Genomic DNA, 115,343 nt, shown 5'->3' with positions numbered 1-115,343 from the left:
ATGATGATCACCGGGAACAAACCGGCGGTCCAGTCCAGCCACCAGGGCTGCATGATCAGCCGGCTTCTGGCCTCCTGGGTGTTGTCATCCACCTGGTTAATGCCCATTTTGGCCAGTTCGGCCTGGCGCAGGACGGCATTTGCATCCAGCGCAGCGACGGCCTTGCGCCGCTGTGGCAGGAAATAAAGCCGCTCGGCCACCCAGTAAATGCCGGTCACTACAGCGGCCAGGAACAGCAGGGCAGAAAAGTTGCCTTCGACCATGCCAAAGTACCAGGCGGCGCCATAGCCGACAAATGCTGCCAACACCAGGGCGGTGATGGAACTCATCGCGCCGCGCATCAGTCTTCCACCTGCAAGATAGCCAGGAATGCCTCTTGAGGCACTTCCACCGAACCGATTTGTTTCATACGCTTCTTGCCTGCCTTTTGCTTCTCGAGAAGCTTTTTCTTGCGGGAAATGTCACCGCCGTAGCACTTGGCGATCACGTTCTTGCGCAAGGCCTTGATGGTCTCGCGGGCAATGATGTTGGCGCCGATGGCTGCCTGGATTGCCACATCGAACTGTTGGCGTGAAATGATCTCGCGCATCTTGGCGACCACGGCCCTGCCCCGGTACGCTGACTGGCTGCGGTGAACGATGATCGACAACGCATCGACCTTCTCGCTGTTGAGCAGGATATCGACCTTCACCACGTCGGAGGCGCGGAACTCCTTGAACTCGTAGTCCATCGACGCATAGCCGCGCGACACCGATTTGAGCTTGTCGAAAAAGTCGAGCACGATTTCACCCAGCGGCATTTCGTAGGTCAGCATGACCTGCTTGCCGTGGTAGGCCATGTTCAGCTGCACGCCGCGTTTCTGGTTGGCGAGCGTCATGACGGCACCGACATAGTCTTGCGGCATGTAGAGGTGAACCGTGACGATGGGTTCACGAATCTCGTTAACGCGTCCGCCATCGGGAATTTTCGACGGATTTTCGACCCGGATGATTTCGCCATCGGACTTGAGCACTTCATAGACGACGCTGGGTGCGGTGGTGATCAGGTCCTGGTCGAACTCGCGCTCCAGCCGCTCCTGGACGATTTCCATGTGCAGCAGGCCCAGAAAGCCGCAGCGAAAGCCAAAACCCAGCGCTTCACTGACTTCGGGCTCGTAATGCAGCGAAGCGTCGTTGAGCTTGAGCTTTTCCAGCGCATCGCGCAGCGACTCGTATTCACTGGCTTCCGACGGGTACAGACCGGCAAACACCTGCGGCTGGATTTCCTTGAAACCCGGAAGCGCCTGGGTCGCGGTGAAGGCGGCGCCGCCGCTGCCGCCTTTGATCAGCGTCACGGTGTCGCCGACACGCGCAGCCTGCAATTCCTTGATGCCAGCAATCACGAAGCCCACTTCGCCAGCTTCCAGCGACTGGCGCGGTTCAGTGTGTGGCGTGAACACGCCAAGCTGCTCGGCGTTGTAGGTGGCTTCGCTGGCCATCAGTTTGATGCGGTCGCCCTTGGCCAGGCGGCCATCGACGACCCGCACCAGCATGACCACGCCGACGTAGGCGTCATACCAGCTGTCGATGATCATTGCGCGCAAGGCGGCGTCAGGGTTTCCCTTCGGAGGCGGAATCAGGGCGACCACGGCTTCGAGGATCTCGTCAATACCCATGCCTGTCTTGGCGCTGCACGGAATCGCGTCGGTGGCATCGATGCCAATGACTTCCTCGATTTCCTGCTTGGCGTTGTCAGGATCTGCTTGCGGCAGGTCCATCTTGTTAAGTACCGGCACCACTGTTACGCCCAGGTCCAGCGCGGTGTAGCAGTTGGCAACGGTCTGCGCTTCGACACCTTGGCTGGCATCAACCACCAACAGCGCCCCTTCGCAGGCTGACAGCGAACGGCTGACTTCATAGGAAAAGTCGACATGGCCCGGCGTGTCGATCAAATTGAGGTTGTAGATCTGGCCGTCAACCGCCTTGTACTTGAGCGAAGCAGTCTGCGCCTTGATCGTGATGCCACGCTCTTTTTCAATGTCCATCGAATCGAGCACCTGAGCACTCATCTCGCGGTCCTGCAGGCCACCGCAGCGCTGGATCAGCCGGTCTGCCAGCGTGGACTTGCCATGATCAATGTGCGCAATGATCGAAAAATTTCGGATGTGATTCATCAACAAAAACGCCTAATTACTTGAAAATATTGCAGAAAAACAAACAGACCACACCCACGAGCATAAAAAAAGGCGCGTCTTGCAATGACGCGCCCTGAACCAACCCTCTATGGCAACTGCGAAAGTTGGAGCTTCATTGTAGGCAAAAAGCCGGGAGCGACCCGTTTCAGCATCTGCCGTTGCTGACCTTGCCAGGCTACACGTTATGTTTGAACCTTTTCAACTGGCCAGAAAACTGTGCAACCGCCGGTATGGAAAACTGCTGAAATGCTGCTGCATTGTAACGAGCCTCATTGCCAAACCGGTCTTGAGGCTGTGCAGCAAGTATTCAGCGCGCCGGCCGGATGATCACAAATTGCGCCAGTTCACCGCGACGAACAAGCATGGTGATGTTTTTGGTCTTGTCAATTTTCGACAGCGCCGCCTCAAAACCCTTGACGCCAGTCACTTCAGCATTGGCAATTGAAACGATCACGTCGCCTTCGCGCAGTCCAGCGCGCGCTGCTGCGCCATCGGCCACATCGATCTTGACGCCGCCCTTCACATTGAGGTCCTTTTTCTGCGCTTCAGTGATCTCGCTGACCGAAAGACCTACAGCCTGTGCAGGGCCAGCCACGGGCGGCTTGGACTCTGACTTCGCAGCAGCGCGCACCGGCTTGTCGGCGTCCACCTCGGCAATCGTGACGGACAGATCCTTGCTGGCGCCACGCCGAAACACAGTGACCGTCACCTGGGTACCGGGTTTAATGCTGCCCACCATGCGCGGCAGGTCGCTGGCCTTGTCAATCGACTTGCCCTCAAACTTCGTGATGATGTCACCTGCTTCAATGCCTGCTTTTTCAGCAGGCGCGCCGCTTTCGACACCGCGCACCAAAGCGCCCTGCACCTTGCCAAGTCCAATGGCTTCGGCCACGTCCTTGGTGACCTGGTCGATCTGCACGCCGATCCGGCCGCGCGTCACCTTGCCATTGATGCGGAGTTGCTCAGATACGCGCGTTGCCTCATCAATGGGGATTGAAAACGAGATACCCTGAAAGCCACCCGAACGTGAATAGATTTGGCTGTTGATGCCAACGACTTCGCCGCGCATGTTGATCAGCGGACCGCCCGAATTACCGGGATTGATGGCCACGTCGGTCTGGATGAAAGGCAGGTAGTCGCCTGTATCGCGCTGCTTGGCGCTGACAATGCCCGCCGTCACGGTGTTTTCAAGCCCGAATGGCGAACCGATGGCCATCACCCATTCGCCCACGCGCAAGCGGCTGATGTCGCCAATCTTGACGGCTGGCAAGCCGGTGGCTTCGATCTTGACCACGGCAACGTCGGTGCGCTTGTCGGCACCAATGATCTTTGCCTTGAATTCGCGCTTGTCGGTCAGGGTGACCAGCACCTCGTCCGCTCCGTCGACCACATGCGCATTGGTCATGACATAGCCATCAGCCGTCAGGATAAATCCGGAACCGACCCCACGCGGCTGGTTTTCATCCGGCTGACCCGGCTGACCCGGCTCAGCGCGTGGTCCGCGCGGCATATTGGGGGGCACGGGAATGCCGAAACGCTTGAAGAACTCCAGCATCTGCTCGTCAATGCCACTCGTGGTAGCCGACGCCTTGGCTCGTTCAAGGGTGCGAATGTTTACCACAGACGGCCCCACCTCGTCGACCAGGTCAGTGAAGTCCGGCAATGTCCGGGTTTGTGCCCATACCGGCGTCAGCGGCAGCACAGAGCTTGTCGCAGCCAGGGCCATCAGGCATGCAGCCAAGTAAGGGCGCAACGGTTTAAGATTCAATTCACGCATTTTCAGCCTTGTTATCAATAGAGATTTATCACGCAAACCAGCTAATCAGCAAATTTTCAAAACAAACAGTTCGATGGCAATTTGCAAGACCAGAACGAGCAACTAGGCCACAAGAAACCGATGATTTTTCGACCACGGCGCCAGGTTCTTACTTTTTACGCTCCAGCGCGCTGACAAACAGTTGCAGCGTCGGGACAGGAACCTCACCCACCAGAGTGATCCAATGGGTATCAAGCTGTCGCGTCAGCGTCTGGGTAGCGCCCAACGAAAGCGTGGACTCGCGCACATGTCGCCGCGGATCGAATGGCTCCACAAAAATCGACACCGACGCCAGACCATCTGAAAAAATCCATTGCAGCGGGCCATCACCGGTAGCGCCCTTTGCTCCATTGTCCGTGCTCGAAGCCGGCCTTTGGTAACAGCTCATGGGATTGAAACCGGCCACAGGCGTCTTCAGTCCCCAGCCTTCGGCGGCGGCCGTTGTCTTGACCAACTCGGGCTTGTCAAGACGGTAGCCCTGCACCTTGCCCATCATCTGGATGAGTTGGCTCATACTTACAGGTGCGTCTAGCTGAAGCTCGGAAAATGCCGCTTGTTCAATCACTTTGCCGTCGGTATCGAGCGTTTGGAGCTTAACGATCAAGCCATTTTTTCGCTCACTCCAGACGCGGTAGCCGAACCGCAGCCGATCCTTGGGAATCAGCGTGATGATGTCGGCGTCAACGCCCGCCACCCGTTCCAGACCTTCCTGCCGAAACCTGTAGAAGTCGGCAATGCGGCTGTCGGCCGACTGGAACAATTGGGGAAACAAGCCTAGCGACTCCCTTTTTTCAGTGCGCACCACTTTGTGGTCTGGCATGAAGGTTGTCATCTGGTCGTTATGCCGAAAGATGGAACGCGGCGCACCGGTCAGTGTTTCGATTCGCTCTACCTGCTGCGTCCCTTCGCAGACATGCCATATTTTGGCACTGGACATGTTGCCACCCGCCGACACCACAAAGGTTCCCACATAGGTGCGATTGATGGAGGCTTGGTGCATTCGCATCAGCCAGTCGTTCAAGCTGCGCACTTCTTCAGCCGATGCCGTGGGCTGCACGGCAACCGGCAGAACTTGCGCAGCTACATAATTCATAGCAAACAGTCCATACAGGACAAGCGGAAGAAGCCTAAAATACTTAAAAATCATGGATTTCAGGAAGTTTTCTGGCACTTAACGGGCGCTGGTGGCCTGTGCGTTGCGTGACGTTTCGAAAGTGGCATTGCGCAAGAATCCTGAAGACTCCTGCAAGGCCGAAGCCGTTCCGAACTGCCGATGCGCTGCGAGCAACTCTTCCAGACGGGCATCTCGCACCACAGGCCCTTGCGGCGACGTGACCACGATTTGCGCAGCGGAAGACTGTGCCAGTTGCTGCCCGGACACTTGCGGCGCCAACAGCCCGGACGCATTCCATGCAATGGCAGAAACAGCGGCCAGTGACGCCACACCTGCCACCAGTTTCCAGCGGAAACTGCCGTCGTTCGAGGCCGGACCACGGTGATGAAGAATGTCGGCAGAAGCTGGCAACCCTGCAAATGGAATCACCACAGGGGCAACAGTCTCCCGCGCAATTCGTGCGGTGAGCCGGCTGGCAAACCCGGTTTCGCCACCCACCATCAGGGAAGGCGCATGCGGATTGGCCGGCGAACGCAGGAAGTCACCAATCAGGTGATAAGTATTCCAGCAGTCAAGCGAAGCATCATCTTGGCCACATGCCTCAAGCGCGGCGGAAAAATCCTGCTCGTCCAACTGGCCATCCGCCATTGCAGAAAGAAGTTCGGGGGTATTCATGCGTGATTTCATGATATTTTATGGGCAGCGGGTCTGCCGGTTCTGTTCACTGACTGCCTGGGCTGGCGAATGACTATGCAACGACAACGAACTCACCAACGTTTGCCGGTCTGGTTTTCCAGCAAGGGTTTGACCTTTGCAGAAATCGCCTCGCGGGCTCTGAAAATTCGTGACCGTACCGTGCCAATCGGACAATTCATGGCTTCGGATATCTCCTCATAACTCAAACCTTCGATTTCCCGCAAGGTAATCGCTTCGCGCAATTCATCCGGCAAATCCTGCATCGCCTGGTTGATGATGTGGGCAATTTCCTTGCTGGCCAGCACCGTTTCAGGGGTCTCAGGACTGGTTAGTTCGTTTTCGACGCGGGAAGTTTCATCGTCATCGTCGGATTTATAGGCATTTTCAGAAACAGTCGGATTTCGCTTCAGGTCCATCAGGGCTTTCTTGGCCGTATTGACGGCGATCCGGTAAAGCCAGGTGTAGAACTGCGCCTCTCCCCTGAATTGTCCCAATGCGCGATAAGCCCGTATGAAGGTTTCTTGTGCAATGTCTTCCACCAGGTCCACATCGCGGACCATGCGCCCGATCAGGCGCTGAATACGCCGCTGGTATTTGATGACCAGCAGTTCAAATGCCTTCTGGTCGCCCGCGACTGTGCGCTCGACCAGCAGCGCATCACTGTCAGCGGGCTTATCGACGGCAAGCGGGAGAAGGTCATCGCTCATCGCTTGACCTGAGAAACATGATGGAATTGCATAGTTTTCGATGGCGCCACAGCCGCTGGCGGCGAGCCGGAAGGTTCGGCAGGCACAAAATCGTGCTTAGGCAGGGAAATATGCGACCTGTGCGGGGAATACACGGCACGGCGTAAATCCAGCCAACGCTCGGGCATGGCGTTTTGCTCAACCCAAAGCCATAAACTGGCGCCAGCCTGATTTTCCAGCCGCAACAAAAGCCGCTGCTGAAAATCAGCCACTATCGACAGCGCGTGCTCGCTCTCGCCAGTTTGATAACCAGGACTTTCCCAGCGCCAGACATGGCCGTCCCACGCCAGTAGGCCGCCCGGAAGGTTTTTCCAGGTAATTCGTGCCGCAATACCTGCAAGCAGCACCGAAAATCCCGCCAACAGCAAGCGCCAGTCAAACTGCCGCATGACGTTCCACCACAGCAACACTGACAAAAGGCCAGAAACCCAGAACACCAGCAACACGCCGCGCAGAAAAGAAGACCGCCCAAGCGGATAGACCACTGGCGGGGCGTTGTGGCGGTTCAAGGCAGTTCGTGCTGAAGCCGGTGCTGCCGAAGAAAGTCCTGTTGCTCTCAGACGCGCTTGAATACCAGGGTGCCGTTGGTTCCACCAAAGCCAAAGTTGTTTTTGACAGCAATGTCGATGGTGGCGTCACGCGCGGTGTTGGCGCAGAAGTCCAAATCGCACTCAGGGTCCTGGTTGAATAAATTGATGGTTGGCGGAATTTTCTGGTGATGCAGCGCAAGCACAGTGAACACCGATTCGATGCCGCCAGCGCCTCCGAGCAAATGGCCCGTCATGGACTTGGTCGAACTGACCACCAGCTTGTCCTTGGCATGGGCACCAAAGGCGGCCTTGATGGCGTTGGTTTCGTTCAGATCGCCCAGCGGCGTGGACGTGCCATGCGCATTGAGGTACTGAACCTGGTCCGCATTGACGCCTGCATTTTTCAGGGCCATGGCCATGGAACGGCGCGGGCCGTCGATGTCGGGAGCCGTCATGTGATAGGCATCGGCACTCATGCCAAAACCCAGCACTTCAGCGTAAATCTTGGCGCCACGCGCCTTGGCGTGTTCGTATTCTTCGAGCACGACCACGCCACTGCCTTCACCCAGCACGAAGCCATCACGGTCCCTGTCCCAGGGGCGAGACGCTGTTTTCGGGTCGTCATTGCGGGTCGACAGCGCCCGGGCCGCTGCAAAGCCGCCCACGCCGAGCGCCGAAACCGTGGCTTCAGCCCCGCCAGCAATCATCACATCGCAGTCGCCATACTCGATCATGCGCGCCGACAACCCAATGGCATGCAATCCCGTCGTGCATGCTGTCACGACAGCGATGTTGGGGCCCTTGAAACCGAACTTGATTGACACGTGTCCGGAGATCATGTTGATGATGGTGGCCGGTACAAAGAAAGGTGAAATACGGCGCGGGCCGCGTTCCACCAGTTCGCCATGCATGCGCTCGATCAGCGGCAATCCGCCAATGCCCGAGCCGATGTTGCAGCCGATACGGGTTGCCAGATCGTCGTCCAAGGCGTCGCCGGTTGGCAAACCACTGTCGGCTACCGCTTGACAGGCTGCAGCCAAGCCCAGATGGATGAAACGGTCCATGTGCCGGGCTTCTTTCTCGGGGATGTAATCCGCGATATTGAATCCCTTGACTTCGCCTGCGAATTTGCAGGCTAGGTTGCTCGCATCAAAATGGGTGATCAGGTCAATACCGGGTGTTCCGGCAAGCACGTTGGCCCAGGAATCAGCAACGGTATTTCCTACCGGGCTGACACAACCCAGACCTGTGACGACGACACGACGACGGCTCATTCAGTAATCCTGGAAAAAAACCTGAAAGACCAAAACTGGCTTTTCAGGTGGATGGCGGCAAAGGCGTAAATGCCTTAGGCCTTGTGATGGGTGTTGGCGTAGTCGATCGCGTTCTGGACGGTGGTGATTTTCTCGGCGTCTTCGTCGGGAATTTCAATGCCAAACTCGTCTTCGAGTGCCATGACCAGCTCTACGGTGTCAAGGGAATCAGCGCCCAGGTCAGCCACAAAGGACTTTTCGCTGGTAACTTGACCTTCTTCAACGCCAAGTTGTTCGGCAATGATTTTCTTAACACGTGCTTCGATATCGCTCATAAATCCCTCTGAGGGTTGTAAATTAATCCGTGATTTTACCGCGTTGGGAGTGTCTTCCCAAGCACCGCGCCGGACGGATAGGAACCGGCTTCGATTTCCTGTGTTTTTAACACTGTCAGGCACAGGCCTGACAGGTCGGCTTGCCCATGTTGCAGTTCAAACTCTGTTGCTTTTACATATACATTCCGCCGTTGACATGAAGTTCTTGCCCCGTAATGTAGGCAGCCTGCGGACTGGCCAGAAAAGCCACAGCATGCGCAATATCCTGAGGCTTGCCGAGGTGGCCAAGCGGAATTTGTCCGAGCAGTGATTTTTGTTGTTCCTCAGGCAAGCGGGCCGTCATGTCAGTTTCGATAAAGCCTGGCGCCACGCAATTGACGGTGATGCTTCGCGAACCCAGTTCACGCGCGAGCGCACGCGTCATGCCCGCCACGCCTGCCTTGGCAGCAGCGTAATTGGCCTGCCCTGCATTTCCCGAAGCGCCCACTACCGAAGTGATGCTGATGATGCGGCCGTAGCGCTGCTTCATCATGCAACGCATCACGGCCCGGCTCATGCGAAAAACCGCCTTCAAGTTGGTGTCAAGCACCGCGTCCCAGTCGTCATCTTTCAGGCGCATGGCAAGCATGTCGCGGGTGATACCGGCATTGTTGACCAGCACGTGCAAGCCGCCCAGTTCTGTGACGATACGGTTAACCAATGCTTCGGCAGCAGCGCCGTCGTTCACATCGAGAACCTGTCCGGAGCAGCCCGGATAGGCCGTCAGCGTACGGCTGATTTTGGCGGCACCTTCGTCGGTGGTGGCAGTGCCGATGACCTTCAAACCCCTTTTTGCGAGTTCCAGCGCAATGGCTGCGCCAATGCCGCGCGAGGCGCCCGTCACCAGCGCCGTCTGTCCTTCAAATATTATTTCGCTCATTCCAGCAGCTCCTTCACCGCAACCAGCGAGGCAGGATCGAACAAAGGCACCCCGATCAATTCGGGATCAACGCGTTTTGAGAGACCCGCCAGAACCTTGCCCGGCCCACACTCAACCAGTGTTGCCAGGCCTTTTGCCTTGATGGCTTGCACGCATTCGACCCAGCGCACCGGACCAAAGGCCTGGCGGTAAAGCGCATCACGGATGCGGTCAGGATCGGTTTCGACAGCGACATCCACATTGTTGATGACGGGAAATCGCGGATTTGCAAACTCGATGCGCGCAAGCTGCTCCTTGAGCCTGTCAGCGGCCGGCTTCATCAGGCTGGAGTGAAACGGCGCTGACACAGGCAAGGGCAACGCCCGTTTGGCACCACTTGCCTTGAGGATTTCACAGGCCTTGTCCACCGCCGCCTTGCTGCCGGCAATCACGGTTTGCATTGGGTCGTTAAAATTGACGGCTTCCACGATTTCAGCCGTATTGGCGCCAAATGTCCGCACAGCTTCAGCGCAACCATCAATGACTCTGGTGGCATCCATGCCCAGGATGGCAGCCATAGCGCCCATGCCGACAGGCACGGCGTCCTGCATCGCTTGCGCCCTGAAGCGGACAAGCGGCACAGCCTGCGTCAGGCTTAGCACGCCGGATGCAACCAGTGCCGAGTATTCGCCAAGCGAGTGGCCGGCAACTGCAGTCGGCGCCACACCGATTTCCGCCATCCACACCCGGTAAGCCGCCACACCAGCGACCAGCATGACCGGCTGGGTATTGGTGGTCAGTGCCAGCGCTTCCTTGGGGCCGCTCTTGATAAGCTGGCCGATATCTTCAGTCAGCGCGTCAGAGGCTTCAGCCAGGGCCTGGACCACAACCGGGTGGTCGCCCCAGGCGTCCAGCATCCCAACCGCCTGGGAGCCCTGGCCAGGAAAAACAAAAGCAAATGATTTCAAATGATGACTCCGGTTATCAATCGCATGGTGAGAATTGCGCTCATTGTAGAAAGGTGTATAGCCTGCAGAACAGGTTGTTTTTACAGTGCATCAAGGCAGCGAAGGCACGGCAGCCAAGACGCGAAGCCTGTACCAGTGCAACACCCCCCTCAGGCCAGTTTTGATGCAATGAATCATGGCCATAATCGCCAGCCAAGGGTCCATCAGGTAGTCCCAAAGATTGTTTGACTCCATCCATCCTGCGACCCAGGCGAGCAGTGCCAGGCCGACCAGCCCCGGCAGCAGCCGCAAGCCGGCCACCCAGCAGGCAAGCGACAGCATCAGCAAAATGCCCAGCATGCCAAATGAGCCCCATCCTGGCCGATAGGCATCCCAGTCACCCCATCCCAAGGCGGCTGGATACAGCACGGCCGCAGCCACGGCAAGGGCCCCATATACAGCCATCTTTTCAGACTCAGCCACGGCAGGCCAGTCAAACAGGCGCCGGCATAGGCTCAAACAGGCAAGTGCTACCAGCGTTGTACTCAGATCGGAACTGACACCCCTGACATAAGCTAGCAGCGGCAACTGTGCGGCGCCAAAAGGAAGCCACAACAACAAAAAACAGGCGATCAGGGCCCATTTGACCCACTGGGTCACACCGGTGCGGCTTGCCAGCAGGCGCAGGCCGGCTGCGCACAGCACCAGGTCAATGCCCAGCAGGGCCACCAGATCAGTGAGCGGCGGAATCAGCATGGTGGCTCATGTCAGGTTGAAGATTTTGCCGGGGATCGAGCCGGACATGCTTGATGCGGCTGCGGTGCCAGGTGTAAACCAGATGCAGATAGCCATCCCGGCTTTGCAGCAGGTAGGGGTAAGAAAACTCCTGCAGACAGGTGGTTGCAGCACACAGCTGGCGTTTGGCGCTGGCAATATCCGCCTGGGTTTGGTCCTGGCTGGCACCTTGCTTGCGGAGTTCATCGCCCAGCAGGCGTTCGTAGTCGCTGACCGACAAAGGCGTTTCAGGCGCAGGGGATGATTCCACGACCCACGGCACCGCCCCCTCGAACGAGCCTGCTGCATTGGCCTGCAGCAGCGCCAGCATTTCACGATTTTTCGGTTTCGGGTTCAGGGCAAGCCACTGCTGGCCTGAAGCAGTCACGACACCGGCGAGCGCTGAATCGGGGTTCGGCCAGGGGGTTGCATGGGTTGCCGACCAGGTTTTTCCTGCATCAACTGTTTCGGATGCCATCACGGCGGTGCTCTTGCCAGAGCGCATGTAAATTTGTGCCTCGCGGGCACTGCTCACCAGCACCACGGGCTGCAGGCTGGTCTGGCTGCCTGGAACACGCGTTTTGTCGAGCATGCGCCCCTGGGGACTGATGCGCAGTATTTCAGCGAACTTGGTCACGAACTCGTGGTACACCGGCAAGCCGATCTGCCCATTCTGGTAAAAAATCGGTGCGCCCTTGGCAAGCGTGCTGATGTTGAGGAAAGGCGAAGTCACCAATCTTGCAGGAAGGCTCCAGGACAGGCCGTCGTCAGTGGAGCGAAGCCAGGTGATGGAACTGCCCGCCCAGCCACCCAGCGAGACATTGACCATCCACAGCATGAGCGAGTCGTCAGGCATTCGGGCAATCACCGGATTGCCAATTTTTTTGACATACCGCCACAAGCCCTGCTGCAGGTGCTGGCGGTCCAGGAGCGTTGTCTCCTCACCCCACTGCTGATATGCCGCGTCCATCACGGCGGTCTTGATGACCACATCCCTCGCCCCTTCCCTCGAACCTGAAAACCAGACAGCGCGCAAACGGCCGTCACGCAGTTCGACCAGCGACGCGGCATGCACAGCCCGCCCCGGTGAAGAAGATACAAAGCGAGCATTAAACCCGAAACGGCCATCTGGCGAAGCTTGACGGACAGGCGCGACCACTGCGGGAGCGGCAGTCTGCACCGACGGCAAAACCTTTGTTGCAGACAGTTCCTGCCGGGGCATTAGCAGAAAATCATCTGCGGGCACGCGGTAGGCAATTTTCCAGCCGGCAAGAAGAAAAATAACTGTCAACGCCAGCGCCGCCAGCAAATTCATGCGGAGAGCAAAATGTGATCGGCTAAAGTTCAAACAGCCCCCTGCCAGAAAGGCAAGCGCCCTTGGACGCAGCGCAGCAAAAAACCATTTCAGTACTTGAGAAGCACGGCACCCCAAGTGAAACCGCCGCCGACGCCTTCCAGCATGACGACGTCCCCCTTTTTGACCTTGCCGCTGCGGACCGCCTCGTCCAATGCCAGTGGGATAGAAGCTGCCGAGGTGTTACCGTGCTGGTCCACCGTGACGATCAGTTTTTCCAACGGGAGTTTCAGTTTTTTGGCCGTGCTGTGCATGATGCGCAGGTTGGCCTGGTGGGGAATCAGCCAGTCAATATCGGCTTCGGTGAGTTCCGCCTTGGCAAGGGTGGCGCGGGCAGCACTTTCAAGCACCCCGACAGCCAGCTTGAAAACCGCCTTGCCGTCCATGGTGAGGAGCGGGCTGCCGATCACCTGGCCACCCGAAACATGGCCGGGAACGCACAGGATGCCAACATACTTTCCATCGGCATGCAGATCGCTGGCCAGAATTCCCGGAGTTTGCGAGGCTTCCAGCACCACCGCTCCGGCACCGTCGCCAAAAAGCACGCAGGTCGTGCGGTCGGAAAAATCGAGGAGGCGCGAAAACACTTCGGCACCGACCACCAGGGCCTTGCTCGCCGCGCCGCTCTTGATCATGGCGTCGGCCACACTCAAGGCGTAAACAAAACCACTACAGACCGCCTGCATGTCAAAAGCCGGGCAACCGGCTATTCCCAGCTTGTGCTGCAGGATGCAGGCAACCGAAGGAAACACCATGTCCGGCGTCGAGGTCGCGACGATGATCAGGTCGATGTCGGCAGCTTGCAGTCCGGCGGCGTCGATGGCGCGCCTGGACGCCTCAAGCGCGAGGTCGCTGCAGGTCACATCAGGCGCGGCAAAGTGACGCGCACTGATACCGGTTCGTTCGACAATCCATTCGTCAGAGGTTTCGACGCCCCTGGCGGCCAGGTCGGCGACCAGTTGGGCATTGGTCAAACGATTCGGCGGCAGAAAGCTGCCGGTGCCGGTGATGCGTGAATAGCGGGTCATTGGATTAATGTGCCGGGGTTGAAACAGGGAATTCGACAGGCAGGCCGGAAGCTGCCTGTGCGTCGTCGGTGGACTCCGCCCCTCGGGCGGCTACCAGCAGGGGCGCTGCATGGGCAATGCGTTCGCGCACCCTTTCCAGCAAGTTGTTCCGGGCTGCATCATAAGCCCTGCCCAAGGCCTGCTCGAATGCAAAAGCGTCCGCCGAGCCATGGCTTTTGAAGACCAGGCCGCGCAGGCCGAGCAGGGCCGCACCGTTGTAGCGCCTGTGGTCAAAGCGCTTTTTAAAGGCAGACAACACCGGATAGGCCACCAGCGCGGCCATCTTGGTCAGCAAGTTGCGGGAAAATTCAGCCTTGATGTAGTCGCCGATCATGTGGGCCAGGCCTTCGCTGCTTTTCAACGCCACATTGCCGACAAAACCGTCACACACGACCAGATCGGTCGTACCCTTGAAAATGTCGTTACCTTCAACATTTCCATAAAAATTGATGTCTCCCGAATCGGAAGCGGCCCGCAGCAGACGGCCGGCCTTTTTGATCATGTCGCCGCCCTTGATGGCTTCCTCACCGATGTTGAGCAGGCCCACCGTTGGCGAGGGAATGTCGGAAATAGCCGCGACCAGCGCCGAACCCATCACCGCAAACTGCAGCAAATGCTCTTCGGTGCAGTCCACATTGGCGCCCAAATCAAGCATCGTGGTGGCCTTGCCGGCTGCATTGGGCAACTGGGACGCAATGGCGGGGCGGTCAATGCCTTCAAGTGTTTTAAGCACATATCGGGCAATTGCCATCAGCGCGCCAGTATTGCCGCCCGAGACGGCGACCTGCGCGCGCCCCTCCTTGACCTGGTTGATGGCCACGCGCATCGAGGAATTCTTCTTGCGGCGCAGGGCAACTTCAATCGAATCGTCCATCGTGACGACTTCGCTGGCGGCAACGATCTCGCATCGGCTCTGGGTCAGCAACTCGGCATGCAGGGGATGGGCGGCAAGCACCGCAGGCTGGCCCACCAACAACAGTTCGGCGTCCGGGTGTGCCCGCAAAAAGGCCAGACTGGCCGCAAGGGTGACATCGGGACCGATATCGCCTCCCATGGCGTCGACAGCAATCCTGATCATGCGCGGCCCGGCCTCCTGAAGAATGAAAATTTAGGCAAAAGAAAGGCCCGCAGGATGAGTGCGGGCCATTGCTTGGAACGTGAAATTACGCTTCAGCTTTTGTTTTCAGCACCTTGCGGCCACGGTAAAAACCGGTGGGGCTGATGTGGTGACGCAGGTGGATTTCACCAGTGGTGGGCTCCACGGCGATGCCTGGCACATTCAGTGCGTTGTGCGAGCGGTGCATACCGCGCTTGGAAGGGGACTTTTTGTTTTGCTGGACAGCCATGATTCGCTCCTGCTAGGGGTGATAGTGTTGGTAAATTTCGCACCAAATTTCGAAGTCTGGTGAACTGCATTGCCCTGTTCAAGCTACAGAATCCAGCATCACTACCTTGGTACGCGAAGCCTTGGATTATAGCCCGATACGGCAGGGCCTCCAGTTTTGGTGACTCTGACCGTCACAGGACTGCCCTGAAAGCCTTGCGCGGCATCCCCCGAAAAAATGCAAATGGCTACTGGTTTTTCTTTTTCAGCTGGGCCAGGACTGCAAAGGGATTGGGCTTTTCGCCTGAGAAAGCTTCTTCGCCGTTCTCGCTTAGCTTGTTTCCCCCGCCAGTTCCACCAGCCAGCGCATCCTCGCCGACCTGCATGACCGGTGTCACAGGACATTCCTCGTGCATCGGCACCAGCGGCAGCGCCATCAGGAGTTCATCCTCCAGCACCGCCAGCAGGTCGAAATGCGGCTCCATGACCAGCAGGTCCTCCTCGGACTCGTCATCCTCGGCCATGGCGATCTCTTCAGTGGCCACAAAGCGGTACCACTGGTTAACCTCCAGCGGCGTGGCCACTGTGCCCATGCAGCGCTGGCAAGTCAGCGGAACCGATGTGTTGGCCCCCAGATGCAGCCAGACATCTTCTTCTGCGGCCGAACCGGGGCGCAACTCGGCGCGGGCTTCCCACTTGAGCATCAAATCAGGCGCCAGCGCTTGTGCCTCCTGCGCAAGGCGCTCCATATTTTGTAGCGGAATGGTTTCGATGAGCGGAACGCCTTCGCGGGCAAAGGCTTGCATGTTCAGCCGGGTGGCGTGATGAGATTTGGACATGCGTGCAGTGTAAGAGAATCAGTGCATGAATCCTGCGACCCTTCCTTCACCTGCCACCCCCGAAAAACCCGGTCTGCCCGCAACCCGCCCTGCGGCAGGTCGGCCACTGGTGCTGGGCTCCACTTCGCCTTACCGGCGCGAGTTGCTCCAGCGCCTGCAAATCCCCTTCGAGGTGGCCGCGCCAGAGGTGGACGAAGCACCGCTGCCGCAAGAAGCGCCCGATGTTCTGGCCGCACGCCTGGCGCTCGCCAAGGCGTATGCCGTGGCCAAAAACTTTCCTCAAGCGGTCGTGATCGGTTCCGATCAGGTGGCGGACCTGAACGGGCTCGCGCTGGGCAAGCCGGGCAACCATGAACGGGCGGTCGTTCAGTTGCGCCAGATGCGCGGCCAGACCGTTATTTTTCAAACAGCGGTCGCGGTGGTGTGTCTGGAAAGCGGTTTCGAGCAAACCGCGCTGGCAGCCGTCCGGGTGAAGTTTCGCGATTTGAACGATGAAGAAATTGAAAATTACCTGCGTGCCGAGCAGCCCTACGATTGTGCCGGCAGTGCCAAAAGCGAGGGACTGGGCATTGCGCTGCTTGAATCGATTGACAGCGACGACCCGACCGCACTGATCGGCCTGCCGCTGATTCGCACCTGCAAGATGATCCAGGCTGGCGGCATCGTGCTGCTGGCAAACCGAAAGGCCGCCCCATGAGCATCGCCAAAGGCAAACTCTACCTGGTGCCGGCACCGCTGGATTTCGGCTGCGACGAGCAGGCACCGCTGCACGACGTGATGCCCCCGGGCACGCTGGAAATTGCCGCCCGGCTGTGCTGCTGGATTTGCGAGAATGCCAAAAGCACGCGGGCCTACCTCAAGCGCATCAACGAATTGCACCCTTTGTCCTCGCCGGTCCAAGCGCTGCACATACAAGAGCTGCCGCGCGAAGTCCACAAGAAAGGCGACCATACCGGCCACTTTGATGCCCGCCCACTGCTGCTTGCCGCCATGGAGGGCCGCGATGTGGGCCTAGTCAGCGAAGCCGGCATGCCGGCGATTGCCGACCCGGGCTCCTCTGTGGTGCGTGCTGCGCACGATCTGGGTATTCTGGTGGTGCCGCTGACGGGCCCGATGTCTCTGGTACTGGCGCTGGCGTCAAGTGGGCTGAACGGACAGAACTTTGCGTTCGTTGGTTACCTTCCGCAAGACCCTTCCGGCCGCGCCCAGCGCATCCGCGAACTCGAATCGCTGGCCCTGAAAACGGGCCAGACGCAGATTTTCATTGAAACGCCTTACCGCAATGCCGCCTTGCTGCAGAGCCTGCTGCAAACCCTGCAGGGCAACACCCGGCTCGCCCTGAGTTGCGGCATCACGCTGGCCAGCGGTGCATCGCGAAGTGCGCTGGCCAGCCACTGGAAACGCGACAAGCCATTGCTGCCGCTCGATTTACCGACTGTTTTCTGCATTGGCCGTTGATCCATCTGCGCATTGAAAAGACGCAAAAAAACCCGCGACTTGCACGGGCTTTTTTGCTCGGCCTGTTTAACGGAGCGCAGGAATGGCTTGGAAGGCCTTCATTGCACCCTCGCCCATGGCAGCACCAAACTTCTTGGCCAGGCGCTCGGCCACGTTGTCGCGGCGTGTGTAATCAATGATTTCCTCCACCTTGACGACCTCGCGGGCGACATAGTCGAGATTGCCAAGTTGATCTGCCAGGCCGAGTTCCACCGCCTGCTGGCCGCTCCAGAAAAGCCCGGAGAACATCTCGGGCGTTTCCTTCAGACGGCTGCCGCGCCCTTTCTTGACCACCGCAATGAACTGCTGGTGAATCTGGTCCAGCATGCTCTGGGCGAAGGCTCGCTGCTTGTCGCTTTGCGCGCTGAAAGGGTCGAGAAACCCCTTGTTCTCACCGGCTGTCAACAAACGGCGCTCCACCCCAAGCTTGTCCATCAGGCCGGTAAAGCCAAAGCCGTCCATCAGCACGCCGATGCTGCCGACGATGCTGGCCTTGTCGACAAAAATCTGGTCGGCGGACACGGCAATGTAATAAGCAGCCGATGCACAGCTTTCCTCCACTACGGCATAGACCGGCTTCTTGTGCTTGGCCTTCAGGCGCAAGATTTCGTCATTCATCATGCCGGCCTGCACCGGGCTGCCGCCGGGAGAATTGATCAAGAGCACGATCGCCTTGGAACCCTCGTCCTCAAATGCCGTGCGCAAGGCAGCGTTGACAAACTCGGCGCTGGCGTCGGCACCCTGGGCAATTTCACCCTTGATCTCGATCACGGCGGTGTGTGGCACGCTGGCGTCGATGGCCGGGGTGCCGCGCTGCAGCGCCATCCAGAGCAATACGACAAAAAACAGCAGCCAGGACAGACGCACAAAAGTTTTCCATCGGCGCGTGGACTTTTGCTCATTGAGCGTGGCAAAGACCAGCTTTTCCAGCGTTCCGCGTTCCCAGCCGGGAACGCTGGACGCATCCGCTGGAGAGGACTTTCCTTTCGATGCGGCGTTCTCTTTCGCCTGCAGGGCAGTGGGTTGCAACGGGTCGGGCGAGAATCCCGGCTCCCGGGACGCATCATAGGAGGGGTCGGAATTACCGGGTCGGTTGGAATCGTTCATGGGGCTAGTTTAGAGAAGTATTTAAAACGGCAAGGGCTTGAGGTTGTAGGCAGCGTGCCAATAAACCACACCGGCCTGCTCGGAAAGCATGACCTTGACCAGTCCTCCACGGCACGGACCGCCAGCACACTGCCCGGTATCAGGCCGATAGGCCGCACCGTGGCTGGCGCACAGCAGCCATTGGCCGCTGTCGTCGAACACCCGGTTGGGCAGCCAGTCCAGTTCCATTGCCACGTGGGTGCAGCGGTTCAGGTAGGCCTGCGGCAGGCCCTGAAAACGGATGGCGAACGCGCGGCAGGTCTGACCGGCGTAGACGACGTCAAAGCCCACGGCCAGCCCGCCCTCTGCCAACTCGCGGCTGTTGCAAAGCGGCAGCGCCTCGTCCATGGCGTCAAGCTGCCATCAGCCGTTAGCCAGCAGCCATTGGTGCAGGCCCTGCACCGAATGCGCCACATGCAGCGGGTTCAGAACGGTAAACGTAGACGGCTCATGCGCGCCATAACTCACGCCGACGCTGGCGCAGCCGGCGTTCAGCGCCATCTGCAGGTCGTGCGTGGTGTCGCCGATCATCAATATCCTGCTGGCTGGCAGGTCAAACTGCGCCATCAGTTCATGCAGCATCAGTGGATCGGGCTTGCCGGCGGTTTCGTCGGCGGTGCGCGAGCCGTCAAAAACGCCTTTGAGCTCAACGCTTTGCAGGGTTTCGTCAAGCCCGCGCCGTGACTTACCGGTCGCCACCGCCAGCAAATGACCACGGGCCTTGAGCGCGTCCAGCAATGGCAAGACGTCTTCAAACAGGCTCAGGTCATTGAAATGGCTGGCGTAATGGTGACGGTAGCGCGCGCCGAGCTCCGGGTATTTGTCGGGCGAAACGTCGGGTGCGGCATGGGCCAACGCCTCCATCAGGCCCAGGCCGATGACATAGGCGGCGGCTTCCGGGGTCGGCTGCCTGCCGCCCACATCGCAAACGGCTGCCTGGATGCAGCGCACGATGATCTGGGTGGAGTCGTAAAGCGTTCCGTCCCAGTCGAAAGCAATCAGGTCAAAATTTCGAGTATGCATGCGCCGGATTGTCGCTGGACGGCATGACCGATGCGTGAGATAACGCGGAATTTTTCACGAATCGCCGGGTTCCGCAGAAGCCTCGGCGGTTCGGTAGGGCAGAAACTGCTGCAATTCTGCCGGCAAGGCCGCCTGCAACTGCACCGCCTTGCGTGTCTTGGGGTGGTTGAACTTCAGGCTCCAGGCATGCAGAAACATGCGTTTCAGCGAAGGCGAGCCAAAACTGTTTTTTTGCAACGTTTTGTTCAAATCAAAATCGCCGTACTTGTCGTCGCCGGCAATCGGATGGCCCTCGCCGGCCAGATGCACGCGGATCTGGTGCGTGCGTCCGGTCTTGATGGTGACTTCAAGCAGGCTGAACGGCGTGTCCGGCACCAGCGGATTGGCAGCAATCTGGCTTTTCACCTTCACCAGCGTGACGGATCGCATGGCATCCGGATGGTCGTTGGCAACGATCTTGACGCGCCGCTCGCCGTTGGGCAACAGGTATTTGTGCAGCGACTTGTCGATCACGCGCAGCTTGGCGGGCCAGTTGCCACTGACCAGCGCCAGGTAAACCTTGTCGGTTTCGCGCTCGCGAAACTGCTCTTGCAGCAGTTTTAAAGCCATGCGGCGCTTGGCGATCAGCAAAATGCCGCTGGTTTCGCGGTCCAGCCGGTGCACCAGTTCCAGAAAATCGGCCTCGGGCCGGGCCATGCGCAGCTGCTCGATGATGCCGAAGCTCACGCCGCTGCCGCCATGCACGGCCACGCCGGCCGGCTTGTCGATGGCCAGCAAGAAGTCGTCCTCGAACAGGATCGGAAACTCGGCAGCGGGCGCGTAGCCGCCGACGGTCGAGCTGGCGCCGTGGCGCGCCACCTCTAGCATCACGCTTTGCATGACCTGGGCTTTTTGCTCGGCCCGCTCCGAAGTGCGCACCGGCGGCAGGCGCACGATGTCGCCGGTCTCAACGCGGGTGTCGGCATGCGCCCTGCCCTTGTTGACGCGCACTTCACCACTGCGGATGATGCGGTAAACATGGGTCTTGGGCACGCCCTTGAGCTGGCGGATCAGGAAATTGTCGAGCCGCTGGCCGGCGTAGTCCTCGTCCACCGTGACCAGCGTGGCTTGCGGCACGGTGGCTTGCGCCACAAGGGTTGGAGTCGATGGCATGGCCTGGAGAATTGGCGGAGCCACTGCAGGAACGGGGCGAAATGGCGCTTTTGTCGGACGTTTTGCCTTGCCAGAAGCTGCCCCTATAATGTGTTTCACTAGCGATACGCTGTAAGTAGTTGATTTGTCTGGAGTTTAGTCCACACCAATCCAAAGCCCCTGAAAAGGTCTGCAAACAGCCTCGCTGGAAGGTCGATGCCACTGGTGGCAATGGCCCACTAGCGACGCGTGCCAGGCACCTCGCGACACGGGAATTGCCATGCAGACGAGTCGATGCTTTGCGAATAAAACCACGGAATATCAAGGGATGCAGCTTCAGGTCAAGAGCTTGGGGCTGCGTCCGGATCCAGCTGAGATCAAGTCTTTTAACGGGTCACCCTCTGATGACAACACGGGTCAGTCTGATGTTTAGTTGCCTGCCGCGCCACCTGGCCCTGCTTCATGGCATAAATCAGCCTGTAGCCCTTGCACAGCGGGCGCAAAAAGCTATTAATTTTATAGCAAATCCTGTCAAATACCTGCTCACTCCATCCACGCGCCTACGCCCAGACTGACACGGGCCGACCGACAACCGGTCGGCCCGTTTGCTGTCAAAAGCTCTCCGGCAATTCCCCACGTTTGCATTGCGTTGCTCCCGGCGTCGTTCAGCCATTTTTGGGCTTTAGAACGAAGAAAAGTTAGGAACACTCATGAAACGCATGCTGGTCAATGCCACCCAGTCCGAAGAACGCCGCCTGGCGATTGTTGACGGACAAAAACTCCTCGACTACGAGATCGAAATCGAAGGGCGCGAACAGCGCAAGGGCAACATCTACAAGGCCGTGGTCACCCGCGTCGAGCCATCGCTCGAGGCCTGCTTCGTCGATTACGGCGAAGACCGCCACGGCTTTTTGCCATTCAAGGAAATCTCCAAGCAGTATTTTGCGCAAGGCGTGTCGGTCAGCCAGGCGCGCATCAGCGACGTGATCCGCGAAGGCCAGGAACTGCTGGTCCAGGTAGAAAAAGAAGAGCGTGGCAACAAGGGCGCGGCGCTCACCACCTTTGTCTCGCTGGCTGGCCGCTATGTGGTCTTGATGCCGAACAACCCGCGCGGCGGCGGCGTGTCGCGCCGCATTGAAGGCGAAGACCGGGCCGAGCTCAAAGAAAACATGGACAAGCTGGAATACCCGGCCGGCGCCAGCATCATTGCGCGCACCGCCGGCATCGGCCGCAGCGCGCCCGAACTGCAATGGGACTTGAACTACCTGCTCAAGCTCTGGACCGCCATCGACGGTGCCGGCAAGGGCGGCAAAGGCGCCTTCCTGATCTACCAGGAATCGAGCCTGGTGATTCGCGCCATCCGCGACTATTTCAACAGCGATATTGGCGACATCTTGTTCGACACCGACGATGTGTACGAACAAGCCCGTCAGTTCATGGCGCATGTGATGCCCGAGCATGAGCACCGCGTCAAGCGCTACCGCGACGACGCACCGCTGTTCTCGCGCTTCCAGATCGAGCACCAGATCGAATCGGCCTATGCCCGCACCGTGCAACTGCCCTCGGGCGGCGCCATCGTCATCGACCACACCGAAGCGCTCGTATCTGTTGACGTCAACTCGGCCCGTGCCATCAAGGGCGGCGACATTGAGGAAACCGCAACGCGCACCAACCTGGAAGCCGCCGACGAGGTGGCGCGCCAGATGCGCCTGCGCGACCTGGGCGGCCTGATCGTCATCGACTTCATCGACATGGAAGAGTCGCGCAACCGCCGCGATGTCGAAAACCGCCTGCGCGATGCGCTGCGCCAGGACCGTGCCCGCGTGCAATTCGGCACGATCAGCAAGTTTGGCCTGATGGAAATGAGCCGTCAGCGCCTGCGCCCGGCGCTGAGCGAAGGCGCATCGATTCCCTGCCCGCGTTGCGGCGGCTCCGGCCATATCCGTGACACGGAAAGCTCGGCGCTGCAGATTTTGCGCATCATCCAGGAAGAGTCGCTGAAAGACAGCACGGCTTCGGTGCTGTGCCAGGTACCGGTCGATGTAGCGTCTTTTCTGCTGAACGAAAAACGCTCGGAGATCAGCAAGATCGAGATGAAGCAGCGCATCAACGTGCTGCTGGTGCCGAACAAGACGCTGGAAACGCCCAACTACAAGCTGGAGCGCCTGAAGCACGACGACCCGCGCCTGGACAACATCGAGGCCAGCTACAAGATGGCCGACGAAGCCGACGACGCCACACCCGTGACGCGCCGCAGCCAGGAAAAGCACAACAAGCAGGAACCGATCATCAAGGGCGTGCTGCCCGATGCACCAGCCCCGATGGCTCCCCCCAGGCCGGTGGCAGTCGCCCCCGTGGCTGCCAAGGCGCCGCCTGCGATGCCGGTTCATGTGCCGGCAGCTGCGATTGCCGAAAAGGGCTTGTTCGGCTGGATCAAGAACCTGTTCGGCATGGCCGAAACACCCGAGCCAGCACCCGCGCCGGTTCTCCGGGAAGTGAAAAGGGATGCGCCGCAAGAAAGTGCATCGCGCGAAGGCGGGTCTGGCGAAGCACGCGGCGAACAGCGCTCCGAGCGCGGTGGTCGCGCGGAACGTGGCGGTCGCCCTGAAGGCAGCCGGAATGACGGTGGCCGTGGTGACGGCGGCCGGAACGATGGCCGGCGCAGTGGTGGCCGCGGACGTCCTGACGGCGCTGCGCCTGAAGGTCGCGGCGAAGCACGTCCGGACAGCCGTGGCAGCGAGCAGCGCCGTGAACGCAACCCGGAAGGCCGCACCGAGGGTGGCCGTCCCGAGCGCCAGGAACGACAAGACCGCCAAGAACGTCCAGCCGGTGAATTCCGTGCAGAAAACCGAAGCGAAGGCCGTGGCGACAGCGAATCCCAGCCGCGCAATGAAGCGCAGGGCCAGGCCCGCGAAAGTCGTGGCGGTGAGCGCGGCCGCACCCGTGAAGGCCGTGCCGAGCGACCAGAACGCAACGAGCGGCCCGAACGCGGCGAGCGCATTCCGCGCGATGCCGTGGAGCAGGACCTGGCACTGGCCAACCAGGCGGCCATGGCTGCAGCCATGGGTGGCGACGTCGCGGCACCTCGCCAGGAACGGTCGGCCGAGGAAAACGGACGTGACGGCGAGCGCCGCCCTGTCAACGGGCGCGATGAAGCGCGCACTGAAGGCAACAGCGAGCAGCCACCGGTCGAAGGTCGCCGTGAACGCAATCCACGGAGCGGTGAACGGGGAGGCGAACGCTCCGGCCGTCGCAATGAGCAGCGGGACGAGCGCAACGACGGCTCTGCCGCACCAGCTGCAATCGCGCAAGCGGACAGTTTCGATGCGGCACATCCGGCGGTCGTGTCCGGCCAGCCCGGTGTGAGCGAAGCAGGCAGTGCACCGGCACCGCTGTCATCATCGACCGACGTTCAGGCGCGTCCCGAAGGCCAGGAAGAAAGCCAGGAGCGACAGCCACGCGAACGCAAGAGCCGTGACCGCTATGGCCGCGAACGTCGTGAGCGGAGTGACCGGGGCGATCCAGCCGTGCAAGGTGGGGAAACAGTAGCCAAGGCCAGCGCTTTTGAGCCAAATCCGCCTTATACGCAGGATGGACTAGCGTCTGCAGCGCCTGAATTGGCAGCACCGCAAGCCCTTCCAGTGGCTGCGCTCGAAGAAGCGCCTGTTGCCAATGTGTCGCCAGCGTCAGCGGCCACCGCGCTACCTGTCTCGGCCCCGGTACATGCACCGGCACCGGCACGGGCAGCGGCAGCGGCAGCGGAGCGCATGCCCGCAGCGTCAGCGCCAGTTGCAGCACCTCAAGCCAAAGCCGGCAGCCTGCCGAAGGTTCAGTCTTATGACCTGCCTTTGCAGGACCTGGCCCAAGTGGCCGAGGGTTCGGGACTGCAGTGGGTCAACTCCGATGCCACCAAGATTGCCGAGGCGCAGGCCGCCATCGCCGCCGAAGTCAAGCCTATCGTGGTGAAGCGTGAGCGCCCTGCCCCGGTGGTGCAGGAGCAAGCGCCTTTGGTGCTGGTCGAGACCAAGCGCGACTTGGGCAGCATGCCCCTGCCGTTCGAGAAATCGGCCGACTGACCTGACCTGGCCGGCCGCCTGGATTCCTAGAAACGGGACACCAGGCAAAGCCGAACCGTCAAGGCCGCATCCCATGGGATGCGGCTTTTTTTTTGGCTGTTGAAGCGGCCGGCTTCAGGTGCATGGGGCGTTCATCAGCTCTTGTGGATTTTCGAAGATCTCACGTTCAAAGCGCACTCTGATTGCCGGCTGTGCAGCAAAATCCAGCCAGCGCCAAACGCGATGTGCAGATAAGCGGAATCGGCTTGCTCAGCGATTGGTTTTAGGTATTAAAAAAGCAGTTTGCGCAAGCTGTACATAAACTATTTGCTATTTATTAAGTAGCAAATTAATGTTTTTCAGGTTGTGATCGCCAGACAAATGGATTCTTCAGCAGCGGCACCATAAAGTATCCCCCTGCATGCGAGGCAACAAAAAAAAAGCAGGGAAACACCCGTCAGGGCTGTGCGGCGCGCTTGTAGGCTTCGGTGGCAGCGCCATCGTCCTGGCGCTGCTCGGCCAGTACCGCCAGGGCGCGCCAGGCGTTGCGGTGCAGCAGCCGGTCTTGCAGGGCCGGCGCAGCCTGGCTCAAAAGCTGCCGCGCTTTTCCCCAGAGTTGCCGGCTCAGGCAGGCCATGCCGGCCAGATACAGCAAATTGGCATCGTGCGGCCGGCTTACCTGAGCCGCCTCAATGCGCGCCAGCCATTCGGCGTCGAGCGTGTCCATGCCGCTTTCCAGCACCGTGATCAGCTTGATGCGCAGGTTGTCACCCAATTCGGAACGGGGTTCCAGCATGCGCTCCCACACCGGCACGAGCCAGGAACGGGCCAATGCTGCATCGCCATGCATGCTCATCAGCCGGGCTGCCGCATGCACGCTCACCTCGGGCAGGGCGCGTTCGCTGTCGTCCAGCCCTGTCCAGGCTTGCTGCAATTGCACCGGATCATGGGCTTCGTCGAGCAATTCCAGCGCCAGACCACGCAGGATGCTTTGCGCTGCAGCCGGCGAGAATGCACGATGCTTGGCCAGCAGGCGCGCGGTTTCCAGCGCTGCCAGTGTTTGCCGTCCGTAACGGGCGGCGCGCAGCTTCATGCGCAGGGCCAGCGTACGGCGCGACGCACCCTGCGGCAGTTGGCCGAGCCAGTCAAGCGTAGCGCCGGCGTCATGGTCTTCAAGCGACCAGCGGGCGGCGCGAAACAGCACGCCTTCGCGCACTTCCTGGGCATGGCGGGCAGATGAGTTTTGCAGGGCAAGCGCCAGATGCTGGTTGCGCAGCGCCTTGTTTTGCAACGCCTGCGCGCTTTCGGCCACCAGCAGGTGTGACAGCGAGCGCAACTGACTGGCCAGACTGTCGCTGTGGCCGATGGAATGCCCGGTCGTTTCAGTTGTCACGCCCAGGCTTTTTTCCTGTGCCAGCGCATTCTGGGCCGACTTGCTCGAGCGGATGAAGCGCCCGGCCATCAGGTGCGCCAGGGCGTCCATCAGCGCGCCATACATGGCGCGCTCTTTTTGCTGCGCGCGCCAGCGCCGCGCCTCGACCGGCAATGAAAACAGCGCCGACAGTGCGCGGGAAGCCAGGTACAGCAGCATGAACAGCCCGACCAGCAGCAGCACTGTCAGGTTGAAAGACACATCGATCCGGTGCGGCGGCCAGAACACCGTAACGACGGCCTGGTTGTTGCCGGCAAACAGGGCGACCGCGACGGCGATGCCGAACAGGGCGATGAACCAGAGAGCGGCGCGCATGGTGTGGTCTGACCTGGCCTGTGTGTGACGCTGGGCGCTTAACGGCCGGCGGCCGCAGTGGCGAGCGCGGCCAGGGTTTCGTCGAGCCGGGGCAGATCCGTGTTCTTGAGCTGGCCCTGCACCTGCACCAGCAACTGGCGGGCAGCCTGGGTCTTGCGCGCTGAAGCGTCAAAATATTTGCCCAGCCAGTTGCCGGCATTGATCAGGTCGGCGCGCGCGGCATCGGTTTGACGCGACAGCAGCGCCAGGCGCGCATTAAGCAGCCGCAGCTTGAGGTTTTCGCGCAGAAAAAAGGCCTGCTCTGGCGCCAGCAGGGCGGCTTCGGGCTGGTCGATGCGGCTCACCCGCAGCAGCTGGCTGGCTTCCAGCCACAGGCTGCCCGCCACCCGGCTCGACCAGGCACGCAGCGCGAGCGTGTCAACACCTGGCAGCCAGGACGTCTTGCCGGGGTCCGGGGGATCGCCTATGGGCTTGGCCGCCACGACTTCGACCGGACGCGGAATGCTGTTGTTGGCCACTTCGTTGACAACCGGCAGTTCGTCCACCAGCCGGGCCAGTTCGTCCAGCTTGAGCATAAGCGCCGGCACGTCGGCAATGTTGGCGCCCTTGACGCGCTCGATGTCACGGGTAACGGCGCGCTGCAGCGGATTGAGGCGCGGCTGCGCAGCGCGTGTCAGTCGGGTTTCGGCCGATTTCAGCGCGGCCAGCAAAGGCTCGGCGCTGCCGGTCAGCAAGGCGCGCTGCTGGGCCAGGCGCAGGTCGGATTCGACATCGACGACCAGATTCTCGTCACGCGAGCGCGACAGGCTCTGCATCAGTTCTTCGATCTGACTGCGCTGCAGACTGACTTCGCTCAGCCGGGTTTCCAGCAGGGCCAGGCGCACCGCCTGCGCTTTGGTACTGTCCTGTGCATCCTGCGCCAGAGTGCGCGCTTCGATGGACTGCGCGCTGGTGTCGGTCGTGCGCCGCGCAAGTTCCTCCTGAATGGAGCCCAGCTTTTGCCACAGTGATGCACTGCCCAGCAGGCCGGCTGCTGCCAGGGCCGCAACGCCCAACGCCCAGCTGCGCGGCACCAGCCACGCATCCAGCGCCGGGGCGGCGGAAGGCACGCCACGCGCTGGCACCGGCTCTGCGGCAGGTGGCGGGTGGTTCAACGGGGGCAAGGCTGGAGGAATGTCACTCATGGATGCTGCAATTCTATCGAGCCAAGCGTCTGCCGGATGTCCTGGAGCGCCGGGCGTGACTCCACAACAACACCCCAACCAGCGGCACGCACGGCCTGGGCGATGCGGGGATGGGTGGCTATGGCGCGGGCACGGCACCAGTCCATACCTTGCAAACCGGCCAGCTGGAGCAGATGACCGACGGCTTCGGAGCTGCTGAACAGCCAGACCGAGCCATCGGCGCTGGCCTGGCGCACACGCACAATCTGTGCATCGGTCAGCACTGGTGCACGGCGCTGGTACACGCCGACAAAATCGACACTCGCGCCGGCATCCTGCCACTGGCGGGAAATCCAGTCGCGCCCGGAACTCGCGCCTTCTGCGCCAGCGCTCTGGCCGCGAACAATCAGCACTTTGCGGCCCTTCCAGTCGCGCGTGCCGATGGTTTGCCACAGCGACTCGGAATCGAACTGGCGCGCATCGGCTGCCGGCGCATCGATTTGCGCTGCCGGCACGCCAGCAGCCCGCAGCGCGGCCACGGTGCCAGGGCCGGGCGCCATGAAACGCATGTAGGGAGGGATTGCCAAAGAATCGCCATCTGCTACGTTATTAATAGCTGCTTGCGCTTGTGCAGCATGCGCAAAGTGCCTTTTTTGCTTGAAAAAATGATTGACGGCATGGCCGCTGACGAACATGCAGGCGGCGTAATCGCTGAGTGCCTGCCAAGCGTGGTCTAGCGCTTGCGCATGCGTGGCGCCTGTAAGAGCTGCAATGTCAATCAGCGCCAAGGCCTCGGCGGGAATGCCTTCCTGCGCCAGTTGCTGCACCCACAAGCCGGCGTCGGGTTCGGGCCGGGTGACGATGATGCGGGCAGTTGTCATGCAGTGATGCCGCTCAGGCTGGCAGTGGCGTGTTGCCGGCCCAGACCGCTCCACCAGCGCGAAGTTGCGATGCAACGGCTTCACCGAGCGCCTCGGCTTCGGCAAAGGTCCGCACGACAGCGCTTTGCCGGGCATGCACCAGCGGCGCGGGCGCGGGTTGATCGGAACCCGACAGGGCATCAGCCGTGGCTGGCTCCCCCCAGGCGGCGTCCAGGCGCAGCGCACCGTCGCTGCCGGCGGTGACAAAAGCGGCCAGCGGCATCGAGCAACTGCCGCCCATGGAACGCGAAACGGTGCGTTCGGCCGTGACCGCCAGCCAGGTCGGCTGGTGCGCCAGTGTGGCAAGAGCATTGATCAGATCGGCCCGGTCGGCCCGCACTTCAATGCCCAGTGCGCCCTGCCCCGCTGCGGGCAGCATGTCGTCGGGAACAAAGGTGTGGCGGATGCGCGATTCCAGCTTCAGCCGCTTGAGGCCGGCGGCGGCCAGCACGATGCCGTCGTACTGGCCTTCGTCGAGCTTGCGCAGCCGGGTGTCCAGGTTGCCGCGCAGTGGCTGGATGACAAGGTCGGGCCGAAGTGACTTGAGCAGCACCAGCCGGCGCAGGCTCGACGTTCCGACGACGGCGCCGTGCGGCAGTTCGGCCAGCGAGGCAAAGTGGTTGGAGACAAACGCATCGTGCGGGTCTTCGCGCGCCAGGACACAGGCCAGCGTGAAGCCGTCAGGCAGGTCCATGGGCACGTCCTTCAGCGAATGCACCGCCAGGTCAGCCCGGCCTTCGGCCAGCGCGACTTCCAGCTCTTTCACAAACAAGCCCTTGCCGCCGATCTTGCTGAGCGAGCGGTCAAGGATCTGGTCGCCCAAAGTGGTCATGCCCAGCAGTTCGACCTGCCAGCCCAGGCGCGATTTCAGCAGCGCCTTGACATGCTCGGCCTGCCACAAGGCGAGGCGGCTTTCGCGCGTGGCAATGACCACTTTGAGCGGTTTTTGGGGAGTTTGAAGCGCTGCTGCCACTGGTAACCTGTTGGTAATCTATAGAGGGAGTGAATGCTAGCATGGGCGGTTTTCTCCTCATTTCATTCGCCACCAGACGCAAAAGGCCAGAATGCCAACTCCCGCACGCACAAAAAAGATCAAGCCCGAAAGCCCTGCCGCCGTGGCTGAAACCGTCAAGCCTGCCACGCCGTCTGCACGCGCCAGGAACAACGAGCGCCCGCTGGTCGAGGACATCCGCCTGCTGGGACGTATTCTGGGCGATGTGATCCGCGACCAGGAAGGCGTGGCGGCGTATGAGCTGATAGAGCAGGTGCGCACGCTGTCCGTGGCTTTCCGGCGCGATGCCGACCAGGACGCCGACAAGGCGCTCAAGACCCTGTTGAAAGACCTGAGCGGTGATCAGACTGTCAGCGTGATTCGCGCATTTACCTACTTCAGCCACCTGGCCAACCTGGCTGAAGACCGCCACCATATCCGCCGCCGCGCCATCCACGAGCGCGCCGGCGACACGCAGGAAGGCAGCATCGACGTGGCGCTGGCGCGGCTGCGCTGGGCCGGCATTGCCCCCAAGACCATTTCGGACACGCTGGCGCGCAGCTTTGTCTCGCCGGTGCTGACCGCCCACCCGACCGAGGTGCAGCGCAAGAGCATCCTGGATGCCGAGCGCGGCATTGCCCAGTTGCTGACGGCGCGCGACAGCATCAAGGCCATGGCGCTGGCCGTCAGCAGCGCCAAGGATGCGCTCACGCCGCGCGAGCTTGACGCCAACGAGGCGCAGCTGCGCGCCCGCGTCATGCAGCTGTGGCAAACCCGCCTGCTGCGCATGTCCAAGCTGACCGTGGCCGACGAAATCGAGAATGCGCTGAGCTACTACGAAGCGACGTTTCTGCGCGAGATTCCGAAGATCTACGCCAGCCTGGAGCGCGAACTGGGCATGCAGCCGGTGCACAGCTTTTTGCGCATGGGCCAGTGGATTGGCGGCGACCGCGACGGCAACCCGAACGTCAACGCCGACACACTGAACTATGCCCTGCGCCGCCAGGCCGACGTGGCGCTGCGCCACTACCTGACCGAGGTGCATCTGCTGGGCGGCGAGCTGTCGATGTCGGCCATTCTGGTGGAGTGCAGCGCTGAAATGCAGCAACTGGCCCAAAGTTCGCCCGACACCAGCGAGCACCGCCAGGACGAACCCTATCGGCGCGCGCTGACCGGCGTTTATGCCCGGCTGGCGGCCACACTGAAAGCGCTGACGGGCGGCGAAGCAGCGCGCCATGCGGTGGCGCCGCAGAATGCCTATGCCACGGCCGAAGAGTTTTTGGCCGACCTGCGAACGCTGCAGGCCTCGCTGGTCAGCCACCATGGCCAGGCACTGACGGCGCAGCGCCTGCATCCGCTGATCCGCGCCGTTGAGGTGTTCGGCTTTCACCTGGCCACGGTCGATTTGCGCCAAAGCTCTGACAAGCATGAAGAAGTGGTTGCCGAACTGCTGGCCGTGGCGCGCATCGATGCCGGTTATGCCAGCCTGAATGAAGCGGCCAAGCGCACGCTGCTGCTGAAAATGCTCAACGACGCCCGGCCACTGCGCGTGCTGGGCCATGTTTACTCGGAACTGGCCCGCGTCGAACTGGCGATTTTCGAAGCCGCCCTGAGCGCGCGCGCCCGGTTTGGCAAGGAAGCGATTCGCCACTACATCATCAGCCACGCCGAAACGGCCAGCGACCTGCTCGAAGTGCTGCTGCTGCAAAAGGAAGTCGGCCTGATGCACGGCGTGCTGGAGAATGCGCAGGACAAGCCCGGGTCGCGCTGCGACCTGATCGTGGTGCCGCTGTTCGAAACCATCGAAGACCTGCGCAATGCCGCGCCCATCATGCGCGAGTTCTATGCGCTGCCAGGCGTCGCCGCATTGCTGCAACGCAGCGGCTCCGAGCAGGACATCATGCTCGGCTACAGCGACAGCAATAAGGACGGCGGCATCTTCACCAGCAACTGGGAGCTGTACCGGGCCGAAATCGCGCTGGTCGAGCTGTTCGACCAGCTGGCCGTTTCACACGGCATCACGCTGCGCATGTTTCATGGCCGGGGTGGAACCGTTGGCCGGGGCGGTGGCCCCAGTTACGAAGCCATCCTGGCGCAGCCACCCGGCACCGTGCGCGGCCAGATTCGCCTGACCGAACAAGGCGAGGTCATCGGTTCGAAATACGCCAACCCGGAAATCGGCCGGCGCAACCTGGAAACGCTGGTCGCCGCGACGCTGGAGGCTACCTTGCTGCAACCGACCAAGCCGGCGACGCAGGCCTTTTTGCAGGCCGCCGACGAGTTGTCACTGGCCAGCATGGCCGCTTACCGGGCGCTGGTGTATGAAACCCCCGGGTTCACCGAATACTTTTTCAGCGCCACGCCAATCCGCGAGATTGCCGAGCTCAATATCGGCTCGCGGCCGGCGTCACGCAAGCCGTCCCAGCAGATCGAGGACCTGCGGGCGATTCCCTGGGGTTTCAGCTGGGGCCAGTGCCGGCTGACCCTGCCCGGCTGGTATGGCTTTGGCAGCGCCATCGAACAGTTCCTGGACCAGGGTGGCACGCCGGAAAGCCGAAAAGAGGCGCTGGCGCTGCTGAAAAAAATGTACCGCCAGTGGCCTTTCTTTCGCACCTTGTTGAGCAACATGGACATGGTGCTGGCCAAGAGCGACCTGGCGCTGGCCTCGCGTTATGCCGATCTGGTGGGCGACGCAAAACTACGCAAAAAGATATTTTCCGCCATCGACGGCGAATGGCACCGCACCGCCCAGGCGCTGACGCTGATCACCGGCGACCGGCAGCGGCTGGCCGGCAACGCGGCGCTGCAGCGCTCCATCCGTCACCGCTTTCCGTATATCGATCCGCTGCACCATTTGCAGGTCGAACTGGTACGCCGCTACCGCGCCGGCCAGACCGACCAGCGGGTCCAGACCGGAATTCATATTTCCATCAACGGCATTGCCGCTGGTTTGCGAAATACAGGCTGACAAGCAGTATCGGCCCGGTCCTACATGCCTAACAGTTGTCGTTGATGGCATTGCAAAGTGCCACGTCCTAGCATTTGAGTTATGCCGAATTTCGCGTTTTCACCGCGTCTAGAGCTATAACTTTCGAGAGGACCTGACCCATGAACGCTACACACGCACAATCAGCACACCGTATTTCATTGAGCAATGAGTTAGTGTCCAGCGATTTCATGGCGCTTGCCTCGCACATGACGGACTGCCAGCGCTCAAGGGGCCGATTTTTTATCTTGCGCACCCGGCTTGAAAGTCTGCACGCCCTGACGGCATCCCGGCTTGTGACAACCGGCGCCGCCTTGACACTGTGCAGCCTGGCGGTGGTGGCACTGGGTTTGCTGACGATGGCTTGAGCAGGTGAATCCTGCCGTTCTGGACCGGCTCACAACGCTCAGCCCCAACGCCATAAAACGCCTGCTGTCGCAGGAAGGATCTGCTGAACCCCCTATTCGGGCGGAACTGTTCGGTATTCAACGTTTTGAAGAGCACGGCTGCAGCTTGGCGCAAGCGCAGATTGTCGAAACCGACGCGCAGTCGCTGCGCCACTCTCCCTTCTTCCCCCGCGTGGAGGGAAATCTGGCGGCACTTCGCGCTGCCTACGACTATGTCGCGCTGACCTCGCACAGCGGCCACTACGCCACACCAGCGGCTGAATGGCTGCTGGATAACTTTCCGTTGATCGAAGCGCAACTGCAGCAAATCCGCGAAGGCGTACCGCGCCGCTTCTACGCGAGGCTGCCCAAACTGGCCGCACTGCCGCTGCGTGGTTTGCCGCGTGTGTACGGCATTGCCTGGGCTTACGTGGCGCACACCGACAGCGTGTTGAATCCGGAAGTCTTTACTGCCTTCCTGAATGCCTACCAAACCTGCAGCGAATTGCGCCTGAGCGAACTGTGGGCCCTGCCAACGACGCTGCGCGTCGTGCTGCTGGAAAACCTGCGCCGCATAGCGGACGACATCGCGCGCAGCAAACTGGCGCGCGAAGTTGCCCATGCGGTCTGGGATAGCGGACAAGCGCTGGACGAGGCAGACCTCGACACCGTCAACGATTTGATGCGCCAGCGCGGCGTTCAGCGCAGCTACCAGACGCAGCTGTGGCAACGCCTGCCCACCGAAATTTCAGGTGATTCGTCCGCCGTGGTGCGCTGGATCGAGAAGAACTGCCCTGACGGCCATGCGCTGATGCTGGAAAGCCAGAGCGCCCAGGTGGCGTCCAACCTGACCGTTGGCAACATCATCACCACCCTGCGCGTGATTGGCCAGATTGACTGGGTCGAGCTGATCGAGCCGGTCAGCCGGTCCCTGCAGGTGCTGCAGCAACTGCCTGGCTTTGCAGGCGAAAGCGAAAGCACACGCCAGCAAATCACCCGGGCCATGGAACAACTGGCACGCGACAGCTTCAAGACCGAGCATGCGGTGGCCCAGGCGGTGGTGGAGGCGGCCCTGTCGGTGCCGGGCAGTCTGGAGGCGGATGCCGCCGAACGAACGGCAGGCTTCTGGCTGATGGGCGATGGCCGTGCCCGGCTTGAAGCCGACCTGGACATGCCGGTGCAACGCGCCCGGCAACGCCTGAACTGGCGTCGGTGGCGGCTGAGCCTGTACATCGGCTGCATCACACTGGCAACGGCGGTGATGGTGCTGCTGGCCACGTACCAAGCCGACTGGCACCGCTGGCAGACACTGGTGGCGCTGCTGCTGCTGGCCAGTCCGGCTTTCGAGGCTGCCTCGGCTTTTGTGCACCGCCTGATTGCCGAGTCGCTGAAGGTCCAGCCGCTGCCACGCCTGGGTTTTGCGTCCGGCATTCCGCCTGAACACCGGGTGCTGGTGGTGATTCCAACGCTGCTTACCTCCACACAGGCAAACGAGGAACTGCTGAACCAGTTGGAGTTTCACTGGCTGGCCAATCGGGAAAACCAGGCCCAGTTTGGATTGCTCACCGACTGGGTCGATGCGTCCGAAACCACCCTGCCTGGCGACGCCGCGCTGCTGCAGGACGCTCTTGAGCGGCTGGAAACGCTGAACGCGCGCTACCCGGCAGTGGCAGGCAGCGCGCCGCGCTTTTTGCTGATTCATCGGCCGCGCAGCTGGTGCGAAACCCAGCAGCAATGGCTTGGCTGGGAACGCAAGCGTGGCAAGCTTGAGCAGCTGATGCGCCTGTTGGCCACCGGCAGCATGGAAGGTTTCCTGCCGCTGACAGCCCCTTTGCGACTGGCCGATGGCATCCGCTACGTGGTCACGCTGGACAGCGACACCGGCCTGCCACCCGGTGCGCTGCGAGAACTGGTTGCCATTGCCGCCCATCCGCTGAATGCGCCGCGAGTGGATGCCCGCCTGCGCAGGGTGGTCAGCGGCTATGGCATCTTGCAGCCCCGCGTGGTCATGCCATTGCCTGGACGATCTGAGGACACCGCCTACCACCGGCTGTTTGCCGGCCAGGGCGGCATAGACCCCTACAGCAGCGGCGTTTCCGATGTTTACCAAGACCTGTTCGGCACCGGGAGCTTCAGCGGAAAAGGACTGCTGCATGTCAAGGCGCTGCATGCTGTGCTGGACCATCGCCTTCCCGATGAAGCGGTGCTCAGCCACGACCTGCTCGAAGGCAGCATTGCGCGTTGCGGCTTTGTCAGTGATGTGATGCTGGTCGAGCATGCGCCGCACCATGCGGGCGTGGCCGCATCACGCCAGCACCGCTGGACGCGCGGCGACTGGCAACTGCTTCCCCTGCTGTGGCACGCCCGGCGGTACGGAATCGACGCCCTGAGCGTCTGGAAAATGCTCGACAACCTGCGCCGTTCGCTGGTGTTCCCGACCTCATTCGCACTGCTTGCCTGGGTCATCTTCACCGATGCATTGCCTCTGGGCACCGTGTTCCTGGCGGTCATAGCCGCGCTGTTGGCGGGGCCGCTGCTGGGCGCGCTGGCAGGCCTGGTGCCGACGCACGCCGGGATTGCCTGGCGCCACTTTTTCAAGCGCGGGGGGATCGAGTTGCGCCTTACCTTGAGCAGCGCGGCCTGGCAGTTCAGCCAGATACCGGCGCAATCGGTCATGCTGCTGGATGCGGTGCTGCGTTCTGTCTGGCGCATGTGTGTCAGCCACCGCCGGCTGATGGAATGGACCACTGCGGCGCAAGCGCAATCGGCGTCGCGCAAAGAGTTTTTTGTATTCGTGCACCAGCATGCCGCAGCGTCGCTGCTGTGCGCTGGTCTAGCCATGGCCGCCCCCTGGGCGGCGCACCCATGGGTTGGCATCGTGCTGTTTTTGTTTTGGGGCGCCTCGCCGATCGCGTCATGGTGGGCCAGCCAGCCACGCCCGGCCAGCACCGAGCATGCGCTGTCTGCCGGAGACAAGCGTTACCTGATGGTGCTGGCGCGCGACACCTGGCGGTTTTTTGAGCGTTGCGTCGGGCCTGAAGACAACCACCTGCCGCCCGATAATCTGCAAATGGTGCCCGACCCCACAGTGGCCCACCGTACTTCGCCGACCAACATCGGCCTGTACCTGCTGGCCGTCTGCTGCGCCCGCGAATTCGGCTGGATCACGACCCATGAGGTCATCCTGCGCCTGCAGGCATCGCTGGACAGCATCGACAAGCTTGCCAAGCACAACGGCCACCTGTTCAACTGGTACGACACGCAAACGCTGCGAGTCCTGATGCCGGCTTATGTGTCGTCCGTCGACAGCGGAAACCTGGCCGGCATGCTGCTGGCCGTGGGCCAAGCCTGCCAGCAGTTCGCACAGCAAGACAAACAACAGGGCACCGACAGCGGGCAAGTGCAGGCACAAGCCCAGTCACATGCAGCCCTGCACAGCCTGGCCAGTCGTTGCGCCAGCCTTTACGAGGCCATGAATTTCAAGGGCCTGTATGACCCCAAGCGCCGGCTGTTCCACATCGGCCTTCGGGTTGACGAACAGGCGCTGGACAGCAGCTACTACGACTTGCTGGCGTCCGAGTCGCGGCTCGCCAGTTTTCTGGCGATTGCCAAGGGCGACGTACCCAAGCGCCATTGGAGCGCGCTGGGCCGGCCTTTCCTGTCGGTTAGAGGTACGCCCGGGCTGGCTTCATGGTCGGGCTCGATGTTTGAATACCTGATGCCGTCGCTGTTGATGCATGAGCCCGATGAGGGACTGCTGCAGACCATGGCGCGTTCAGCGATTGCCGCACAGCGCGAATTCGGCCAGCAGCAGTTTCTGCCCTGGGGGGTGTCGGAATCGGCCTATTTTGCCCAAGACCATTCACTCGCCTACCAGTATTCACCTTTTGGCGTTCCGCGCCTGGCGATGCGGCGCACGCCGCTGACCGATCGCGTGGTGGCGCCTTATGCCACCTTGCTTGCAACCTTGTTTGAGCCGGCCGCGTCAGCGGAAAATTTGCGGCGGCTTGAAGCATTGGGCGCGCGCGGCGAACTCGGAATGTTCGAGGCGCTCGACTTCACCGCCTCGCACCAGCCCGAAAGGGAGGCCTTCAGCATTGTCCAGACCTTCATGGCGCACCACCAGGGCATGTCGCTGGTGGCGCTTTGCAACGTGCTCTGTCTGGATGCGCCCCGGCGCTGGTTTTGTGCCGAGCCGCAGGTGGCAGCGCATCAATCCCTGCTGCATGAACGCACGCCGCGCCAGATCACTGAAACCGCCAGCCCGCGCCAGCCGCCTGCGACCAACACACCCAGCAGCGCGCCGGTGTTTCACTCGCGTGACGTCAACCCGGTGCAAATCGGCTGGAAACCGACCCACCTGCTGTCCAACGGGCGCTACAACGTGGCGCTGCGCGCCAGCGGCGCAGGCGTCAGCCGCTGGCAGGGCCGCAACATCAGCCGCTGGCGCGACGACCTGCTGCGTGACAGCCATGGCTGCTTTTTCTACCTGAACCTTGGAAATAACGAAGGCACCGGTTCCCTGACGGCTGCACCGGCGCCCCTGCCAGGCTGGCGCTACCAGGCACGGTTCATGTCCGACCGGGTGCAGTTCGACGCGCATGGCAAGGGACTGAGCACCGGGATCAGCGTGGTGGTCAGCCCTGAGGACGACACCGAACTGCGCACCGTGCAGCTGCACAACACGGGCCGTACCGAGCGCATCGTCGAGTTGGTGTCGTGCTTCGAGGCGGTGCTGGCAGACCCCCGTGCCGACGAAGCCCACCCAGCGTTTTCCAACTTGTTTGTGCAAACCCGCTGGGAGCCGAAATGGCGTGCCCTGCTGCTCAAGCGCATGCCGCGCCTGCATGGCGACCCACAAATGGCGGTAGCGCATTTCCTGGCCGAGGCTGATGCCGAGTTGCTGTCGGTCGATTGCATCGCTGACCGCAAGGTTTTTGCCGGGCGCCATCAGCCACCGCACCAGCCTGCGCTAGGGGACCAGCCCATGGATGCCGACGGCAACCCGATCAATGGTCTGGACCCGGTGGCCAGCCTGCGCCTGACCTTGCGTCTGGCGCCGGGTGCCGTGGCCCGCCTGACCTTTGCCACGGCGGCGGCACAAACTGAAGACGAACTGATCGAGCGCATTGACAAGTATCTGCAGCCCATGCACATCGTGCGCGCTACCCAGATGGCGGCCACGCTGGCGCAGGTCCGGCTGCGCGACCTGACCCTGACCCCCGAGGAACACCTGGCGGTTCAGGACCTGACCACCGCTTTGATGTACAGCACACCACGGATAAATGCCATGGCTGGGCCGTTGGACCAGCGTCAGCTGTGGCGCTTTGGTATATCGGGTGACAAACCCATCGTGCTGGTGCGCATTCAGGCCAGCAGCGGATTGCCGCTGGTGAATGCTTTGCTGCGCGCGCAGCCCTGGTGGACGTTTGGCGGCCTCGCGGTTGATCTGGTGGTGCTGAACAGCGAGCCCAATTCCTACCTCATGGTCCTGCAGCGCGACATTCTGGCCATGCGCGACCGTCTGACCCAGCGTGTGCAGGACAGTTTTGCCAAAGGGTCCGAGCGATTGTCAAGCTTTCACCTGTTGCGCGAGCCTGAAACCTCAACCGCCGAAAAAACCGCATTGGCTGGCATGGCGCGGGTGGTTCTCACCGCAGACGGCCGGGCGCTGGAAACGCAAGTGGCTGCCTTGCGCACTGGCGTCTGGCCAGTGGAGCAGGCTGATCTGTCTGGCGGCACGCTGCTTTCCAACCCGTCAGAGATCGATCCTGTCAATGGCCTGCCGGCGCTGGCATCGGTGCCACAAGGGATCGGCCAGTTCGACCCGGCCAACGGCGAATTCTGGTTCGAACTGCAGGGTGGCCAGTCGCTGCCACGCCCCTGGGTGAATGTCATCGCCAATCCGGACTTTGGCTTTCAAGTATCGGAAACCGGCAGTGGCATGACGTGGGCCGGCAACAGCCGCATGCATCAGCTCACGCCCTGGTCGAACGACCCGGTAGGCGACCCGGCATTCGAGCACTGGCTGCTGCAGGACATGGACAGCGGACAGGTTTTCCCGCTGGCGCCCTCAGTGCTTGCGGGCAGTGACAGCCGCTGGCGCGTGCGCCATGGCCAGGGTTATTCTGTGTTTCAGGGCAAGCAGGACGGGTTGCAGGTGGAAACCACCTTCTTTGCTGACATGCAGGCCGCCGTGAAAGTCGTCCAGGTCAAGGTGCGACTGGATGGTGGCCTGCGCAGGCGCCTGCGTGCAGTCGCGATGGTCGAATGGCAAATGGGCGACGCACGCAGCCGCCGCCGCACGCTGCAAACCTGGAAATCGCCCATGCAGGCGGCGGTGATGGCCCGTCAGCAGGAAACCCGGGACGGCTATGGCGGCAGCACAGCGTTTCTGGTCATGGCGGGCGCATTTGGCAACGTGCAATGGACCTGCGACAGGGGCGAATTTTTTGACGCGCTGGGCCGACTGTTGCTACCCACCCATTTGGCCGGACAAAGTGGAACTGGTTATGACCCTTGCGCCTGCCTGGCCAGCGAGTTTTCGCTGGCTGGCCAGGAAGAACTGGCCTTCAGCTTCATCCTCGGCCATGCCGTCGATGGGCCTGAAGCAGAGCGGATGGCCGCCGGGTGGACGACGCAAGCTTGCATCGAGGCTCTGGCTGGCGTGAAGGCCGCCTGGTCCGGCCTGTTGGGCAAGGTGCAGGTCAAGACGCCCGACGCGCGCTTCGATGCGCTCATCAACCACTGGCTGCTTTACCAGACCGTGGTCTGCCGTCTCTGGTCCAAGGCTGGCTTCTACCAGGCGGGCGGCGCATCGGGCTTTCGCGACCAGCTGCAGGATTCGATGGCGCTGGCACTGGCTGATCCGGCAAGGCTGCGCGCGCAGATCGTACTCAGTGCGTCACGCCAGTTTCCCGAAGGCGACGTGCAGCACTGGTGGCACGCACCCGGCGGCGAAGGTGTGCGCACCCATTTTTCGGACGACCTGCTCTGGCTGCCTTATGCCTGCAGTCACTACCTGCAAGCCACCGGCGACGCCAGTCTGCTGGACGAAAGCGTGGCCTTCATCGATGGCGCGCCGATTCCGGACGGTGCGGAAGACGCCTATTACGCGCCGCAAACCAGCGAACAGTCCGCCAGCGTCTATGAGCATTGCGCCCGCACCATCGACCGCAGCCTGGCCGTGGGCGCGCATGGCCTGCCGTTGATGGGCACCGGCGACTGGAACGACGGCATGAACCGCGTCGGCCATGAGGGACGCGGCGAGTCGGTCTGGCTGGGCTGGTTTTTATGCAGTGTGGTCGAAGGCTTCGCGCCGGTTGCGCAAAAGCGCGGCGACGATGCGCGCGCCCAGCGCTGGCTGGAGGCGCGCACCGGCTGGATCACCGCGCTGCACGACGCCGGCTGGGACGGCGCCTGGTTCCGCCGCGCCTTTTTTGACAACGGCGCGCCGCTCGGCGCCAACGCCAATGACGAATGCCGCATCGACCTGATTGCGCAAGCCTGGGCCGTGCTGTCCGGCGCCTCCACGCAAGCCTTTACCCGTTCGGCCATGCTGGCACTCAACAACCAGTTGATCGATGAAAAAGCCGGCTTGCTGCGACTGCTCGACCCTCCGTTCCGGGACTCGGCCAACAATCCCGGCTACATCCAGGCCTATCCGTCCGGTGTGCGTGAAAACGGCGGGCAGTATTCGCATGCCGGCGTCTGGGCGTTGATGGCGCAAGCGTTAAGTGGCGACGCAGAAGGCGCCTGGCGCAGCTTCGAAGACCTGAGCCCGGCCCACCGCAGCGCGCATCCCGAGCGCGGTCCGGCCTATGGTCTGGAGCCGTACGTGGTGGCAGGCGATGTCTACAGCGCCGAGCCGTATGTGGGCCGGGGCGGCTGGAGCTGGTACACCGGCTCGGCGGCCTGGCTTTACCGGGCGGGGCTTGAAACGCTGCTTGGCCTGGCAGTGCAGCCGGGCAGACTGTCGCTGTCGCCACGCCTTCCCGCGCATTGGCAGGAAGTCGAGCTGCGTCTGCAACTGCAAGGCCGTGACATCACCGTGCACTGGTTACGCGAACCGGCAGGCGCCGCGCCGCTGGTGGCGGACAGGCAATTGGCGTGGGGCGAATGGACCCGGCTGGACACGCTGCCCGCAAAGTCCGTGTTGCTGGTGCGCGGCAGCGCGGCGCCGGCATTGCCTGATTGCTATCAATAAAATAGCTTTTTATGCCCGCTCAACCTGCGCAGAAGGCATATTCCATGCATAAATTGCAGACATACCAAGCGCCCGGGCACCCGGGTGCGCCTTGGCCGTGCTGAAGCGACCATCGCGGCAGCCCCGCCGTTGCGTGCCTTTGCCGCTCAGCATGCCTTTTTGTCCCGATGGGTGCGCTGGATCGCCGCCACGTCGATGATCAGCGCCACATTGCCGTCGCCCAGAATGGTGGCGGCAGAAATGCCCGGCACCTTGCGGTAGTTGGTTTCCAGATTTTTCACCACCACCTGGTGCTGGCCCACGAGCTGGTCCACCAGCAGCGCAAAACGGTTGCCTTCGGCCTGCACGATCACGACGATGGCCTGGGTCGGGTTGTGCACCGCATTGGCCACCTCAAAAAGCTTGTGCAATTCCACCAGCGCCAGGTATTCGCCCCGCACATGCATGACCTGTTCGTCGGCGGTGATGGCATGCAGATCCTTGGCCAGCGGCTGCAGGGATTCAATCACGTAGTTCAGCGGCAGGATGTAAATTTCATCACCCACCTTGACCGACATGCCGTTCAGGATGGCCAGCGTCAGCGGCAGCACGATCCTGATCGTCGTGCCCTGGCCCTGGCGCGAGAAAATTTCGACATGACCGCCCATTTCATGGATGTTGCGCTTGACCACATCCATGCCGACGCCCCGGCCCGAAACATCGGTGACCACTTCCGCAGTCGAAAAACCAGGCGCCATAATCAGTTGCCAGGCCTCGTCATCGCTTGCGTCGTCGCTGATAGCAATGCCCTGCTGCCGGGCTTTGGCAATGATTTTTTCCCGCACCAGGCCGCCGCCATCGTCACGGACCTCAATCACGATGCTGCCGCCCTGGTGCTGGGCCGACAGCGTCAGCTTGCCAGCCGGGTCCTTGCCGGCCAGTGCGCGCTGCTGCGGCGTCTCGATGCCGTGGTCCAGGCTGTTGCGCACCAGGTGCGTGAGCGGATCGACGATGCGCTCGATCAGGCTCTTGTCCAGTTCGGTTTCCTTGCCCACCGTCACCAGGTTCACCTGTTTGCCCAGCTTGGCCGACAGGTCGCGAATCAGGCGCGGAAAGCGGCTGAACACATAGTCCATCGGCATCATGCGGATAGACATCACCGATTCCTGCAGGTCGCGCGCGTTGCGCTCCAGTTGGCCCAAGCCGCTCAGCAAGCGCTCATGCAGCACCGGGTCCAGCGTTAACGCGGTTTGCGTCAGCATCGACTGGGTGATCACCAGCTCGCCCACCAGGTTGATGATCTGGTCCACCTTCTCAACATCGACCCGGATCGAGTTGGACTCTTTGGCCTGAGCGGTTGCGGCTATCGCGGCGGGAGCGGCAGGCATCCCCTCGAACGGCGGCGCGGGCGGGGCAACGATCTCTACAACCTCGACAACCTCTACAACCTCGACAGCCGTCACAACCAGGTGCTCGACCTCCAGCGCCGCCAGCGGCGGGCCAGGCAACTCGTTGGTGATTTCGATCTGGTCGGTTTCCACGATGAAACAGCTCACCGCCACCAGGTCATCGGTATCGCAAGCCGTTTCCAGCCAGAGCGTCAGGCTGTTGGCGTCCCGGGTTTGCGCCAGCACCGTGCCCAGGTTGGCCAGTTCTTCAGCCAGCAGTTTCTGGTCGTTTTCGGAAACCTGGGTAAAGCGCACTTTCAGCGTCGGCACCGCCACTGCGCCAGGCTTTGGCACGGGCAGCGCCGCAGCGACTGCCACCGTTTTTGCCACCGCTGGCGAAGCAGCAGCGGGGGCTACGGCCGCACCGTCATGGCCCTCCAGCGCCAGTTGTTGCAGCACGGCGCAGATTTGAGCGACTGTTTGCGGATCGGGTACCTGGCCGTCCCGATACGCACTTAATTGTTGTTGCAGCATGTCTTTGGTTTCCAAAAAGCTATCCATCATCTTTGTGCTTAACTTCAGTTCGCCATGGCGGGTGCGGTCGAGCAAATTTTCAAGCAAATGCGTGGTGTCGGTCAGCGCCACAAATCCAAACGTAGCCGCCCCGCCCTTGATGGAATGCGCAGCGCGAAAGATTGCGTTCAGGTCTTCGCTGTCAGGCGTTTGCAAATCCAGGCGCAAAAGGCGTTGCTCCATTTCGTTGAGCAACTCATCGGCTTCTTCAAAAAAGGCCTGGTAAAACTGGGTGATATCCATCGCGTATTCGTTTCTTCTTTAAAGGCGGCAATCAGCTGCGCTGGTCAGGGCGGGCAGTTGACAGGCTCACAGCGGCCTGCCCGGCAGCGCCCGGCTTGATGCTCACACTGGCGCCAGTGGCAGAATTTGCTTTTTCTATCAGCATCTGGGCGCGATGGTTGAGTACCACGATGCTGATGCGGCGATTGACGGGCGCCAAAGGGTCGCTCTGGTTCAGGTGCATGCTTGACGCCACGCCCATGACGCGCAGCACCTTGATTTCCTGCAAACCACCCGCCACCAATTCCCGGCGCGAGGCATTGGCCCGGTCCGCCGACAGCTCCCAATTGCTATAGGACTTGTCGCCCTGCGCGTAAGTCGTGGCATCGGTATGGCCGGACAGCGTGATCTTGTTGGACTGCGCGTTGATGACTGGAGCGATCTCGCGCAGGATGGTGCGCATGTAGGGCGCCACCTGGGCGCTGGACCGGTCAAACATCGGCCGGTTGCTGCTGTCCACAATCTGGATGCGCAAGCCCTCGGGTGTGATGTCGATCAGCAGCTGGGGCCGAAACTCCTTGAGCAGCGGGCTCGCCTCGATCATTTTGTCAAGCTGCGCCTTCATCTGGTCCAGGCGGTTCACATCCTGGGCCTCGTCGTCGCTTTCCGGCATCTTGACTTCCTCCTTGATCGCCGCAGGATCGCCGCCGCCCGGAATGACGCTGGGGCTGTTGTTGATGGCCGGTCCGCCTGAAATCGCCTCGGTCAGCGGCCTTTTGAAATGCGCGGCAATACCGGTCAACTGATTGGGCGAGGACGATGACAGCAGCCACATCACCAGAAAGAAAGCGAACATGGCCGTCATGAAGTCGGCAAAGGCAATCTTCCAGGCGCCACCATGGTGGCGCGCCGCCATCACCGGGCGCTTGATGATGATGATGGGGCGTCGGGCGCCGTTCGTGGCCATTCAATCCTGCGCGTTTGCGCGGCCCTTGACATCACGCACATGCCCGTCCAGTTCGCTAAAAGACGGCCGGTGCGTCGAAGTCAGCACCTTGCGGCCAAATTCCACCGCCAGCTGCGGCGCATAACCGTTCAGGCTGGCCAGCAGCGTGATCCGGATGCACTGGTAGACCTTCAGGGATTCGGCCACCTTGTGCTCGACCAGGGTCGCCAGCGGCATCACAAAACCATAAGCCAGCAAGATGCCCAGAAAAGTCCCCACCATCGCGTGCGCAATCAGCTGGCCCATCTGCGCGGGCGGCAGGTCGGCAGACGCCAGCGCATGCACCACCCCCAGCACGGCCGCCACAATGCCCAGCGCCGGCAGCGCATCGCCAACACGGGTCAAGCTGTGCGCCGGTATTTCGCCCTCATGCTTGTAGGTTTCCAGTTCCTGCTCCATCAGCTCCCCGATTTCGTGCGGATCGGTGTTGCCGCTGACCATCAGGCGCAGGTAATCGGTCATGAACTCCAGCACACGGGCATCTGCCAGAATCACCGGATATGGCGCAAAAATGGGGCTGTTGTGCGGATCGTCAACGTCCGATTCAAGGGACATCAAGCCGTCCTTGCGACCTTTGGACAGCAGCATGTACAGCAAGGCGAGCAGCTCCATGAAAAGAGCCTTGTCGTGCTTTTTAGAATTTTTAAGCAGTTTGGGCAACACTTTGAGGGTCGAGCGTATGGTCTTGCCGTCGTTGCCCGCAATGAACGCACCCACGGCCGCGCCGACGATGATCAGCACTTCCAGCGGCTGGTACAGCACGCCGAAATGCCCGCCCATCAAGCCGTAGCCGCCAAATACGGACGCCAGCACCACCCCGTAACCCAAGATCACCAGCACGACGCGCTCCCCTTTAAATCTTCTTCAGGATTCATCACCAACAGCCTCGCGGCTCGTCAGGAACGAGCGCCATTCATCACATCCGCCAGCCACTTCGAAGGTGATGTCGATAGCTCAGACGCCTTGGCTGTAGCCGGCTTCTCGGCCAAAATGCGTGGCGTCTTCCCTGTCTTGCCTGCACGCGAGGGCGGCCGGCACAACACACACACATAGTTGTTTTGCGGCTCGTGCGCATGGGCGACAAACAGGCCAGTGCATCGGGTGCATGTACTCAGCTGCAGCATGTCGCTGTCAAAAAACCGCACCAGTGTCCATGCACGCGTGAAGTCCAGCACGGGATCGCTGCCCTGCTGCCGAACCTGCTCCAGGTACAGCCGGTAGCTTTTAATGACGGCGGGAATCCGGCCGCAATCGCCATGAGTGACCATAAACCGGTAGATGTTGTAGAACATCGACGAATGAATGTTCGACAGCCAGGTCATGAACCAGTCGGTGGAAAACGGCAGCAAGCCCTTCGGCGGCGACACGCCCTTGATTTCCTTGTACAGCTTGATCAGGCGATCACGGCTCAGGCTGGTTTCGGCTTCCAGGAACTGCAGGCGGGCGCCAAGCTTGATCAAATCAATTGCAAGGTGGATTTCGCGGGCTTCACGAATGACGCTTTTAACAGCCATGATGACTCGCGCTGCAAAAGTAGTTAGCCCATACAGGGGATAAATTGCCTGCGATATGTAACATTATTGTAATGCGTCGATCCGCTGGCCAGACAGAAGAATGGCGGCATGGGCCTGCTGCAAAGCCAGGTTTTTTCCGTCCTGCGTCAATGCCGACAGCACCGGATGATCGTCAAACCGCAAGCGGCACAAAAACAGGCTGGACGCCGCCAGTTTCACAATTTGCGATAGCGACAGGTTGCCCAGCAAATCCGCTACTTCCCGGCTCAATCCCAGACGAAACATGGCCGTCGGCACATCTTCCCGAACCAGCCGCTGCGCCAGCAGCAAGTAAGTCAAATTCAAGTCACCAATCTCGTTGGTATTAGTCGTTTCAGCCATAGGTGCTCCCGTTTTCCTGTTCTTCTGACCACTTTTTTGAAGATCAGAAGAGTCTGTAAAAATCATTAGATATGTCAAAAAATTGTTATTTTGATAATATCAAATATATACAATTTACAACTCATCTCATACATTCTAGATAGTTTTACAAAATTGAAACAAAAAAACACAGATTTTGTTTTTTATTTTTTTCTTGTTTCTTTTTTGAGTTGTTTACATAAAAAAAATTGAGCTGTATCAATTTGATGATGCAAAACTCACTTTTTTGATTTTTGCGCGTCCAGCCGGTACAGCCAGGCCAGCACTTCCGCAACGGCCAGGTACAGCTGGGGCGGAATCTGCTCATCAAGATTGACCTGCATCAGCAACTTGACCAGATCGGGCGAGGCATGCACGTAAAGCCCGCTTTCTCGCGCGCGCTGAACAATCGAGTCGGCAACAGCCCCGTAGCCTTTGGCCACCACAATGGGCGCCCTGTCCTTCTTCGCGTACGAAAGCGCGATGGCGCTGGGCCGGTCAGGCAGGCCCGTCGCGTCAGGTGACGCGTCGGCGGTGTTAGGCGGCATCACCATTTTTCGCTGCAGGATGCGGCGACAGCGTCCCGATCTGCAGCCCCGTCAGTTGCAATCCCAGCGCTTGCAGCCGCTCGGGCAGTTCAGCGCGGGATTCAGCCAGCCTGCTACGCGTGGTGTTCTCGCTGGCGGCCATGTGGACCTGCAGCGCACTGCCCACCAGGCTGATGCGCACTTCAACCTCCTTGAGTGAAGGCAGCGTCAAGGCCACACGCGTGCTCCAGGTGCGCGGCGCGGCTTCGTCATCCGCTGCCGGCTGGCGCGCTTCTTCCTGAATTTCCCAATCCATGGGCACGCCCGGCCAGGCTTCACCGCCCCAGCGAAACACCGGTGCCGCCAGTAGCTCAAGCTGCTGGCGCACCAGCGCCACCGCATCGGGGTGAATGCCCGCCAGCCCCGCCGCGTTGCTGCGTGCCGCGTCCGTTGCAGCGGTGCCGCCTTGTTTTGCACCAGGATCCTGACCTTCGGCGTCCTGAGGCGCCACGTGGGCGCTACCAGGCAACAGGCTGCGCTCACCTGGTGGCAACGTCTGGGCTGAATCCGCCGGGCCTGCCGCTGGCAGCGCCAGCGCTGCTTTCAGCGAAGGGTCCAGCCGGGCTTGCGGCTCCTGCGCCAGCTCGGCCAGCGCGCGCGTTCCTGCGGCAAACTGCGCCAGGTGCGATTCGTAAAACAGGCCCGAGTTGCCGACGGTGCGGGCCAGCGACGCGGCCAGACCGGTAAGTGGCGACGACACTGGCAGCAGCGCCTCGGTCCCGATGACTTTGGCCGCAGCGCCTGCCCGGCCTTCCAGAATCGCACTCAGCGCACGCGCCGCGGCGCTCAAGGTCACCCCGCTGCCCAAGCCTGAAGCCGCACCGCCATGGCCGCGCTGATCACTTTTTAAAAGCCCGACTCCCAGTTGCAGTTCCACGGCAGCGCGCGACGGCAAGCGTACGTCATTGATGACTTCTTCCACCGGTGCGACCGCCTCCGGCCCCGCAACCTGCACCTCCGACTTGAGCGGCACCAGGTCCACCCGCTGGGCTAGCCGCGTGGCCAGCAGCGTGTCAAGCAGGGGCGTCAAGCCGCTCATTGGCGAATATCAGACGCCTGGCCATAGGCTTTTTTAAGGATTTCCTGTTGCTCCAGGCTTTTCACCGCGGCCCCCAGGTGCGCCAGTTGCGGCATCACCAGGCTGGAAACTTCGCCCTGGCTGGACGTGATGCGGCTCAGCAGCTGGTACTTGCGCGCCACCTGCTCTTCATGCAGCAGTTCCAGCGGCTCGATCACTTTGAGCCGGTCCACCAGGTCGCTGTACACCGCTTCCTGCGCCGGCAACTCGCCCCACTGGCCGGCACGCACCAGCGTCAGCATGCGCTCGGTCAGGGTGTCGATCTGCTCGTAGCAATGCATCACTTCACTTTGAGAACTCATGAATCAGGCTCCTGCTGAAAAACGGGGGGTGGTTTGGCCAGCCAGTGCCTGCGGCATCGGCTGTGCTTTTTGGGGATCGATCTCGCGCCATGCCGAGCTGATGTTGTCCAGCAGCCGGTCCGCCTCGTCCAGCAGCGCCGGGTCGTTGCGCAAGTTGGCATACAGCAGGCGCTGGGCGATGTAGTCGTACAACGCCGACAGGTTGCCGACAAGTTCCGCGCCCGCCTTATCGCTGGTATCGGTATCCAGGCTGGCTTTCAGGCCGTTGTCCACGATGTTGATGGCCTTGGAAATCGCCTTGCCTTTGGCCGCAATTTCATTGTTGGCCATATGGTGGCGCGCCATGGCAATGGCGGTTTTCGCGCCATCAAACAGCATGGTGATCAGCTGGTGAGGCGACGCGCTCATGGCGGACGACTGCAGGCCAATCTGGGCGTAGCTGCTGGCGCCGGTACTGGCGGCTGCTGTGCGTGTGTACATGGAATAGCCTTACTTTTTATTGCTGTTATTGATCGCGTCGAATTGCTGCGTCAGGTAGGCGCTGGTCTGGTTCATGCGGCTCATCATCACGTCAAGCTGGGTGAACTGGGCCTTGTAGCGCGCCACCGTCGCGTCGACCCGCTCCGACGTTGCCGTGTATTGCTTTGCCAGCGAATCCAGGGAACTGCTGATGCCCTTGCTGGCCGCCGTCAGCACCCCGCCCGTGGTGTCGGTATAGCTGTTAATCAGCGTCGACAGGCTGTTGCCGTAGCCGCCCACGCCGGCCGTGCCGGCAAACAAAGTCGCCACGCCGCCCATATTGCCGTCCAGTGCCGCCTTCAGCTTGACCGAGTCCAGCGCCAGCGTGCCGTCTTTTTCAAACGAAACACCAATGTTCGACAGCATCGTCAGGCCGCTGCCGAATTCCGCTTGCGGGCTGGTCAGCGCCGAACGCATGCCCACCTGGATGTTGCGCAGCGTCGAATCGCCCAGCAACACGGCGCCCGACTTGCTGGCGGGGTCAAAAGCGGTCAATTTAGCAGCGACGCTTTGCAGGCTGTTGTAGGCCTTCACAAAAGCGCTTACCGCGCTATCTACACTGGCCGTGTCTTTTTGCACCGACAGGGTGCTGGTTCCGATTTTTGACACCGTCATGGTGACATCCTGAACCGCCCCCACCACGCTGTGGGTGGCGCTGGTGATGGCAATGCCGTTCACGGTCAGTTCGGTGTTTTGCGCGGCGACGGTTTGCTGCAGATTTCGCGCAGCGGCCGGGTCATTGGTCAGCAGCTTCGACAAAGCAGAATATGCGGGAGCAGGATCTGGAGGATCGACAGGAACAGGGTCGCCGGAGACGCTGATACGCATGCTCGACGCTTCGCCTGTTTGCGTGGAGGTCAATACGAGCCGGTTTGGCTTGTCGCTGCCGTCGTTGACGATGGAAGCTGTCACCCCCAGCGTGGTTTTGGCATTGATCGCCTTGGCAATGTCGGCCAGCGAGCTGTGCGCAGGATCAATGTCGATCGACTGCGTGCGCGTGGCATCTGGATCCTTGGTGAAAACCGCCCCCGACGTCGTGCCGAACTCGAACTGCACCGTGATCGGCGTCGTGCCATCCCCAATATTGCTGCTGGTGTCCGCCTGACCGACGGTTGCCAGCGACTGCGCTTGCGCCAGCTGCGTCACGTTCAGCGCATAAGTGCCGCTCTGGGCCGTGGAGGCTGCCGTGGCCGTCAGCACATCAGAGGCTGTCGAGCTGGCCTTGACGCCCTGGAACAGCTCCGGCTTGGCCAGCGCCGCCGCGGCCGTCTGCAGCGAACCGAGCGCACTGTTGAGCTGGCCGTAGGCCGTCAGCTTGGTGGTGTAGCTGGCTTGCTGCCGCTGAATCGCCGCCAGCGGTAGTTGCTCGGCCGTCTTCAAGCCGGCCAGCAGGGAATTCAAATCAAGGCCAGAGCCAATGCCGAGAGAAGAAACGGTGGCCATATCAAATCCTGTTCTTTCTGTTCTGAAGAGCCGCGTCAACCCCGTAGGTCGGCTTAGCCGAAGGCGTAACCCGACCTACGACGGCCAGCGTAAAATCACACCGATTGCGCAAACAACAACCCTTTCAGGTTATCCATCGCCTTGGACATGCGCATCACCTCCTCGGTCGGAATCTGGCGGATTAGCTTGCCGCTGTCCTGGTCCACGACCTTGACGATCAGCTCGCTGTAATCGGGATCAATTTCGAACTGCACGCTGACGGAAAACCCGGCCAGCACCTTGTTGATGTCCTCCAGCGACTGCTGCAGTTGCCTGGCGCCGGGCTTGTCCACCTCGCTTGCCCCGGCAGGTGCAACCGCCCTGGACGCGGGCGGCTCAAAAACCTCGCGCGGCATGCCGGCGGCCCGCGCAGCAGGCGTTGTTTTCTGACTGGGCGGCAAGCCATCTGCCGCGCGCATCGAGGTGATTGAAATCGGCATGTTTATTTTCCTGTTAAAAGCGCTGTCCGCTCACGCCTGGCCATGCACCAGGCGGGAGCGGGCAGCGCAATCGGGCCCTGGGGCCTGATTGGCTGACCTTTTTTGCTATCGGCAACTTGAAGATCGCCACTGACAGCGGCGGGTGATTAGCGCAGCAGCGACAGCACGCCTTCGGTCGACGAGTTGGCCTTGGCCAGCACCGAGGTGCCGGCTTGCTGCAGGATCTGCGCGCGTGTCATGTTCGACACTTCAGTCGCGTAATCGGCGTCTTCAATGCGTGAACGCGATGCAGACAAGTTGGTGACCGTGGTGCCAAGGTTGGCGATGATCGAGTCAAAACGGTTTTGCACCGCACCCAGCGAGCCGCGCAGCGTATCAACCATTGTTAGTGCTGCATCCAAAGTTTTCAGGGGATCAGCAGTAGCCGGAATCGTCGTCAAAGAATTACCGCGCGTGACCGCCCCGTCAGCACCAATGGTAGCCTTGAAAAACGAAATAACGGAGCCGACTGTGTCTTTGATCACAAAGCCTGACGTACCGCCTTCAGTGCCGCCAGAGTAGGCAAATACTTTTCCATTGTCGGCACCCGTCAACGCAGCGCGCGCAGCCACTGCAACAACTGAAGTAACAGCAGCAACTGCGGTAACACCTTGGGTAGACGGCGTTGCAACTGATACCGTTGTGTCAGCACCTGTACCGGGGGCGGAAATTGAGAAATCCGAATTTGTTTTATCAGTAATATTGCCAGCAGTGACTGCCGTAAAGGTAACAACGGCTCCATTTGCTGAAGCAGTGAAAGCTTTAGTACCGCTTGCGCCGGTGTATGCACTCGCATAAGCGGTAGCATTTTGCGCGGCAGTGTTTCCAGCAGCCAAAGTGAAACCAACGCCGTCAAACGTCACGGTATCAGCGTCAACGCTTGCACTAAAAGTTGCTGCAAACACTTCATTGGCCGGGGCCACAGCTGCATTACCAATCACGCCAGCTACTGCCGTCACAGCAGCGGGGACCTGGGCCGTACCAGCAACCTTTGTCGTATCGATACCGCTCACCACACTAAAGCCAGCCAAACCCAATTGTGCTGGATTGATAGCCTTCAAGTTAATGTCGATGGTTTGACTGTCATTGGCACCGACTTGAATTTTCAGAGCAAGCACTCCATCCTTGAGTACTTTGACGCCGTTAAAGTCTGTCTGATCCGAGGTGCGTTGGATTTCATCCAGACGCTGGGTAATTTCAGCCTGCATCGAGGCTTTGTCCGCAGCGGAGTTGTTGCCGTTGGCAGACTGCACCGTCAGTTCGCGGATGCGCTGCAGGTTGGTGTTGACTTCGTTCAATGCGCCTTCGGTGGTTTGCGCCATCGAGATTCCGTCATTGGCGTTGCGCGAGGCTTGCGTCAAGCCTTTGATGCTGGCGGTGAAGCGGTTGGCAATGGCCTGGCCGGCTGCATCGTCCTTGGCGCTGTTGATGCGCATGCCGGACGACAGGCGCTCGATCGCCGTGTTCATGGCACCCTGTGATTTGGTCAGGTTGTTTTGCGTGACCAGCGAGAGGATATTGGAATTGATGACTGACATGAAGGGCTCCTGATTACAAAGGTTGTGAGTTCCGGCAAACCCGCCGTCACGCTGGCCTTGCCTGCACATGCAGTTTGCAAGCCACCGTTATTCAAGTTATCGGCCGGCGCCTGGAAAACCTTTAGGGCTGCGCGCAAATAATTTTTCGCCGGATTGAAAACCAGACCACTGCCCCCCTCAATGCACGGCCACAAGCGTAGCGGGGATGTCGGGCTACGCCTTCGGCTAACCAGAAATACGTATCAAATATGGGCTTTGCGCATTAGCTACGGGCGCTAAAAGCTATTAATTGCATAGCGTTTTATAGAGCGGGTTAGCGCAGCGTAAGCCGACTTCGGCGCATTGGGGCGCGTGCGTTTTGGGGCGCGTGCGTTTTGGGGCGCTTGATCACGCCGCCATGTTCATGACTTCCTTGTACGCATCGACCACCTTGTTGCGCACCTGCAGGCCGGTCTGAAAGGCGATGTTGGCTTTTTGCATGTCCACCATCACGTCGTTCAGCGCGACGCCGGGCTTGCTTAGTTCAAACGCTTCAGCCTGGCGGGACGCGCTCTGCTGGGCGTTGCTGATGCGGTCCAGCGACTTTTTCAGTTCGCCGGCAAAGCCGCCGGCGCCCGCTTCGCTGCTGGCCGCAACGGAGCTGCCCATGGAAGGGGCCAGCGCGCGCATTTGTTGCAGGACGGATTCAATAGACGAAATGGACATGGTTTTGTGGGTGGGCAGCACGCACGCCCATGGCTGATGAAGACCTGAAGCGTAGCAGCCGATGGCCGCGCCGCATCGCGCCAAAAGATGCCAAAAGCCCCGGCTATTCAGGCGATCAAGTACGGCGCTGCACTCTGACAATCCGTCACAAGGCAGGGGGTGCCTTGGCCGCACCGGACGGGCCAGCCCCTTTCCCCTTCTCCTTACCACTTGTTGTATGCCATCAGTCGTTTCACCGGGCTACCCGCCCGGCTCACATTGGAGTTGCCATCGCGCCGTCAGCGCGCGGCAACCGCTCGCTGAGGCATTGGCCAGGTGAGCGCATGAGTACCGCCGCGGTGGGCACGGGCGCAGCCGCGTCCAGCACCCTTCCTTTTCTGGAGCAGTTGCGCGCCAATCCGCGCCTGCCGCTGATCATTGGCGCTTCTTTCGCCCTGGCGGTGATTGCCGCGATGTGGATGTGGAGCCGCCAGCCTGACTACGGCGTGCTGTACACCAACCTGTCAGACCGTGACGGCGGTGCCATCATCGCGTCGCTGCAGCAGATGAACATTCCGTACAAGTTTGCCGGCGGCGGCGGCGCCTTGCTGGTGGAGGCCAGCAAGGCGCCGGAAGCACGACTGAAGCTCGCTGCGCAGGGGCTGCCCAAAGGCGGTACGGTTGGCTTTGAGTTGATGGACAACCAGAAGTTCGGCACCAGCCAGTTTGCCGAGCAGATCAATTACCAGCGTGCGCTGGAAGGCGAACTGGCGCGGTCGATCAACTCCATTTCAGCCGTCGAGTCGGCGCGCGTGCACCTGGCGCTGCCCAAGCCGTCGCTGTTCGTGCGTGACCAGAAAAAGCCCAGCGCCTCGGTGGTGTTGTCGCTGCACCGCGGGCGCAGCATTGACGAAGGCCAGATCAGCGCCATCGTGCATTTGATTTCCAGCAGCGTGCCGGAACTGTCAGCCAAAAGCATCACCGTGGTGGACCAAGGCGGCAACCTGCTGTCGGCGGCCAATAGCGGTACGCGCGGCCTGGACGTGAGCCAGCTCAAATACACGCAGGAGATCGAGCAGGGCTACATCCGGCGCATTGAAGCGATATTGCAGCCCCTGATGGGCGCGACCAATGTGCATGCGCAGGTGGCGGCAGAAATTGATTTTTCGGTGGTGGAGAACACCAACGAAACCTACCGGCCGAACCAGGCACCGGGCAGCGCGGCTATCCGCAGCGAGCAGTCGAGCGAGTCCAGCCAGCCGGGCATGGGTGCGGCTGGCGGTGTGCCGGGCGCCTTGAGCAACCAGCCACCGGTCAACCCGGTGGCGCCCATCGTCACCACGCCGGCGGGCCAGGCTATGCCAGCCACGCCAGCCACGCCAGGCGCACTGGTTGCTCCGGCCGCACCGGCCAGCGCGGCGCCACCCGCGGCAAGCACGGGCACGGCGCGCAAGGACGGCACCATCAACTACGAACTGGACCGCTCGATACGCCATGTGCAGCAAGGCGCCGGCAGCGTCAAGCGACTGTCGGCAGCCGTGGTGGTCAACTTCCGGAGCGTCGCGGACAGCAAAGGCAAGCGCACGGCGCAGGCGCTGACGGCCCTCGAACTCGAACAGGTCAACAACCTGGTCAAGGAAGCGATGGGTTTTAGTACCGAGCGCGGCGATTCGCTGAACGTGGTCAACAGTGCGTTTGCCTCCGACACCATTGAGGTGGTCGAGTTACCGCTATGGAAACAGCCCGAAAACATTGAGCTGGCCAAAAACGGGGGCAACTACCTGATGCTCGCCCTGCTAGCGCTGTTTGTGTGGTTTTCCGTACTGCGGCCATTGCTGCGCCATTTTTTGAAACCCGCACAAGTTTCGCTGCCGGCGCCAGGCAAGGAAGCGTCCGTGGCGCAGGCCGACCCGGAGCAGACGCGGCTGAAGGTAGAGGCGCAGGCGCAGGGCCAGGAACGGCAAGAACAGCGCCACCTGGAAAACACGAAGTACGCGCAAGACATGGCCCAGAAGGATCCCCAGATCGCGGCGGCACTGATGAAGCACTGGATGGAGAATGATGATGAATAAGGGCATCAGAAAAAGCGCCATTTTTTTGATGTCGCTCGGCGAAGAAGGCGCCGGCAGCGTCTTGAAGCTGTTACCGCAAAGCACTGTTCAGTCGCTGGGTGTCGCCATGGCCGCACTGACGCAGGTCAAGCATGAAGAGGTGAGCGAGGTGCTGGAAGAGTTCCGCACCGAAACCGAGCAGTACTCGGCACTGCACCTGAACACCAGCAGCTATTTGCGAAGCGTGCTGAACAAGGCGCTGGGCAGCGACCGCGCCGCCGTCGTGCTCGAAAAAATCTTCAAGACCAGCGAATCAGCCAACGGAATCGAACGGCTCAACCAGCTGGAGGCCGTCGAAGTGGTGGAGCTCATTCGAGACGAGCATCCGCAGATCATTGCCACGCTGCTGATTCACATGGACCGCAGCAAGGCCGCGGCGGTGCTGGAAAAGCTGCCTGAACGGGTGCGTCACGATGCCGTGCTGCGCGTGGCGACTTTCGGGGGCGTGCAGCCAGCCGCGCTGCAGGAACTGACTGAGGTGCTGTCCGATATCTTGTCGGGTGAAGGCGTCAAGCGCAGCAGCCTGGGCGGCATCCGGGCGGCGGCTGAAATTGTCAACCTGATGAGCAGCCTGCAGGAATCCAGCGTGATCAAGCATGTGCGCCAATACGACGAAGTGCTGGCGCAAAAAATGATCGACGAAATGTTCCTGTTCGAAAATCTGCTCGAAATCGAGGACCGCGGCATCCAGTTGCTGCTCAAGGAGATCGATTCGGAGTCGCTGATCATTGCACTCAAAGGTGCGCCGCAAGTACTGCGCGAAAAGTTCCTGAAAAACATGTCCACCCGTGCCGCCGAATCGCTGCGCGAAGACATTGAAATGCGCGGCCAGGTGCGCGTGTCGCAGGTCGAGACGGCGCAAAAGGCCATCCTGCAGGTCGTGCGCCGCCTGTCGGATTCCGGCGAGATTGTAATGGGCACCCCAGGCGGCGATGCGTATGTCTAGCCGGCCGCAGCAGACCGCCTGGCAACGTTGGGAAATGACCTCGTTCGCACAAGACATGCAGTCCGGCGCCGCGCAAGCCGCACCGGAGCCTGAACTGCAGCCGTTAGAGCCGGCCTTGCTGATCGACGAGGCCGAGCTGGCCCGCCTGCGGCTCGAAGCACAAAAAACCGGTGAAGCCGAAGGCCACAAACAGGGTTACGCGCGTGGGTTGGCAGAAGGACATGCGGCCGGGCTGGCGGCCGGATTGGCCGCTACCCAGGCCCAGGCCGGGCAACTGCAGGCGCTGACGCTGGCCTTGCCGGCGGCCCTGCGCCTGGCCGAGAGCAGCGTGGCCGATGACCTGCTGGCGCTGGCGCTGGACGTTGCCCGCCAGGTGCTGGGCCAGGCACTCACGGCAGAGCCGCAGGCGATTTTGGCCGTGGTGCATGAGTTGCTGCAGGCCGAGCCGGCATTGTCCGGCGCGCCGCAACTGCTGCTGCACCCCGACGATGCGGCGCTGGTGAAAGAGCTTTTGGCGGACGACTTGAACGCGGCCGGCTGGCGCCTGCGGGCCGATGCCCAGATCACGCGCGGTGGCTGCCGTGTGACGGCCAGCAGTGGTGAGCGGGATGCGACGGTGCAGGCGCGCTGGGAACGGGTGGCCGCAGCACTGGCGAGAAGCGAGACACCGGCCAGCTTGGCGCCTGATTCAGCATGACGGAGCACCCTGCCACGGCCGCCGAAAATCCGCATGTCGCTGCCTGGCAGGCGGCGCTGGGCGAGGCACGCGCCGCCGTCAGCCTGAGCGTTCCGGTTCGCACTTACGGGCGGCTGACGCGCGCCGTCGGCCTGGTGCTGGAAGCGGTGGGGCTGCGCCTGCCGGTGGGCAGCGACTGCCTGATCGAGCTGCCGCCCGGCTATCCGCAAAAAACCGCCGAAGCCGAGGTGGTCGGCTTTGCGGGCGACAAAATCCTGTTAATGCCGTTGAGCGCGGTGGATGGCTTGCTGCCAGGCGCGCGCGTGTATGCGCTGGAGTCGCCAGCCTGCGCCGGCGCTGCCGGGCCGCGCACCAAACGGCTGCCGGTCGGCGAAGGCATGCTGGGCCGGGTGGTCGACGCCTCGGGCCGGCCGCTCGACGGCCTGGGGCCGCTCGATTTCGAACTGGAAGTGCCGCTGTCGCGGGCGCCGGTCAATCCGCTGACGCGCGCGCCCATCAAGGACGTGCTGGACACGGGCGTGCGCGCCATCAACGCCATGCTGACCGTGGGGCGCGGCCAGCGCATGGGCCTGTTTGCCGGCTCTGGCGTGGGGAAAAGCGTGCTCCTGGGCATGATGGCGCGCTACACCAGCGCCGACGTGATCGTGGTCGGCCTGATTGGCGAGCGCGGCCGCGAAGTCAAGGACTTCATCGACAACACGCTGGGCAAGGAAGGCATGGCCAGGGCCGTGCTGGTGGCCGCGCCGGCCGACAACTCGCCGCTGCTGCGGCTCCAGGGCGCCGCATACGCCACCTGCCTGGCCGAGTACTTTCGGGACCGGGGAAAAAGCGTGCTGCTGATCATGGACTCGCTGACGCGTTACGCCATGGCCCAGCGCGAGATTGCGCTGGCCGTAGGCGAGCCGCCGGCCACCAAGGGCTACCCGCCGTCGGTGTTCGCCAAGCTGCCGGCGCTGGTCGAGCGCGCGGGCAATGGCGAGATCAATGCCGAGGGCCAGGGCGGCTCGATCACCGCGTTCTACACGGTGCTGACCGAAGGCGACGACCAGCAGGACCCGATTGCCGATTCGGCCCGCGCCATTCTGGACGGCCATGTGGTGCTGTCGCGCAGCCTGGCCGAGTCGGGCCACTACCCGGCGATTGACATTGAAGCGTCGATCAGCCGCGCCATGACGGCCTTGATCGAGCCGTCGCAGTTTGAATCGGTGCGCAGTGTCAAGCAGATGCTGTCGCGCTACCAGCGCAACCGCGACCTGATCAGCGTCGGGGCTTACGCGCCCGGCCACGACGCGCAACTGGACAAGGCCATTGCGCTGTACCCAAAGATCGAAGCTTTTTTGCAGCAGACGATGGACGAGCAGGCCGACTACGCCGCATCGATCAGCCAGCTGCATGGCATTTTCAACGCCCGCTAGCCCACTGAAAAACCGCAAGGACACCCATGGCTGAAAAACTACCGCTTGCCACGCTGATCGAACTGGCCCAGACCAAAACCGACCAGGCCAGCCGCCGGTTGGGCCAGCTGCAAAACGCCCATACCAGCGCAGCCGCCAAGCTGGACATGCTGCTGCAGTACCGGCAGGAGTACCTGGAGCAGTTCAACGGGCAGATGCAGGGCGGCATGCCCTCGGCGCAGGTGCGCAACTTCCAGAATTTCATTGGTACGCTTGATGGCGCCATCGAGCAGCAGCGCGCCCTGACGCTGCAGGCCGATACCCGGCTGGGACTGGGGCGCAGCGACTGGCAGCACAACAAGCGGCGCCTGACGTCTTTTGACACGCTGGCTGACCGGGTGCGCCAGCAGGAAATGTTGGTCGCCGGCAAGAAGGAACAACGCGAAAGCGACGAGCGCTCTGCCCGGCAGTTTTACCTGCGCACCACCGCCCTGGCGGACTGAACCACAAGATTGACCGGAGCCTGCCATGTCCATCACTCTCCCGGCCAGCATCGGGCCAGCCCCATCGGCCAGCCCCGGCGGCAAGGCATCAGCGCGCGCCGACGGCCAGGCGCAGAACCAGCCGGGCAGTTTTGGCGAGGCCCTGGCACGTTCCCGGCCGCCTGCCGAGGAGAAATCTGTCGTCAAGGCAGCCACGCCCGCACGCCGCCAGGCCGACCCGGAAAAGACCGAGCCGCAGGAGATGGTCAATCCCATGCAGGCGTTGCTGACGCCGTTTGAACGTCGATTGGCGGCTGAAGCGCTGCCGGCCGGATCTGCCTCATCCGGCGACAATGTTTTGGGGCGAACCGATACTGCAATAAATGACCCGCTGGCAGAAACACCTCTGGCAGAAGGCGCAACGGCCGAGGCACCCGAAGTGGCTGCCGACGCCAATGCGCAGGCTGCGCTGGCCGATCTCCTGACGGCAGCTGGCCCCAAGAGCGCAATACAAACGCCCGTAAAAGCCGGGGCTGCGGCCATCCAAGATGGAACGGCATCTGCGTCGCCCACGCGCGCCTTTGCTGCTCAAGCCGGGGCAGCCAGCGAAGACCTGTCAGGCCCGTCCGCTAAGCAAGGCGACGAAGACTCGGCTGCACGCCAATCCGGCGATGCACGCGCTGATCTGTCGCTATTTGCAGCAGATGCCACGGCGGGCACCAGCGGCGCATTGCTGTTGCAGCCTGCGGGCGCTGTATTACAGACATCAGCCGGCGCTTCAGCATTGAGCACGCCGGCGCCCGTTGCCACGGCATTGCTGGCGCCGCCAGTGGGCAGCAGCGAATGGACCAAGGCGCTTGGCCAGCAGGTGATCTACATGGGCACGGCAGATCACCAGATCGCCGAACTGCAGCTCAATCCCCCCGGGCTGGGCCCGTTGAAGGTCACGCTGAGCATCAACGACCAGCAGATGCAGGCCATGTTTGTTTCAGCCCATTCGTCGGTTCGGGCGGCGGTAGAGGCTGCCTTGCCGCAATTGCGGGCGCAGCTGGCCGAGAGCGGCATCAGTTTGGGCAATACGTCGGTGGGCGCCGAAAGCCAGCCGCAAACGGCATTTGCCAACGGTCAGAACGGCCAGAATGGCCAGTCGCCACGCGGAAGCTACCGTATGGCCGAAACCGACCCGCTCTTGCCTGGCCGGCCCGTCACGGCGCAGGTCCGCAGCATCAGCACGCGCATTGACACCTACGCCTGAGCGGACAGAGCCGGACAAATTCATGGCGGGCAGCAAACGCCGGAGTTGAAGCGCTTTCCCCCGTTTTATCAAGCCATGAGTTCAGGCCAATCCGGCCAACAATCGGTTTTCATTCTCACGCACTAAAGTTATGGCCAACAGCATCGAAGACGGCAATCCTCCAGGCAGAAGCAAACTGCGCATCGTGTTGCTGTCTTGCCTGCTTGTACTGGGACTGGCAGGCGCAGCCGGTGGCGCCTACTATTACCTGAACAAGACACCCTCCAAGACCACGGCCGTCTTGAAGGTCGAGGACCCGATTTTTGTTCCCCTGGAGCCGTTCACTGTTAACTTGCAACCTGGCGGCCGCAGCCGCTTCTTGCATGTGGCCGTCACGCTGAAAATGACAGATGGCAAATCCCAGACCCAGATAGCCCAGTATTTGCCGGAGGTGCGCAGCCGGGTTCTCAGCACGCTGTCCAACCGCGAGGCCGATTCCCTGACCACACCGGAGGGCAAGGGCAGGCTGAGCGGTGAAATATTAAGTGCACTGAGCCAGCCTTTTGCGCCCAACCTGCCGCAACAAAAGATTGCCGGCGTGATGTTCACCTCTTTTATGCTGCAGTAACGGCAGTCTGAAAAAACTTGTCAATGGACAATAAACACGAGCTTTCTCAGGACGAGGTGGATGCACTGCTGCAGGGGATCACAGGCGACGTCGATGAGGCCGCTCAATCACCAAAGCCGGTATCTGCGCAGCGGCCAGAGCCCAAGCAGGCGCTGAACTACAGCCTTGGCACGGACGAGCGCATTGTGCGCAGCCGGATGACGACGCTGGAGGTCATCAACGAGCGCTTTGCGCGGGACCTGCGCTCCTCGTTGCTGGTCTACATGCGCCGCAGTGCCGACATTTCGGTGGGAAACGTGCAGATCCAGAAGTACAGCGACTTCGTGAGGAATTTGCCGGTGCCGGCCAATATCAATATGGTGCAGATGAAGCCGTTGCGCGGGGCGGCGCTGTTTGTCTTTGAGCCCAAACTGGTGTTTTTGGTGGTGGACAATTTGTTTGGCAGCGACGGGCGCTTTCAAATCCGGGTAGAAGGCCGCGACTTCACGCCGACAGAGCAACGCATCATCAAGCGCCTGCTGGGCCTGACGCTGGACAGCTACGGCAAGGCCTGGCAGCCCGTCTATCCGCTCGATTTCGAATACCTGCGTTCAGAGCTGCAGATCAAGCGCGTCAACATCGTGGCACCCAATGAAGTGGTGGTTTCAACCACGTTTCGGATCGAGTTTGGCCAGATCGGCGGATCGCTGACCATTTGCATCCCCTACTCGATGATTCAGCCGATACGCGACCTGCTGGCGAACCCGCTGCTGGCTGAAGTGGAAGTGGACACCCGCTGGATAGCGCAACTGTCGCAGCAAGTGACCAGCGCCGATGTGGAACTGGTGGCGCAGTTCCTGACCATCGATTCGAGCATTGGCGAATTGCTGAAACTCAAAGTTGGTGATGTGCTGCCGGTCGAGATTCCGACATCGATTACCGCCAAGGTCAATGGCGTTCCAGTCATGGAATGCAGCTATGGCACCTCCAACAATTGCTACGCCCTTCGGGTACAGAAAATGATTACCCACCAAACCAGTGATTCAAGCACCGAAAGCAACCATGAGTGACGGCAACAAGCAAGATGCAGCCAAAGACGCGGCTGACGACTGGGCCGAAGCAATGGCCGAGCAAGCAATCACCACCGAACCCGCGGCGGCGCGTGCGTCCGCAGCGGCATCGGTGCCGGCGGGCGAACGGGTCTTTGCGCCGCTGCAAGCCGGCAAGGTGGCTGACATTGCGATGAGTGACATTGCCCGCGTGCTGGACGTGCCGGTGCAATTGACAGCCCAGTTGGGGCGCACGCGCATCACCATCAAGAACCTGCTGCAGCTTTCGCACGGCTCCATCGTGGAACTCGACGGCCTGGCCGGCGAGCCGATGGATGTCTTCATCAACGGCTACCTGATTGCCCAGGGCGAAGTGGTGGTGGTCAATGACAAGTTCGGCATTCGCCTGACGGACATCATCACGCCGTCCGAGCGCATCCAGAAACTGAACCGATGAAGCTGCCGCGCCTTGCCCGAATGGCCGCTTCGCTGCTTGCCGGCCTGAGCGGTACAGCGGGCGCGATACTGCCGACCGTGCCGACGCCAGCCGCCGAGCCGGTCCGCTCCTTTGCAGCGGCCGGCCTGGTACAGGCGGGCTTGGGCCTGGCCGTGGTGATCGGGCTAATTTTTTTGTTGGCCTGGGTGGTTCGGCGCTTTGGCCTGCAGCCGTCGGGCAATGGCCAACTGCTGAAGGTGGTGTCCAGCGTCATGGTCGGCCAGCGCGAACGGGTGGTGGTGGTGGAGATAGGCGACGCATGGCTGGTGCTGGGTGTCGCCAGCGGCCAGGTTCGTGCACTGCACACGATGCCGGCTGAAAAACGGCCTGATGCGCAGGTCCCGTCGATCAACGGCTTGGGGGGAGAAAGCGCTTTTTCTCAAAAACTGCTGGATTCCATGTCCAGGCTGACCAAGCTGAAACGCGGCTGATGGCGATGGCTTCATCGGTCCGCTCGCCGGGGCGCCTGGCATGGCCACTTTTGCTGCTCGTGCTGGCTGCGATGTGGCTGTTGCCGTCCTTGGCGTCGGCCCAGGGCTTGCCAGGCATCACCAGCACAACGGGGCCGGGCGGCGCCCAGACCTGGTCGCTCAGCGTGCAGATGCTGGTCATGATCACGTCATTGTCCTTTTTGCCGGCGCTGCTGCTGTCAATGACCAGCTTCACCCGCATCCTGATTGTGCTGGGGTTGCTGCGCACGGCCATCGGCACCCAGTCATCGCCGCCCAACCAGATTCTGGTCGGGCTCTCGCTATTCCTGACCTTTTTTGTGATGTCACCGGTGTTCGACAAGGTCCACAGCGAAGCGTACAAGCCGTTTTCCGAAAACGCCATCAGCGCGGAAGTGGCGCTGGAGCGCGGGGTCGAGCCTTTCAAGCAGTTCATGCTCAAGCAGACCCGGGAAGCCGACCTGGCGCTGTTCGCCCGGCTGGGCAAAGTGGGCAGCATGGAGGGGCCGGAGCAGGTTCCGCTGCGGATCTTGCTGCCGGCCTTTGTGATCAGCGAACTCAAGACCGCATTCCAGATCGGTTTCACCATCTTCATTCCCTTCCTGATCATCGACCTGGTGGTGGCCAGCGTCCTGATGTCACTGGGCATGATGATGGTGCCGCCGGCCTCGATTGCGCTGCCGTTCAAGCTGATGCTTTTCGTAATGGTGGACGGCTGGCAACTGCTGGTCGGGGCTCTGGCGCAGAGCTTTTACACCTGAGCCGGTCAGATTAACCCCACCGAGGATGCACTGAAATGACCCCCGAGTCCGTCATGACCATGGGCTATGAAGCCATGAAGCTCACACTGCTGCTGGGCGCACCCTTGCTGTTGACGGCGCTGGTGGTCGGTTTGCTGATCAGCCTTTTCCAGGCGGCCACGCAGATCAATGAAATGACGCTGTCCTTCATTCCCAAGCTGCTGGCGGTTTTTGCCGTCCTGGTGATTGCCGGCCCCTGGATGCTGGGGATCGTGCTGGATTACATGCGCAACCTGTTTTCCTCGATTCCGCAACTGGTGGGCTGATGCCACCGGTTTTTTCGGTCACCTCGGACCAGCTGAACGTCTGGTTGGTGGCCTTCTTATGGCCGTTTGTGCGCATGCTGTCACTCATCAGCACAGCGCCCATTTTCAGTGAAAAGGTCGTTCCGCGCTCCGTCAAGGTCGGTCTGGCCGTGTTGCTGGCCATCGCCATCGCCCCTACCCTTGGGCCGCTGCCCGCTGTCCCGCTGGTGTCTGGTGCTGGCTTGTGGATAGTTGTTCAGCAAGTCCTGATTGGCGCGGCCATGGGGTTTTCGATGAAGCTGGTGTTTGCCATGGTGCAGGCAGCGGGCGACTACATCGGCCTGCAGATGGGTTTGTCGTTCGCCTCGTTCTTTGACCCCATGAGCGGAGGCAACACAATGGTGCTGGCGCGCTTGCTCAATGTGATGGCGATGCTGATTTTTCTGGCGGTTGACGGGCATCTGGCGCTGATCGCAACGCTGGCGGAGAGCTTTGTCACCCTGCCAATTGCGGACGCACCGCTGGCCGCCGGTGGCTGGTTTTTACTGGCGTCGGCCGGCAGCCAGATATTCCTGGGCGGCCTGATTCTGGCGCTGCCGCTGATTGCCACGCTGCTGACGCTGAACCTGGCCATGGGCATCCTGAACCGGGCGTCTCCCCAGTTCAGCATTTTTGCGGTGGGCTTTCCCCTCACGCTGCTGGCGGGCATTGCCATGCTGCAGGTGCTGATGGAATACCTCGGGCCTTTTCTCGAACCCAGGTTTGCAGCAGGCTTCGTGTCAACCCTGGAAATTTTGCAGGGATTAAGGCCTTAACGCATGCTGCGCGGGCAAATACAGCTATTATTTCAATAGCATTATCAGCATCAGCCAATGCAGATTGTGTTATTTCAGGTAGTTGAACAATGCGATTTGCTGGACCTTGACAAAGGTCTGCTGGCTCGCCTGCAGCGCGGTTTGCCGCTGGTAGAACTCGGAAATAGCGCTGGCGTAATCCAGGTCCTGCAAATTGGACAGAGAACTCTTGTCATTGAGCGTACGGCTGTCGCCGGTCGCGCCCAGGGCGTCGAGTTCCTGCAGGCGCGAGCCGACTGAGGCGCGCACGGTCAGCACGTTGTCGTGCGCGTTGGTGACCTTGCGGTTGGCCGTGCCGAGCGCATTGAGCACTTTGGCCTGCGCGGCCGGGCCGCCGTTGTCCACCGGCGTTTTCAGGGCCTTGATGGCGTCGTTGATAGCGCTGAAGACATCGGTGCCGGCATTTTTTGCCGGGGCGACCTTGAAGGTATCGCCCGCAGCAGGCGCACCGCTGATGCTGATCTGCAAACCTCCGAACGTGATCGGGCGACCTTCCTTATAAACCTCGGCAGAAGGGAGTGTTGCCTGCCCTGGAACCGTATCGACCGTGAACATCACAGGATCGGCGACTGTACCCGTGCCGGAAAACTTGATTTCAAAATCCTTACCGTAATTCCCGTTGCTTACATCGACAACCGACGTCGAATTGAACACGCCGCTGCCGACGTTGCCGAGGCTGTTTGGATTTACGGTGTCAACACGGGCCGAGGTAACGTAGCCCGCGCCGCTTTGCACCGACTGAAAAATACTGCGCCCGTCATCCGCGCCGGCCATCTGCCGCGACGCATCAACCTGCGTCAGGCGCTGACCCTGGTCCCCGGCATACGTGATCGCGCCATCGGCCTGACGCACGAAGGGCGCGGAACCGCTCTTGAAACCGGCAAACAAGAACTGGCCTTTGCCGTCGTCGGTATTGGCCAGGCCCTGCAACTGGTCCAGATTGCTTTGCAGGGAGGTGGCGATGTTGGCGCGATCGGTGTCGTTCAGCGTGCCGCCGGCCTGGATCAGCAAGACCTTGACGTTTTGCAGCACGGAGGTGGTGCTTTGCAGCACGCTTTCTTCCTGCGTCAGGGTTTGCGTGGCCTGCGTGCGGCTGGCCGAATACTGCGAATTCATGGCGATGGACTGCGCGAGGGCCATGGCCCGGGTCGTCCCCAGCGGGTCGTCCGAAGGGGCGAGTAGCTTGCTGTTGGCACCCATTTGCTGCTGTACCCGCAATAGATTGCTCTGCAGCGAACCCATGGCGGTTCGGCTCTGCTCGTAAAAAGACTGGGTGCTGATTCGCATCATGAACTCCTTGGCGCTGGGCGCGGGTTTAGCGGCTGATGCCCAGCACCGTATCAAACAGGGTTGACGCAGTCTGGATCACCTTGGCATTGGCCTGGTACATCTGCTGGAACATCAGCAAATTGGCCGTTTCTTCATCCTGGTTGACGCCCGACACCGACTGCTGGGCCGAGCGGATTTGCGTGGTCACGCTGGCCTGTGCCGTATTGGCAATCTGAACCTGACGGGCCTTGTTGCCCACCGTGCTGACCAGTTGCCTGTAAGCGTCGCTGACGCTGGCCGTGCCGTCGTCCAGCGTTTTCTTGTTTTGCAGCGCACCCAGCAGCAAGGCATTGCCGCCATCGGACACGCCGCCGGTGTTTTTTGCAATGGTGAAGGTGTCGCCATGGGCCGGGGCGCCGCTGATGGTGACCGTGATGCCGTTAAAGCGGATAGGCTCACCTGGCTTGTAGATCACCGGCCCCCCTGACAGGCCGGAAAGCTCATTGGTTGAGCTGTCGTACGTGAGCGTCACGCCGGCAGAATCAAGCTCCGCCGGCGAGCCATAAGGCGCCTCAACCGTCCCGGCAGTGATCGCACCACTGCCCTGATTGCCCGCCGTATTGCCGGTGATGATGGGCAAAGCCGCCGCCACCTTGGCCGGATCGGAAATCCGGACTGTCAGATCGCGTGCGCCGGCTCGAGTGGGCTGGAGCAGGAACGAATCACCGGCCACCGCAGTTCCGCCCAGCGTGAGTGTCACACCGTCGTAGGCCCCGGTGGTCGAATCCGGGTTGACAACGGTGTTGTCTGACAGCCGCGAGACCGTGAAGGATGAAGCACCCGTCACGTCCACACGGTAATCGCTGGTGGTCAATTTGCTGATGTCGGAAAACCTTGGTACCAAGGTGCCGCCGCCCGCATTCTTGCCATTCGGAATCACGCCCGGAGTGGCCTGCGAAAAAAAGTCGGTTCCCATGGCGCCATTGAGATCCATACCCAGTTTCTGCTGGGCGTTGAAGGTGTCCGCCAGTGAAAGGGCCATGCGGCCCAGGGCATTTTGCGCGGGGGCCAGCGTTTCGCTGCGAAACTGCAGCAACCCGCCCAGCGAGCCCCCGGAGAGCAGACTATCCTGCATTTCCACGGTCTTGCCAGCGGCATTGACGGTGGCAACGGCAATGCGCCCCGGATCGCCGGCGGAACTGACCGCTGCCAGTCGGGTCGCCTGGTCGCCCAGCACGAGCGCCTGCCCGTTGCCCATGTAGACGTTGATTTGACCACCATCCTGGACCATAACCTTGGTGCCCACCAGTTGGCCCAGATCACTGACCAGCTGGTCGCGCTGGTCCAGCAGGTCATTGGGTGCCTGGCCGCCGCTTGTAGTGCCGATCAGGGCGACTTGCTTGTTGAGGCTGGCGATTTGCTGGGCATAGGTATTGATCTGATCGACGCTGCCGGACACCTGGTCGTTGACATTGGCATTGAGGCCCGTCAGGTACTGGTCCATGGACCTGAACTGGTTGGCCAGGGCCTGGCTGGAACTGATCAGTTGCTGCCGCGCCGATGGGTCGGCCGGATTGTTGGCCACCGCCTGCACATGGGAGAACAGGGTCTGCAGTTGTGGCGCCAGGCCGGCCGTCTGATTGGCCAGCAGGTTGTCAATCTGGCTGATCTGCGTGGAATAAGTGGTCAACGACTGGCTGGCCGACTGGGCCTGATTGAGTTGCGAGGTCAGGAACTGGTCGTAACTGCGGCTGACGTCCACCACCTTGGCGCCATTTCCGAAGAAACCCACGCCCGGGGTGTTAGCGCCACCCGCAGAGGCAATCTGCGCTGTCTGGCGGTTGTAGCCCGGGGTATTGACATTGGCGGTGTTGTGACCCGTCGTCACCAGTGCCGCCTGCGCTGCGTTCAAGCCGCTAAGCCCGGTATAAAACATGCTGTTTGACATAAAACCTGATCCTCTGAAGCAACGACCTGTATCCCGGCAGATTTTTCAGGGCGCCGTATTTGGTTAACGACACGCGCAACAAAAACCTGAAGGGAAACCGGTCGTTTTTTTGCAACGATTGATTGTCAAGGCAAGGACTGTCAATCCACGCCTTAAAACTCTTCCCAATCATTCACACCTGCAGACGCTGCGGCATTTAAAGGCTTGGGCGCCAAAGGTGCAATGTCCCGCTTGGCTTTGGGTGCGGCGATGGTGCGTTTGGCAGCCGGTGGCTGCTGGGGCGCGGGACGCTGGTAGCTTGCCGCCGTGCGCCTGGACGGAGTCTCGTCATGTTGCTGGCGGTCATCGAGCTGGAACACGCTGACCACCTGGCTCAAGCCGGCCGCCTGCTCCTGCAGCGACTGCGCGGCTGCGGCTGCTTCTTCGACCAGCGCGGCGTTTTGCTGCGTCACCTGGTCCATCTGCGTGATCGCCTGGTTGATCTGCTCTATGCCCTGCGTCTGCTCCTGGCTGGCCGCCGTGATCTCGGCCATGATGTCCGTCACGCGTTTGACGCTGTCCACGATCTCGTCCATCGTCCGGCCCGCTTCGGCCACCTGCTTGCTGCCTTCCTCGACCTTGTCCACCGAGTCGCCAATCAGGGTCTTGATCTCCTTGGCAGCCGCAGCCGAGCGCTGGGCCAGGTTTCTGACCTCGGCCGCCACCACGGCAAAGCCCCTGCCCTGCTCGCCGGCCCGGGCCGCCTCGACAGCCGCATTCAGCGCCAGGATGTTGGTCTGAAAGGCGATGCCGTCGATCACGCCGATGATGTCCACGATCTTGCGCGAAGAGGTGTTGATCGCTCCCATGGTCTGCACCACCTGGGACACGACATGGCCGCCCTTGACGGCGACGCCCGAGGCCGAGGCCGCCAGCTGGTTGGCCTGGCGCGCGTTGTCGGCGTTTTGCTTGACGGTGCTCGTCAGCTCCTCCATCGAGGCGGCGGTTTCTTCGAGCGAGCTGGCCTGCTGCTCGGTGCGGCTGGACAGGTCCATGTTGCCGGCGGCGATCTGGCTGGAGGCCGTCGCGATCGTGTCGGTGCCCTGCCTTACGTCGCTCACCACATGGGCAAGGCTGTCGCGCATGGACTCTACGGCTCGGGTAATCACCCCCATTTCATCGCGACGATTCGACACCAGTCGCTGGGACAGGTTGCCCTGGCCAATGGCCTCCACCTGCTGGCTTAAAAGCCCTAACGGCCGCAATGCACGGCGAATGGCGATGCTCAGGGCAATCGCCATGATCACTGCAGCCAGCACCAGAACACCCCCCAGCCAGGTCATTTGACGATACAGGTCTGCCAGCGCCTCGGCAGCCGGAACTTCAGCGACCACCAGCCAACCCGTCGATTCACTCTTGGCTACAGAAGCGTAAAACGGTCCGACACGCAAGGGGTCAAGGACTGCCGGCGCGTTATCGATCCAGCGGTTGTCGTCGCTCTGCAGACGCGTGACCCATTCAGCGGACTGGATCGGGAGGACCTGGGAAAGTTTCTTGCCCGCAGCCGTTGGATGAAAAACCAGAGAGGCCTCAGCGGGCGCGCCGTTTGGATTGACGATATAGAGGCCCCCCGTGCTGAAAACCTTGGTCTGGCTCACCGCAGCGCTTAAAGTTGCCTCTTGAGCCGATATGTCCAGGCCGATGTAGAGCACCGCCACAATTTGATCAGCCGAATCGCGCACTGGCACGTACACGGTCATGAAGGGACGCCCGAACAGCATGGCGCGTCCAACAAACTTCTTCCCGCTACGCAGCACGGCGTAAGCAGCACTTTTACGGTCAAGCAGGGTTCCCACGGCGCGTTCGCCATTCTCCTTTTTTACCGAGGTCGCAATTCGGCGAAAATCTTCGCCTTGCACCACAAACACGGTGGCATTACCGCCGGGAAAAGTACTGGCAAAACCATCCACTTCGGTGGTGTTGTCGTTGATCATCACGCCGTAATTTGACAATGACCCTTGCGCCGCGTCATCAAGCGTCAGAACCACTCCAAACTGACGTCTAAATACACCGAACGCGTTTTCCGCTGTCAAGCGCATGGACTGGTCGAATACATCCACGGACCGGGCGATGCTTTCCGCCTTGGCTGTTGCGTATTGAGAGGCGCTGCGCTGTTGCTGCGAGGACACCATTGCGTAAAAGAAGACAAGGATCAGAACAGTGGCCAAAAATATGGCAACGGCTGCCCGGACAGTCAGGGTCCGCGCCAAGGAGACGAACGCTGGAGCTGCAGTTTTTTCACGCATAAGAAACCTCTTTTGATAATCCAGCCAAGCCTCTTGCGGTCACGTGGTGGACCGGCTCTGTGCCTTGTGCCTCATCGAGACTGAACACGCTGACCACCTGGCTCAAGCTGGCTGCCTGTTCCTGCAGCGACTGCGCTGCCGCGGCCGCCTCTTCGACCAATGCGGCGTTTTGCTGCGTCACCTGGTCCATCTGCGTGATCGCCTGGTTGATCTGCTCTATGCCCTGCGTCTGCTCATGGCTGGCGGCTGCAATCTCGGCCATGATGTCGGTCACGCGCTTGACGCTGTCCACGATTTCTTCCATCGTCCGGCCGGCATCGGCCACCTGACGGCTGCCCTCCTCAACTTTTTCCACCGAGTCGCCAATCAGCGTCTTGATCTCTTTAGCCGCCGCCGCGCTTCGTTGCGCCAGGCTCCTGACTTCAGCGGCCACCACCGCAAAGCCCCGGCCCTGCTCGCCCGCTCTGGCCGCCTCGACCGCCGCATTCAGGGCCAGGATGTTGGTCTGAAAGGCGATGCCGTCGATCACGCCGATGATGTCCACGATCTTGCGCGAGGAAGTGTTGATGGCCCCCATCGTGCCGACCACCTGCGCCACCACCACGCCGCCGCGCACAGCCACGCTCGACGCCGAGGCCGCCAGCTGGTTGGCTTGGCGGGCGTTGTCGGCGTTTTGCTTGACGGTGGAAGTGAGTTCTTCCATTGAGGCGGCAGTCTCTTCCAGTGACGACGCCTGCTGCTCGGTGCGGCTGGACAGGTCCTGGTTGCCGGCGGCAATCTGGCCGGACGCCTTGGCTATCGTGTCAGTGCCCTGGCGGACCTGGCTGACGATACCGATCAGGCTGGACTGCATGGCCGAGAGAGAAGTCAGCAGTTGGGCGACTTCATCTTTTCCCTTGACCAAGATGAACTGCGTCAGGTCACTTTGTGCAACCGCATTGGAAGCGGCCATGGCTTGGGCTAGTGAACGCGTGATGCCTCGGATCAGGAACAGGCCAAAAACCAAGGCAAACACAACCCCAGCAACGATAGCGCTGATAGCCACATTGCGAATAGTTTGATACTGCGAAATGGCGCCATCATATTGAGCTTTAGCGCCCTCAAGCTGCAGCTTGATCAGCGCGTTCAAAGCCGCCTTAACGGGAATATAAAGCGGACCGACCTTTTCGTTCATGATCAGTTTGGCATCTTCCAGGTCATTCGCGCGCAGTGCGTCTGCGGCAGGCTTGACGCCTTCGCGCACAAATTTGGCGCGCGCATCGGAAAATTTTCCGGCAATTTCTCGCTCCTCTGGTATCAAATAACTTGCCATATAGGCCTCCCATATTTTGCCGATGGCCATGATATTGGCGTCGATCTGGGCGGTTTTTTTGGCAATGTCCTCGGGTGTGGGTGTGATGTAGCTGGACGCAAGAAACACCTGGTTTGCCAGAGAAAGGCTGTCGATCTCACCAAGCTGGCTGATCGGCACCGTGCGTTCTGCATACACCGTTTTCAGCGCGTCGTTGGACTGGTTGATGCCAAACAGGCCAATGCTGCCAATACCAATCAGCAAGATCGACAAAATGCCTATCAGTATCATCAGTCGGGTGGATATTTTGAAAGAGTTCATAGTAGTTTTGGTTGATGCGGTAGAAGCCTGCGCTTGGTTATTGCCGAGGGTCCAAAAGCTTTGGGGTAAATTTTGTTACTTTTCGGTGATAACTATCGCGTTGACAGCACCGGACCAGTCAACACTGGCGCAGCAAGGGCCTTTTTTTCGCTTCGCGGCTCCCTCGGCGTAAGGTAGCGGTCCGCCGCACCGACCAGAGAATGCTTAGCTTGGCTCTCCAGCCGGAAGACGCTGACCACCTGGCTCAAGCCGGCAGCCTGCTCCTGCAGCGACTGCGCGGCTGCGGCTGCTTCTTCGACCAGCGCGGCGTTTTGCTGCGTCACCTGGTCCATCTGCGTGATGGCCTGGTTGATCTGCTCGATGCCCTGGGTCTGCTCCTGGCTGGCGGCCGTGATCTCGGCCATGATGTCGGTCACGCGCTTGACACTGTCCACGATCTCGTCCATCGTCCGGCCCGCTTGGGCGACCTGCTGGCTGCCTTCCTCGACCTTGTCCACCGAGTCGCCAATCAGGGTCTTGATTTCCTTGGCTGCAGCGGCCGAGCGCTGGGCCAGGTTTCGGACTTCGGCCGCCACCACGGCAAAGCCCCTGCCCTGCTCGCCGGCCCGGGCGGCTTCGACGGCAGCGTTCAGCGCCAGGATGTTGGTCTGAAAGGCAATGCCGTCGATCACGCCGATGATGTCCACGATCTTTTTCGACGACGCGTTGATCGCGCCCATGGTATCCACCACCTGCGCCACGACCTGGCCACCCTTGACGGCCACGCCCGAGGCCGAGGCCGCCAGCTGGTTGGCCTGGCGGGCGTTGTCGGCGTTTTGCTTGACGGTGCTCGTCAGCTCCTCCATCGAGGCGGCGGTTTCTTCGAGCGAGCTGGCCTGCTGCTCGGTGCGCGAGGACAGGTCCAGGTTGCCGGCCGCGATCTGGCTGGAGGCCGTGGCAATGGTGTCGGTGCCCTGGCGAACTTCACCCACGACTTTGGACAGGCTGTCGCGCATGGTTTTCATGGCGAACAGCAGGCTGCTGCTATCGCCTGGACGCGTCTTGACGTCAACCGCCAAGTCACCGGCCGCGATGCTGCCGGCAATACCGGCCGCGTAGTCCGGTTCGCCGCCAATTGATTTTTCAATGCTGCGAACGACCAGCAAGATTATCCCGCTCAAGGCAATGCCAATAGCGCCCAGCAAAATGATGGCATTCCACAGGTCTTGTATAAAGGCGTCACTCAAATCGTCCAGATAAAGCCCTGTGATGAAGGTCCAGTCCCACGGCTTGTAGGTCAGCACATAAGCGCCCTTGGGAAACACCTTTTTTTGATCTGCATGGCCGGGCTTTGGCCAGACATATTCAATCCATCCCTCTCCAGCGCCTTTGGCGATGTTCGCCACATTCCTGTAGAAGTACTGTCCGTTCGCATCCTTGAAATCAGTGGCATCTTTGCCGACGAGTTCTGTTTTTATCGGATGCATGACAACCGCAGGATGAGAATTAATGACCGTGTAGTAGCCATCCTTCCCGTAGCGCATGGCCTTGAGCCTGGCCAGCGCCTGGTTTTGTGCCTCCTCCAGCTGCAATGCGCCGGAGGAAACCAACGCCGCATATTCCTTCACAGTTGACATCCCGACGTCAGTCGCAAACTTCAAAGCAATCTGGCGTTCCTCAAAACGCTGGGATTTGTTCTGAAAGATATTGACTGTACTGATACCCAACAGGCAAAGCCAGCTAATAACGAGTGGCAAATAAAGTTTGGTGCGAAAGGTTAGCGTCATGTTGGTTAAACGTTAGATAAAGATGCGTATTGAAAGGGGGTAATTGTTGTTGCGGGGGGGTCCGAGTCAAGCTACGCGCTTTTCCACCAGCCCCATTTCCCAACTTGTCATGAACCGGTCGATATCGATCAGGATTAGCCTGCGTTCGCCTAGGGCCGCCAGGCTCATCAATATTTACTCATTAAATCGACCTCTCGGGCAATTTTTACGTTCTCTACTAGCTATTAAATACATAGCTATTTAAAAATTTTTGTAGTTTGGGTTAGCCCCCAGGGGCGTAACCCAACATCGGCGGTTGCGCCCCTGGGCATGTCGGATAACGCGTGCGACTAACCCGACTTCATCTTTTTTAGAACGTTTCCCAGTCCCCGCCGGCAGCCGTCGCAGCAGCTGCCAGTTGCGAGCGTTTGGGAGCGGCAATAGCTGGCTTGGCGCCCGGTAACTGCTGGGGTGCGGCGGTCTTTTTGCGGCTGTCTGGACGCGGGGGGGCAGCCCCGTAACGGACTTGGCTGACTTGTGCCTCATCGAGTCTGAAAACGCTGACCACCTGGCTCAAGCCGGCAGCCTGCTCCTGCAGCGACTGCGCGGCTGCGGCTGCTTCTTCGACCAGCGCGGCGTTTTGCTGCGTCACCTGGTCCATCTGCGTGATCGCCTGGTTGATCTGCTCTATGCCCTGCGTCTGCTCCTGGCTGGCCGCCGTGATCTCGGCCATGATGTCCGTCACGCGTTTGACGCTGTCCACGATCTCGTCCATCGTCCGGCCCGCCTCGGCCACCTGCTTGCTGCCTTCCTCGACCTTGTCCACCGAGTCGCCAATCAGGGTCTTGATCTCCTTGGCAGCCGCAGCGCTGCGCTGGGCCAGGTTTCTGACCTCGGCCGCCACCACGGCAAAGCCCCGCCCCTGCTCGCCCGCCCGGGCCGCCTCGACGGCCGCATTCAGGGCCAGGATGTTGGTCTGAAAGGCGATGCCGTCGATCACGCCAATGATGTCCACGATTTTCCTGGACGAGGTGTTGATGGCGCCCATGGTGTCCACCACCTGCGAGACCACCGCGCCGCCGCGCACGGCCACGCTCGACGCTGACACGGCCAGCTGGTTGGCCTGACGCGCGTTGTCGGCGTTTTGCTTGACGGTGCTCGTCAGCTCCTCCATTGAGGCGGCGGTTTCTTCGAGCGAGCTGGCCTGCTGCTCGGTGCGGCTGGACAGGTCCAGGTTGCCGGCGGCGATCTGGCTGGAGGCCGTCGCGATGGTGTCGGTGCCCTGGCGGACCTGGCCGACGATGCCCGTCAGGCTGGTATTCATGTCCTTCAAGGCCTGGAGCAACTGCCCAGTCTCGTCTTGGGTCCTCACTTCGATGTCGCTGGTCAGGTCGCCAGCGGCCACTTTCTGGGCCACCAGCACGGCCTGCTTCAAGGGGTTTGTGATCGAGCGGGTAATCCAGAAGGCAAAAGCGCTTCCCAGCAGCACAGCGAGCAGGCCCAGACCGATCATCAGAGTGCTTGTCGAGGCGACGCGCTGCTCGACATCAGCGCCGCTGACTTCGACTATCTTTCTCTGCAGCGCAACGATGCGAGTCACGTTGTCTTGCACTGCATCGAGCGCTGGCAGAGTCTCGTTGTTCAGGACCTGGATGGCCTCTGCCTTGTTGAATTGGGCCAGCATCTTGATGGACTTGTCCATGGACTGGAGGTAACGAGCGCGTTTTTCCTTGAAGTCGGCGAGCAGAGACTTTCCCTCGTCCGTGGTCATCAGCGTTTCAAGGACTTGCACAGCATCATTGATGGTTTTTGCGTTGCTCTTGATCCGTTCATTGATCGTGTTGGTCTGCGCTGCATCCTGCGCAAAGAACAGCTCCATGGTGCGGCGCGCATTTGCGCGGATGGTGGCGTTGATGGTGTTGGCAGCCTCGGCCTTGACCCAGTCTTTCTTGACCATGTCAGCGTTGCTGTCGCCAATGCTGTTCAGGTTTGACAGCACAACCACGATCAGGGACGCCATCATCAGCAGCACCAGCGCAAAGCCCGAACTCAGCCGGGTGCCAATTTTCAGATTTCCGATATTCATTTTCTTCTTCGTTGATTCAGTTCTTTTTCGGTTTCTACACGGGAAAGTCAGGCCACCATTTTTTCAATCAAGCCCATCTCATCGCTGGACATGAGTTTTTCGAGATCGACCAGAATCAGCATGCGATCGTCCAACGTTCCCAGACCGATCAGGTAGGCGGTATCGAGCACCGAACCCATCGCTGGCGCTGGCTTGATCTGCCCGGGCGTCAAGGTGATCACGTCCGAAACGCTGTCCACCACCATGCCCATGACCCGGCTGCCGATGTTGAGAATGATCACCACCGTGAACTGGTCATACGATGGCGTTCCCAGATTGAACTTGATGCGCATGTCGACGATGGGAACAATGATGCCGCGCAGGTTCACCACACCCTTGATGTGCTCGGGTGCATTGGCAATGCGCGTGACCGTGTCATAGCCGCGCAATTCCTGCACTTTCTGGATGTCGATGCCGTACTCTTCCTGGCCCAGCGTGAAGGACAAAAACTCCAGCGCCTTGGGCGCCGCAGCACTGCGAGGCTCTGCAGCGGCGTTAAGAGACGGGGGATGGCTGGTGGTTGCGTGCATGAAAATTCCTTGAGCTGAGGGTGGTGAGGCGCCTGGCCAGGCGCGTGCAAGTTTTGGGAACCGAAAAGCTGTGCTGGCAGTGAATAACTGTCTTTGTTTATCGGCTGAATAATCGAAAAATGAAGGCCAGCCCGTCTTCCCAGCCGTTCATTGCGCTTTTATTTGCGTTTTTTTTGCCCCCGTTTTGTATGACACTAACTAGACCATCTGTTCCATGAGGCGAACCAGCTTTACGCCGTACTGCGGATCGGTGGCGTAGCCTGCACGTTGCAGCCCATGCGCAGCTTCGGCCGGATCCTTCGTGGCCAGCACGTCGGCGTAACGTGGGTTGCTGGTCAGGAAGCGGGCATAGTCGGTAAACGATTCTTCATAGGAGCTGTACGCACGAAATTTGGCCTGGATTTTCTGGGCCACACCGTTGACGTATTCGGTCGTGGTGGTTTCAACCACCGGGCCTTTCCAGCTTTTGTCGGCCTTGATGCCAAACACGTTGTAGCTCGTCCGGCCGTCGTCGGCGCGAATCTCGCGTTTCCCCCAGCCTGATTCCAGCGCGGCCTGCGCCATGATCAGTTGCGCCGGTACGCCGCTGGCTTGGCTGGCCCGCTGCGCAGCGGGCAGCATGCGTGAAACGAATTGCTCGACATGCGCTTGCGGCAGGACGCTGCGGCTCATCGTGGCCTGAGCGGTGGCGGTCTCGTAAAACGAAAGGTCTGGCGCGCGCTTGAGCGGCGGCATCGGCTGGGCAAAACGCTGTGAATCCGTGGCCAGCGGCATGCCCAGCGGCTGGGCTCCGGGCATCTCACCCCTTGGGCCGTCGGCTGGCGCCAGTTGGACGGCATCGCTGCCCAAGGCGCGGTTGAGCTGCGCGAACATGGCCTCGGCAAGGCCCAGCCCCCGGCCTGAAAGGTGCTGCGACAGTTGCTGGTCCAGCATCGAGGTGTACGTCTTTTCCTGCGAGCTGCTGAACAGCCCGTCTGACGGCGTCGCTTCGCGCATGCTTTTAAGCATCATCTGCATGAACATCACTTCAAACTGTTTTGAAGCCTGCTTCATGCCTTCCTGCGGCGAGGTGCGGACGGTACGCCGCAAGGCGTCAACACCCTGCACGTCCAGCGACAGGCGCTGATCGAGCACACCCGGGCCGGAAGCATTTGGGCCATTGAGGCTGGAAAGTCCGGCACTGGTCATGAAAGCACCTTAAATAATTTCAAGCTCGGCGCGCAAGGCGCCCGCCGCTTTCATGGCCTGCAGAATCGACACCAGGTCCTGCGGGTTGGCGCCCAGGGTGTTGAGTCCCCTGATGACATCTGCCAGCGAAGCCCCGCCGCGCACGACTTGCAGCGCGCCGCCGGCCTGGCTGATCTCGATCTGCGACTTTTGCGTCGCAACGGTGGCACCACCTGAAAGCAGGTTGGGCTGGCTGATGACGGGTTCGGTATTGATCACCACCGATAAATTACCGTGTGCCACGGCGCAATCGTTAAGCCTGACGTTTTGGTTCATCACCACCGAGCCGGTTCTGGCGTTGATGACAACTTTGGCGACGGCCTGCGCCGGCGCTACGTCAAGATTCTGGATGCGCGCCAGGAAACCGACGCGCTCTTCGGGTCGGGCGGGCGCCGTGACCTGGATCACCCGGGCGTCCAGCGCGGTGGCAGTACCGGGGCCAAAACTGCGGTTGATCGCTTCCATGGCCGTTTGCGCAGTGCCAAAATCGCTGGTATGAAGTTCCAGCATCAGGGTGCCGTCGCCGCCGAGCGGAGACTCGACGGCGCGCTCGACGATCGCGCCGGCCGGAATCCGGCCAGAACTGAGCTGGTTGATCTTGACCGAGCTGCCGCCGGCAGAAGCGCCGGCCCCGCCAATCACCATGTTGCCCTGGGCCAGGGCATACACCTGGCCATCAGCGCCTTTCAAGGGCGTCATCAGCAAGGTGCCGCCGCGCAGGCTTTTGGCATTGCCCAATGACGATACGGTGATGTCGATGTTCTGTCCGGGCCGCACGAAAGGCGGCAAGGTTGCCGTCACCATCACGGCCGCTACATTTTTCAGCTGCATGTTGGTGCCGGCCGGCACCGTCACGCCAAGCTGCCCAAGCATGTTGTTCAGGCTTTGGGTGGTGAATGGCGTCTGCATGGTCTGGTCGCCGCTGCCATCAAGGCCCACCATCAAGCCATAGCCAATCAGCGGGTTGTCGCGCACGCCCTGAATGCTGGCCAGGTCCTTCAGCCGCTCCGCCTGTGAAGGCAGGGCGATCAGGAGACTGGCAAGAAAACACAGTTTCATGGCGACTGCCAAGACCGGCTTGCTGGTGCGAACGTCACGCGAAATAGTTTGATGCATGGTCAGAAAGGCAGCACGTTGAGGAAGGCACGCTGCAGCCAGCCCATGGTCTGCGCTTCGTCGATATACCCTTTGGCGCTGTATTCAATCCGGGCGTCTGCCACCTGGGTGGAAGGCACGGTGTTGCTGGCGCTGACGGTGCGCGGATTCACCACGCCAGAAAACCGGATGAACTCGGTGCCCTGGTTGATCAGCATCTGCTTTTCACCGCTGACCAGCAGGTTGCCGTTTACCAGGACATCCACCACCGTGACGGTGATGACGCCGTTGAAGGTGTTTCTGGAATTGGCACCGCCCTTGGCACTCATGGTGTTCTTGCCGCTGGCCTCTGCGTCCAGGTCGCTTGAAATCAATCCCCCGATCAGCTTTGGAATCAGACCGAGCACAGAACTGGCACTGCCGCTGCGGCTGGCGTCTGCAGCGGAGTTCTTGCTGGCATTGATGTTTTCACTCACCACAATGGTCAGGATGTCACCGATATAACGGGGCCGCCGGTCTTCGAACAGGGCCTGCGTGCCAAAGCCTGTGCGGTAGATCGACCCATTCGCTGGTCCTGCGGGGCGAACCTGGAGGTCGGCACGGGCGCTCATGGGCTGCTGCACCAGCGGTTCGCGCGGTATTTGGGCGCAGCCGCCCAATAGCAGGCTGGCCGCCATTGCCCACCCCATAAGCCGGCAGTTTGCGAACAAGTGGCACATCACAGCTGCGACAGCCGTGCCAGCATTTCGTCTGAAGTCTTGACGACCTTGCTGTTGATTTCATAGGCGCGCTGCGTCTGGATCATGTTGACGAGTTCTTCCACGACGTTGACGTTGGATGATTCGACATAGCCCTGGTTGAGCGTTCCCGCGCCATTCTGGCCGGGGGATGTCTGGTTCGCGCCGCCGGAAGCGTCGGTTTCAACGTACAGGTTTTCACCATTGCTTTGCAGACCGGCGGAATTGAGAAAAGTCGCCAACTGGATCTGGCCGACCTGCACGCTGGCCGCGCTGCCCGCCTGAACCACCGACACCGTGCCATCGCGGCCTATGGTCATGCTGGTGATGTTTTGCGGCAGCGTGATGGCTGGCTGCACCGGATAACCACTGGCGGTCACAAGCTGGCCATTCTGGTCGGTCTGAAAGGAACCATCGCGGGTGTAGGCGGCTGTGCCATCGGGCATCAGCACCTGGAAAAAACCGTTCCCGTTGATCAGCACATCTTTCGGGTTTTCGGTTTTGGTCGAATTGCCCTGCGTATGAATGCGCTCTGTGGCCACCACGCGCACGCCAGTGCCCAGTTGCAGGCCCGAAGGCATGCGGGTCTGGTCTGACGTCTGGCCGCCACTTTGGCGAAGGTTCTGGTACATCAGGTCTTCGAACACGGCGCGGCTGCGCTTGAAGCCCGCGGTGCCGACGTTGGCCAGGTTGTTGGCGACCACATCGAGCTGGGTCTGCTGGGCATCAAGACCGGTCTTGGCAATGGAGAGAGAACGAATCATGGGAGAAATCCTGCGAGTTGGCCGAGGCCTGGTTCATGTCAGAAAAAGAAATCGAGCGCAAACTAACTGCTGGACAGCAGCTTGTTGGCCTGCTGATCGTTGCTTTCAGCCGTCTGCAGCGTCTTCATCTGCATTTCAAAGCGGCGCGCGTTGGCAATCATCTCCACCATGACTTCGACCGGATTGACGTTGCTGCCTTCCAGCGCGCCAGTCAGCAGCCGCACGGCAGGATCGGCCTGGGCGGGGGCTGCGCCGGCTTGCATCCGGAAAAGCCCGTCGTCGCCGCGCACCAGGTCGCCAACGGGTGGATTGACGAGTTTCAGGCGCCCTACTTCAGCCGCACCAGTCAGCGGGTCGCCTGGGCCGATGGCGCTGACGACGCCTTCGCTGGTTACGACCAAGGCCGACCCGGGCGGCACCACCAGCGGCCCGGCTTCGCCTGCGATGGGCCGGGAATCCATGGTCATCAACTGGCCCTGGGCGCCAACCTGCAGGTTGCCGACGCGGGTGTAGGCTTCGCTGCCGTCTGGCATCTGCACTGTCAGCCAGCCCTCGCCGCGAACGGCCACATCCAGCGCGCGGCCGGTCTGGGTCATGGGACCGCTGCGCATGTCGGCACCAGGCGTCGAAGCCACCACCATGGCGCGCGTGGCGGCTTCCTGGCCGACCACCGGCACAGCCCGAAAGCTGTTGATCTGGGCACGGAAACCGGGCGTCGAGACATTCGCCATGTTGTTGGCGACCGACGCCTGCTGCTCCATCGCCTGCTTGGCACCGCTCATGCCGACGTAGATCATCCGGTCCATACTTTTGTCCTGGGTTCGCTGGTTTTGTTGATGCCACGGCCTGCTGTGTCAGCGGGCCACAAGCGCATTAGCGTATGTTCATCAGGGTCTGTACCACCTGATCCTGCGTCTTGACGGTCTGGGCATTGGCCTGGTACGTGCGCTGGGCAATGATCAGATTGACCAGCTCGGAGGTCAGGTCGACGTTGGACGCTTCCAGCGACCCCGAAGCCAACGCGCCCAGCTTGGTGCCAGCGCCAGGGTTGCCGGTCAGTGCCTGGCCCGATGCAGCGGTTTCAGTCCAGACGTTGTCGCCCTTCGATTGCAGGCCCGCCGGGTTTACAAACGAGGACAGCACAATCTGCCCCAGCGTTTTGACCTGTTCATTGGAATACTTTCCGGTCACGGTGCCGTCCTTGCCAATGGAAAACCCGGCCAGGGTGCCCGAGGCATATCCATCCTGATCAAGCTGTTTGACATCGCTTGCACTTCCGTACTGAGTGGTGCCGGTGACCGCAAAGGCCAGCGTCATGGGCGCGGAGCCGTTGGCGAAGTTGATGCCCTCCAGCGCCATTTTTCCATCGGCCGGCGAGAGCAGCGTGCCGCTCGTATCAAAAGTCAGCTGGCCCATCTTGATGCCGACGGTCTCGAGTGCAGCCAGCGCATAAGCCGCTGTGGTCCTGGCGGTCGCCGCATCCTTGGCGTCATTGGCAGCCGTCTCCTTTTCGGCTGTGGTGGCGGCAGGCAGGGCAGCAGCAGCAGCACTGACAGCAGCTTTGTCGTTAGCCGCCGTTGCCGCAGCAGACGCTGCGCCAGAAGCCGCAGTGGCCGCAGCTGTCGATGCCGCCAGCGTTGCCGCTGGTCCTTTGACCGCAACGCCGTCAGCGGTTGCAAACAAAGCCCATGGACTCGAAGTGCTGGGCGCGATGGGGTTGGTCTTGACAAAGAAAGTAGCCAGTTCGTGGGGGTTTCCCAGCGAGTCATAGACCTTGACCGAATTGGAGTAGTTATAGGTCGCTGCGTTGTTGGCGTCAAAAGCCACCGTGGGAATGGCGCCACGCGCGTCCAGATTGAACTGGGCTGCTATGTCCCCGGTAGCTTTCGGAAGCATGGCGGTGCTCGGCAATCGCAGCGCCTCCAGCCCTACGCCCATGGCGCCTGCGGCATCCACCTGATGGCCCGTCAACTGCAAGCCAGCTGCATTGACAACGAAGCCGTCCCTGTCCTTGTTGAATTGCCCGTTGCGTGAATACGCAATCTCGCCGCCCGGACTCGTCATCCGGAAAAATCCGTCGCCTTCGACAATCGCCACATCCAGCGACCGTGCACTGGTTTGCACCGCGCCGGCGTTGAAATTCTGCGACACGCTGGCCACTTTGGCGCCCAAACCTATCTGCGAGCCCGTGAAGACATCGGAAAACTGCACACTCCCGGACTTGAAACCCATCGTGCCTGCATTGGCAATGTTGTTGCCGATGACATCGAGATTGCTGGCAGAAGCGTTCAGGCCGCTCAGTCCTTGTGAAAAACTCATGGTATTTACTTCTTTGAAATTGAAATACAAATAGAAATAGAACTTTTAAATGCAGGCTGCCAGGACATGGCCCACTCAGAGAATCAGGCGCACGTCACCGAGGCGGGCCTGACGGCCTAACCCAAGATCGAGAGAAACGCCCGTGGCGCCCTGCGATACGCTGGAAACACTGGCATAGGCCAGAGCCGTCACCGGCACATTGGTGTCGCCGCTGCGGGCCACTCCATTGACCATGTACCTACCGTCAGCCACTGGCGCGCCGGTGTCACTCAATCCGTCCCACGACAGCGTTTTGACGCCTTGCGGCAACGCGCCCAGATCGAAACTGCGAACGGTATCGCCGGCTGCGTTGGTGATGGTGACCTTCACCGAATCGGCAGATTGAGGCACCTCAAAGGCGAATGGCACGTCGGCTCCGCTTTTGGGCGTCAGCTCGCTGCCAGGGACCAGCACTGTGCGGCCAATCAGCGAAGCCGATTGCAGCACCTGGCTGGAGCCGCTTTGCGCCAGCAGCGACTGAAAGGCACTGTTGAGTTTTTCGATGCCGCTGACCGTGCTCATTTGCGCCAGCTGCGAAGTCAGCTGGGCGTTGTCCAGCGGATTGAGCGGGTCCTGGTTGTTCAACTGCGTGACCAGCAGCTTGAGAAAGCGTTGCTCGCTGTCGGCGCTTGTCGCCGTGGTGGAGGACAGCGCGCCGGGCGCACCGATGCTGTCGGACGAGGTGAGTGCAGACACGGCCATGAAGAAGTTCCCGGGTAAATAATTAGAGGTCGGCCGTCTTCGGCCTTACTGGCCAATCGTCAGTGTTTTCAGCATCAGGGTTTTGGCGGTGTTGAGCACCTCGACGTTGGCCTGGTAGGAGCGCGAAGCCGAGATCATGTTGACCATTTCCTCGACCACATTGACGTTGGGCATGGTGACGTAACCCTCGGCATTGGCCAGCGGGTTCCTGGGGTCATGGACCATGCGCATGGGCGACGGATCTTCAATCACGCGGGCCACCCGCACACCACCGATACCCTGGCCATTGGCAGAGTCCAGCTCGAACACCACCTGACGCGCACGGTAGGGCTGGCCATCCGGGCCGGCAACGCTGTCGGCATTGGCCAGATTGCTGGCCGTGGTGCTCATGCGCTGGGACTGCGCCGTCATGGCGGAACCGGCAATTTGAAAAATTCCCATGGAGCTGTTGGAGTACGGCATGCAATGACTTTTTTTCTACGTTACTGGACCGCTGCCAGCAGCGACTTGATCTTGGAACTCAATATCGTCAGGTTCGCCTCGTAGCGCATGGCGTTGTCGGCAAAATTGACGCGTTCGACATCCATCTCGACGGTGTTGCCGTCAAGACTGGACTGGTTAGGCGTGCGGTACAGCAAACCTGCATCGCTGCCGGCTGCGGCCTCACCGGACAGATGGCGAGAAGACGTGGTGGCCATGGAGGTTGTCACGGATTGGCGGCCGCGCTCCACGGCCTGCGACAGCGTGGCGCTGAAATCAAAGTCACGCGCTTTGTAGTTGGGCGTGTCTGCGTGGGCAATATTGGCCGACAACACTTCCTGCCGCCGGCCCCGCAGGTTGAGTGCTTCCTGATGAAAACGCAGCGCGGAGTCCAGCTTGTCTATCATTACTATCCCATCGTGTGAAGTCAGCGGCCGGGTGGTCCACAGGTCCTTGATTGAAAATAATTGTAGGTAGCTGCCTTTTAGCCAATCACTCGAACAGATGGGTTTTAGAGGCCCAGTTCAGTATTCCCCATGGTGGTTGGAAGCCCTGAAAAATGGGGGGAACTGCCGCCAATCGAACAAACAGCATCCGTATCGCGACCCAGTTCACCCCTTGGGCCTGTACTGATTTCCCTAAAATAAAGATCAGATGCCGACTGCACCGCGGCTGGCGATGGCATAAACAATTGATCTGCCGCCATTGCTTTTCAACAAGGATTCCATGACGAAACCCCTGCATGAATCACTGTCCCGGCCGTTTGCTGAAGTGATTGCAATGTTGCTGGTCCTGGCAACGATCGCACCGTCCGCGCACAGCGCAGCACCGCTGCCTTTGTCGGGCTATGCGCGCCCGGTGATTGAGCAGTTTCTAAGCGCTCGAACAACCGGCCTGCCCGGCAAGGTTCAGGTCAGCATTGCCACACCCCTGTCGGGCAATCTGCCGCCTTGTGACGCACTCGAAGCCTTTTTACCTCCTGGCGCACGCTTGTGGGGACGTGTTTCGGTCGGGCTACGCTGCCATGCGGGCCGGCCTTGGACTCGCTACGTCCAGGCGTATGTCGCAGTAACGGGGCCCTACCAGATCGCCACACGACAAATTGAAGCCGGGCAAGCCTTGCTGCCAGCGGATACTTCCACCCGGGAAGCAGACCTGACCACCCTGCCCGCTGGCGTGATTGTGGATTCGACCCAGTTGGGCGGCATGGTGGCACTGAACCGCATCGCTTCAGGCGCGCCGATCCGGCGCGAACAACTGCGCGGCATTCCCGTTGTGAAACAGGGGCAAACGGTCAAGCTGGTCACCCGGGGACCTGGATTTGTGATCAGCACCGAAGGCAAGGCCATGACCGGCGCCGCCGCCGGCGCGGTGATTCAGGTCAAAATCCAGGGCGGACAACGCATCAGCGGCATCGTGCTCCCAGACGGGACCGTTGAACGCGACAACTGACAGGCCTGAAATTTTTCTGCCATCTGCCTAAAGTTTCAGAAAAACCTGCCGTTATGCGAATAAGTGCCTAAGAGAACCTCATGAAAATCAATCAAAACGTCACCTTCTTGAACAACGGGACCCCTGCTCCCGCAGTGGCGTCCACCAAGAGTAGCGCTCCCGCCAACGCATCGGCAACACCATCGCCGGCTGTCAACAACCATGCCAGGCTGACCTCCGACTTTGACGCTGCCCGCGTGGCCGAGATCCGCGAAAGCATCCGTGCCGGCCGCTACCAGGTTGACACGGCCAAAATCGCCGACGGCCTGCTCTCCACCGTGCGTGACTTGCTTGACAGGAAAACATCATGAGCAGCCTGCTGCTACAGCACCTGACGCAGGAGCACACCGCCGTGGCGGAATTTCTCGACCTGCTCACGCGTGAAGCCGACGCCATGTCCCAAGGCCATTTCACCGCCCTGCAGGAACTGGCTGAACGTAAATCAAAACTGGCCGACAGCGTTGCCCTGCTCGGTCGCCAGCGGGAAAACGAGCAAATGAGGCTGGGCTATAAAGCGGATCTCAGCGGTGCCGAGGCGGCGGCTGCCGCTGGCGGGCAAAGCCTGACCCAGGCGTGGAAGCAATTGCGGGAATGCGCAGCCCAGGCCCACGCGCTCAATCACGCCAATGGCGTCATGATTCACGCCCATCTCGATTTCACCCGACAAGCCATCAGTTTTCTGAAGGCCAGCGGCAAACCCCTGTATGGCCCGGATGGCGCACATGACGCCGGCGCCGCAAGCGGCAACCGCCTGGCGGTCGGCTGAGCTTTTAAACAATCGACGCTGTTCAGGCGGCGCCATTGATGGCAGATTTTGAACCCCGATCTGCGGCTCAAGTCCTTGGCAGATGTCGGCTTGCGCTACGCGGAGCCGGCCTGCGCCGGACTGGTTGCTCACACGGCGCCAAGTCCTTATAAAATATAAGATAAATAAGGCTTTAGCGCAATACCTACGGGCTCTATTAGCTATTAATTTAATAGCTAAAATCTTTTCTGGCTCTCCGTCTTCTGGAAGCAGGGCATGACCAGGCAGTGTGGGCGCTAAGGCAATTCAGCCAACAGCCCGCGCAGGCGACTGATCGCCTGGCTGTGCAACTGGCAAACGCGCGACTGGCTGACTTCCATGATGGCTCCGATCTCCCGCAGGTTGAGTTCCTCGTCGTAGTACAGGCTCAGCAGCAGGCGCTCGCGCTCGGGCATGGCGCCAATGGCATCGATCAGGCTTTGCCGCAAACCGTTTTTCAGCAACTGGGCCAGCGGGTCGCCGGTTTCACCGGCATCGTCGTGCCGGCTGCTGCATTGCTGGTCAATGAATGTGTTTTCCTGGCTGTTGCGGTCAAAGTCTTCGTAATAGAGCAGCTGGCAGCCCTGGATTTCCTGCAGCAAGCTCTGGTAGGCGGGCAAAGGCAGCTGCAGTTCCGCGGCAATCTCGCCCTCGGTGGGAGGCCTGCCGCGCTTTTGCTCCTGGGACTGAATGGCCTTGGCCACGCCGCGCGAAGACTGACGCAAGCCGCGCGACGCCCAGTCGTTGGCGCGCAACTCGTCCAGCATGGCGCCGCGTATGCGCTGGCTGGCATAGGTTTCAAACTTCGCGCCCTGGTCGTCCTGGTAGCGGCTGGCCGCATCGAGCAAACCGATCATGCCGGCCTGGATCAGGTCATCGAGATCGACGCTGGCCGGGAGCTTGGCCATCAGCTGCAATGCCAGGCGGCGCACCAAAGGCGCATGCTGCGTCAGCAACGCGGCTGAACCGGATTGGTCCATTTTTCCCTGGGAGGTGTACATGAAGGATGCGTCCTGCTTTCTTGACAATCTGGCGATGATTCCGGACAAGTGCTTCAGTGCATGCCGGCCACGGCTGGGGCTTCAGGGCGCGTGATCCGGCCAGGCAGCAGCGAAGGCGTCCGGCTGGGGGTTGGCGAGCGTGGCCACTGCAGCAAATCGGCGGCAATGCGGCAAAAGTCCCGAGCCGCGCTACTGGTGCTGAAGGCCTGAACCACCGTCAGGTTCAGGCGACTGGCCTGGGCCAGCAGCGGATCGGCCCTGACGAAGCCTGCCGTTTGCAGGTCCAATCCGAGATAGCGGCTGCCTGTCGTGGCCAGGTTGGCCAGCATGCGCTGGGCTTGGGCCGGGTCATCGGCCTCGTTGACCAGCACCCGTAAATGCTGAAACGCATGCGCATAGTGAAGCTTTTTGATGCGCAGATAGGCTTGCGTGATGGCTTGGGCATTGGCCTGAAACACGACCAGAATATGGTCGGTACTCGCGGCCAGCGTGGACAACGCACCGTCCGGGTCCAGCACGGCATTCACCAGAACCAGCCGCCCGTCGCGCGCAAGCGGCATGGCCTGCGGCCCGACGCATTCGTCCAGCAGCAGCACGTCCTGGCCTTGCTGCATCAGGGCTGCAGCCAGATTCTGCGTCACGCTGCAGACTCCGGCGCTGGCCGGACTGTCGATCACCGCCACGCGTTGTGCGGTGTTGCCGCCCATCAGCCGGCGCAGCCCATCGGCCTGGTCAAGCACTATTTTCTCCATGCTGTACGTCTCGTTTTTGCACCGGCTCCGGGTACACCGCGAGCGACTCGGCAGTCTCATCACTCTCCAGTGCATCCAGCAGCACATAGAGTTTTCCCAGGCCTTCAAACAGCACCGGGCCTGGCACCGGCTGGTCTGCGTGAACTGGCTGTCCGGTCAATTGAGACACAGCCCTGCGCGCCGTTGCAGCCCATGTGTGTGGGGCCTGCTGCAGGCGAAACACCGTGGTGCTGGCCTGCGCCGCAACCCGCAGGATGTCGAGACGGACCGGTTCAGCCGAAGCAAGACTGTCTGCGAACTGCAAAAGGCTTTGCTCAAGGAGTTTGAAATATGGCTCGACCGCAGAACGCCAGACCGCCCACTGCATGATTTGCGGTGCTTTTGCCTGAATACTGATACTGGTCAGCAGATAGCTGTGAGCCAACAGCTTGCCGCTGGCCGCATCCACAACTCGCCTGACCACGCAGCGTTGCAAAGAAGCCTCGGCGATAGCACCGGTATGCTCGCCTTGGGCATCAGGGCACAGGCTGACCAGCATTTCAGCAATCGACAGCAATCCCGTCTTGCCGCGAAACGAGACCGGCTGCGGCAGGCTGAATTCCAGCCCTGAAACGAGTTCTTGCAAGGTTGCCGAAAGGCCGTCTTCGGCAAGCTCCACCTGAAGGCTGGCCGGAACAGAGGCCACCCAGCGAAGGCCGGCAGCTTGCCAGACCTGAATCTGGTCGAGCGATGCCATGCCGGAAAACAGATGAATCACCGGCTTGTTGTCGAAATGGTGCGGATCCAGAGCGTCAGGCGGCACTTTATCCGCGTTGGCGGCGCCCGCCAATAACACCGATAACGCCGCAGCAAAAGGCTGGCCGGTGCGGTCAGACAACAAGGCGGTGACATGGATGCGGGAGTCGCCCTTGTCATCGGCGGGCAGCGTGATGTCGCGGCTGCTGGCCAGTACGTAATCGCCGCAATGGCGCTTGCTGTCGGCATGCGCCTGCCGCACCAGCGTAGCGGCGATGACACCCGCTTGCACCGGGTCGCCCGAGAGCTGGCGCCAGAGGGCACGGCTTTGCTCAAAGCCGATGTCGCCCGTCGCCAGAGCCGCCGCATTGGAGGTCAGTTCCTGGGCGTTGTGGGCCAGTGTGCTGATCAGTTGCCGGCACTGCGCGCGCAGGCGCTGACTGACCGCTTCAGCGGCAGCCACTTTCTCTTCGTTGCGCAAGGCGGCGGGTTGCTCATCCAGATCGGCCTCGCCAGGCACAAAAAGGGAACTCTGGCTCTTGGCCTCAAACACGCTGTCAATCAGCAGCTTGCGATTGCCGAGCAGAAGGTTTTCCGGCACTTTCTGGCCGCTGGAGACATAGTGAATGGTCAACTGGTGACGAATCACGATGTCAACCAGCACCCCCGGATGCGTGGCTTCATCGACTTTGGTCAGAATGCAGCCCGCCAGGTCGGTGCCGCTGGCCGCTTGACCGCCATGGCGATACGCCTTGACCACTTCATTGAGCGTGTCGCCATGGCTGGAAGCATTAAGCAGCAGCAGACGCTTGACCGGACGGCTGGCACCGCACAGCATGGCAATCTGGTCGGACACGGCGCGGTCGCGCTGGCTCATGCCGACGGTGTCGATCAGCACCATGTGCTTGTCCTGCAGACTGGCAAGCACCGCTTCCAGGTCGCCAGCGTCCTTGACGGCGTGAACCGCCACGCCCAGGATCTGGCCGTAGATGCGAAGCTGCTCGTAGGCACCGATGCGGTAGCTGTCGGTGGTGATCAGCGCCAGTTTTTCGGCCCCGAATCGCATCACGCAACGCGCTGCCAGCTTGGCCGTGGTGGTGGTCTTGCCGACGCCGGTCGGCCCCATCAGGGCATACACGCCGCCTTCATTCATCAGGGCGTCTTCGTCTTCCAGCACTGGCATCTGACCTGCCATGGCCGACTTGATGTACGCCAGGCCACCGGCATGGTCCAGCCCGGTTGGCAAATCAGTCAGCAGGTCTTTGGCCAGGCGGGCACTGAAGCCGGCACCCAGCAAGGTGCGCAGCAGTTGCCCGCGCAGCGGATCGCGCTTTTGCGCCTCGTTCCACGTCAGGCCCGCAAGCTGCTCTTCAATCATGCCGCGCATGGAATGGATTTCGCGCAGGACGCTGCTGTCACCGCCGTCAACCGGGGCGGCAGGCGCCGGCACAAGCATGAGCGGTGACGGGGCAGCAAGGGCCAGGGACGCAACGGACGGAATTCTGCCTGCCGCAGGCGCTTGCAGCGAAGCCACGATTTCCACGCCCCCAGCGGTCACGCGACTCGACACCACGAACGCGTCCGGCCCCAGCTGTTCGCGCAGCAGCCGCAAGGCCTTCAGCGTGGAGCTTGCAACGACGGTGCAGGTGGTCATGCCGGTTTCGCTGCCAGTGGTCAAGACTTGCCTCCAATCGTGGCGGTGACCCGGATGGTGCGGGTATCAGGAATTTCGGCATGTGACAGGACCTTGAGCTGCGGCAGGCTACGGCGCAAAAAGCGCGCCAGCAAGACCCGCAGCGGGTGCTGCACCACCAGCACGGCCGGTAGTCCCAGTTGTGTTTGGCGTGCCATGGCCGACTGGGTTTCACGCAGCAGGTTGTCGGCCAGCCCCGGCTCCAGGCCGTTGCTGTTGCTCAGGGCCTGCAGCAGCACGCGGTCCAGCGAACTGTCCAGGCCGATGACCTCCAGTTGCTCGTTGCCCGGGTAAATATCCTGGATGATGGCGCGCCCCAGAGCCAGCCGGATCAGCGAGGTCAGCTCCGTCGTGTCCGCCACCGCCGGCGCCTGTTCGGCCAGCACATCCAGAATGGTGCGCATGTCCCGGATCGGCACACTCTCGTCCAGCAGGTTTTGCAGCACCTTTTGCACACTGGTCAGGGACAGCGCCTTGGGCACCAGGTCCTGCACCAGCAGCGGCGACTCCTTGCCGATGCGGTCGAGCAACTGCTGCACTTCCTGGCGTCCAAGCAGTTCGGCCGCATGCGCATGAATCAGGTGGTTCAGGTGCGTGGCCACCACGGTACTGGCGTCCACCACCGTATAGCCATAGATCTGCGCCTGCTCGCGCAGGCTGGCGTCGATCCAGATGGCAGGCAGGCCAAAGGCCGGGTCCTTGGTCTGCGTGCCGGGCAAGGTCGCGCTGACCTGCCCCGGATTGATCGCCATCCACTGGCCGGGCGTGGCTTCGCCACGGCCAATCTCTACACCCTTGAGCCTGACAACATAGGCATTGGGCTTGATTTCAAGGTTGTCGCGGATATGCACCACTGGCACCAGAAAACCGATGTCCTGCGCAAACTTTTTGCGAATGCTCTTGATACGGCCCAGCAATTCGCCGTTTTGCGCCATGTCCACCAGGGAAATCAGGCGGTAGCCGACTTCCAGCCCGAGCGGATCGACCAGCGCCACGTCGTCCCAGCTGGCCTCCTGCGATTCCGTCGCGGCGGGCGCGGGGGCTGGCAGCGCGGCGGTTGCGGCGGTGCTGACGGCCTGGCGCTGCATCACGCGCCGGCCCATCCATACCAGGCCGCCGGCAATAAGCAAAAAGGCCAGGTTCGGCATGCCCGGAATCAGACCCATCATGCCAATGACGCCGGCTGTCAAAAACAGCACCTGAGGATTGGCAAACAACTGCCCGGTCAGCTGGCCACCGACGTCCTCGTCGGTGGTGACGCGCGAGACGATCACGCCGGCAGCCGTCGAAATCACCAGTGCCGGAATCTGCGCGACCAGGCCGTCGCCAATGGCCAGCAGGGTGTATGTCGTACCCGCTTCGGCAAAGCTCATGTCGTGCTGGGCCACGCCGACGACCAGGCCGCCAATGATGTTGATCACCAGGATCAACAGGCCCGCCACGGCATCGCCGCGCACGAACTTGCTGGCACCGTCCATCGAGCCGTAGAAATCGGCCTCCTGCGACACCTCGGCACGGCGTTTGCGCGCCACGTCTTCGCCGATCAGGCCGGCATTGAGGTCGGCATCAATCGCCATTTGCTTTCCCGGCATGGCGTCAAGCGTGAAGCGCGCACCGACCTCGGCAATCCGGCCCGCGCCCTTGGTGATGACCATGAAGTTGATCACCACCAAAATGATGAACACCATCACGCCCACGGCAAAGTTCCCGCCCACCAGAAAGTGGCCGAAGGCCTCAATCACCTTTCCAGCCGCGTCCGGGCCGGTATGGCCTTGCATCAGCACGACGCGGGTGGACGCAACATTGAGCGACAGCCGCAGCAGCGTGGTGAACAGCAGCACCGCCGGAAAGGCAGCAAAGTCCAGCGCCTTCATGGTGTACATGCTGACCAGCAGCACCATGATGGACAGCGCGATGTTGAAGGTAAACAGCAGGTCCAGCAAAAACGGCGGCAGCGGCAGCACCATCATGCTCAGGATCAGAATGACCAGGACCGGACCGACCAGGCCCTTGCCATTGTCGGCGCCCATCAACATGCGAGGCAGCCGCTTCAAGCTGTCGAGTGCGTTCATGCCGGGCTTTCCGCAGAATCCAGGGATTCAGGCACCGGCAGGTTCTTTGGCCGGGGCGGCAAGGCGCCGCCTTCCGTCGTCTGGCGTTGCAGTTGGTAAGCCCAGGCCAGCACTTCAGCCACAGCGGCATACAAATCAGCCGGAATTTCGGCGCCCAGCGCGGTGTGGCGGTACAGCGCCCGCGTCAGCGGTGGCGCTTCCAGCACCGGGATGTTGTGCTCCTGTGCCAGCGCGCGGATGCGCAGGGCCACCAGGTCGGTGCCTTTGGCAATGACGCGCGGCGCCCGCATGTCCTTGTCGCTGTACTTCAGGGCGACAGCAAAATGGGTCGGGTTGGTCACGATGATGTCGGCCTTGGGCACTTCGGCCATCATGCGGCGCTTGGCCATTTGCTGCTGTTGCCGGCGTATCTGCGCCTTGACCTGCGGATCGCCATCACTTTCCTTTTGCTCCTGGCGCAAGTCCTCGCGCGACATGCGGAGTTTTTTCTGGTGGCTCCAGAGCTGGTAGGGCACATCAATCGCGGCCACCAGCAGCAAGGATCCGATGATCAGGGCGCAGCTGCTGGCCACCAGCCGCAGCGTGTGCGCAAGCGCCTCATGCACCGGCTCGCTCATCAGCGCCATGATGGTCTGAAGATTACCGGAGATCACCCACCAGGCGATGCCGCCGATCAGCAGGGACTTGACGATGGTCTTGACCAGTTCGGCCAGCGTTTCGGTCGAAAACATCCGGCCAATGCCGGCGATCGGATTCAGTTTGGAAAACTTGGGGCTAAGCGACTTGCCCGAGAGCAGCCAGCCGCCCAGCAGCATGGGCGCCACCAGCGCCGCCAACAACATCGCGGCCAGCAGCGGAACCAGTGCCTGAAGCACGTGAAATACGGTGTCTTCGGCCTGTACCAGCATCTGCGAAGCATCGAATGCGGAAGCGCGTTCAAACTGCATGCCATTGCGCAGCGCGCTGCCCAGATGACTGGCCATCAGGTCGCCGGTAGCCCACAGGCAGCCCAGCCCGGTGCTCAACATGACAAAAGTGACCAGCTCGCGTGACCGGGCGACCTGGCCTTCCTCGTGTGCCTTCTCCAACCGCCGGGGTGAGGCAGGTTCGGTTTTTTCGAGATCACTTTCTTCCGCCATCAATGCTCCGAAGCTTCAGACGCAAAGTTGTCCGACTCCGGCAATTATTAAGGCGTGCAAGCTGAACCGATCGGCCAAACAAGCCGGCGATAAAGCTGCTGCTTGAGCAATCGGGCAAACCGCCGGCTTAAAACCCGAGGCTGGCCAGCAAGTCGTCAACCTGCGCCTGATCACCGACTGCATCGGGCTGCTGGGGCTTGATTTCAGGGCCATGCAGAAGGTTGGTGTTCGACTCCGGCCGTTTTTCAAGCGGCTTATTGTCAATCAGCAACTGCAGCAGCTGTGTATCCATGTCATTGATCACATTCATCATCTTCTTGATGACCTGGCCTGTCAGGTCCTGAAAGTCCTGCGCCATCATGATTTCCATCAACTGCGCGTTGGTGGCGCTGACCTGCTGCGGCACAGCCCGCAGGTAAGCCCGGTTGTCAAGCACCAGTTCACGCGCTTCGTCCAGGTCCACCGGGCTTTCAAACCAGGCATCCCAACGCTGGGTCAGGTCCTTGGCCTGCCGGGCCAGGTCATCCTGAATCGGCTGGGCCACATCGATGGCATTGAGTGCCCTTTCAGCGGCGCGCTCTGTCATTTGTGCGATGTAGCCCAGACGGTCACGCGCATCGGGAATGGCGTCTGCCACCTTGGCAATGCCCTTGTCCAGGCCCAGTTCCCGGATGCTTTCCCGCATTTGACGCGTTAGCTGACCAATGCGGTGCAGCAACTGTTCGGCTGAATCTGGAACAGTTGCAATAGAAGGATTCTCCTGCGCCATTTCAAGCACTCTCTTTCGCAATTTTTTCAAATATCTTGGTGATCTTTTCTTCCAGCGTGACCGCAGTAAAAGGTTTCACCACATAGCCGTTGGCGCCCGACTGGGCCGCGGCAATGATGTTTTCCTTTTTCGCTTCAGCCGTGACCATCAGCACCGGCAATTTGGCCATCGAGGGATCCGCCCGAATGGCCTGCAGCATGGCCAGGCCATCCATGTTGGGCATGTTCCAGTCGGACACCACGAATCCGTAATTGCCGGCCCTGAGCTTTTCAAGGCCGACAGCGCCGTCTTCCGCCTCATCGACATTGACAAACTCAAGCTCTTTGAGCAGGTTGCGAATGATCCGGCGCATGGTCGGAAAATCGTCCACGACCAGGATCTTTATGCTTTTATCTACCACTTTCGCTCCAAAAATTTAAACATCACGACAGGCTGGCTGCAGAAAATTTTTTCGCACCCAAGCCGATTCCCATCACTTTCCTAGACCCGATTGGCCTGCTGGCCGAAAGACCGCAGGTGGACCATAAGGCGCTGGCTCATGTCCTGCAGAGGCACGACCTCCTGGGCCGCCCCCAAGGCAATCGCTTCACGCGGCATGCCAAAAACCACACAACTGGCTTCGTCCTGAGCCAGCGTGTAGGCCCCGGCCTGGCGCATCCGCAGCAGGCCTTCGGCCCCGTCGCGCCCCATGCCGGTCAGAATCACGCCCACGGCATTTTTCCCCGCATGCCTTGCAGCCGAATCAAACAGCACATCAACCGACGGCCGATGCCGGTTGACCGGCGGTTCAAGGTCCACCTTCGCGACGTAATTGGCGCCGCTGCGGGTCAGCGACAAATGGAATCCGCCGGGCGCGATATAGGCATGGCCTGGCAAAATTCGTTCCCCCTGCACGGCTTCCGAGACAGCGATGCGGCACAAGCCGTTCAGTCGTTCTGCAAACGAATGGGTAAACCCGGCCGGCATGTGCTGCGCAATCAGGATGCCGGGGCAATCCGGCGGCAGGGGCTGCAGCACCTCCCGGATGGCTTCGGTGCCGCCGGTGGAAGCGCCAATGATGATGAGCTTTTCGGTGCTCAGCAAGGGGCTGCGCAGCAGCGGCACATCGGCAGCAGTGCCCGCTCCGCCGACCGCAGCCGCGCGCCTTGCAGGCAGCAGCCTGGCGGCGGCGGCGGTGCGGATTTTGCCGGTGATCAGTTCGGTGTAGGACAGCAGTCCATCGCGAATGCCCAGGCGCGGCTTGGTGACGAAGTCGATTGCGCCCAGTTCCAGGGCGCGCAGCGCCGCCTCGGAACCGCGCTCCGTCAGCGACGACACCATGACCACCGGCATCGGGCGCAGGCGCATCAGCCTTTCCAGGAATTCCAGCCCGTCCATGCGCGGCATTTCCACGTCCAGCGTCATGACATCCGGGTTGTGCTGCTTGACCAGGTCGCGGGCAATCAGCGGGTCAGAGGCAGTGGCCACCACCTCCATGTCGGGCTGGCTGTTGATGATCTCGGTCATCAAATTGCGGATCAATGCCGAATCGTCCACGCACAGCACCCTGATTTTCTTGTCCGTCATGGCGTCCAGCCTGTTGTGTTGTCGAATGTGCGCATTGGCTTGGATGCCAGCCTGTCGCCCCGGCACGTTGACTGCTGATTCAGCAACACGCTGGCAAGGGCCTGCTCCTCGCGCTGCACCAGCAGGGCATCGTCCTGCAGTCGCAGTTTTCGCACCGTCACCCGGCCTGACAATGGGAAAAAGTTGATGCGGCGCGGCAGCTTTCCGCGCAAGTCCTGCGCGGCGATGCGGATGCGCTCGGCCATCAGGTAGCGAAGCACGAAGTCGGCATTGCGCTCGCCAATGTTGAGCAGCGTCATGCTGGCCAGTACGGCGCCGCCGCCAAACACCTTGGCTTCCAGGCGCTCGCGCCGGGCGCCGGCCCGGATCACTTCACCAAGCAGCACCTGCATCGCATGCACGCCATAACGCATGGCGGCGGCCGCATCGAAAACCAGCGGGTCCGCCGCGTCGGGCAACATGAAGTGGTTCATGCCGCCGATGCCCGAGACACTGTCGCGCAGGCAGGCCGACACGCACGAACCGAGCACCGTCGTCAGCACCATGTCGTCGGCCGTGACGTAGTACTCGCCTGGCAGCAGCTTGACCGCCGCCAGGCCGAATTCACGGTCGAAATAATGCCGGCTCGCCAGCGGCTCTGCTTCCGCCGTGATCATGCGGCGCCCCTCGGCCCGCTGCCGGCCAGGCCATAGACGGTCTGTCCGCGCAGCCGCAACGCATGCTGGGCAAAAGTGAAGTTCTCTGAATGCCCGGCAAACAGCAAGGCCTGGGGTTTCATCAGGGGGACAAATCGCTGCAGGATTTTTTCCTGCGTCGGCTTGTCAAAATAGATCATCACGTTGCGGCAGAAAATGGCGTCGAACAACCCCTTGAGCGGCCATTTCGGATCGAGCAGGTTGAGCTTCGAAAACTTCACCATGGCCGCCACTTCCGGCCGTATCCGCACCTTGCCGGCATGCACGCCAGACCCTTTAAGAAAAAACCGCTTCAGGCGCTCGGGTGACAGCTTGCCGGCCTGCTCCATTGTGAAAATGCCTTCCACCGCCTTGGCCAGCACCTGCGTGTCGATGTCCGTGGCCACCACGCTGCAGGCGCTGGCGCGACTTCCAAGCGTTTCGATCAGCGTCATGGCAATTGAATAAGGCTCTTCGCCGGTCGATGCAGCCGAGCACCAGACCGTGACTGGCTGCTGGCACTGGCGGACATGCTCGGCAAGCAGCGGGAAATGGTGCGCCTCGCGAAAAAATGCGGTCAGGTTGGTGGTGAGCGCATTGGTGAACAGCTCCCACTCCTGGCGGTGCGGGTCGGCCTCCAGGAAACCCAGGTAGGCCGAGAACTCGCGCATCCCCAGCTCGCGCAGGCGCCGCGACAGCCGGCTGTACACCATCTGCCGCTTTTGCCCGCTCAGGGAAATGCCGGCGCGCTGGTGGATCAGCAGGCGAATCCGGGCAAAGTCCGTGTCGGTCAACAAAAAGTCGGGGCCTGCCGGAGAAAGCGCAGCAGTGTGGGGGGGTGAATACATTGCAGGCTTGTGGGGTCAAGGGCTCAATAAGCATTGCAAATTGGAGTCAGGCAATGAACAGGGACCAATGTACCCAGCAACGCTCGCCGGCGATGCCCCGAAAAGCATGCCAAACAGCACCTTCCTCTGCGCATGGAGCCGCGATCAGGCTTTCACCCAGCCGGGCCAGGCGGTCAAAGGTTGAGGTCCTGCGCCCACACTATGGCCGACCCATGTGCCTTGTTCACCTGCGAAGCCGTCATGAACAAAGCATCGGCAAGCGCAGGCGCCGAGCCGCTTTCGTCCTCGCAGGCTTCTGCCAGCGCCAGCAAAGGGCCGTAGATGTCACCACGGTGAAGCAAGGCCTGGACAATCGCGCCGGGCATGGACACCTGCTGCATCAGCTGGGGCATCGGTATTCCCAGCAACTGGTCCAACAATGAAAAAAGCCCCACGACAAACAGGTTTCCCGCTTCGCTTGCAGGCAGCAGGCCCTTGCCCAGCAGCTCGACGAATCGCCCCCGCACAATCGCCGTCTGCAGCAGCACCGGCGAAAACCCTGCTGTGCTGGTGGATGCCAGCAGCAGTGCCAGCCAGCGGTACAACGGCAGATAGCCGAGCATCGTGATGGCGTGCCGCAGCGATTCGACTTCCATCTGAAGGCCAAAGCCTGCGCTATTGATGTAGCGAAGCAGCTGGTAGGAAAGTATTGCGTCGCGCTGGAGAACCTTTTCCATTTCGCGGATGTCGGCGTATTCCTGGACCATCTTTATCAACTGCAGGATAAGTACCGTCTGCGGTCCCATGTGGGAAATTCGCGGCAGGTTGCGCGGCAATACACACAGATTTCCAAAAAACCCCGCCAAGCCAAGCGCTGCGCAGGCGTCGAACGCGTCCCAGTCCGCCATCTTGCTGACAAGCAGTTCCAGCGCAGGCTGGGCAAGCGCTGCCAGGCTGGCAATTCTCGCCAGGTCAGGATTCGCCAGATCGGCCACGACATACGTCATCAGCGAAAGCAGGCCGTCTCTTTCATCAAACAGCGTCACGTCCGGATGGCACAGCGCCAGTCCAAAGCCCTGCGCATGCAGCGATATCGCCAGCTCGATGCCTTCCGGGCAGGCCAGCTCGGCCTGCTTGAACATCAGGACCGTCTCAGCCGGATTGAGTGGCTGCAGGTCATCGGCAGACAAGGCCGCCACCTGGATTTCTATGAAAAACAGGCCAGAGCCGGCCCGGCGGGGAAACTGCGCCGCCAGCGCCAGCAGCTGCTTTGTCTGGTCTGGCCGCGTCTGGCCCGCACTGGCGTCAGCGTCCTGCCATGACAGCTGGTAGCCCCGGACACACTGGGCCGCATCGGTCAGGGGCGCTCGGAAAAGATAGTTGTCAGGGTTCATGGGCTGAGGTTCGTGAGTATCCGGGATTGAACGATCAATTGTTCAGCTGCTACCCATCGGGTGGCGTTCCAGCCTCTAGACGATTCGGACGCAGGGCGTGAAGAGAACGGCTTCGAGCGTCAGGCTTCAATGCAAAAAGACAGCAGCGCTCAGGATGGGAAGGTTGCATTGCACCATTGTGCCGCAGGCCCCATGGGCGGGAGGCGTTGAACAGGCGCTTGATCAGTCCTTTGTTTCAAGGATTCAAACGGACCGGGCGCAAGCGGGATGATCGCGCCCTGCCCTTGCCCATAGGTTTCAGGAGCCCAGGAATTCGCCAATGGGTTTGAGGTCTTCCACCCGGTCGCATACCGACTTGACGATCATCAGGATCGGGATTCCGAGCAACAGGCCCCACACGCCCCAGAGCCAGCCCCAGGCCAGCAGTCCCATGAATACAGCGACCGGGCTGAGCCGGCTGGCACGGCTGGTCAGCCAGGGCGTGAGCAGATTGCCCACCAGCGTGTGGATCACGATCGAAGTGCCGCCCACTGCCATCGCCATGTTGATCGAGCCGAACTGCAGGAAAGCGACCAGAGCCGAGGCGGCCGCGGTGACCAGCGAGCCGATGTAGGGCACCAGGTTGAGCACGCACGCGACCACACCCCAGACAGCGGCATTGTCCAGCCCCAGGGTCAACAGCGCGCCTGCAGTCAGCACGCCGACCAGCAGGCTGGTCAGCAACTGCACCTGCAGGTAGCGCTGGATCTGCCCGGCAATCTCGTGTAGCGCCTGCAACGTGATTTTTTTCTTGCTCAGGCTGGGCCCGGCGAGCTTGACCAGCTTGCGCCGAAAAGTGTCGCCTGAAAGCATCAAAAAATAGGTCAAGAACACCACCACCGCGATTTGTCCGATCAGGGCCAGCAGGCCGATGGTGCCGGTCCACAGGTAGTCCTTGATGTTAAAGCGTGGCGCCTCGATCACCACCCGGGTTGCGCCCCGGTTGGGACCGGTGACGGCGGCACTTTCCCGGGTGGCCTGCTCGATCTGGGCGGCCGCTTTCTGCACCGTTTCCAGCGGGCTGTTCGATTTTCCGCTGTCCGACCTGAGCGCACGCCCGAGCTTTTGCGCCGCCGCCGGCAAGGCTTCGATCAGCTGCGTGGCTTCAAGCCGCAGCAGGTAAGCGCCAGAGCCCATGGCCCCCAAAATTCCCAGCAACAGCACGGCCGAGCTCAGCCAGCGCGGCACGCGCCTGTTTTCCATCCAGTTGATCAGCGGCGAAAAGGCGTAGCTGAAGAGCACGCTGAGCATGATCGGGATCAACACGACCCTCGCCCACTGGAGCACAAAAAGACCAGCCAGGATCACCAGGAGCACCAGCGACATATTTCGCACATCGACGGGCATTTGCAAAACAAATCGTTCCGGCTCGGGAAATTCCGTGAGATGGGGTTCAGCGACGACTGGCTCGTCTGCCATGGTTTCTTCGGCCATTTGTCATCCTCGTTAGGGTTGAGTGCTTGCGCCCGGCAATCTGTCAGACAGAGCAGGATGGGCGGGCGAGTTGAAGTATTGCACCCGAAAACCTGCAAATACACCATAGGACGCCTTCCGCAAACTGCGGTATCCGCAGGCGTAACCGGCTGTCAGCTCCTGCTGCAATCCGACCGGGAAGCAGCCTCTTTCTGCGGCTTAGAGGCACCCACAGAATCAGTCGGCAATGGCGTCCCTGACGGCGCCAAGCTGGCGGCGCGACACGGTGAGTAATTCATCCAGACCGTTGAGCCGCACAGCCCAGCCCTCGCCTTCTTCGGGATCAAAATGCTTTTCCAAAGCGCGCACAGCGCGTCTGGCAATCAGCGCATTGCGATGAATCCGCATGAACCGGCTGCCATAACGCGCTTCCAGTTCGCTGAGCGAGCCATCCAGTATGTAGCTGCGCCCGAGGGTACGCACGGTGATGTACTTCAGCTCGGCCTTGAAATAAAGCACCTCCGACAGCGGCACGCGCTCGGTCCGGCCCCGGTCCTGAATGATCAGGCTTTCTTCAGCCTTTTCGGGCTCTTGCGCTTGCCTGGCTTGCACAAGGCGCTCTATTTTTTGTAGCGACTGCTGCAGACGCTCCAGCCGCACCGGCTTGGTCAGGTAGTCCACCGCGTCCAGCTCGAAGGCCTGTACCGCATGCTCGGCATGCGCGGTGACAAAGACCACGGCCGGCGGCTGGGGCAAGGCGGCCAGCAGGCCGGCAAGCCCCATGCCGTCCATCCCCGGCATACGGATGTCAAGCAGCACGGCATCGAACGGCTGGCGCTGCAGCGCGCTCATGGCCTGCACCGTGTCGGCGGCCTCGGCGGCCACCACGGCGCAAGGCGCAGTGCAGTCGCCCAGCAAGGTGCGCAGGCGCGATCTGGCCAGTGCCTCGTCATCGACCAGCAGGATATTCAAAGCCCTCACAGCGGCACTTCCAGCCTGACCTGAAACAGGCCGTCCTTGAACGCGGTCTTGAACTGCGCCTGCACATCGTGCAGCAAAAACAGGCGCTCGCGCACATTCGCCAGCGCCAGGCCGTGTCCCGGCTGACTGCCGCTGCCAGGTACCGAGTTGGTTACTTTGATAACCACGGCACCGCCGCGACTGCGTGTGGAAATTATCAGTTGCGCGCCGCTGGCGCTGGGCTCCACGCCATGCCGCACGGCGTTTTCCACCAGGGGCTGCAGCAGCAAAGGCGGCAGTCGGGCCGCGTTGGCGCCGGGGTCGAGGTTCCATTGCACGCGCAGCCTGCTGCCAAAGCGGACCTGCTCAATGTCAAGGTAACGCTGCGCCAGCGCGATTTCATGTGCCAGCGTGACCGACTCCGCCGGGTCGGCCAGCGCGCTGCGAAACAGCTCGCTCAAGTCTTCCAGCACCGCTTCGGCCCTGGCCGGCTCGGCACGCACCAGCGCAATCGCGCTGTTCAGCGTATTGAACAAAAAATGTGGCCGGATGCGCGACTGCAATTCGGCCAGCCGGGCCGCCGTGGCCGCAGGGGTTCTGGCCTTGGCACGCCAGAACAGCCCTGCCAGCACCATGGCCGACAGCAGCGTGCCGGCAACCCCGCTGGCCCACCATGGCGCCATGGGCAGCATGCCCATCATCCACAGCAGTCCGCAGGCATAAATCCCTGCGACCGCACCCAGGCCGGTGCCGGCCAGCCACTGCCCAGGAACTTGTAAACGGTTGAGTCGGCCTTTGAAAACGCACACCGCGATCAGCCAGGCCAGCGTGGCGGGCAATACACCGCCGGTCAGCAGCGAAAACCACAGCAGCCAGTCCAGTGGGTTGGAGGTGACAAACATTGCGCCCACACCGGCGAATGCCTGCACCAAAAGGACGACCCGCAGCACGACACCCACATGGCAGGCGTCAAACAGGCTGGCGCGTGGCGTAAAAGGCGAGTCAGCCTGCAGCGAATCGGACCGTGCCAAACCGCCATGCAGCGTGGAATCGTCAAAGTTCTGTAGGGGGGTGGTCGGTGTCATCGAAAGAAAGCAGGGGTTGTGGTTCTTCAGTCCGGGGTGATTTTCAGGCCTTCAGGCACATAGATAAAATTGACACGATGAGTATTGCACTGGCCAGGGCCTTACGGCTGCTGCACTGAACACTATTTAAGCGTCCCCAGCCAATTGCTCCCACACCGTGCTCGTTTCAATCCGCCCGAGCCTGCCCATCCAAGAAAGCCCGCATGAATCAATTCGACAAAAAATCCCAAGCCTGGTCAGCCCTGTTTTCAGAACCCATGAGCGATCTGGTCAAGCGCTACACCTCCAGCGTATTTTTTGACAAGCGGCTGTGGCAAGCCGACATCGCCGGCTCGCTAGCGCATGCCGACATGCTGGCCGCACAAGGCATCATCGCCCCGGCCGACCACACAGCGATCCAGAACGGCATGGCGCAGATCACCGCCGAGATCGAATCCGGCGCGTTTGAATGGAAGCTGGACCTGGAAGACGTTCACCTGAACATCGAGGCGCGCCTGACCCAGCTGGTCGGCGACCCCGGCAAGCGCCTGCACACCGGTCGTTCGCGCAACGACCAGGTCGCCACCGACGTGCGCCTGTGGCTGCGCGGCGAGATCGACCTGATCGGCGGCTTGCTGGTGGACCTGCAAAAGGCACTGGTCGAGATTGCCGACAAAAACGTCGAAGTCATTTTGCCCGGTTTCACGCACCTGCAAGTCGCCCAGCCGGTCAGCTTTGGCCACCATATGCTGGCTTATGTCGAAATGTTCAGCCGCGACGCCGAACGCATGGGTGAGGTGCGCCGCCGCGTGAACCGCCTGCCGCTGGGCGCTGCTGCACTGGCTGGCACCAGCTACCCGCTGGACCGCGAACGCGTCGCCACCACGCTGGGCATGGTCGACGAACAAGGCCAGCCGCAGGTCTGCCAGAACAGTCTGGACGCCGTGAGCGACCGCGACTTTGCGATTGAGTTCACGGCAGCCGCTTCTCTGGCGATGGTGCACATCAGCCGCTTCAGCGAAGAGCTGATTCTCTGGATGAGCCAGAACTTCAGCTTCATTCACATTGCCGACCGCTTCACCACTGGCTCGTCGATCATGCCGCAGAAGAAAAACCCCGACGTGCCCGAACTGGCGCGTGGCAAGACCGGCCGGGTCGTTGGTCACCTGATGGGCCTGATCACCCTGATGAAGGGCCAGCCCCTGGCCTACAACAAAGACAACCAGGAAGACAAGGAGCCGCTGTTTGACACGGTGGACACGCTCAAAGACACGCTGCGCATCTTTGCCGAGATGGTTGGCGGCATCACCGTCAAGCCCGAAGCGATGGAACGCGCCGCCCTGCGCGGCTACGCCACCGCCACCGACCTGGCCGACTACCTGACGAAAAAGGGCCTGCCGTTTCGCGACGCCCACGAAACCGTCGCCCATGCCGTCAAGGCTGCGACGGCGCACCAGGTCGACCTGTCAGAACTGCCGCTGGCCGTGCTGCAAGAGTTCAACCCGTCGATTGAAAAAGACGTGTATGACGTGCTCAGCCTGCGCGGTTCGTTGAACGCGAGGAACATTTTGGGTGGCACGGCGCCAGAGCAGGTACGCGCGCAGATTGCGCGGCACCGGGCGCGGCTGGGTTAAGCGCGCGCATTACTGGAATCAGCAGTGGGTCGTTGCTGGTGTTTTACGCCGGACAGGTGCAACCGCCTCACATAAAGGGAACGGCATGAGAGTAGGAATTATTGGCTTTGGAAAAACAGGACGTGCTGTTGCCTCGGTGTTGCTGGAGTCGCATCAGACGGTGCTGCAATGGGTGGTGCGCCGCTCCCGGCGTCTGGAGCACCGTTCGGTGCCCGAATTTCTGGGCATCGAATCCACAGAAACGCAGCCCGGCCTGATTTATTCCAAGGACGAGTATTCCATCGACGAGATTCTGGACCTGTATCCGGTGGATGTCATCGTTGATTTTTCATCAGAAGACGGCCTGAATTACTACGGTGATTCCGCCGCCAAACGGGGCATCACAATCGTCAGCGCCGTGTCGCAATACCCGCAGGAACAGTTGCAAAAACTCAAGCAACTGGCGCAGCAAACCGTTGTCATGCATTCACCCAACATCACGCTGGGGATTAATTTCATGATGATTGCGGCCAAAATTCTGAAGAATATCGCCCCGTACACCGACATTGAAATCATTGAAGAGCATTTCAAGGGTAAACCCGAAATTTCAGGCACCGCAAAAATTCTTGCCCACGAACTCGGCTTGCCCGAAGAAAACATCAAGACCGTGCGTGCTGGCGGCATTGTCGGCGTCCATGAAATCCTGTTTGGGTTTCCCTACCAAACCGTGCGCCTGAAGCACGAGTCGATTACCCGCGAGGCCTTTGGCAATGGCATCTTGTTCGCCATTCAAAACCTTCAGGAAAAACCCAGAGGCTTCTACACCATGGAAAATTTGCTGCTTCCGTATTTCAAGCTGCAAGACAGCGTGGAAGACATCATCAACACCGACCACAAGCTTTTGGACCAGGTTTGAGTTTTGTCAGCACTGCCCCATGAGCCCACCTGCCACCCCCGACGCACGCTACTTCGTCGTTCGCGGCCGGCTGTGGCGGGCCACCAATCCCGCCCTGCCCGAAGCGGTGCGCAGCGCACTGGTGCAACAACTCATGAACGCCCGGCGCGCGGTGAAAACGGCGCTTGGCACCCAGGATGCCAACGAGCTTGCACAAGCCCGGGCCGAAGTCGATGCCGCAAAAATCGCGCTGGGCGAGCGCGGCACGGTCTGGTGGACGGATGGCGCCACGGATTTCAACCGGCATCTGGCCAAAAATACGCCCTATGCCGGGTGGTATCAAAGCCTGGACGATTCCAAAAACAAGAATCAGCGCCCATGAATCTGCCGTGCCCCGACGGGTTCAAAGCTTTGTTAAAACCTGAGTGGTAGCGCGGCTTCTTGCCGGCGTGAACCCGAATCAACAACCGCGAGCAGCTGCGGATCGTGGCGGGATCGCTTTTCGGTATTCTCCTGACCGGGCTGCTGTGCTTTTATTTTGGTTCCGATTCCGTGGCGCAGAAGCTTCCCTGGCTGGTCGCACCGCTGGGGGCCAGCGCCGTACTGGTGTTTGCTGTGCCTGCCGGACCGATGTCGCAGCCTGGCCGGTGGTGGGTGGCAACACCGTGTCGGTGCTGGTGGGCATTTCCGGCGTGCACGGCATGCACCCGCTGGGCTCTCCCGAGTTGGCCGCTGCACTGGCCGTGGCCACGGCCAGTGGCATGATGCTGGCGATGCGCTGCCTGCATCCGCCCGGCGGTGCCAGGGCGCTGATGATGGTGCTGGGGAGAATCGGTGATCCGGCGTTTGCGCTGTACCCGGTATTGCTGAACTGCCTGTTGCTGGTGCTGGCCGGCATTGGCTACACCAATGCCACGCGCCGGCCCTATACGCACCGCCAGCTGAAACCTGCCGCAGCGCCCACGTCTCAGACTGGCCAGATCATGACGCGCAACGTGCAGGTGGCGAGTATGGAGCGTTACCTCGTGGAACTGCCGCCGCTGTTTGGCAGCACAGGCCATCACCACCTTCCCATCATTGGCGAGGGTGAGCGCCTGGTCGGCATGATTACCCAATCCGACCTGGTACCAGCGCTGGGAAAGGCTGCCGACCCTGCCGCATAAGCCGGCCGGGCGCACCCAGGCCACAACGCTGGTCTTTTTTACGCTCGGCCCGAACATTGCCATCAATCAAGGTTTTCCACTGTGTCAAGGCATTGCTCTTGTTTCTGGCTCTGTTCTAAACAATCTGGGATCGGCGGCAAGCTCATGCACGGATGCTCCGCCATGCTGATGAGGGTCAACATCGACACTGAATGAATGCTGCCTCCAGGCTGATTTCTGATCGGCTGCCTGAAACCATTCAAAAGCCATGCGTTCATGGATCATTCAGGGTTGTAGTGGACATTCGGCAAACCAAAGCTGTTGCTAAATTAATGGCAACCCGCTATTCGATGAAGACAATCGCCTGTGCGTAATGCAATGCTCAAATTACATTTGTACACAATAAAATGCAGCAACAAGACTATTTATTTAGCTGGATATCAATAGATATTTATTTGAAATATCACAGTCTGATACATTGATTGAACAATAGCCAGCGCGTACTTTGTAACTTGTTTCTCTCCCCAACCCACCCGTTTTAGTCACAACGCAAATAGCCAGGAATGACCATGTTTTTAAACCCGAATCGCCGGTTATGTCTGCTGGGCACCGCAGCCTTTTTACTCTCAGGCCAATCCCATGCGCTGGACACGCCCAAAGGAAAGGTTGTTTTGTCCCTCAGCGGCAATATCGGGCAAAAAAATCCCGGTGACCCGACTGACTTCGACATGGAGATGCTGACGGCGTTGCCCCAGCACAGTTTCACAACGCTGACCCCCTGGTACCCAGAGAAGAAAAAATTTACCGGGCCCTTGCTGCGCGACGTGCTGGCGGCTGTTGGCGCCAAGGGTGAAACCATCAAGGCCATATCGTTGAACAATTACAAGGTTGAGGTCCCGGTTGCCGATACACAGCAGTTCCCGGTGATTCTGGCGCGCCTGATGGATGACAAGCCCATGGCAATACGAGACAAGGGGCCGCTGTTCATCGTTTACCCGTATGACACCGACACAGCGCTTCACACGACACTCTATTACAAACGCTCCGCCTGGCAAGTTCGCTCTATAGAAGTGCAGTGAACACACCGGCCCGGCATTCCTTGTGGCGTTCCGTGTCATCGGGCCGCTGGACACTGGCGGTGACGACCGTACTGGTGGCGGTGTTTGTGGCGGTCGGCTGGATACAGATACGTCAGAGCCAGCGCATCGACAGCACGATTGCCTACAACGAAGAAAATGTTTCGTGGATTTTTTTCCAGCTTGAATACGAGTATCTGACGCTTCGCGACAGCCTGCGCCAGGCAAAGCGCTACCCCGAAGGCATCGATTCCCAAGCGCTTCGCGAGGGCTATGAAATTTTCGTCAGCCGCGTCTTGCTGGTGCAGTCCATGCAGCTCGCCAGCCCGGACGTGCCACTGCCAGACCGTCCGCACACTTCGGAACTGATCACGCAATTCATCGGGCACGCCGATCCTTTCCTTTCAGAAAATTCGCCGTCTGACCTGAGTACGGATGTGATCGCCAAACTGTCGAGTCAGATAGAGTCGCTTGGAACCCCCATTCACGACCTGTCCTTGCTCACCATCGAGATGGTCGGAAAAAATGTTCGCACCCGCAATGCTGCAGCGCGTGAGCAGGTTCACATCAGCATTGCGCTGAACATTTTTCAGGGCCTGCTGACGCTGGCCTTTGCGGTCATGCTGATTCGCCAGGTTCGATCACTTGAAAAGCGCAGCCATGAACTGGGGCGGGCGAAAGACGAAATTCTTTTGCTCAACAGCGAGTTGGAAGACCGGGTACACCAGCGCACTCTCCAGCTTGAAGCCGCAAACCAGGCGCTGGAGGCGTTCTCCTATTCGGTGTCACACGACCTTCGCGCACCTTTGAAAACGATTGACGGATTCAGCCATTTGCTGGAGCGGGCGGTTGCCGACAAGGCGGGCGAAAAAGGAAAGCATTACATGGACCGGATCCGCTCCGGCGTGCGGCATATGGGTGAACTGATCGATGGCCTGCTGGCACTGGCCCAGTTGTGGCGCGATACGCTGCAATTAAGCGAAGTTGATATGAGCACCATGGCCAGGCGCATCGCGCAGGAGTGCCAGGAACGCGAGCCGCATCGCCAGGCGCAAATATGCATTCAGGACACGATGGTGGCCACGGGTGACCGGCGCCTTTTGGGGGTGGTGATGCAAAACTTGCTGAACAATGCCTGGAAATTCACGTCCAAGCATGAGCTGACCCACATTGAGGTCGGCAGCACGGCAAGCGCAGACAACGAAACCGTTTATTTCGTCAAGGACAACGGCGCCGGCTTTGACATGGCTTATGCCGAGAAACTTTTTGGCACCTTTGAGCGACTGCACTCACCTTCGGATTTTGCAGGAACCGGCATTGGCCTGGCCACCGTGAAACGAGTCATTGACCGACACGGCGGCCGTGTCTGGGCTGAAGGCAAGGTAAATGACGGTGCCATGTTCTGTTTCACGCTGGCTGATGCCAGAGCCATCACACCCGGTCAAGTTTTGCGCTAGGGTTTTGGCACCATGGCAGTGGTGTCAGCCGCGCAGCAGCACCGTAAATGGCTTGCCCTGGATCGGCAGAGGCGGGAGGTAAAGAATGAGCCCATCAAATGGGCGAGACTCTGTTTTTTTCAATTCTTGACCAAGCCACCCAGCCCTGGCATTCCCCGTACACTGCCTGCCCCGCCTCCCGCAAAGCCACACCCATGTCCCCAGAGTCCCCGCATGTCTGCGTCAAACAGTTCCGGCAGGTTTTGCTCTGGCCCTTGCGCTTGATGCCAGTGCGCGGCTCAGAAGGCCGGCACGCCAAACCGTGGCAACTGCTGGCGGACATGGCCGAGGCGTCACCCTGGCGCGAGGTGGTTGATGAATACAGCGATGGCAGCGGCAGGTTCTGTGAGCGGCATTACAACGAATTCGTCAGTTTTTTGCCCTATGTACAGCGGTTTTTGTACGGCGAGGGACACAGCCCGAGTGGCACGGGGGCCACGGCAGGCTCGCCGATGCGGGTGTTTCGCCGCAGCGATGTCAAGGGGCTGCGCGCTGTCACGCATCCGGGCGCAGCGCCCGTCATGCTCGACATCGCCCATGTCGACCTGTACTTTTTTCTTGACCTGGACCTGGTGTTGCTCAATGTCGAAGTCAGCGGCAGTGACCTGACGCTGCCACAGGCGCAAGACCTACTGTACCGCTTTGGCCGTGCCTACCCGGCCAGCTGGGACACTGCCGGCCATGCACAGCATTGCTTGCTCAGCGCCGAATGGCTGGGCCACCAAGGCCAGGTGCTGGCGCAGTCGGACGCCAGCCAGCGCGAGGTGTTCATGGCGCATGTCAGCCAGCACCGCGCGCCGCGCGTCGCCGCGCACTGGGCCTGGTTGCTCGAACCAATGGTGGGCGACCATTCTGGCAAGGCCGGGAGCCTGCGCTACCGGATGATCGAGTACTACCGGATGCCGCAGCTGGCCTTTCTGGCGGTGGACCGTCCCCGCGACGTGAGCCGCAACGACTTCATCCGCCTGGCGCTGGTGCTCGGACCGGCCGACGTCAGGTCCGACTCCCGCACGCCCTATGCCGAAGCGCAGCCGGGCGACTTTGAAAAGCGCTTTTGCTACGACCGTTTCTGGGGCGAAGGTGGCGCAGCGCCCCACACGCGCTATTTGTGCAGCGGGCATTCGCTTCTAGTGCTGGGCGATGCGAACAGCGCGTTTTTCGTCTGCCCCGAACGCGGCGTGCTGGCGCAGTTCCGGCACCAGCATTTTTTGCTGTTTTTGATTGCGCATTTTCAAAAGGCGGCGCTTTTGATGTTCTCGGACCGGCTGGCCGAGGCGCTGAAGAACCTGGATATTGCCGACGCCGCCAGCGTTCGCGCCTTCAAACGCACAATACGCAACAGCTTCGCCAGCTTCCTGCGCTTCACCCACCGCTACTGGTTCCATGACATTTCCGAGCAGGGCCAGGTGCGCGCGCTGTTTCGCCTGTGCGCCGGCCATCTGGAAGTCGATTCGCTGTACCTTGAGGTCAAAGAGCGGATTGGCGAGATGAACAACTACCTGGACGCCGACAGCCTGCGCCGCCAGGCCAATACGGTCGTACGCCTGACGGTGGTGACCATCTTCGGCCTGATCGGCACGGTGACGACAGGTTTCCTGGGGATGAACCTGCTGGCCGAGGCCGATGCGCCACTGAGCCGCAAGCTGTGGATTTTTGCCATCGTTTTTGTACTGACGCTGGTGCTGACGTTCTACACCATGGGCAAGTCCAAGCGACTGTCCGATTTTCTGGATGTGCTGTCCGACGAACGGGCCACGACCTGGCAAAAATTCAGCGCGCTGGGACTGGTGTGGCGGCGCAACGCGGACTGAAGGCGGCTTGAAGGCGGGGTCATTTCGTCACTGCTCAGCGCATGGTTGAAACGTGATCTTTCTTCCTCTGTCATTGCGGGCTTGACCCGCAATCCACAGCACACCAACCCAGCCCCAGCCAGTCAGCAGTTGGATTTCACCGAATATTTGACTGCGCGCAGATGGATTGCGGGTCGGGCCCGCCATGACAAAAGGCAAGGGGCGATTCGAGTCGAGGGTGCTGAATACTTGCGAAATTTCAAGCTTTTTTGGCCTTTAGCGCACGTGCAGCCTATGCGTTTCGCTATCAAAAAAGAAATGCTCAAGCAGTGATGGAGAACCTCGCTGCCGCCAGGCCGGTGGTCCGCACGTTTTGGTTTTAAGTTCCGACTAAGCTGCATCCATCAGACTTTGCCACTTCAAGGAAAACCCCATGCGCTTACTGCTGGTTGAAGACGACGCCATGATTGGCGAGGCGGTGCTGCAGGTGCTGCGTGCAGAGCACTACGCCGTGGACTGGGTACGCGATGGCGCCATGGCCGACGCGGCATTGAAGAGCGAGCAATACGACCTGGTGCTGCTCGACCTGGGTCTGCCCAAACGCGACGGCCTGGACGTGCTGCGCGCTCTGCGCCAGCGGCGTGAGGCCGTGCCGGTGCTGGTCGCCACGGCGCGCGACGGCGTGGCCGAGCGTATCGCCGGGCTGGACGCGGGCGCCGACGACTACGTGCTCAAGCCTTACGACATTGACGAGTTGCTGGCGCGCATCCGCGCCCTGCTGCGTCGCAGCGCCGGCCGGGGCGAGCCGGTGTTTGCGCACAAGGGCGTCAGCCTGAACCCGGCGACGCGCGAAGCCCTGCTGCACGGCCAGCCGGTGTCGCTGTCAGCGCGCGAATGGGCGGTGCTGGAAGCGCTGATCGCCCGGCCCGGCGCGGTGCTGTCGCGCGCCCAGCTGGAAGAAAAGCTGTTCAGCTGGAAGGACGACATCAGCAGCAATGCGGTCGAGGTCTATGTCCACGGCGTGCGCAAGAAGCTTGGCAACGACTTCATCCAGAACGTTCGCGGCCTGGGCTATGTGGTGCCCAAGGAATGAAAGCGGCGCATGACGGCCGCAGCGCCGGGCCGCCCCCGGCAAGTCCAGCCCCCTCGGGGAGCCATGCAGCACGCGAAGCGCCAAGCGTGGGGGCGCATTCCCTCAAGCGGCGCCTGTTGTGGTTCGTGCTGGTGGCGATCTTGCTGGCGGCGGTGCTGCAGGCGGTCACGGCTTACCGGGGGGCCTTGCGCCAGGCCGACGCGCTGTTCGATGACCATTTGCAGCAGATGGCGCGCTCGCTGCGCGGCGGCATTCCGCTGGGGCTGCCGCAGGCCGGGGCCGAAGAAGATTCGGGCTACGACCTGTTTGTGCAGATCTGGGGCCAGGACGGCACGCAGATTTTCCGATCTACCGGCTCGGCCTTGCCGCCGCGCGCCGTGCTGGGTTTTTCGGATGTCGAGGCGCACGGCAACCGATACCGCGTCTACACCCTGCAAACGCCCTTGCAGACCGTGCAGATCGCGCAGGACCTGAGCGCGCGCACCGCCCGGGCACGCGCGCTGGCGCTGCGCGCGGTGGTGCCGTTTGCCTGGCTCACGCCGCTGTTGATGCTGGCGGTCTGGTGGATCATCAAGCGTTCGCTGGCACCCATCGAACGCACGCGCCAGGTCGTCGCCAGCCGCGCCGCCGATGATTTTTCACCGCTTGAAGGCGCCGGCCTGCCAGACGAAGTGCGGCCGTTGGTTGATGAGCTCAACCTGCTGTTCGGCCGGGTGCGGCATGCTTTCGAGGCGCAGAAAAATTTTGTCGCCGATGCTGCGCACGAGCTGCGCTCGCCGTTGACGGCGCTCAAGCTGCAGGCGCAGACCCTGCGCCGCGTGGACGATGACCCTGCCGCACGCGAAGCCGCCGTGACGCGTCTGAACCTCGGGTTGGACCGGGCCATACGGGGCGTCGAGCAGCTGCTGCTGCTGGCCCGCGAGGAAGCCGGCCCGGCCACGGCCAGCAGCCAGCCAGTGGATCTGCAGCAGGTGGTGCAACTGGCCGTGGCCGACACCCTGCCGCAGGCGCGGCTCGGGCACATCGACCTGGGGCTGGCCGAAGACGCATCTGCGCAAGCCGTGCCGCCCGTCATCGGCCAGACGGAGGCGCTGCGCATCCTGCTGCGCAACCTGCTGGAAAACGCCGTCAAGTACACGCCGCCAGGCGGCCAGGTCGATGTGTCGCTGGCGCTGGTGGACGGCAGCCCCGTGCTGACGGTCGAAGACAGCGGACCGGGCATTGCGCCAGACCTGCGCCCGCGCGTGTTCGACCGCTTTTTTCGCGCCAGCGACACGGCGCAGCAAACCGGCAGCGGCCTGGGGCTGGCCATCGTCAAGGCGATTGCCGACCGGCACGGCGCTGTGCTGGCACTGGGCGAATCGCCCCGCCTGGGCGGCCTGAAGGTAGAGGTTCGGTTTGCGCCCGCCGCAGCTCGCCACGCGGACCAACTTTAAGTTTCGTCTAAGCCTGCGTCCTGATACTTGTCTGCATCGGCACCAACGCGTGCCTTACCCGACAGGAGCTTTTTCATGACATCAACCGTTTCAAGCAATACCCGCCTGGTTGCCGCGCTGCTGGCTGCAGGTGCCATTGGCGGTGCCGGGGTCGGCGCGTTCAACGCCATGCACACAACGGCTGCGGCCGCCATCTCGCCGCCCGCCTTTGTCGCCGCAGTTCCTGGGGCCACCCCCGTGGCCCTGCCCGACTTTTCGCAGATCACCGAGCGCTATGGCCCGTCGGTGGTGAACATCAGCGTCACCGGCACCACCAAGGTGTCGAACGATTCGCCACTGGCGCAGGACGGCGGCGACGACGCGCAGGACGACCCGCTCAACGGCCCACTGGGCGAATTGTTCCGCCGCTTCCAGCAGGGCCAGGGACACCCGGGCGCAGGCCGGGGCGGACCCGGCGCGCAGCAGGAAATGCCGACGCGCGGCCAGGGATCGGGCTTTATCGTCAGCGACGACGGCATCATCCTGACCAATGCCCATGTGGTGCGCGGCGCCAAGGAAGTCACCGTCAAGCTGACCGACCGGCGCGAGTTCCGCGCCAAGGTGCTGGGCGCTGACGCCAAGACCGACATTGCCGTGCTGAAGATCGCGGCCACCAACCTGCCGGTCGCCAAGCTGGGCAAGACCAGCGAGCTGAAAGTCGGCGAATGGGTGCTGGCCATCGGCTCGCCCTTTGGTTTTGAAAACACCGTGACCGCCGGCGTCGTCAGCGCCAAGGGCCGCTCGCTGCCTGACGACAGCGCCGTGCCCTTCATCCAGACCGATGTCGCCATCAACCCCGGCAACTCGGGTGGCCCACTGTTCAACGCAAGCGGCGAAGTGGTCGGCATCAACTCGCAAATCTACACCCGCAGCGGCGGCTACCAGGGCGTGTCATTTGCCATCCCGATCGACATCGCGAACAAGATCAAGAACCAGATCGTCACCACCGGCAAGGTCGAGCATGCCAAGCTGGGCGTGTCGGTGCAAGAGGTGAACCAGGCGTTTGCCGACTCCTTCAAGCTCGACAAGCCAGAAGGTGCGCTGGTGTCGTCGGTTGAAAAAGGCAGCCCGGCTGACAAGGCGGGACTGATGTCGGGCGACGTGATCCGCCAGGTCAACGGCCAGCCCATCGTGTCGTCGGGCGACTTGCCGGCGGTGATTGGCCTGGCCGCGCCGGGCGACAGCGTCAAGCTCGATGTCTGGCGTCAGGGTGCGCCAAAGGAACTGACCGCACGGCTGGCCAACGCCGATGACAAGGCCGCGCAGGTCGCCAGCAAGAAGGAAACGGCGGGCCAGGGAAAACTGGGCCTGGCGCTGCGTCCGCTGCAGCCTGACGAGCAGCAGGAAGCCGGCACCGACAGCGGACTGGTGGTGCAGCAAGCCAGCGGCCCTGCGGCCCAGGCTGGCGTTCAGGCGGGTGATGTGTTGTTGTCAATCAACGGCATCCCGGTGAAGAACATCGAGCAGGTACGCGCCACCGTGGCGAAATCGCAAAAATCAGTCGCGCTGCTGATCTTGCGCGGCGACACGCGGATTTTCGTGCCGATTGATTTGGGCTGATCAAAATCAGCAAGGGAAACAAAAAAGGCGAACTACGGTTCGCTTTTTTTCGAGAAAACCAGAACGTTTCAAGAACGGATGAGTCGCCTGAAGCGACTGTATTTACTCATCATCATCACGTGATGCTGTTTTTTGATACCGTAAATTGATTGAAACGTAAGCACCAGCGCACTCAGGAACTGATCTTTTCTCGGCCTGTCTGTGCCAATGCCCGCTGGACAGACATCGAAGCGGTACTGAGGAAGCTGGGTAGAGAGTTTGAAGAACGCGAAGGCTCGCGCGTTGAGGTCTTTTTATTCGGCTTGGTACGTGTTTTTCATCGGCCCCTCCCTTCACCGCCTACGGACAAGGGCGCGGCTGCAGCAATTTGCAAATGGCGTGAATGGTGGTGCCGACTTCTATGCCGATGATGTGCAAGGACTCAAGCATGAAGGGGAAATTTCTCTGCGCGTGTTCCTGCCAGCAGCGTGGACTGGAACCGCGCAAGCAATTTTCAGGAAAATTTTCCCTGCTGGTTGATCCTGCCAACGATGCTGTCACCTTTGACTTACAGCGAACCTTACCCTCTGAATTTAACGGTTGTTGGAATGTTGGCGCAGGTTTGGCTTACGGCTATCGTGCGCAACCTTTCTCACTCCAGCGTTTGCTTTCCTGCATTTTCTTTTTCCATCTTTCTTCAATGGAAAATTCAATAAAGTTCATACTTCATCGGGCCGGACCGATAAATTTCGTGGAAAAACAAATTTTTCCAACTCACTTAAACGATTGGCACAGTCTTGTACCGGTGACGCCTTTCCGGATCAGCTTTACGCTGGCAAAGCTGGATCAAAGACAAGTCGCCCGCTATTGAACTTCAACAGATTAAATAATTTGTGACGGCTGGAATAAACCGCAGGGTGCTTGCGTCTACCTTGATGTCAGGCGCATTCAGAGCCTGAACACCCTGTTCAATTTTTACTGTCAACCGGAGCATCCCATGAAATTTACCCAATTTATTGCCGCTTTGGCCCTCGGCGGCGCCTTCCTGACCTCTGCCATTGCTGCCGATGCGCCGGCCAAGATGAGCGGCGGCGCCCTGGTCGCGGCCAACGGCATGACGCTCTACACCTTTGACAACGACAAGGCGGGCAGCGGCAAGAGCGTGTGCAACGGCCCGTGCGCCGGTCTGTGGCCGCCCCTGCTGGCAACGCCGGCCGATCAGCCTGCGGGCGACTACAGCGCCGTCACGCGCGATGACGGTGCCACCCAGCTGGCCTATAAAGGCAAGCCACTTTACTTCTACAAAGCCGACCAGAAGGCGGGCGACCGCACGGGTGACAACTTCAAGGATGTCTGGCACATCGTGAAGGAGTGAAGGCCCGGCTTCCCGTCGGCAACGCGGCACCACGCTCCAGTCCCTAAAGCCCAGGCGTGCGAACCGATCACGACGACAACAACGAGAAGGCAAGCGGCCAGCAGCTGCTGACCTGGGTGCCGCGCCTGCGCCGTTATGCCCGGGCGCTGGCCAGCAACCGGGATGATGCCGATGACCTGGTGCAGGACACGCTGGAGCGGGCCTGCGCCAAGTCCAGCCTGTGGCTTGGCGTGACCGACATGCGTGCATGGCTGTTCAGCATCATGCACAACGTGCATGTGGACGGTATCCGCAGGCCCGGGCTGGCGACCGTGGCGCTGGACGATGAAACACCCGAGGCGCCGGTCGCGCCAACACAGGACGACCGC

The 115,343-nt window shown here is 61.0% G+C and carries 106 protein-coding genes (2 of these 106 running past the window's edge); 37 read left to right on the top strand and 69 right to left on the bottom strand.

Annotation, left to right across the window (positions count from 1 at the left end):
• The 17 genes from lepB to H4V98_RS07710 all read right to left on the bottom strand — a co-directional run.
• Positions 1-329: the 5' portion of a signal peptidase I gene (lepB, locus tag H4V98_RS07790; protein WP_231374322.1), read on the bottom strand. The gene continues 637 nt to the left of window position 1, outside the view; only the first 329 of its 966 coding nucleotides appear in the window; its start codon is at positions 327-329; its stop codon lies off the left edge, out of view.
• An 11-nt stretch (positions 330-340) separates the two neighbouring features.
• Positions 341-2,152, bottom strand: a complete 1,812-nt coding sequence (gene lepA / locus H4V98_RS07785; RefSeq protein WP_196861698.1) for a translation elongation factor 4 — start codon at positions 2,150-2,152, stop codon at positions 341-343.
• 328 nt (positions 2,153-2,480) lie between these two features.
• Complete coding sequence (locus tag H4V98_RS07780) at positions 2,481-3,950, bottom strand: DegQ family serine endoprotease (protein WP_196861697.1); 1,470 nt, start codon at positions 3,948-3,950, stop codon at positions 2,481-2,483.
• Positions 3,951-4,098: 148 nt separating this feature from the next.
• Positions 4,099-5,082, bottom strand: coding sequence for a MucB/RseB C-terminal domain-containing protein (locus H4V98_RS07775; RefSeq protein ID WP_231374314.1), 984 nt, complete (start codon positions 5,080-5,082; stop codon positions 4,099-4,101).
• A gap of 78 nt (positions 5,083-5,160) precedes the next feature.
• The gene (locus tag H4V98_RS07770) at positions 5,161-5,778 is read right to left on the bottom strand and encodes a sigma-E factor negative regulatory protein (protein WP_280757415.1); all 618 of its coding nucleotides are present in this window, start codon (positions 5,776-5,778) and stop codon (positions 5,161-5,163) included.
• A gap of 92 nt (positions 5,779-5,870) precedes the next feature.
• Complete coding sequence (rpoE, locus tag H4V98_RS07765) at positions 5,871-6,506, bottom strand: RNA polymerase sigma factor RpoE (RefSeq protein WP_196861694.1); 636 nt, start codon at positions 6,504-6,506, stop codon at positions 5,871-5,873.
• Positions 6,503-7,054 carry a hypothetical protein gene (locus H4V98_RS07760; protein ID WP_196861693.1) on the bottom strand — a complete coding sequence of 184 codons (552 nt, stop codon included), beginning with the start codon at positions 7,052-7,054 and terminating at the stop codon, positions 6,503-6,505. Before H4V98_RS07760 ends, rpoE begins: the two co-directional genes overlap by 4 nt.
• Before the next feature lie 47 nt (positions 7,055-7,101).
• Positions 7,102-8,349 carry a beta-ketoacyl-ACP synthase II gene (gene fabF / locus H4V98_RS07755; protein WP_196861692.1) on the bottom strand — a complete coding sequence of 416 codons (1,248 nt, stop codon included), beginning with the start codon at positions 8,347-8,349 and terminating at the stop codon, positions 7,102-7,104.
• Between the two features lie 74 nt (positions 8,350-8,423).
• Positions 8,424-8,663 carry an acyl carrier protein gene (gene acpP, locus H4V98_RS07750; protein WP_011802442.1) on the bottom strand — a complete coding sequence of 80 codons (240 nt, stop codon included), beginning with the start codon at positions 8,661-8,663 and terminating at the stop codon, positions 8,424-8,426.
• A 172-nt stretch (positions 8,664-8,835) separates the two neighbouring features.
• Positions 8,836-9,582 (bottom strand): 3-oxoacyl-ACP reductase FabG, encoded by a 747-nt coding sequence (gene fabG, locus H4V98_RS07745; protein WP_196861691.1) that lies wholly within the window; start codon positions 9,580-9,582, stop codon positions 8,836-8,838.
• Positions 9,579-10,529, bottom strand: coding sequence for an ACP S-malonyltransferase (gene fabD, locus H4V98_RS07740; protein WP_196861690.1), 951 nt, complete (start codon positions 10,527-10,529; stop codon positions 9,579-9,581). Before fabD ends, fabG begins: the two co-directional genes overlap by 4 nt.
• Before the next feature lie 90 nt (positions 10,530-10,619).
• Positions 10,620-11,264, bottom strand: coding sequence for a hypothetical protein (locus H4V98_RS07735; RefSeq protein WP_196861689.1), 645 nt, complete (start codon positions 11,262-11,264; stop codon positions 10,620-10,622).
• The gene (locus H4V98_RS07730; protein WP_231374298.1) at positions 11,242-12,597 is read right to left on the bottom strand and encodes a sialidase family protein; all 1,356 of its coding nucleotides are present in this window, start codon (positions 12,595-12,597) and stop codon (positions 11,242-11,244) included. The genes H4V98_RS07735 and H4V98_RS07730 overlap by 23 nt, the downstream gene beginning before the upstream one ends.
• A gap of 89 nt (positions 12,598-12,686) precedes the next feature.
• The gene (locus H4V98_RS07725; RefSeq protein ID WP_196861688.1) at positions 12,687-13,664 is read right to left on the bottom strand and encodes a beta-ketoacyl-ACP synthase III; all 978 of its coding nucleotides are present in this window, start codon (positions 13,662-13,664) and stop codon (positions 12,687-12,689) included.
• 4 nt (positions 13,665-13,668) lie between these two features.
• Positions 13,669-14,781, bottom strand: a complete 1,113-nt coding sequence (gene plsX, locus H4V98_RS07720; RefSeq protein WP_196861687.1) for a phosphate acyltransferase PlsX — start codon at positions 14,779-14,781, stop codon at positions 13,669-13,671.
• Between the two features lie 85 nt (positions 14,782-14,866).
• Positions 14,867-15,049 (bottom strand): 50S ribosomal protein L32, encoded by a 183-nt coding sequence (gene rpmF, locus H4V98_RS07715; protein WP_029525548.1) that lies wholly within the window; start codon positions 15,047-15,049, stop codon positions 14,867-14,869.
• A 226-nt stretch (positions 15,050-15,275) separates the two neighbouring features.
• Complete coding sequence (locus tag H4V98_RS07710) at positions 15,276-15,866, bottom strand: YceD family protein (RefSeq protein ID WP_196861686.1); 591 nt, start codon at positions 15,864-15,866, stop codon at positions 15,276-15,278.
• 25 nt (positions 15,867-15,891) lie between these two features.
• On the opposite strand from H4V98_RS07710, the gene H4V98_RS07705 reads away from it, so the two are divergent.
• Both H4V98_RS07705 and H4V98_RS07700 read left to right on the top strand, forming a co-directional pair.
• Complete coding sequence (locus H4V98_RS07705; protein ID WP_196861685.1) at positions 15,892-16,563, top strand: Maf family nucleotide pyrophosphatase; 672 nt, start codon at positions 15,892-15,894, stop codon at positions 16,561-16,563.
• A complete protein-coding gene (locus H4V98_RS07700; RefSeq protein WP_196861684.1) occupies positions 16,560-17,324 on the top strand; it encodes an SAM-dependent methyltransferase in 765 nt (254 codons plus the stop codon). Before H4V98_RS07705 ends, H4V98_RS07700 begins: the two co-directional genes overlap by 4 nt.
• A 66-nt stretch (positions 17,325-17,390) precedes the next feature.
• On the opposite strand, the gene H4V98_RS07695 is transcribed toward H4V98_RS07700, so the two are convergent.
• The 4 genes from H4V98_RS07695 to H4V98_RS07680 are packed head-to-tail and all read right to left on the bottom strand — an operon-like array spanning position 17,391 to position 20,684.
• Positions 17,391-18,470 carry a S49 family peptidase gene (locus tag H4V98_RS07695; protein ID WP_196861683.1) on the bottom strand — a complete coding sequence of 360 codons (1,080 nt, stop codon included), beginning with the start codon at positions 18,468-18,470 and terminating at the stop codon, positions 17,391-17,393.
• Between the two features lie 21 nt (positions 18,471-18,491).
• Positions 18,492-18,857, bottom strand: a complete 366-nt coding sequence (locus tag H4V98_RS07690; RefSeq protein WP_196861682.1) for a Rieske 2Fe-2S domain-containing protein — start codon at positions 18,855-18,857, stop codon at positions 18,492-18,494.
• A 15-nt stretch (positions 18,858-18,872) separates the two neighbouring features.
• Positions 18,873-19,532, bottom strand: coding sequence for an HAD-IA family hydrolase (locus H4V98_RS07685; protein WP_196861681.1), 660 nt, complete (start codon positions 19,530-19,532; stop codon positions 18,873-18,875).
• Between the two features lie 54 nt (positions 19,533-19,586).
• On the bottom strand, positions 19,587-20,684 hold the full coding sequence (locus tag H4V98_RS07680) for an RluA family pseudouridine synthase (RefSeq protein WP_196861680.1): 1,098 nt from the start codon (positions 20,682-20,684) through the stop codon (positions 19,587-19,589).
• 689 nt (positions 20,685-21,373) lie between these two features.
• Between H4V98_RS07680 and H4V98_RS07675 the strand changes: the two genes are divergently transcribed.
• Entirely contained in the window at positions 21,374-24,739 is a 3,366-nt protein-coding gene (locus H4V98_RS07675) for an Rne/Rng family ribonuclease (RefSeq protein ID WP_280757414.1), read from the top strand.
• 436 nt (positions 24,740-25,175) lie between these two features.
• Here the strand turns inward: H4V98_RS07675 and H4V98_RS07670 are convergent, their stop codons facing one another.
• Genes H4V98_RS07670 through hemC form a run of 4 tightly spaced genes read right to left on the bottom strand, consistent with a single transcriptional unit; the run spans position 25,176 to position 29,521 of the window.
• Positions 25,176-26,465 (bottom strand): heme biosynthesis HemY N-terminal domain-containing protein, encoded by a 1,290-nt coding sequence (locus H4V98_RS07670; protein WP_280757413.1) that lies wholly within the window; start codon positions 26,463-26,465, stop codon positions 25,176-25,178.
• Between the two features lie 38 nt (positions 26,466-26,503).
• A complete protein-coding gene (locus H4V98_RS07665; protein ID WP_280757412.1) occupies positions 26,504-27,649 on the bottom strand; it encodes a uroporphyrinogen-III C-methyltransferase in 1,146 nt (381 codons plus the stop codon).
• The gene (locus H4V98_RS07660) at positions 27,646-28,509 is read right to left on the bottom strand and encodes a uroporphyrinogen-III synthase (RefSeq protein WP_280757411.1); all 864 of its coding nucleotides are present in this window, start codon (positions 28,507-28,509) and stop codon (positions 27,646-27,648) included. Before H4V98_RS07660 ends, H4V98_RS07665 begins: the two co-directional genes overlap by 4 nt.
• Before the next feature lie 13 nt (positions 28,510-28,522).
• Entirely contained in the window at positions 28,523-29,521 is a 999-nt protein-coding gene (gene hemC, locus H4V98_RS07655; protein WP_280757410.1) for a hydroxymethylbilane synthase, read from the bottom strand.
• 91 nt (positions 29,522-29,612) lie between these two features.
• Between hemC and ppc the strand changes: the two genes are divergently transcribed.
• From ppc to H4V98_RS07640, 3 genes are all read left to right on the top strand, one after another.
• Entirely contained in the window at positions 29,613-32,507 is a 2,895-nt protein-coding gene (gene ppc / locus H4V98_RS07650) for a phosphoenolpyruvate carboxylase (protein WP_231374296.1), read from the top strand.
• 140 nt (positions 32,508-32,647) lie between these two features.
• The gene (locus H4V98_RS07645; RefSeq protein ID WP_280757409.1) at positions 32,648-32,893 is read left to right on the top strand and encodes a hypothetical protein; all 246 of its coding nucleotides are present in this window, start codon (positions 32,648-32,650) and stop codon (positions 32,891-32,893) included.
• Positions 32,894-32,897: 4 nt separating this feature from the next.
• Positions 32,898-41,117: a glucoamylase family protein gene (locus tag H4V98_RS07640; protein WP_280757408.1), complete on the top strand. Its 8,220-nt coding sequence runs from the start codon at positions 32,898-32,900 to the stop codon at positions 41,115-41,117.
• A 146-nt stretch (positions 41,118-41,263) separates the two neighbouring features.
• On the opposite strand, the gene cheA is transcribed toward H4V98_RS07640, so the two are convergent.
• The 13 genes from cheA to fliE all read right to left on the bottom strand — a co-directional run bounded on the left by cheA (position 41,264) and on the right by fliE (position 52,888).
• Positions 41,264-43,300 carry a chemotaxis protein CheA gene (gene cheA / locus H4V98_RS07635; protein WP_280757407.1) on the bottom strand — a complete coding sequence of 679 codons (2,037 nt, stop codon included), beginning with the start codon at positions 43,298-43,300 and terminating at the stop codon, positions 41,264-41,266.
• 31 nt (positions 43,301-43,331) lie between these two features.
• Entirely contained in the window at positions 43,332-44,246 is a 915-nt protein-coding gene (gene motB, locus H4V98_RS07630; protein WP_280757406.1) for a flagellar motor protein MotB, read from the bottom strand.
• A complete protein-coding gene (gene motA / locus H4V98_RS07625; protein WP_196861670.1) occupies positions 44,247-45,125 on the bottom strand; it encodes a flagellar motor stator protein MotA in 879 nt (292 codons plus the stop codon).
• Between the two features lie 56 nt (positions 45,126-45,181).
• Positions 45,182-45,799, bottom strand: coding sequence for a flagellar transcriptional regulator FlhC (flhC, locus tag H4V98_RS07620; protein ID WP_280757405.1), 618 nt, complete (start codon positions 45,797-45,799; stop codon positions 45,182-45,184).
• A 63-nt stretch (positions 45,800-45,862) separates the two neighbouring features.
• The gene (gene flhD / locus H4V98_RS07615; protein WP_196861668.1) at positions 45,863-46,180 is read right to left on the bottom strand and encodes a flagellar transcriptional regulator FlhD; all 318 of its coding nucleotides are present in this window, start codon (positions 46,178-46,180) and stop codon (positions 45,863-45,865) included.
• Between the two features lie 257 nt (positions 46,181-46,437).
• Entirely contained in the window at positions 46,438-46,746 is a 309-nt protein-coding gene (locus tag H4V98_RS07610) for an EscU/YscU/HrcU family type III secretion system export apparatus switch protein (protein WP_231374482.1), read from the bottom strand.
• On the bottom strand, positions 46,736-47,815 hold the full coding sequence (locus H4V98_RS07605) for a flagellar hook-length control protein FliK (protein ID WP_280757404.1): 1,080 nt from the start codon (positions 47,813-47,815) through the stop codon (positions 46,736-46,738). Before H4V98_RS07605 ends, H4V98_RS07610 begins: the two co-directional genes overlap by 11 nt.
• A 5-nt stretch (positions 47,816-47,820) precedes the next feature.
• Complete coding sequence (locus tag H4V98_RS07600) at positions 47,821-48,165, bottom strand: flagellar protein FliT (protein ID WP_196861665.1); 345 nt, start codon at positions 48,163-48,165, stop codon at positions 47,821-47,823.
• Between the two features lie 3 nt (positions 48,166-48,168).
• Positions 48,169-48,645 (bottom strand): flagellar export chaperone FliS, encoded by a 477-nt coding sequence (fliS, locus tag H4V98_RS07595; protein ID WP_196861664.1) that lies wholly within the window; start codon positions 48,643-48,645, stop codon positions 48,169-48,171.
• A gap of 9 nt (positions 48,646-48,654) precedes the next feature.
• Entirely contained in the window at positions 48,655-50,127 is a 1,473-nt protein-coding gene (gene fliD / locus H4V98_RS07590; RefSeq protein ID WP_280757403.1) for a flagellar filament capping protein FliD, read from the bottom strand.
• Between the two features lie 95 nt (positions 50,128-50,222).
• Positions 50,223-50,606 (bottom strand): flagellar protein FlaG, encoded by a 384-nt coding sequence (locus H4V98_RS07585; protein WP_280757402.1) that lies wholly within the window; start codon positions 50,604-50,606, stop codon positions 50,223-50,225.
• Between the two features lie 146 nt (positions 50,607-50,752).
• Positions 50,753-52,183: a flagellin gene (locus H4V98_RS07580; RefSeq protein ID WP_280757401.1), complete on the bottom strand. Its 1,431-nt coding sequence runs from the start codon at positions 52,181-52,183 to the stop codon at positions 50,753-50,755.
• A gap of 387 nt (positions 52,184-52,570) precedes the next feature.
• Positions 52,571-52,888 (bottom strand): flagellar hook-basal body complex protein FliE, encoded by a 318-nt coding sequence (fliE, locus tag H4V98_RS07575; protein ID WP_280757400.1) that lies wholly within the window; start codon positions 52,886-52,888, stop codon positions 52,571-52,573.
• Between the two features lie 323 nt (positions 52,889-53,211).
• On the opposite strand from fliE, the gene fliF reads away from it, so the two are divergent.
• The 13 genes from fliF (at position 53,212) to fliR (ending at position 64,192) form a co-directional block, all read left to right on the top strand.
• Positions 53,212-54,939: a flagellar basal-body MS-ring/collar protein FliF gene (gene fliF / locus H4V98_RS07570; RefSeq protein WP_196861659.1), complete on the top strand. Its 1,728-nt coding sequence runs from the start codon at positions 53,212-53,214 to the stop codon at positions 54,937-54,939.
• On the top strand, positions 54,929-55,924 hold the full coding sequence (fliG, locus tag H4V98_RS07565) for a flagellar motor switch protein FliG (RefSeq protein ID WP_196861836.1): 996 nt from the start codon (positions 54,929-54,931) through the stop codon (positions 55,922-55,924). Before fliF ends, fliG begins: the two co-directional genes overlap by 11 nt.
• Positions 55,917-56,621, top strand: coding sequence for a flagellar assembly protein FliH (gene fliH / locus H4V98_RS07560; protein ID WP_231374284.1), 705 nt, complete (start codon positions 55,917-55,919; stop codon positions 56,619-56,621). The genes fliG and fliH overlap by 8 nt, the downstream gene beginning before the upstream one ends.
• Positions 56,618-58,036: a flagellar protein export ATPase FliI gene (fliI, locus tag H4V98_RS07555; protein ID WP_196861657.1), complete on the top strand. Its 1,419-nt coding sequence runs from the start codon at positions 56,618-56,620 to the stop codon at positions 58,034-58,036. Before fliH ends, fliI begins: the two co-directional genes overlap by 4 nt.
• A gap of 26 nt (positions 58,037-58,062) precedes the next feature.
• Entirely contained in the window at positions 58,063-58,518 is a 456-nt protein-coding gene (gene fliJ, locus H4V98_RS07550; protein WP_196861656.1) for a flagellar export protein FliJ, read from the top strand.
• Between the two features lie 25 nt (positions 58,519-58,543).
• Positions 58,544-59,752: a flagellar hook-length control protein FliK gene (locus H4V98_RS07545; RefSeq protein ID WP_280757399.1), complete on the top strand. Its 1,209-nt coding sequence runs from the start codon at positions 58,544-58,546 to the stop codon at positions 59,750-59,752.
• A gap of 130 nt (positions 59,753-59,882) precedes the next feature.
• Complete coding sequence (gene fliL / locus H4V98_RS07540; protein WP_196861654.1) at positions 59,883-60,359, top strand: flagellar basal body-associated protein FliL; 477 nt, start codon at positions 59,883-59,885, stop codon at positions 60,357-60,359.
• A gap of 23 nt (positions 60,360-60,382) precedes the next feature.
• On the top strand, positions 60,383-61,408 hold the full coding sequence (gene fliM / locus H4V98_RS07535; RefSeq protein WP_280757398.1) for a flagellar motor switch protein FliM: 1,026 nt from the start codon (positions 60,383-60,385) through the stop codon (positions 61,406-61,408).
• Positions 61,401-61,844, top strand: a complete 444-nt coding sequence (gene fliN, locus H4V98_RS07530; protein ID WP_196861652.1) for a flagellar motor switch protein FliN — start codon at positions 61,401-61,403, stop codon at positions 61,842-61,844. The genes fliM and fliN overlap by 8 nt, the downstream gene beginning before the upstream one ends.
• Positions 61,841-62,314: a flagellar biosynthetic protein FliO gene (fliO, locus tag H4V98_RS07525; RefSeq protein WP_280757397.1), complete on the top strand. Its 474-nt coding sequence runs from the start codon at positions 61,841-61,843 to the stop codon at positions 62,312-62,314. Before fliN ends, fliO begins: the two co-directional genes overlap by 4 nt.
• A 5-nt stretch (positions 62,315-62,319) precedes the next feature.
• A complete protein-coding gene (fliP, locus tag H4V98_RS07520; RefSeq protein WP_280757845.1) occupies positions 62,320-63,093 on the top strand; it encodes a flagellar type III secretion system pore protein FliP in 774 nt (257 codons plus the stop codon).
• Between the two features lie 35 nt (positions 63,094-63,128).
• Positions 63,129-63,398, top strand: coding sequence for a flagellar biosynthesis protein FliQ (fliQ, locus tag H4V98_RS07515; RefSeq protein ID WP_196861649.1), 270 nt, complete (start codon positions 63,129-63,131; stop codon positions 63,396-63,398).
• Positions 63,398-64,192, top strand: coding sequence for a flagellar biosynthetic protein FliR (gene fliR / locus H4V98_RS07510; protein WP_280757396.1), 795 nt, complete (start codon positions 63,398-63,400; stop codon positions 64,190-64,192). Before fliQ ends, fliR begins: the two co-directional genes overlap by 1 nt.
• 69 nt (positions 64,193-64,261) lie before the next feature.
• Here fliR and flgL read toward each other — a convergent pair whose 3' ends face one another.
• The 16 genes from flgL to flgB all read right to left on the bottom strand — a co-directional run bounded on the left by flgL (position 64,262) and on the right by flgB (position 83,515).
• Positions 64,262-65,518 carry a flagellar hook-associated protein FlgL gene (gene flgL / locus H4V98_RS07505; RefSeq protein WP_280757395.1) on the bottom strand — a complete coding sequence of 419 codons (1,257 nt, stop codon included), beginning with the start codon at positions 65,516-65,518 and terminating at the stop codon, positions 64,262-64,264.
• 28 nt (positions 65,519-65,546) lie between these two features.
• Positions 65,547-67,448: a flagellar hook-associated protein FlgK gene (gene flgK / locus H4V98_RS07500; RefSeq protein WP_280757394.1), complete on the bottom strand. Its 1,902-nt coding sequence runs from the start codon at positions 67,446-67,448 to the stop codon at positions 65,547-65,549.
• 152 nt (positions 67,449-67,600) lie between these two features.
• The gene (locus H4V98_RS07495) at positions 67,601-69,733 is read right to left on the bottom strand and encodes a methyl-accepting chemotaxis protein (protein ID WP_280757393.1); all 2,133 of its coding nucleotides are present in this window, start codon (positions 69,731-69,733) and stop codon (positions 67,601-67,603) included.
• On the bottom strand, positions 69,726-71,345 hold the full coding sequence (locus H4V98_RS07490; protein ID WP_280757392.1) for a methyl-accepting chemotaxis protein: 1,620 nt from the start codon (positions 71,343-71,345) through the stop codon (positions 69,726-69,728). Before H4V98_RS07490 ends, H4V98_RS07495 begins: the two co-directional genes overlap by 8 nt.
• A gap of 92 nt (positions 71,346-71,437) precedes the next feature.
• Positions 71,438-73,111, bottom strand: coding sequence for a methyl-accepting chemotaxis protein (locus H4V98_RS07485; protein WP_280757391.1), 1,674 nt, complete (start codon positions 73,109-73,111; stop codon positions 71,438-71,440).
• A 349-nt stretch (positions 73,112-73,460) separates the two neighbouring features.
• Positions 73,461-75,176 carry a methyl-accepting chemotaxis protein gene (locus H4V98_RS07480; RefSeq protein WP_280757390.1) on the bottom strand — a complete coding sequence of 572 codons (1,716 nt, stop codon included), beginning with the start codon at positions 75,174-75,176 and terminating at the stop codon, positions 73,461-73,463.
• 47 nt (positions 75,177-75,223) lie between these two features.
• Complete coding sequence (locus H4V98_RS07475) at positions 75,224-75,745, bottom strand: chemotaxis protein CheW (protein WP_280757389.1); 522 nt, start codon at positions 75,743-75,745, stop codon at positions 75,224-75,226.
• Between the two features lie 198 nt (positions 75,746-75,943).
• Positions 75,944-76,933, bottom strand: coding sequence for a flagellar assembly peptidoglycan hydrolase FlgJ (flgJ, locus tag H4V98_RS07470; protein ID WP_280757388.1), 990 nt, complete (start codon positions 76,931-76,933; stop codon positions 75,944-75,946).
• A 9-nt stretch (positions 76,934-76,942) separates the two neighbouring features.
• The gene (locus H4V98_RS07465; protein ID WP_280757844.1) at positions 76,943-78,031 is read right to left on the bottom strand and encodes a flagellar basal body P-ring protein FlgI; all 1,089 of its coding nucleotides are present in this window, start codon (positions 78,029-78,031) and stop codon (positions 76,943-76,945) included.
• 59 nt (positions 78,032-78,090) lie between these two features.
• Entirely contained in the window at positions 78,091-78,756 is a 666-nt protein-coding gene (locus tag H4V98_RS07460; protein WP_280757387.1) for a flagellar basal body L-ring protein FlgH, read from the bottom strand.
• Positions 78,757-78,785: 29 nt separating this feature from the next.
• Positions 78,786-79,568 carry a flagellar basal-body rod protein FlgG gene (flgG, locus tag H4V98_RS07455; RefSeq protein ID WP_280757386.1) on the bottom strand — a complete coding sequence of 261 codons (783 nt, stop codon included), beginning with the start codon at positions 79,566-79,568 and terminating at the stop codon, positions 78,786-78,788.
• Between the two features lie 62 nt (positions 79,569-79,630).
• Positions 79,631-80,374, bottom strand: a complete 744-nt coding sequence (locus H4V98_RS07450; protein ID WP_280757385.1) for a flagellar basal body rod protein FlgF — start codon at positions 80,372-80,374, stop codon at positions 79,631-79,633.
• A 67-nt stretch (positions 80,375-80,441) separates the two neighbouring features.
• On the bottom strand, positions 80,442-81,887 hold the full coding sequence (locus tag H4V98_RS07445) for a flagellar hook protein FlgE (protein WP_280757384.1): 1,446 nt from the start codon (positions 81,885-81,887) through the stop codon (positions 80,442-80,444).
• A gap of 75 nt (positions 81,888-81,962) precedes the next feature.
• Positions 81,963-82,628: a flagellar hook assembly protein FlgD gene (locus H4V98_RS07440; protein WP_280757383.1), complete on the bottom strand. Its 666-nt coding sequence runs from the start codon at positions 82,626-82,628 to the stop codon at positions 81,963-81,965.
• Positions 82,629-82,673: 45 nt separating this feature from the next.
• Positions 82,674-83,090 carry a flagellar basal body rod protein FlgC gene (flgC, locus tag H4V98_RS07435; protein WP_280757382.1) on the bottom strand — a complete coding sequence of 139 codons (417 nt, stop codon included), beginning with the start codon at positions 83,088-83,090 and terminating at the stop codon, positions 82,674-82,676.
• Positions 83,091-83,110: 20 nt separating this feature from the next.
• Positions 83,111-83,515, bottom strand: coding sequence for a flagellar basal body rod protein FlgB (gene flgB, locus H4V98_RS07430; protein WP_196861635.1), 405 nt, complete (start codon positions 83,513-83,515; stop codon positions 83,111-83,113).
• 319 nt (positions 83,516-83,834) lie between these two features.
• Here flgB and flgA point away from each other — a divergent pair, with 319 nt between their 5' ends.
• The 3 genes from flgA to H4V98_RS07415 all read left to right on the top strand — a co-directional run bounded on the left by flgA (position 83,835) and on the right by H4V98_RS07415 (position 85,365).
• Positions 83,835-84,560, top strand: a complete 726-nt coding sequence (gene flgA / locus H4V98_RS07425; RefSeq protein WP_280757381.1) for a flagellar basal body P-ring formation chaperone FlgA — start codon at positions 83,835-83,837, stop codon at positions 84,558-84,560.
• Between the two features lie 80 nt (positions 84,561-84,640).
• Positions 84,641-84,910: a flagellar biosynthesis anti-sigma factor FlgM gene (flgM, locus tag H4V98_RS07420; RefSeq protein WP_280757380.1), complete on the top strand. Its 270-nt coding sequence runs from the start codon at positions 84,641-84,643 to the stop codon at positions 84,908-84,910.
• On the top strand, positions 84,907-85,365 hold the full coding sequence (locus tag H4V98_RS07415; protein ID WP_280757379.1) for a flagellar protein FlgN: 459 nt from the start codon (positions 84,907-84,909) through the stop codon (positions 85,363-85,365). The genes flgM and H4V98_RS07415 overlap by 4 nt, the downstream gene beginning before the upstream one ends.
• 275 nt (positions 85,366-85,640) lie before the next feature.
• Here H4V98_RS07415 and H4V98_RS07410 read toward each other — a convergent pair whose 3' ends face one another.
• The 14 genes from H4V98_RS07410 to H4V98_RS07345 all read right to left on the bottom strand — a co-directional run bounded on the left by H4V98_RS07410 (position 85,641) and on the right by H4V98_RS07345 (position 101,502).
• Positions 85,641-86,384 carry an RNA polymerase sigma factor FliA gene (locus H4V98_RS07410; RefSeq protein ID WP_196861631.1) on the bottom strand — a complete coding sequence of 248 codons (744 nt, stop codon included), beginning with the start codon at positions 86,382-86,384 and terminating at the stop codon, positions 85,641-85,643.
• A gap of 53 nt (positions 86,385-86,437) precedes the next feature.
• Positions 86,438-87,136, bottom strand: coding sequence for a hypothetical protein (locus H4V98_RS07405; RefSeq protein WP_196861630.1), 699 nt, complete (start codon positions 87,134-87,136; stop codon positions 86,438-86,440).
• Entirely contained in the window at positions 87,117-89,549 is a 2,433-nt protein-coding gene (gene flhF, locus H4V98_RS07400) for a flagellar biosynthesis protein FlhF (protein ID WP_231374280.1), read from the bottom strand. Before flhF ends, H4V98_RS07405 begins: the two co-directional genes overlap by 20 nt.
• Complete coding sequence (flhA, locus tag H4V98_RS07395) at positions 89,546-91,636, bottom strand: flagellar biosynthesis protein FlhA (RefSeq protein WP_196861629.1); 2,091 nt, start codon at positions 91,634-91,636, stop codon at positions 89,546-89,548. The genes flhF and flhA overlap by 4 nt, the downstream gene beginning before the upstream one ends.
• Positions 91,633-92,775: a flagellar biosynthesis protein FlhB gene (gene flhB, locus H4V98_RS07390; RefSeq protein WP_196861628.1), complete on the bottom strand. Its 1,143-nt coding sequence runs from the start codon at positions 92,773-92,775 to the stop codon at positions 91,633-91,635. The genes flhA and flhB overlap by 4 nt, the downstream gene beginning before the upstream one ends.
• A 127-nt stretch (positions 92,776-92,902) precedes the next feature.
• Positions 92,903-93,544, bottom strand: coding sequence for a protein phosphatase CheZ (gene cheZ / locus H4V98_RS07385; protein ID WP_196861627.1), 642 nt, complete (start codon positions 93,542-93,544; stop codon positions 92,903-92,905).
• A 1-nt stretch (position 93,545) separates the two neighbouring features.
• Positions 93,546-93,944 (bottom strand): chemotaxis response regulator CheY, encoded by a 399-nt coding sequence (gene cheY / locus H4V98_RS07380; protein ID WP_196861626.1) that lies wholly within the window; start codon positions 93,942-93,944, stop codon positions 93,546-93,548.
• Positions 93,945-94,024: 80 nt separating this feature from the next.
• Entirely contained in the window at positions 94,025-95,110 is a 1,086-nt protein-coding gene (locus tag H4V98_RS07375; protein ID WP_196861625.1) for a chemotaxis response regulator protein-glutamate methylesterase, read from the bottom strand.
• Complete coding sequence (gene cheD, locus H4V98_RS07370; protein WP_196861624.1) at positions 95,107-95,766, bottom strand: chemoreceptor glutamine deamidase CheD; 660 nt, start codon at positions 95,764-95,766, stop codon at positions 95,107-95,109. The genes H4V98_RS07375 and cheD overlap by 4 nt, the downstream gene beginning before the upstream one ends.
• Positions 95,763-96,632 carry a CheR family methyltransferase gene (locus tag H4V98_RS07365; RefSeq protein ID WP_196861623.1) on the bottom strand — a complete coding sequence of 290 codons (870 nt, stop codon included), beginning with the start codon at positions 96,630-96,632 and terminating at the stop codon, positions 95,763-95,765. Before H4V98_RS07365 ends, cheD begins: the two co-directional genes overlap by 4 nt.
• A gap of 173 nt (positions 96,633-96,805) precedes the next feature.
• Positions 96,806-98,005, bottom strand: a complete 1,200-nt coding sequence (locus H4V98_RS07360; protein ID WP_280757378.1) for an HDOD domain-containing protein — start codon at positions 98,003-98,005, stop codon at positions 96,806-96,808.
• Between the two features lie 297 nt (positions 98,006-98,302).
• Complete coding sequence (locus H4V98_RS07355) at positions 98,303-99,478, bottom strand: AI-2E family transporter (RefSeq protein ID WP_196861621.1); 1,176 nt, start codon at positions 99,476-99,478, stop codon at positions 98,303-98,305.
• 216 nt (positions 99,479-99,694) lie between these two features.
• A complete protein-coding gene (locus H4V98_RS07350; RefSeq protein ID WP_280757843.1) occupies positions 99,695-100,429 on the bottom strand; it encodes a LytTR family DNA-binding domain-containing protein in 735 nt (244 codons plus the stop codon).
• A gap of 5 nt (positions 100,430-100,434) precedes the next feature.
• Positions 100,435-101,502 (bottom strand): histidine kinase, encoded by a 1,068-nt coding sequence (locus H4V98_RS07345; protein ID WP_196861620.1) that lies wholly within the window; start codon positions 101,500-101,502, stop codon positions 100,435-100,437.
• 203 nt (positions 101,503-101,705) lie between these two features.
• Between H4V98_RS07345 and argH the strand changes: the two genes are divergently transcribed.
• The 4 genes from argH to H4V98_RS07325 all read left to right on the top strand — a co-directional run bounded on the left by argH (position 101,706) and on the right by H4V98_RS07325 (position 105,152).
• Positions 101,706-103,115 carry an argininosuccinate lyase gene (argH, locus tag H4V98_RS07340; RefSeq protein WP_196861619.1) on the top strand — a complete coding sequence of 470 codons (1,410 nt, stop codon included), beginning with the start codon at positions 101,706-101,708 and terminating at the stop codon, positions 103,113-103,115.
• 85 nt (positions 103,116-103,200) lie between these two features.
• The gene (locus H4V98_RS07335) at positions 103,201-104,010 is read left to right on the top strand and encodes a dihydrodipicolinate reductase C-terminal domain-containing protein (protein ID WP_196861618.1); all 810 of its coding nucleotides are present in this window, start codon (positions 103,201-103,203) and stop codon (positions 104,008-104,010) included.
• Positions 104,011-104,029: 19 nt separating this feature from the next.
• Positions 104,030-104,371, top strand: a complete 342-nt coding sequence (locus H4V98_RS07330) for a hypothetical protein (RefSeq protein ID WP_196861617.1) — start codon at positions 104,030-104,032, stop codon at positions 104,369-104,371.
• 268 nt (positions 104,372-104,639) lie between these two features.
• Entirely contained in the window at positions 104,640-105,152 is a 513-nt protein-coding gene (locus H4V98_RS07325) for an HPP family protein (protein WP_348535220.1), read from the top strand.
• A 62-nt stretch (positions 105,153-105,214) separates the two neighbouring features.
• Here H4V98_RS07325 and H4V98_RS07320 read toward each other — a convergent pair whose 3' ends face one another.
• Positions 105,215-105,409, bottom strand: a complete 195-nt coding sequence (locus tag H4V98_RS07320) for a hypothetical protein (protein ID WP_280757377.1) — start codon at positions 105,407-105,409, stop codon at positions 105,215-105,217.
• A gap of 291 nt (positions 105,410-105,700) precedes the next feature.
• On the opposite strand from H4V98_RS07320, the gene H4V98_RS07315 reads away from it, so the two are divergent.
• From H4V98_RS07315 to H4V98_RS07265, 11 genes are all read left to right on the top strand, one after another.
• On the top strand, positions 105,701-106,210 hold the full coding sequence (locus H4V98_RS07315; RefSeq protein ID WP_196861615.1) for a hypothetical protein: 510 nt from the start codon (positions 105,701-105,703) through the stop codon (positions 106,208-106,210).
• A complete protein-coding gene (locus H4V98_RS07310) occupies positions 106,207-107,664 on the top strand; it encodes an ATP-binding protein (RefSeq protein WP_280757376.1) in 1,458 nt (485 codons plus the stop codon). Before H4V98_RS07315 ends, H4V98_RS07310 begins: the two co-directional genes overlap by 4 nt.
• Before the next feature lie 194 nt (positions 107,665-107,858).
• Positions 107,859-109,514 (top strand): hypothetical protein, encoded by a 1,656-nt coding sequence (locus H4V98_RS07305; RefSeq protein WP_280757375.1) that lies wholly within the window; start codon positions 107,859-107,861, stop codon positions 109,512-109,514.
• 45 nt (positions 109,515-109,559) lie between these two features.
• Complete coding sequence (locus tag H4V98_RS07300; protein ID WP_280757374.1) at positions 109,560-109,826, top strand: hypothetical protein; 267 nt, start codon at positions 109,560-109,562, stop codon at positions 109,824-109,826.
• Between the two features lie 100 nt (positions 109,827-109,926).
• Positions 109,927-110,586 (top strand): response regulator, encoded by a 660-nt coding sequence (locus tag H4V98_RS07295; RefSeq protein ID WP_280757373.1) that lies wholly within the window; start codon positions 109,927-109,929, stop codon positions 110,584-110,586.
• A gap of 86 nt (positions 110,587-110,672) precedes the next feature.
• Positions 110,673-112,022 carry an ATP-binding protein gene (locus H4V98_RS07290; protein ID WP_280757372.1) on the top strand — a complete coding sequence of 450 codons (1,350 nt, stop codon included), beginning with the start codon at positions 110,673-110,675 and terminating at the stop codon, positions 112,020-112,022.
• Between the two features lie 75 nt (positions 112,023-112,097).
• Entirely contained in the window at positions 112,098-113,621 is a 1,524-nt protein-coding gene (locus H4V98_RS07285; RefSeq protein WP_280757371.1) for a Do family serine endopeptidase, read from the top strand.
• A gap of 149 nt (positions 113,622-113,770) precedes the next feature.
• Positions 113,771-114,031: a type II toxin-antitoxin system HicA family toxin gene (locus H4V98_RS07280; protein WP_280757370.1), complete on the top strand. Its 261-nt coding sequence runs from the start codon at positions 113,771-113,773 to the stop codon at positions 114,029-114,031.
• 17 nt (positions 114,032-114,048) lie between these two features.
• Positions 114,049-114,471: a hypothetical protein gene (locus tag H4V98_RS07275; RefSeq protein ID WP_280757369.1), complete on the top strand. Its 423-nt coding sequence runs from the start codon at positions 114,049-114,051 to the stop codon at positions 114,469-114,471.
• 126 nt (positions 114,472-114,597) lie between these two features.
• Positions 114,598-114,975: a hypothetical protein gene (locus H4V98_RS07270; protein WP_196861608.1), complete on the top strand. Its 378-nt coding sequence runs from the start codon at positions 114,598-114,600 to the stop codon at positions 114,973-114,975.
• 56 nt (positions 114,976-115,031) lie between these two features.
• A protein-coding gene (locus tag H4V98_RS07265; RefSeq protein ID WP_196861607.1) for a sigma-70 family RNA polymerase sigma factor crosses the window boundary here: on the top strand, positions 115,032-115,343 show its 5' portion. 222 nt of this gene lie beyond the right edge of the window; only the first 312 of its 534 coding nucleotides appear in the window; it begins with the start codon at positions 115,032-115,034; the stop codon falls past the right edge of the window.

The organism is Polaromonas sp. CG_23.6, assembly GCF_029892315.1.
GTDB lineage: Bacteria > Pseudomonadota > Gammaproteobacteria > Burkholderiales > Burkholderiaceae_C > Polaromonas.
Note: the sequence above shows the minus strand (reverse complement) of the source record. Positions and strands in the feature narration are given on the sequence as shown.

Excerpts from the sequence above, each read along its gene's own strand:
- lepA (WP_196861698.1), bottom strand. The coding sequence starts at position 2,152 with ATGAATCACATCCGAAATTTTTCGATCATTGCGCACATTGATCATGGC.
- H4V98_RS07780 (WP_196861697.1), bottom strand. The coding sequence starts at position 3,950 with ATGCGTGAATTGAATCTTAAACCGTTGCGCCCTTACTTGGCTGCATGC.
- H4V98_RS07775 (WP_231374314.1), bottom strand. The coding sequence starts at position 5,082 with ATGAATTATGTAGCTGCGCAAGTTCTGCCGGTTGCCGTGCAGCCCACG.
- H4V98_RS07770 (WP_280757415.1), bottom strand. The coding sequence starts at position 5,778 with ATGAATACCCCCGAACTTCTTTCTGCAATGGCGGATGGCCAGTTGGAC.
- rpoE (WP_196861694.1), bottom strand. The coding sequence starts at position 6,506 with ATGAGCGATGACCTTCTCCCGCTTGCCGTCGATAAGCCCGCTGACAGT.
- fabF (WP_196861692.1), bottom strand. The coding sequence starts at position 8,349 with ATGAGCCGTCGTCGTGTCGTCGTCACAGGTCTGGGTTGTGTCAGCCCG.
- acpP (WP_011802442.1), bottom strand. The coding sequence starts at position 8,663 with ATGAGCGATATCGAAGCACGTGTTAAGAAAATCATTGCCGAACAACTT.
- fabG (WP_196861691.1), bottom strand. The coding sequence starts at position 9,582 with ATGAGCGAAATAATATTTGAAGGACAGACGGCGCTGGTGACGGGCGCC.
- H4V98_RS07735 (WP_196861689.1), bottom strand. The coding sequence starts at position 11,264 with ATGCTGATTCCGCCGCTCACTGATCTGGTGGCCCTGCTGGGCATTGAC.
- H4V98_RS07730 (WP_231374298.1), bottom strand. The coding sequence starts at position 12,597 with ATGAATTTGCTGGCGGCGCTGGCGTTGACAGTTATTTTTCTTCTTGCC.
- H4V98_RS07725 (WP_196861688.1), bottom strand. The coding sequence starts at position 13,664 with ATGACCCGCTATTCACGCATCACCGGCACCGGCAGCTTTCTGCCGCCG.
- plsX (WP_196861687.1), bottom strand. The coding sequence starts at position 14,781 with ATGATCAGGATTGCTGTCGACGCCATGGGAGGCGATATCGGTCCCGAT.
- rpmF (WP_029525548.1), bottom strand. The coding sequence starts at position 15,049 with ATGGCTGTCCAGCAAAACAAAAAGTCCCCTTCCAAGCGCGGTATGCAC.
- H4V98_RS07710 (WP_196861686.1), bottom strand. The coding sequence starts at position 15,866 with ATGTCCAAATCTCATCACGCCACCCGGCTGAACATGCAAGCCTTTGCC.
- H4V98_RS07705 (WP_196861685.1), top strand. The coding sequence starts at position 15,892 with ATGAATCCTGCGACCCTTCCTTCACCTGCCACCCCCGAAAAACCCGGT.
- H4V98_RS07700 (WP_196861684.1), top strand. The coding sequence starts at position 16,560 with ATGAGCATCGCCAAAGGCAAACTCTACCTGGTGCCGGCACCGCTGGAT.
- H4V98_RS07695 (WP_196861683.1), bottom strand. The coding sequence starts at position 18,470 with ATGAACGATTCCAACCGACCCGGTAATTCCGACCCCTCCTATGATGCG.
- H4V98_RS07690 (WP_196861682.1), bottom strand. The coding sequence starts at position 18,857 with ATGGACGAGGCGCTGCCGCTTTGCAACAGCCGCGAGTTGGCAGAGGGC.
- H4V98_RS07685 (WP_196861681.1), bottom strand. The coding sequence starts at position 19,532 with ATGCATACTCGAAATTTTGACCTGATTGCTTTCGACTGGGACGGAACG.
- H4V98_RS07680 (WP_196861680.1), bottom strand. The coding sequence starts at position 20,684 with ATGCCATCGACTCCAACCCTTGTGGCGCAAGCCACCGTGCCGCAAGCC.
- H4V98_RS07675 (WP_280757414.1), top strand. The coding sequence starts at position 21,374 with ATGAAACGCATGCTGGTCAATGCCACCCAGTCCGAAGAACGCCGCCTG.
- H4V98_RS07670 (WP_280757413.1), bottom strand. The coding sequence starts at position 26,465 with ATGCGCGCCGCTCTCTGGTTCATCGCCCTGTTCGGCATCGCCGTCGCG.
- H4V98_RS07665 (WP_280757412.1), bottom strand. The coding sequence starts at position 27,649 with ATGAGTGACATTCCTCCAGCCTTGCCCCCGTTGAACCACCCGCCACCT.
- H4V98_RS07660 (WP_280757411.1), bottom strand. The coding sequence starts at position 28,509 with ATGACAACTGCCCGCATCATCGTCACCCGGCCCGAACCCGACGCCGGC.
- ppc (WP_231374296.1), top strand. The coding sequence starts at position 29,613 with ATGCCAACTCCCGCACGCACAAAAAAGATCAAGCCCGAAAGCCCTGCC.
- H4V98_RS07645 (WP_280757409.1), top strand. The coding sequence starts at position 32,648 with ATGAACGCTACACACGCACAATCAGCACACCGTATTTCATTGAGCAAT.
- cheA (WP_280757407.1), bottom strand. The coding sequence starts at position 43,300 with ATGGATATCACCCAGTTTTACCAGGCCTTTTTTGAAGAAGCCGATGAG.
- motB (WP_280757406.1), bottom strand. The coding sequence starts at position 44,246 with ATGGCCACGAACGGCGCCCGACGCCCCATCATCATCATCAAGCGCCCG.
- flhC (WP_280757405.1), bottom strand. The coding sequence starts at position 45,799 with ATGGCTGTTAAAAGCGTCATTCGTGAAGCCCGCGAAATCCACCTTGCA.
- flhD (WP_196861668.1), bottom strand. The coding sequence starts at position 46,180 with ATGGCTGAAACGACTAATACCAACGAGATTGGTGACTTGAATTTGACT.
- H4V98_RS07610 (WP_231374482.1), bottom strand. The coding sequence starts at position 46,746 with ATGCCGCCTAACACCGCCGACGCGTCACCTGACGCGACGGGCCTGCCT.
- H4V98_RS07600 (WP_196861665.1), bottom strand. The coding sequence starts at position 48,165 with ATGAGTTCTCAAAGTGAAGTGATGCATTGCTACGAGCAGATCGACACC.
- fliS (WP_196861664.1), bottom strand. The coding sequence starts at position 48,645 with ATGTACACACGCACAGCAGCCGCCAGTACCGGCGCCAGCAGCTACGCC.
- fliD (WP_280757403.1), bottom strand. The coding sequence starts at position 50,127 with ATGGCCACCGTTTCTTCTCTCGGCATTGGCTCTGGCCTTGATTTGAAT.
- H4V98_RS07585 (WP_280757402.1), bottom strand. The coding sequence starts at position 50,606 with ATGCCGATTTCAATCACCTCGATGCGCGCGGCAGATGGCTTGCCGCCC.
- H4V98_RS07580 (WP_280757401.1), bottom strand. The coding sequence starts at position 52,183 with ATGTCAGTCATCAATTCCAATATCCTCTCGCTGGTCACGCAAAACAAC.
- fliE (WP_280757400.1), bottom strand. The coding sequence starts at position 52,888 with ATGTCCATTTCGTCTATTGAATCCGTCCTGCAACAAATGCGCGCGCTG.
- fliF (WP_196861659.1), top strand. The coding sequence starts at position 53,212 with ATGAGTACCGCCGCGGTGGGCACGGGCGCAGCCGCGTCCAGCACCCTT.
- fliG (WP_196861836.1), top strand. The coding sequence starts at position 54,929 with ATGATGAATAAGGGCATCAGAAAAAGCGCCATTTTTTTGATGTCGCTC.
- fliH (WP_231374284.1), top strand. The coding sequence starts at position 55,917 with ATGTCTAGCCGGCCGCAGCAGACCGCCTGGCAACGTTGGGAAATGACC.
- fliI (WP_196861657.1), top strand. The coding sequence starts at position 56,618 with ATGACGGAGCACCCTGCCACGGCCGCCGAAAATCCGCATGTCGCTGCC.
- fliJ (WP_196861656.1), top strand. The coding sequence starts at position 58,063 with ATGGCTGAAAAACTACCGCTTGCCACGCTGATCGAACTGGCCCAGACC.
- H4V98_RS07545 (WP_280757399.1), top strand. The coding sequence starts at position 58,544 with ATGTCCATCACTCTCCCGGCCAGCATCGGGCCAGCCCCATCGGCCAGC.
- fliL (WP_196861654.1), top strand. The coding sequence starts at position 59,883 with ATGGCCAACAGCATCGAAGACGGCAATCCTCCAGGCAGAAGCAAACTG.
- fliM (WP_280757398.1), top strand. The coding sequence starts at position 60,383 with ATGGACAATAAACACGAGCTTTCTCAGGACGAGGTGGATGCACTGCTG.
- fliN (WP_196861652.1), top strand. The coding sequence starts at position 61,401 with ATGAGTGACGGCAACAAGCAAGATGCAGCCAAAGACGCGGCTGACGAC.
- fliO (WP_280757397.1), top strand. The coding sequence starts at position 61,841 with ATGAAGCTGCCGCGCCTTGCCCGAATGGCCGCTTCGCTGCTTGCCGGC.
- fliP (WP_280757845.1), top strand. The coding sequence starts at position 62,320 with ATGGCTTCATCGGTCCGCTCGCCGGGGCGCCTGGCATGGCCACTTTTG.
- fliQ (WP_196861649.1), top strand. The coding sequence starts at position 63,129 with ATGACCCCCGAGTCCGTCATGACCATGGGCTATGAAGCCATGAAGCTC.
- fliR (WP_280757396.1), top strand. The coding sequence starts at position 63,398 with ATGCCACCGGTTTTTTCGGTCACCTCGGACCAGCTGAACGTCTGGTTG.
- flgL (WP_280757395.1), bottom strand. The coding sequence starts at position 65,518 with ATGCGAATCAGCACCCAGTCTTTTTACGAGCAGAGCCGAACCGCCATG.
- flgK (WP_280757394.1), bottom strand. The coding sequence starts at position 67,448 with ATGTCAAACAGCATGTTTTATACCGGGCTTAGCGGCTTGAACGCAGCG.
- H4V98_RS07495 (WP_280757393.1), bottom strand. The coding sequence starts at position 69,733 with ATGCGTGAAAAAACTGCAGCTCCAGCGTTCGTCTCCTTGGCGCGGACC.
- H4V98_RS07490 (WP_280757392.1), bottom strand. The coding sequence starts at position 71,345 with ATGAACTCTTTCAAAATATCCACCCGACTGATGATACTGATAGGCATT.
- H4V98_RS07485 (WP_280757391.1), bottom strand. The coding sequence starts at position 73,111 with ATGACGCTAACCTTTCGCACCAAACTTTATTTGCCACTCGTTATTAGC.
- H4V98_RS07480 (WP_280757390.1), bottom strand. The coding sequence starts at position 75,176 with ATGAATATCGGAAATCTGAAAATTGGCACCCGGCTGAGTTCGGGCTTT.
- H4V98_RS07475 (WP_280757389.1), bottom strand. The coding sequence starts at position 75,745 with ATGCACGCAACCACCAGCCATCCCCCGTCTCTTAACGCCGCTGCAGAG.
- flgJ (WP_280757388.1), bottom strand. The coding sequence starts at position 76,933 with ATGACCAGTGCCGGACTTTCCAGCCTCAATGGCCCAAATGCTTCCGGC.
- H4V98_RS07465 (WP_280757844.1), bottom strand. The coding sequence starts at position 78,031 with ATGAAACTGTGTTTTCTTGCCAGTCTCCTGATCGCCCTGCCTTCACAG.
- H4V98_RS07460 (WP_280757387.1), bottom strand. The coding sequence starts at position 78,756 with ATGGGGTGGGCAATGGCGGCCAGCCTGCTATTGGGCGGCTGCGCCCAA.
- flgG (WP_280757386.1), bottom strand. The coding sequence starts at position 79,568 with ATGATTCGTTCTCTCTCCATTGCCAAGACCGGTCTTGATGCCCAGCAG.
- H4V98_RS07450 (WP_280757385.1), bottom strand. The coding sequence starts at position 80,374 with ATGGACCGGATGATCTACGTCGGCATGAGCGGTGCCAAGCAGGCGATG.
- H4V98_RS07445 (WP_280757384.1), bottom strand. The coding sequence starts at position 81,887 with ATGAGTTTTTCACAAGGACTGAGCGGCCTGAACGCTTCTGCCAGCAAT.
- H4V98_RS07440 (WP_280757383.1), bottom strand. The coding sequence starts at position 82,628 with ATGGCCGTGTCTGCACTCACCTCGTCCGACAGCATCGGTGCGCCCGGC.
- flgC (WP_280757382.1), bottom strand. The coding sequence starts at position 83,090 with ATGCCGTACTCCAACAGCTCCATGGGAATTTTTCAAATTGCCGGTTCC.
- flgB (WP_196861635.1), bottom strand. The coding sequence starts at position 83,515 with ATGATAGACAAGCTGGACTCCGCGCTGCGTTTTCATCAGGAAGCACTC.
- flgA (WP_280757381.1), top strand. The coding sequence starts at position 83,835 with ATGACGAAACCCCTGCATGAATCACTGTCCCGGCCGTTTGCTGAAGTG.
- flgM (WP_280757380.1), top strand. The coding sequence starts at position 84,641 with ATGAAAATCAATCAAAACGTCACCTTCTTGAACAACGGGACCCCTGCT.
- H4V98_RS07415 (WP_280757379.1), top strand. The coding sequence starts at position 84,907 with ATGAGCAGCCTGCTGCTACAGCACCTGACGCAGGAGCACACCGCCGTG.
- H4V98_RS07410 (WP_196861631.1), bottom strand. The coding sequence starts at position 86,384 with ATGTACACCTCCCAGGGAAAAATGGACCAATCCGGTTCAGCCGCGTTG.
- H4V98_RS07405 (WP_196861630.1), bottom strand. The coding sequence starts at position 87,136 with ATGGAGAAAATAGTGCTTGACCAGGCCGATGGGCTGCGCCGGCTGATG.
- flhA (WP_196861629.1), bottom strand. The coding sequence starts at position 91,636 with ATGAACGCACTCGACAGCTTGAAGCGGCTGCCTCGCATGTTGATGGGC.
- flhB (WP_196861628.1), bottom strand. The coding sequence starts at position 92,775 with ATGGCGGAAGAAAGTGATCTCGAAAAAACCGAACCTGCCTCACCCCGG.
- cheZ (WP_196861627.1), bottom strand. The coding sequence starts at position 93,544 with ATGGCGCAGGAGAATCCTTCTATTGCAACTGTTCCAGATTCAGCCGAA.
- H4V98_RS07375 (WP_196861625.1), bottom strand. The coding sequence starts at position 95,110 with ATGACGGACAAGAAAATCAGGGTGCTGTGCGTGGACGATTCGGCATTG.
- cheD (WP_196861624.1), bottom strand. The coding sequence starts at position 95,766 with ATGATCACGGCGGAAGCAGAGCCGCTGGCGAGCCGGCATTATTTCGAC.
- H4V98_RS07365 (WP_196861623.1), bottom strand. The coding sequence starts at position 96,632 with ATGTATTCACCCCCCCACACTGCTGCGCTTTCTCCGGCAGGCCCCGAC.
- H4V98_RS07360 (WP_280757378.1), bottom strand. The coding sequence starts at position 98,005 with ATGAACCCTGACAACTATCTTTTCCGAGCGCCCCTGACCGATGCGGCC.
- H4V98_RS07355 (WP_196861621.1), bottom strand. The coding sequence starts at position 99,478 with ATGGCCGAAGAAACCATGGCAGACGAGCCAGTCGTCGCTGAACCCCAT.
- H4V98_RS07345 (WP_196861620.1), bottom strand. The coding sequence starts at position 101,502 with ATGACACCGACCACCCCCCTACAGAACTTTGACGATTCCACGCTGCAT.
- argH (WP_196861619.1), top strand. The coding sequence starts at position 101,706 with ATGAATCAATTCGACAAAAAATCCCAAGCCTGGTCAGCCCTGTTTTCA.
- H4V98_RS07335 (WP_196861618.1), top strand. The coding sequence starts at position 103,201 with ATGAGAGTAGGAATTATTGGCTTTGGAAAAACAGGACGTGCTGTTGCC.
- H4V98_RS07330 (WP_196861617.1), top strand. The coding sequence starts at position 104,030 with ATGAGCCCACCTGCCACCCCCGACGCACGCTACTTCGTCGTTCGCGGC.
- H4V98_RS07320 (WP_280757377.1), bottom strand. The coding sequence starts at position 105,409 with ATGAACGCATGGCTTTTGAATGGTTTCAGGCAGCCGATCAGAAATCAG.
- H4V98_RS07315 (WP_196861615.1), top strand. The coding sequence starts at position 105,701 with ATGTTTTTAAACCCGAATCGCCGGTTATGTCTGCTGGGCACCGCAGCC.
- H4V98_RS07305 (WP_280757375.1), top strand. The coding sequence starts at position 107,859 with ATGTCCCCAGAGTCCCCGCATGTCTGCGTCAAACAGTTCCGGCAGGTT.
- H4V98_RS07295 (WP_280757373.1), top strand. The coding sequence starts at position 109,927 with ATGCGCTTACTGCTGGTTGAAGACGACGCCATGATTGGCGAGGCGGTG.
- H4V98_RS07285 (WP_280757371.1), top strand. The coding sequence starts at position 112,098 with ATGACATCAACCGTTTCAAGCAATACCCGCCTGGTTGCCGCGCTGCTG.
- H4V98_RS07275 (WP_280757369.1), top strand. The coding sequence starts at position 114,049 with ATGAAGGGGAAATTTCTCTGCGCGTGTTCCTGCCAGCAGCGTGGACTG.
- H4V98_RS07270 (WP_196861608.1), top strand. The coding sequence starts at position 114,598 with ATGAAATTTACCCAATTTATTGCCGCTTTGGCCCTCGGCGGCGCCTTC.